The organism is Clostridium hydrogenum (assembly GCF_021432385.1).
Taxonomy (GTDB): Bacteria; Bacillota; Clostridia; order Clostridiales; family Clostridiaceae; genus Clostridium_S; species Clostridium_S hydrogenum.
In genome coordinates this window covers 1,038,089-1,153,431 of record NZ_JAEACT010000003.1, presented here as the reverse complement: position 1 = coordinate 1,153,431, position 115,343 = coordinate 1,038,089, and the positions used below count along the sequence as shown (strand labels likewise).

Here is a 115,343-nt window from a genome sequence, read left to right as displayed (position 1 = left end):
ACAAAAAGAAGAATTTGTGCCGCTTAACCCTAATGAGGTAAAAATGTACGTATGTGGTCCAACAGTATATGATTTTTTTCATATAGGTAATGCAAGAACTTTTGTTGTGTTTGATACTGTAAGGAGATATTTTGAATATAGAGGCTATAAGGTTGATTTTATCCAAAACTTCACAGACATAGATGACAAAATGATAAATAGAGCTAACAAGGAAGGGACTACAGTAAGTGAACTCGGAAATAAATATATAGATGAATACTATAAGGATGCAGATAATCTTCATATAGAAAGAGCAACTTGCAATCCTAGGGCCACAGAGTTCATGGATGAAATAATAAAATTTATTAGTGATTTAATTGATAAAGGCTATGCATACGAAGTAGAGGGTGATGTGTATTTTAACACAAAATCTTTTGAAAAATACGGTAAGCTTTCAGGACAGAATCTTGATGATCTTAAAGCTGGTGCAAGAATAGATGTAGATGAAAGAAAAAAGGAACCAATGGATTTTGCAGTTTGGAAAAAGCAAAAAGAAGGTGAACCAGGATGGGAAAGTCCATGGGGAATTGGAAGACCAGGCTGGCACATAGAATGCTCATGTATGGCATCTAAACTTTTAGGAGATACTATAGATATACATGCAGGTGGTATGGATTTAGTTTTTCCACATCATGAAAATGAGATAGCACAAAGTGAAGCAAGAAGCGGAAAGAAATTCGCAAATTATTGGATGCATTCAGCATATTTAAATATAAACAATAAGAAAATGTCAAAATCCTTAAATAACTTTTTTACAACAAGAGAAATATTGGATAGATACGACGCAGAAGTAGTTAGAATGTTTTTGCTATCTGCCCAATATAGAACACCTCTTAATTTCAGTGAAGAACTTTTAGATTCAGCTAAATTGTCAATGGAAAGATTATATAATTCTATAGGTAATCTAGAGAATTTATTAAATGAAGTTAAAAGTGATGAAATTACTGAAGAAGAGAGAAAATACAAAGCATCTATTGAAAAGTACAAGGAAAAATTTATTGAAAAGATGGATGATGATTTCAATACGGCTGATGCTATATCAACAATTTTTGAACTCGTAAAGGACATAAATATAAATATAAATGTAAATTCATCAAGAGAAATTGTTAAGTATCTACTTGACTTAATAAGAGGACTTGGAAAGCCACTTGGAATTTTACAAAAATCAACAGTAACAAGCTTGGAAGATGAAATTGAAAAACTTATACAAGAGAGACAAGAAGCAAGAAAAAATAGAGATTTTAAATTAGCAGATAAAATAAGAGATGATTTAAAAGCACGAGGAATAATTCTTGAAGATACTCCAGAAGGTGTAAGATGGAAACTACAAGATTAGAAAATAGTTATTTTAAAATCAAAGAATAGTAAATATAAGACAAGATATATGTTTATCACATTAATAAATGTATACCTTGTTTTTTTTTATTATCATAATTCACATTCTAATAATTTAATATATTGCAAATTGTCTAAAAAATGTTGACAATTCAATGGCTAGATGATAAATTCATAGAAAACACGGTGAGGAAGTTAAGTCTAAAGAGGTGATAAAAATGGGTATGCATATACTATCTGTACTTGTTGATAATAATCCTGGAGTGTTAACTAGAGTTTGCGAATTATTCAACAGAAGGGGCTACAATCTAGAAAGTGTAACAGCAGGCGTTACTGAGAATGAACGAATGTCTAGGTTAACCTTAATATCAAAGGTTGAAAGCAGCGATGAAATTGACCAAATAATCAAGCAAATCAAAAAATTAGAAGATGTTCATAAAGTTGTGTTGCTTGACAACTCAGAGTCAATATGCAAGACAATTATGTTAATAAAAGTAAAGGCAAAGGATACAGCAAGACAGGAAATTTTAAATACAGTAAGTATATTCAGGGCCTCTGTGGTGGATGTAACATTCGAAACTTTAACAATAGAAATCACAGGAGACAATAGTAAAACTGAGGCATTTAAAAAACTGCTTGAGCCTTATGGAATATTAGAAGTAGTAAGCAGTGGGTTTATTGCTATACAAAGAGGGTAAAATAGAGATAAACCGATTGAAACTTCAAAATTAATTTGTACCAAAGTGCCGTTTTCTAGGAATTATGGTGAAAATTGATTTTGGTAGTTGAAACGGTATGTCTAGAGATAAACCATGTGAAACTTCAAAATTAATTTGTATAAAAATGCCGTCTTTTGGGCATTATGATGCAAATTGATTTTGGTAGTTGAACTGGTTTATCTATAAAATAAATATAAAAAAATTTAGGGGGCTTTATAAAATGGCTAAAGTATATTATGAACAAGATTGTAATCTAGATTATTTGAAGGGAAAAAAGGTGGCTGTAATAGGCTACGGAAGTCAGGGTCATGCACATGCACTTAACCTTCATGAAAGTGGTGTTGATGTAGTAGTTGGTTTATATGTTGGAAGTAAATCATGGGCTAAAGCTGAGGAGGCTGGATTAACAGTAAAAACAGCAGCTGAAGCAGCTAAAGAAGCAGACATAATTATGATTTTAATAAATGATGAAAAACAAGCAAAACTATATAAAGAAAGCATTGAACCAAATCTTACAGCAGGAAAAGCATTAGTATTTGCTCACGGCTTTGCAATACATTTCGGACAAATAATTCCACCAGCAGATGTAGATGTATTCTTAATAGCACCAAAGGGACCAGGTCATACTGTAAGAAGTCAATTCTTAGAAGGTCACGGAGTTCCTTGCCTTATAGCTATTCATCAAAATGCAACTGGAACAGCTAAAGAAGTAGCACTTGCGTATGCACTAGGAATTGGAGGAGCTAGAGCAGGAGTTATTGAAACTTCTTTCAAAGAAGAGACTGAAACTGATTTATTCGGTGAACAAGCCGTTTTATGTGGTGGTGTAACAGCACTTATACAAGCTGGTTTTGAAACTTTAGTTGAAGCAGGATATCAACCTGAAATGGCATACTTTGAATGTTGCCACGAAATGAAATTAATAGTTGACCTTATAAACCAAGGTGGACTTAACTTGATGAGATATTCAATAAGTAATACAGCTGAATATGGTGACTATATTACAGAAAGTAAAATTATAACTGAAGACACTAAAAAAGCTATGAAAGGCGTTTTAACAGATATACAGGATGGAACTTTTGCTAGAAACTGGCTCCTTGAAAATCAAGTAGGAAGTCCATACTTCAATGCTTCAAGAAGAGTTCATTCAGAACATCAAATTGAAAAAGTTGGAGCAGAACTTAGAAAAATGATGTCTTGGATGAAGAAGTAGATATTATATCCAAAATTTAAATTGCATAAGCTTATGTATACAATTTTTAATAAATTAAACTGCAGTTAATCAATGCACAATTCACAGTTCACAATGCACAATGAAGGTTGATTTTTCTCCATTAGCACTACGAAAAATCTTAAAAATAATAAGTTGTAAGATTTTCTGCAATGTCAGAAAATCATCCTTAATTGTGAATTGTGCATTGTGAACTGTGAATTGATTTATTAGGTTAGAGGTGAAATATGGGTAAAAAAGTTTATATTTTTGATAGTACCCTTAGGGATGGTTCACAGGCACAGGGAATTTCTTTTAGTGTTCTAGATAAAATAAAAATAGCAAAAAAACTTGATGAATTAGGTGTAGATTATATTGAAGCTGGAAATCCAAATTCAAATCCAAAAGATAGAGAATTTTTTAAAGAAATAAAAAATATAGAATTTAAAAATTCAAAAATATGCGCTTTTGGCAGCACAAGGAGACCTAATGTAAAGGCAGAAGATGATAAAAATTTAAATGATCTTGTAAAAAGTGGTGTTGATACAATAAGTATATTTGGCAAGGCATGGGATTTTCATGTGCTAGATATAATAAAAACCTCGCTTGAAGAAAATTTAAATATGATAAGTGAGAGTATAGAGTATTTAGTTAAGCAAGGAAAAGAAGTTATTTTTGATGCAGAGCATTTCTTTGATGGATATAAAAATAATAAGGAATATGCATTAAAGGTTTTATATACTGCAAAAGAGGCAGGAGCAAAATGGCTTGTTCTTTGTGATACAAATGGCGGAACGATGACAGCAGAAATCCATGATATTTGTAGCTATCTAGTAAGTGAGCTTGAATTTAATAATTTGGGTATACATTGCCATAATGATTGCAGTATGGCAGTAGCAAATTCTGTAACAGCAGTTCAAGACGGAGTAAAGCATATACAAGGAACTTTCACAGGTTTTGGTGAAAGATGTGGAAACGCAAATCTATCAACTATAATAGCAAATCTTCAAATAAAGCTTGATTTTAAAGCTATACCTGAGGAAAATTTAGAGAACTTAACAGCTGTTTATAAGTATATATGTGAAGTTAGTAATGTAATACCAGATGATAAAGAAGCATATGTTGGAAATTTTGCTTTTGCACACAAAGGTGGTATGCACATAGATGCTGTAAATAAAAATCCAGTATCATTTGAGCATATAAACCCAGTGTTAGTTGGAAACGAAAGAAAGATTCTTATGTCTGAGGTAGCTGGGCGTGGAACCATACTTTCTATGATAAAGAAAATAGATCCTAAATTAAATAAGGATTCTGAAGCTACTAAAGCAATAATGAAAAAGGTAAAAGAATTAGAATATGAAGGTTATCAATTTGAAGGTGCTGAGGGAAGTGTTGAACTTTTAGTTAGGAAAGAACTAGGAGTATTTAAGCCATCCTTTGAATTGATTGAATATAAAGTTATTATTGATAAACCAAGTGCAACAGAATATAGTGCGGCTGCAGTGGTAAAAATAATGGTAAATGGTGTCCGTGAAGTAACAGCAGCTGATGGAAAAGGACCAGTAAATGCTTTAGACATGGCACTTAGAAAGGCACTAGAAGTTTTTTATAAGGATATTGCAAATGTATATCTAACTGATTATAAGGTTAGAGTAATTAGTGGAAATAAGGCAACAAGCGCAAAAGTAAGAGTAATGATTGAATCTACAGATGGAGTATCAACTTGGACAACAGTCGGAGTATCTTACGACATTATTGAAGCTAGTTGGATGGCATTGGTGGATTCCGTGGAATATAAATTAATTGGATACAACAAGGAGGAAGAAAATAATGAATAAACCTATGACGATGACACAAAAAATACTTGCTCATCACGCGGGGCTTGAATATGTAGAGGCAGGACAGCTTATAACTGCAAAACTTGACCTTGTTTTGGGAAATGATGTAACTACTCCAGTAGCAGTTAAAGCATTTAAAACTATGGATATAAAAAAAGTGTTTGATAAAAACAAAATAGCAATAGTTCCAGATCACTTTACACCAAACAAAGATATTAAATCTGCAGAACACTGTAAAATGATAAGACAATTTGCAAAGGATAAAGAAATAAAAAATTATTTTGAAATTGGAGAAATGGGAATAGAACATGCACTAATACCTGAAAAAGGCTTAGCAGTTCCAGGAGATGTAATTATAGGTGCAGATTCTCATACATGTACTTATGGAGCACTTGGAGTATTTTCAACAGGCGTTGGAAGTACAGATATGGCAGTAGGTATGGCTACAGGAAAAGCATGGTTCAAGGTTCCAGAAGCTATTAAGTTTGTTTTAAAGGGCAAATTTAACAAGTGGGTTTCTGGAAAAGATCTTATACTTCACATAATAGGAATGATAGGCGTTGACGGAGCACTATATCAGTCTATGGAATACGCAGGTGAAGGGGTAGATAATTTATCCATGGATGATAGATTTACTATAGCAAACATGGCAATTGAAGCTGGAGCTAAAAACGGAATATTCCCAGTAGATGATAAAACAATTGAATACATGAAAGGTAGAACAGATAGGGAATTACTTAAATTTGAAGCAGATGAAGATGCCGAGTATAGTAGAGTTATTGAAATAGATTTAAGTACTATAAAGCCAACAGTTGCATTTCCACACCTCCCAGAAAATACAAGAACTATAGATGAAGTTGGAGAGGTTGAAGTAGATCAAGTTGTTATAGGTTCATGTACGAATGGTAGAATGGATGACCTTAGAATGGCAGCTTCAATATTAAAAGGTAAAAAAGTTAAGAAGGGAATAAGACTTATCGTTTTCCCAGGAACTCAAAATATATACTTAGAAGCTATGGAAGAAGGTCTTGTTAGAACATTTATAGAAGCAGGTGGAATAGTGAGCACGCCAACTTGCGGACCTTGTCTTGGAGGTCATATGGGTATACTTGCAGAAGGTGAAAGAGCTATATCAACTACAAACAGAAACTTTGTAGGAAGAATGGGACACCCTAATAGCGAAGTTTATCTTGCAAGTCCGGCAGTAGCAGCTGCATCAGCAATAGCAGGAAAAATAGTATCACCTGAGGAGGTATTATAGTATGAAAGCACAAGGAAGCGTTTTAAAGTACGGAGATAACATAGATACAGATGTAATAATCCCAGCAAGATATTTAAATACATCAGATCCAGCAGAACTTGCAAAGCATTGTATGGAAGATCTTGATGTAGATTTTTTAAAGAAGCTTAAAAAGGGAGATATAATTGTAGCTGAAAAGAATTTTGGTTGTGGTTCTTCAAGAGAACATGCACCAATATGCATAAAGGCAGCAGGAGTATCCTGTGTTATTGCTAAAAGTTTTGCAAGAATATTTTACAGAAATTCAGTAAACATAGGTTTTCCAATACTTGAATGTGAAGAAGCTGTAAATGATGCAAAGACAGGACATCAGCTTGAAGTTGATTTTATAGAAGGAAAAATAAAAAACCTAACTTTAAATAAAGAATATAAAGCACAGCCTTTCCCAGAATTTATGATTGAAATAATGAAAAATGAAGGATTGACTAACTGCGTGAAAAAAGGAGTATTTTAATATGAAAGAATATAAGGTGTCAGTAATCCCAGGTGATGGCATAGGAGTTGATATAACAGAACAAGCTATAAAGGTTTTAGAAAAAATAGGTGGAAAATATGGCACTAAATTTAACTTTACAACTTTAAAAGCTGGAGGATGTGCTATAGATGAATTTGGCACACCTCTTCCAGAAGCGACTTTAGAAGAATGTAAAAAATCCGATGCAGTATTTTTAGGAGCAGTTGGAGGACCTAAGTGGGATACACTTCCTGGAAATCAAAGACCAGAAAAAGCTCTTATGGGTTTAAGGGGAGGACTTGGACTTTATGCAAATTTAAGACCAGCAAAGGTTTATAATATATTAAAATCAGCATCACCTCTTAAAGAAGCTATAATTGACAAAGGAATAGATTTACTTGTTGTGAGGGAACTTACAGGAGGAATATATTTCGGTGAAAGAGGAAGAGGGGCAGAAGAGGATGTAAACTATGCATATGATACTGAAAAGTATAATGTGGAAGAAATAAAGAGAATAGCACACGTTGCATTTAAAGCTGCAATGAAGAGAAATAAAAAAGTTACCTCTGTAGATAAGGCAAATATATTAGAGTCATCAAGACTTTGGAGAGAAACTGTAGTTGAAGTAGCAAAAGAATATCCGGAAGTTGAATTAAATCATCTTTATGTAGACAATACTGCAATGCAGCTTGTACGTGATCCATCACAGTTTGATGTAATATTAACAAGCAATATATTTGGAGACATATTGTCAGATGAAGCTTCAATGATAACAGGATCTATAGGAATGCTTCCATCAGCAAGTTTAAGAAATGACAGCTTTGGAATGTATGAACCAATTCACGGATCTGCACCAGATATTGCAGGAAAGGATCTTGCAAATCCACTTGCACAAATATTGTCAGCAGCAATGATGCTTGAATATTCTTTCAATATGAGCGAAGCGGCAAGAGATATAGAAAATGCTGTAGAAAAAGTTCTTGAAAAAGGCTATAGAACTGGAGATATATATACAGAAGGAATGAAAAAAGTTGGAACAAAAGAAATGGGAAAACTTGTATTAGAAGAAATTTAATTAGAGTAGAGAGTAGAGAGTAGAATAATTTAAGAGTACAGAGTACAGATGACAGAGTACAGTGATTGTTGATTTTCCTCCGTTTTTCTACGGAAAATCTTTAAAAATAAAAAAGATGATAATTTATAAACACAAATATACACATATTTATGTTATAGATTTTTCGTAGCTTAGCGGAGAAAAATCATCCTTCATTGTACTCTGTACTTTGTACTCTGTACTCTGAAATTAGTTTACTCTCTGCTCTATAAAAAAGGGCGGTGTGAAAAAATGATTTCAGATGCATCAAAAAAAGGCGTAGAAAAGGCTCCTCATAGAGCATTATTTAAGGCATTGGGCTTTATTGATGAAGAAATGGATAAACCACTTATAGGAATAGCTAGTTCATACAGTGAAATAATACCTGGACATATGAACTTAGATAAAATAGTAGAAGCTGTTAAAGATGGAGTAAGAATGGCTGGAGGAGTTCCTGTGGTATTTGGAACTATAGGTGTATGCGATGGTATAGCTATGAACCATACAGGAATGAGTTATTCACTTCCATCAAGACAAATTATAGCAGATAGTGTTGAAATAGTTGCAAGGGCACATGCTTTTGACGGCTTAGTACTTGTACCAAATTGTGATAAGGTAGTTCCTGGTATGCTCATGGCAGCTGCAAGAGTAAATATACCTTCAATAGTAATAAGTGGAGGTGCAATGCTTGCAGGAAAAACAAATGGAAAAACTACGGATTTAAGTTCTGTATTTGAAGCAGTTGGAGCAGTTAATGCAGGCAAGATGTCAAAGGAAGAGCTTTGTGAATTAGAAAACTCAGCATGTCCAACTTGTGGATCATGTTCAGGAATGTTTACAGCTAATTCAATGAACTGTTTATCAGAAGTTTTAGGAATGGCACTTCCTTATAATGGAACAATACCAGCAGTTTATTCAGATAGATTGAGGCTTGCTAAAAAATCAGGCATGAAGATAGTTGAACTTATAAGTAAAAATATAAGACCAAGTGATATTTTAACAGAAGATGCATTTATGAACGCAGTATCTGTAGATATGGCACTTGGATGCTCAACAAATTCACTTTTGCATTTGCCAGCTATAGCATATGAATGTGATGTTGAAATTAATTTCGATAAGATAAATGAAATAAGCGAAAAGGTACCTGATGTTTGTAAATTGAGTCCAGCAGGACATCATCATATTGAGGATTTACACATGGCAGGAGGAATTCCAGCAGTTGTAAATGGGCTTATGAAAAAGGGACTTTTAAATAAAGAGTGTTTAACAGTAACAGGAAATACTTTATATGAAAATGTTAAAAATGCAGTTGTAAAAGATAATGATGTCATTAGATTAGATAATCCTTACAGTGCTACAGGCGGTCTTGCAATATTGAGAGGAAACCTTGCACCGGATGGAGCTGTTGTTAAAAAGGCAGCTGTTGCGGAAGAAATGATGAAGCACACAGGACCAGCGAGAGTTTTTGAAAGTGAGGATGAAGTTTCAGCAGCAATAAGAAAGGGCGAAATCAATCCAGGAGATGTTGTAGTTATAAGATTTGAAGGACCAAAAGGTGGACCAGGAATGAAAGAAATGTTGTCACCTACTGCGGCACTTGCAGGTATGGGACTCGATAAATCTGTTGCACTTATAACAGATGGAAGATTTTCAGGTGCTACAAGAGGGGCTTCTATAGGACACGTATCACCAGAAGCAGCAGAAGGTGGACCTATAGCGTATGTTCACGAAGGAGATTTAATTGAAATAGATATAGAAAATAAAACAATTAACTTGCTTGTATCAGAGCAAGAACTTAAGAGTAGAACACCAAAGCAGGTTGAAAAGCCAGTTAAAGGATATCTTAATGTATATAGAAAAGGAGTATCATCGGCAAATACCGGAGCTGTTTTTCATAGTATAAAGGAGTGATTAAAGTGAAGTATAACGGTTCTAGAATATTACTTGAATGTTTAAAAGAACAAGGCGTAGATACTATTTTTGGATACCCAGGTGGAGCCATTTTGAACATCTATGATGCACTTTATTCATTTTCAGATATAAAATGCGTGTTAACTTCACACGAACAAGGTGCAGCTCACGCAGCGGATGGCTATGCAAGGGCAACAGGTAAGGTTGGAGTTTGTCTTGCAACTTCAGGACCTGGGGCTACAAATCTTGTTACAGGTATAGCAACAGCCTACATGGATTCTGTGCCTATGGTTGCAATTACAGGTCAGGTATCAACATCTATGATTGGAAAGGATTCCTTTCAAGAGGTTGCTATTACGGGAATAACTATGCCTATAACAAAACACAATTTTATTGTAAGAAGAGTTGAAGATCTTTCTGATATTATAAGAAAAGCATTTAAAATAGCAAAAGAAGGAAGACCAGGACCTGTACTAGTTGACATACCTAAAGATATTACAGCTGCTGAGTATGATTATGAGGTTCAAGAGGTAAGTTCAAATGAAAAAGGTAATGATGTTGATCAAAATCAGATAAATAATGCAGTGGAAATAATAAATGAAAGCAAAAGACCAGTTATAGTAGTTGGTGGTGGCTGCAATATATCTGAAGCACAGGAAGCTTTAGAGGAATTTCAAAATAAGCTTAAGTGCCCAGTATGTTCAACTATGATGGGACTTGGAGCATTTAGCGGAAAGCATCCAATGTATACAGGACTTGTTGGGATGCATGGAACACCAGCTTCAAATAAATCCATTTGTGAAAGTGATTTAATAATAGCTATTGGTGCAAGATTTAGTGATAGGGTTATAAGCAACGCTAAGACTTTTGGAAAGAAAGCAAAGGTACTTCATATAGATATAGACGAAGCAGAAGTATCTAAAAATATAAAAGCAGATTCCTTTGTAATAGGTGATGTGAAGAAGGTATTAAAAGAAGTTTGCAGTAATTTAGAAACTAGAGAAAGAAATGAGTGGACTGAATTTGCATTGGAGTTATTAAGAAATGATAATTCTAAATCAGTAAAAATAGACCCTAAGGCATCAGTAAATCCTGTTTATGTAGTTAGAAAGCTGTATGAATTAACCGATGGAGATGCATTGATTACTACAGAAGTAGGTCAAAATCAGATTTGGGCAACTCAAGGATATATATATACTAAACCTAGAACCTTCCTAACTTCAGGTGGACTTGGAACTATGGGGTATGGCTTCGGCGCTGCTATTGGGGCTAGTGTTGGAAAAAACAAAATGACTTTTGATATTGCTGGTGATGGAAGTTTTAGAATGAATTGTAATGAGCTTGCAACAGCAGTAAGATACAATTTACCAGTTAAAATAATTTTGCTTAATAATAGTGTTTTGGGTATGGTAAGGCAGTGGCAAGATTTATTTTATGAAAAGAGATTTTCAAGCACAACTTTGGAAAGGCAAACTGATTTTGTGAAAATAGCAGAAGGTTATGGAGCACTTGGAATAAGAGTAAACACAAATGAAGAAGTTGAGGCTGCTCTTAAAAAAGCTATGGAGTATGATGGTCCTGTAGTTGTTGATTTTTATGTTGATAAAGATGAAATGGCAACTCCAATAGTACCACCAGGAGCTAGTATAGAAAATATGTTGACTTTTGAAGATAATTAGAGTAAAATTAATATAACAGTTTAAAGGAATAAAGTAGTAAAGCAATAAAATATAACCTAAGAGCAGAAGCAAGTAACTATTAGGAGTTTAGTGAAAATTGAGTAATTAAAGATATACCAAAATGCCGTCTTCTTGGCATTATGATGCAAATTGATTTTAATAGTTGAGCTGGTATATCTATATGTACGAGATTTTAAAAGCGAGTCTGGGGTGGTGTAAGCCAGATACTGTAGCCTGTAGTGAATGGGTCTGTGAGGTGATACTATGAACTTATTTAACAAGTTGAAAAAATTATCTGACGCAAGGAAGATAATTTGTCATTAATTGTGAACTGTGCACTGTGAATTGTGCATTGACTAAGTAGTAGTATCCGGAGGTCTACCGTTAAAAAGACAGGATATCGATATTCTATTAAAGAAATTTCCGTATCTGATAAAGGGTTCAGTTATATATAAATTGAACTAAATATGGGTGGCACCACGACCACTTCGTCCCATAAAAAGGATGAAGTGGTCTTTTTTTAGTGATTTCGCTAGAAATGCAGCTAAATAGGAACGGATTCTATATCCGTTCCTATTTCTTTGCTGTTTAAAATTATGTGAATTAAGAATTAATTTAATGAAAAAATACGGAAAATTCTGAGTATTAAATATATTTGTATAGGAGGTTGTTTGTAATGTATAACATTTCAAAGAAAGAATTTAATGAAAAAAGGGAAAGTAATAAAGCCTTTCAAGTTGTTTATGAAGAAAATTGTGATGAAATAACACCAATTTCAATATTCCTTAACTTAAGTGGTGATAAAAAATTTATTCTTGAAAGCAATTATTTTGAAAGTCCTAAAGGAAGATATTCTTTTGCAGGAGTAAATCCTTATGCAGTTGTTGAAGGTTTCAAAAATCATGTAGTTATCCATGAAAATGAAAAAATCATGGAGGTAAAATCAGATGTTTTAGCTGTTGTAAAAAAAATGATTAAAAAGTATGAAATAAAGGAAAGTAAGTATTCATTTTCAGGTGGAGCTATAGGGTACATTGGATATGACATTATAAAACAGTATGAAAGAATATCAGATAATAATCCAGATGATTTGCAAATACCAGATTCGGTGATGATGTTTTATAAAAAAATAATAGGCTATGATAACCTAAAACACAAGGTAATTTACATTTACAATGTGTTTCCAGAACATGAAATATCTTTTGAAGAAGTACAAATGGAAATACAAAATATGAGTAAGGAAATCAAAACTAATAGTGGACTGCATGACCTTAAAGAAAATAAATCGTCTGCAAATATAGTATCTAATTTTAAAAAAGAAGAGTTTTGCAAAATGGTAGAAGATGCAAAGGAATATATAGCAAGAGGGGATATATTTCAAGTAGTTTTATCTCAAAGATTTACTGCAGATACAGATGAAAATCCATTTGATATATATAGAAGGCTTAGAGGACAAAATCCATCGCCATATTTATTTTATATAGATTTTGGTGAATTTCAAATAACAGGTTCCTCGCCAGAAAGTTTGGTAAGTGTTTATAAAAATAAGGTGATAACTAATCCTATAGCAGGTACAAGACCAAGAGGAAAAGATGACGTTGAAGATTTAAAATTAAAAAATGAACTTATAAACGATGAAAAAGAAATAGCTGAGCATTCAATGCTTCTTGATCTTGCAAGAAATGATATAGGAAAAATAAGCAAGTTTGGCACAGTAAATGTGGATAAGTTAATGAAAATTGAATTATATTCACATGTTATGCACATAGTCTCAGAGGTTTCTGGAGTTCTTGGAGAAAATTATGATTGCTTTGATGCACTTAAAACTTGTATACCAGCAGGAACTGTATCTGGTGCACCTAAGATAAGAGCAATGGATATAATAGATAAACTTGAAAACACCAGAAGGGGTTGCTATGCAGGGGCAGTTGGGTATTTTTCCTTTGATGGAAGCATGGATACTTGTATAGCTATAAGGACACTTGTAATAAAAAATGGAAAGGCTTATGCACAAGCTGGTGGTGGAATTGTGTATGATTCTATACCTGAAAACGAATATGAGGAAAGCTTAAACAAATCAAAAATATTAAGGGAAGTGATATAAATGATTCTTATGATAGATAATTATGATTCCTTTACGTACAATCTTTATCAATATGTTGGAGAAATTTATAAAGATATAAAAGTGGTTAGAAACGATGCTGTGACTATAGAGGATATAGGAAAAATGGATTTAGAAGGAATAATAATTTCACCGGGGCCAGGAAAACCAGAGGAAGCTGGGATATCTATAGAAGTTATAAAAGAATTTTCAGGTATTGTGCCTATATTAGGTATTTGTCTAGGACATCAATCTATTGCAGCAGCCTTTGGCGGAAAAGTTGTAAGAGCAGACAAAATAATGCATGGGAAAACTTCGTTTATAAAGCACAATGGTAAGGATATATTTGAAGGAATAAAGGATAACCTTAAGGTTATGAGATATCATTCACTTATAGCAAAAAAGGAAACACTGCCAGAAGAGCTTGAAGTAACAGCAGAAACGGCAGATGGAGTTATTATGGGAATAAAGCATAAAGAATTCCAGGTGTATGGACTTCAATTTCATCCTGAATCATATTTTACTGAATGCGGCAGAGAAATAATTAAAAATTTTTTAGGGGGGATTTGCAATGTTAAAGGAAACAATTAAAAAAGTAACTGATTTTAAAAACTTGAGCGAAGAAGAAGCTTATGCAGCAATTAATAAAATAATGGATGGGATAGTTAGTGAAGCACAAATATCGGCGTTACTTATTGCACTTAAAATGAAAGGGGAAACGACGGAAGAAATAATAGGTGCAGCTAAAGCTATGAGAGAACATGCACTTAAGGTAAATTTAAAATCAAATTATGCTATAGACACCTGTGGAACTGGTGGAGATGGTGGAAAAACTTTTAATATTTCAACTTGTGCGGCAATTGTAGCTGCTGCCGGTGGAGTTAAGGTTGCAAAGCATGGAAATAGAGCAGTATCAAGCAATAGCGGAAGTGCAGATGTTTTAGATGAACTTAAATTTAACATAAAATTAGGAGAAGAAGAGGTAGGAAAGGCTATTGATGAAAAGGGTATGGGGTTTATCTTTGCTCAAAATTATCATAAGGCAATGAAAAATGTTGCACCTGTTAGAAAAGCTTTAGGCACGAGGACAATATTTAATATACTGGGGCCTATTACAAATCCATGTGATGTAAAAGGGCAAGTCTTAGGGGTTTTTGATAAGAATTTGACTGAAATTATTGCAACGGTACTTTTAAAACTTGGCAGGGAAAGAGCACTTGTTGTAAATGGAAGTGATGGCTTAGATGAAATAACAACTACTGGTGAAACTTATGTGTCAGAAATAGCAAATGGAGAAATAAAAAATTATATTATTAAACCAGAGGATTTCGATATAAGAAGAACAAGTCTTGAAGATATAAAAGGCGGAACGCCAAGTGACAATGCTCAAATTATACTAAAAATATTAAAAGGGGAAAAAGGTCCAAGGAAGGATATTGTAATTTTAAATAGTGCTGCGGCACTTTATGTTGGAAAGGCTGTAGATACTTTAAAAGCTGGAGTGAAACTTGCAGAAAAGCTTATTGATGAAGGAACTGCTTATTCTAAGTATAAAGAGTTGGTAGGTGAATAGAAATGATACTTGATGATATTGTACAAGTAAAATTAAAACAGCTTGAAGAGGAAAAGGCATTTATGAAGCTTCAAGAAATGAAGGAGAAGGCATTTTACTACAATGGGGTAGTTAGAAATTTTAAGGCAGCAATAAATAAGGAAAAAATATCAATAATAGCAGAAATAAAAAAAGCATCCCCATCAAAAGGAGTAATCCGTAAAGATTTTAACGTAGAAAAAATTGCAGAAGTATATGAAAAAATAGATATTGATGCCATATCTGTTTTGACTGAAAGTCAGTATTTCCTGGGAAAAGATGAATATATAAAAGAAGTTAAAGAGATTTCGTCTAAACCTGTGTTAAGAAAGGATTTTATAGTAGATGAATATCAGCTGTATCAAGCAAAGACTATAGGTTCAGATGCAGTTTTGTTAATAGCAGCAGTACTAAAAGATAGGCTTAAGTATTTTTATGAAAAAACAATAGAACTTGGACTTAATTCTATAACTGAAGTACACAATGAAGAAGAGGCAAAAATAGCGGCAGATATTGGATGCTCAATCATAGGTATAAATAATAGGGATTTGAGAGATTTTACTACGAATTTAAAGACAACGGAGAAACTTATGAAATATGTACCAAAGACTTCTATTGCTATTTCTGAAAGTGCAATTAAAAATCCAGATGACATTAAATATGTTGCAGAGACGGGAGTTAATGCTGTGTTGATTGGTGAAACTTTTATGCGTAATATAGAAAATTTAGAATTTATAAATGAATTTATAAGCCAAGCAAAAAAATAATGTCACATTATAAATCAAAAAATATCAGAAAGTTCAACAAATAAGAAATTAAAAATAATTTGTTAAAGCGAGGGATAATATGGCAAAGGTTAAAATTTGTGGCATAAAGAGAGGAGAAGATGTAGATATTGTAAATAGTTTTATGCCGGATTATGTTGGATTTGTGTTCGCTGAGAGTAAAAGAAAAGTTTCTGTTGAAGAAGCTCAAAAATTAATTTTGGGTTTGAATCCACAGATAAGAAAAGTAGGCGTTTTTGTCAATGAGTCTTATGCAAGAGTAATAAGTATTGCGAAGATTTTAAAGCTTGATGTACTTCAGTTTCATGGAGATGAGGGGAATGAATATCTAGAAAAATTTAAAACATATGAGGTATGGAAGGCTGCTAGCATAAATTCTAAAAGCGATATTGAAAAAGTAAGTTTATACAATGTAAATGGCATTGTTGTGGATAGTTTAGATGGAAATGGGAATGGTGGAACAGGAAAAAAATTTGATTGGTCTATACTTAAGAAATATAAAAATAGCATTTTAAAACCTATTTTTGTGGCAGGCGGGCTTAATGAAGAAAATATTCAAGAGTGCATAAAGGAGCTACAGCCCTTTGGTGTGGATGTTTCAAGTGGTGTTGAGTCAAATGGTGTGAAAGATAAGCTAAAAATAAAAAATTTTATTACGAAGGTGAGGAATTTTAAATGAATGGAAGATTTGGAAAGTTTGGAGGACAATATGTTCCAGAAACTATAATGAATGCAATAAATGAACTTGAATTGGAGTATAACAAAGCAATTAAGGATGAAGAATTTATAAAGGAATATAAGTATTATCTTGAAAAATATGTTGGAAGGGAAACTCCTCTATATTTTGCAGAAAATATGACAAAGGATTTAGGAGGGGCAAAGGTTTATTTAAAAAGGGAAGATTTAAATCATACGGGTTCTCATAAGTTAAATAACGCTCTTGGTCAAGTACTTTTAGCAAAAAAAATGGGAAAAAAGAAAGTTATAGCTGAAACAGGGGCAGGACAACATGGTGTGGCAACTGCAACAGCGGCAGCCTTATTTGGTATGGAATGTGAGGTTTTTATGGGTGCAGAAGATGTAGAAAGGCAGTCGCTTAATGTGTTTAGAATGAAAATTTTAGGTGCTAAAGTCAATTCAGTTAAATCAGGTTCTTGTACTTTAAAAGATGCAATTAATGAAGCTATGAGAAATTGGGTCACAAATATAGATACAACTTATTATGTAATTGGCTCTGTTATGGGACCTCATCCTTATCCAACAATAGTAAAGGATTTTCAAAAAGTTATAGGAGAAGAAACAAAGGAGCAAATGCTTAAGGCAGAAGGAAAATTACCGGATTATATTATTGCATGCGTTGGAGGTGGAAGTAATGCTGCTGGAATTTTTTATCCATTTATAGAAGATAAAAAGGTAAAACTTATTGGAGTTGAAGCAGCAGGACTTGGCATTGATACAGATATGCATGCGGCAACTCTAACAAAGGGAAGTGTAGGCATAATACATGGAATGATGACATATGTACTTCAAGATGGAGATGGTCAGATAATACCAGCCTATTCTGTTTCGGCAGGACTTGATTACCCTGGGGTTGGACCACAACACTCATATTTAAAGGACACAAATAGAGCAGCATATGAAACGGTTACGGATAAAGAGGCACTTGATGCATTTTTATATTTATCCGAGAAGGAAGGCATAATACCAGCCCTTGAAAGTTCACATGCTGTAGCCTATGCTAAGAAGTTTGTACCTACCTTGTCAAAGAATGAAGTGGTAGTTATAAACCTTTCAGGTAGAGGGGACAAGGATGTAAATACAGTAATGAATAATTTGGAGGGGAAAATTGATGAAAAATAGAATAGATTTAAAATTTGAAGAATTAAGGGAAAAAAATAAAAAAGCTATGATAGCATTTGTAACAAGCGGCTATCCTGATGTAAAAACCTCTAAGGATTTAGTTATACAAATAGCTTCAAAAGGGGCAGATATAATAGAACTTGGAATTCCATATTCAGATCCAATTGCTGATGGAGCAGTAATTCAAGTAGCTTCTTCTAAGGTACTTAAAGACGGATTGAAAATTAAAGATATAATGAAAATGGTAATAGAAATAAGGAAAAAAACAGAAATTCCTCTAGTTTATATGGTTTACTTTGGCTGCGTTTATAAATATGGTGTTGAAAAATTTATGGAAGCTTCTAAACTGGCAGGAATCGATGGAATAATAATTCCTGATCTGCCACTAGAAGAAAGAAGCAGTATAGTAAAAATTGCTGATGAGTATGGTATTTATATAATACCTCTTGTTGCACCAACTTCTGAAGATAGGATAAAAGGCATAGTTGAAGACGCAAAAGGCTTTATATATTGTGTGTCTACAAATGGAGTTACAGGAGTTAGAAATTCTATTGTAACAGATATAGAGAACTATACAAAACTTGTTTCCAAATTTACCGATGTTCCCAAGTGCATAGGCTTTGGAATATCAAATGCTGAAATGGCAAGTAAAATTAAAAATTATTGTGATGGAGTAATTATAGGAAGTGCAATAATGAAAATAATAGAAAATGAAGAAAATGCTTTAGAAAAGGTTGGAGAGTTTGTTTTAGGCGTAAATAAAGTACTATAAAACTTCAAAATAAGATGTAATTTCAAATGCTATTTTGTATTTTTTGTTACCAATTTGTATCTTTTAAGTGAACTTTGTGGTATATTTATTATAAAAATTATTTATAATGTATATTATAGCAAATGAAGGGATGTTAAAAATGCATGTAGTGGTATTTGGAATATTTGCAGTAGTACTAATGTTAATTTTGTTATCTTCTTATCGGAAATATGAATATGATAAAATGGCTATTATAGATAGAAAGTTGACGTGCCAATTGAAGGGGATGGCTATTATTTTTGTTGTACTAGCTCATATGACATTGATGTATTATTTGGATTTAAAAACAATCGGAAATTTTGGGGCAATTGGCGTAGATATTTTTTTGATATTATCTGGATATGGTATTTATAAATCTTATACAAAAAAAGGAATATGTAAACAATTTGTTGTAAAAAGATTAAAAACAATATACGTACCATTTATTATTGTTGTTTTGTTTGAAGTGCTTTGGAGATTTTATAGTGAAAATGCACATTATTCACTATATAGATTAATAACTTTTTTTACAGGGTTTGATGCAAAGAGAATACTAGATGGTACATATTGGTATATATCTTACATTATATTATGGTATTTGATATTTATTATTGTTTATAAATTTAGTAAGTATAAAATACTAAATTTAATCCTTTTATTTTATTTCGCATATTTATTTAAAGTGTCAAAATTTATAGATCCAGTAAAAGACTTATCGTGGCAGTATTCAATACATTTTATTGCATTTCCAATTGGAGTTTTAGTTGCAAGTTATGAGGGAAAAATAATAAAACTATTAGCTAATAATGTATATAAGCTTGTGATAGCTATATTGGTTGTTGGAAGCATAAGTGCACATTATGTATTTTCATATAATAGCGATTATTATTGGCTCTACAATTTTAATGTAGCAATGTTTTTTATAGTTACAGCAATTTTTTTGCAATCGTTAGGCTTTATGAGCAAATTTCTTAATTTTGTAGGGAATATATCCTATGAAATTTATTTAGTAGAAATGCAGATATTGATATATATAAATATTCCGAATTTAGTTGGTAATAAGTTCTTGGGTAATATTATTGAAATATTGTGCTGTTTTGCAGTAGGTTTTATTTTAAAGTGGTTTATTAAGGCTGTACAGAAAATAATCAGTAAGGGATTAGAAATTACTCATAATAGATTTTTGCCAAAAAGCATTTAAAACATAGCCAAATAAAGTATGGCAGATGTTTGAAAAGTCTATAACTACATTAATGAGGCTGCTGCACTAATAATTTTATATGTTGATTTAAGGCATTCAGATGTGTTTTAAATGTATAAAAATAGAACATAATATAATTGATACACAAAAATTATATTGTGTTCTATTTTTAATTTATAAGGATGTTGAAAATGCATATAGTCGCACTTGAAATATTAACGTTAGTGTCATTAGCAATATTAGTGTCTTTTCATCGTAATTATCAATATGATAATAGAGTTATTATAGATAAAAAGTTAACATGTCAATTAAAAGGAATAGCTATTATTTTGGTTTTATTAGCGCACATGACCTTGATGTGTTATTTAGATTTAAGAATGGTTGGAAATTTTGGAGCAATTGGCGTGGACATTTTTTTAATATTATCTGGTTATGGTATTTATAAATCTTATCTAAAAAGTGGAATAAGTAAAGAATTTATTATAAAAAGATTAAAAAAAATATATCTACCATTTATTATTGTTATAGGATTTGAAGTATTTTGGAGAATATATAGAGAAAATGTTCATTACACAATATTTCAATTAATAATATTTTTTACAGGATTCGATTTAAAAAGAACATTGGATGGTACATATTGGTACATATCTTTTATTTTATTATGGTATCTCATATTCTCTGTTATTTATAAAATTAGCAAAAATAAAATATTGAATATTATCCTTTTATTTTATTTTTCTTATTTATTTAAGTTGCTAAGATTTGTAGAACCAATAAGTGACCTATCTTGGCAGTATTCTATACATTTTATTGTATTCCCAGTAGGAGTTTTGATTGCAAATTATGAGAAGAAAATATTAAATTTATTAACTCAAAACGCATATAAGCTTGTGATACTGGTATTGTTTATTGGAAGTATAAGCGTACATTATATATTTTTATATAACAAGGAGTATTACTGGTTATATAGTTTGAATTTAACTATATTTTTTATGGTTATAGCAATTTTTTTACAACATTTGGGATTTGTGAGTAAACTTCTTGATTTTGTAGGTGGAATATCCTATGAAATTTATCTAGTAGAAATGCAGATACTAATTTATTTTAATTTTCCTAGTTTAGTTGGTGGTAGATTTTTGGGAAATATTATTGAAATATTAGCCTGTATTGTGGCGGGAGGAATTTTAAGAGTAATTATTAAAGCAATAGAAAGAATAGGAAGAAAGATATTTTAAGAGAGTGCAGGGTAGAAAAATGCATATTTCTTGTGGCAGATAAACATTAAGATTATAGGATAAAAATAGTTTTTCCTAAACAATGCATAATATATATGCGGAAAAATTATAACTACATAAACTAATTACGATTAAAAAAAGTATCGTAGTTTTATGTAGTTATTTTTGTATATTAATTTTAAAATAATGAAATATGTTCCAAAAAATAAAAAAATGTCATATAATATAATTGATATACAGAAAGGGGTGCTATTATGAAAAAGTTTTTTATTTGTATTTTTGTATTTTTGGTTTCAGTTATCGCAGTTAATCAAAAAACATTTGCAAAGACTCTTAAATTTAATAATTATAATCAGAAACAATTATTTTCGCAAAATCAATCATCAAATGATTTTATTGAACTTCCAGAAAAGAATAATGTAAGTTTGGATAAAATGTGGACAATAAATTTTTCATCAGATATCACATCTGACAAAATTGAAGGGATTTTAATTCAAAAGGATTCGGATTTTATTCCAGCCAATATATCAATAAGTGATAAGGATAAGATTACAGTTAAACCAATAACTCCATATTGTGCAAATTCTAATTACTGTATAAAGATATTTTTAAATAATAATAAGAAATACAAAATGAATTTTACTACAGTAAATGCCTCAAGAAATGCTGATACAGATCAAAATGGAATTAACTATATGCATGCAAGCCAGATTAGCCTTGGTGAAACTATAGATGGTTCTTTTACTAGCTCTACGTATGATGGGATTTGGTGGTACAGTAGGTGGTATAAAGTTGTGGTTGGTAAGGATTGTAACTTAAAATTAACACTTCAGCAAAATGAAAACCAACTTATATATGTATACTTATATGGTAAGAATGGTGATAATGATAATCCTATAGCAGAACATAATTATGATAGTAAGTCTATTGTAAATCTAAATCAAGGTTTAGAACCAGGTACATATTATATAAAAGTATCGGGTGAACATGAAGGTACTTTTAAAATGAATGTTGACTATGATTACAATATTTCTGAAAATGATAATGAAGATAATGACACATACTTAAATTCACAAATAATATCTGAAAATGATTCGATTAAAGGTCATTTGGGTTATGCACGTGAAGATAGCAGTGTAGACAATTCTGATTTTTACAAAGTAACTTTGGACAAAGATGGAGCATTAGATATTACATTGGAACAGGTTGATGGTAATCCGATATATTTATATCTATATGGTAAAGATGGGGATAATGGATCAGAAATTTCAGAATCAACCAAAGGTAATAATTCAGTTCAGCACATATCCAGTGCATTGGAAGCAGGAACTTATTATATAAGAGTTGCAAATGTGAATGGTAATTATGGAAGTTATAATTTAACAACAAGTTTAACTTCAAGTAGTTTGGAGAATGATGGAACTAATGATAGAACATATTTACATGCATTAAATATGAGTTTGGGGGATACAAAAACTGGACATATAGGGTATACAAATGAATTAGGAAAAACTAATGAGGATGATTGGTATAAAGTTGTATTAACTTCTGATCAAAATGTAAACTTTAATATAAGCACTGATGAGGGAGAAGATATATCTTTATATTTATTTGATAAAAATGCTGATAATGATAGTTCTATAGATGAGTCATATTCTGATGAGGGAATTACTAATTTAAGTAAAACGCTTAAAGCTGGAACGTATTATATAAAAATAAGCAGTAGTAAAGCACAAGGATATACTCTTAATATGAGTTCTAATTAGGACTATATGAAAAATACAATAAAATATTAGTATATATTAACTCAAATCTAATGTTTGGTGTGAAAAGTAAATATTAGATTTGAGTTTTTTATTTTTTATAATATTATTTATTAACAGATGTTAAAGTTTTCTCATAAATTATTATTTTTGCACTGCAATTATATCATCAAAAATGTTATAATCATGTTTAGTATTAAACATTAAGGAGAAATTTTATGGATTTTGATATTTTTAGTAACAAATTTACGAAAGAACGTGCTAGACAGCTTAACCCACTTGTACTTGCATTCATAGGTGATGCTGTTTATGAAAATTTCGTTAGGATATATTTAGTTGATAAGAACACGAATATGAATGTACATAAGTTGCATGTAAAAGCTATAGAATTTGTAAAGGCTCATGGGCAAAGCGAGTTTATGAAAAAACTTTTAGATGAATTAAATGAAGAAGAAATGAGCATATACAAGAGAGGGAGAAATACAAAATCAGCAACTTCGCCTAAAAATGCAGATATATGTGAATATAGAGCAGCAACAGGTTTTGAAGCTTTAATGGGATACCTTTATATAACAGAGCAGATGGAAAGATTAAATTGTTTTTTGAAAAAGATTATTGAAATTAAGGAGTTGGAGCAAAATGAAAATAACTAACTTTGAGCATACCGGTTTGGATAAAGTTGAAGAATTTATAAAAAAAGAAGATATAAGTGAAAATGAGCTTAGAGAATGCTTAAAGTACTCCAATGTTTATTTTATTCTTGAAGGCATTAATAGGGTACAAAGTACTTTGATTTGTGAATTAAAAGATTCATATGTGCAGCAAAGTCAAAGATATGTGACTATGAAGGAAGATTCTTTTACGCTTCCAGAGCTTGAAAAAGAAGATAGTGATAAAGCACGTAAATTAATCAATGAAGCTTTTAAGCTGTACAATAATATGTCTCAATCAAAAGAAGGGGAATTTAAAGGAAGACCTAAGGCAGAAAATTATTTATATGGAATTCCAATTGAGGATGCAAGATACATACTTCCAATGGCGGTAAAAACTAATGTAAGTGTATCAATGAGTGGAAATAAGCTTATAGATCTATTTGCACTTTTAAATGATAATAGATATACATATATATTGGCAGATATAAAAAAAGAATTAAAAAAATTTTTGCCAGCTAAATTATTAAGTTTATTGTTAGAAGTAAAAAGGGATTATAATATAAAATTAGTTGAAGGTTATTATAAAACAGAATTCGATAAAATAGATAATAATAATAATAAAATGGTATTAATTAATGCATTTAATAATTTGGATTTGAAAACTGGACTTGGAGCAATAACTAGTTCAAATGAAAAAAAACCATCAGAAGTATTGGAAAATTGGGGAGAAGAGGCACAAGAAAAGGCTAAAAGTGTAGCAAATAGAGTATTAGGATATGGACATGAAAGCATAGCAGAACAAGCAAGAACAACATTTGGAATGATGTGCAGCATGGTTACTTATCATCAGCAATTAAGACATAGACTGTCTGAAAATCATCGAGAAGAATTATCTACCATAATTAAAGATATGGAAAGGCCGGTTCAAGTACCACCAACTATAATAAAATCTAAATTTAACGATGAATTTTTAGATTTAACAAAAGAATTTAAAAACTTTAGAAGGTATATTGCCGAAAAATATAGTGAAGAAAAGGCTGTTAACTTTTTATTAAATTGTGATCAAGTGAAGCTTATAATATCTACGAATGCTAGAATTGATGTTAAAATGTTAGCAGAACGAATTTGTTTAAATGCTCAATGGGAAATAAGAGAATTATCAACAAAAAAATTAGAGATATTAAGAGAATTATCTGAGATATTATATACAAATGCTTTGCCATCATGTGTTTATGGAAAGTGTAAAGAAGGAAAACTAACTTGTGGAAAGCAAATGTTTATGAAAGAAAAATTTATGTCATAATATAGATAAAAGAATAATTAGGAGAGATTTTTATGGAAAACGAGAACATAATAGAAGGAAGAAACGCAGTTATAGAGGCGATTAAAAATGAAAAAACTATTGAACAATTATTTATAGCAAATGGTCAAAAAGAAGGATCAATAAATGTAATTTTAGCTATGGCAAAGGAAAAGAAAATAACTGTAAAATATGTCGATAGAAAAAAACTTGATCAGATGTCTCAAACAAAATCACACCAGGGTGTTATAGCAGAAACAACCCCATATAAGTATTATGAAGTTGAGGACATTTTAGAATATGCAAAAAGCAAAAACGAAGATCCATTTATAATTGTTTTAGATGAAATAGAAGATCCACATAATTTTGGATCAATAATAAGGACAGCAGAGGTATGTGGAGTCCATGGTGTTATAATTCCTAAAAGAAGAAATGTAGGTGTAACAGCTGTTGTCTATAAATCTTCTGCTGGAGCTGTAGAACATATGAGAATTGCAAAGGTAAATAATATTAATGCAGCAATAGATAAGCTTAAAGAAAACAACATATGGATTTATGGTGCTGAGATGGAAGGAAAAGATTACTGCTTTGATGCAAATTTAACAGGCGCTGCTGCACTTGTTATAGGCAGTGAAGGTCATGGAATGGGAAAATTAACGAAGGAAAAATGTGATGTACTTGTAAAAATACCTATGGTTGGTAAAATAACATCTTTAAATGCTTCTGTTGCAGGAGGAATAATAATGTATGAGATACTTAAGCAGAGGATAAAAAGAGGATAAAACCTTGAAAACAATATTTGTTGATGGATACAATGTTATTAATAGTTGGGGAGAGCTCAATAATATAAAAAATAACATAAATTTAGAAAGTGCGAGAGAAAAGCTGATTGAAATATTAGTAGATTATTGTGCTTATAAAGGATATAAGATTTTTTTGGTGTTTGATGCACATCTCATACAAGGAAATCCGGAGAAAAAGATAAAAATAACTCCTAATCTTAATGTAGTATATACAAAAGAATCGGAAACTGCAGATAGCTATATAGAAAGATATGTAAGCAAGATTGGAAGAAAAGTTGAAGTTTCTGTTGTTACCTCCGATAATTTAGAACAGCAGGTGATTTTTCAAAGAGGTTCTACAAGAATGTCATCCATGGAATTTTATGGCGAAGTAATGAATGTCAAAGCAAAGATAGATATTAGAACAGAAAAAATGAATGCAGGAAAAAAATATAATAGAGTAGAGGATAGAATATCTAAAGATATTTTTGAAAAACTAGATAAGATAAGAAAACAGAAGTAAAAAAAGGTTGACTTGTAAAAAAATTACTTGTAAAATATTTACTAGGAATATAATGGGTAAGTGATATGGTAGCTGAAAAGGTTTATCTACATGCATAGGGGGAATTTATAATTGAGTAAGGATGCAGCTATAACTAATAATGATATTGAATATGAAGATAAGTTAGATGAAGAAATAGTTATGATGGCTAAAGCAGGTGACAAGAAGTCTCAGGAATATTTAATAACTAAATATCAAAATTTTGTCAAGGCCAAGGCAAAATCATATTTTTTAATAGGTGCAGATAGAGAGGATATTTGTCAGGAGGGTATGATTGGTCTTTATAAAGCTATTAGGGATTTTAAGCCAAATAAATTATCATCATTTAAGGCATTTGCAGAACTGTGTATAACAAGGCAAATTATTACGGCTATAAAGACAGCTACAAGACAAAAACATATTCCACTAAATACTTATATTTCTCTTAATAAACCTATATATGATGAAGAATCAGATAGAACATTATTTGACGTCATATCTAGTTTGAAAGTTGCAGATCCAGAAGAATTAATTATAAGTAAAGAAGAAGTCAATAAGATAAAAACAGGGATAGGGGAAGTATTGTCAGGCTTAGAAATGGAAGTATTAATGTCATATTTAGATGGAAAATCTTATCAAGAAATAGCCTGTGATTTAGATAGAGGTGCAAAATCTATTGATAATGCACTTCAAAGAGTTAAAAGAAAATTGGAAAAGTGCTTAGAAAAAAGGTAAGTTGTGTATTGACAAAGAAATTCGTTGATAGTAAAATAAATAATTGTTACATGGTTAAAACTATGTATTTAATTACTGAATGTGCGGGAGTAGCTCAGTGGTAGAGCACTAGCTTCCCAAGCTGGGTGTCGCGGGTTCGATACCCGTTTCCCGCTCCAAAAAGTGTTGCCCATGTAGCTCAGCAGGTAGAGCGTCACCTTGGTAAGGTGGAGGTCGCCAGTTCAAATCTGGTCGTGGGCTCCAAATTACATACAACACACCGGGAACAGTTTACATGATGAAAACTTTGAATTTCATCATAAATTGGTTAACCAAAATATAAGGAGGAACCAGAAATGGCAAAGGAAAAATTTGAAAGAAACAAACCACATGTAAACATAGGAACAATAGGTCACGTAGACCATGGTAAGACAACATTAACAGCAGCAATAACAACAATATTATCAAAAGAAGGAAAAGCAAAAGCCTTCAAATATGATGAAATTGATAAAGCACCAGAAGAAAAAGAAAGAGGAATAACAATCAACACAGCACACGTTGAGTATGAAACAGAAAACAGACACTATGCTCACGTAGACTGCCCAGGACATGCTGACTATGTAAAGAACATGATAACAGGAGCAGCACAAATGGATGGAGCAATATTAGTAGTAAGTGCAGCAGATGGCCCAATGCCACAAACAAGAGAGCACATACTATTAGCATCAAGAGTTGGAGTACAATATATAGTAGTATTCTTAAACAAAGCAGACCAAGTTGACGATCCAGAATTAATCGACTTAGTTGAAATGGAAGTAAGAGAATTATTAAATGAATATGGATTCCCTGGCGACGATACACCAATCGTAGTAGGAAGTGCGTTAAAAGCATTAGAAAATCCAGATGATGCAGAAGCAACAAAACCAATAAGAGACTTAATGGCAGCAGTAGATGAATATATACCAACACCAGAAAGAGCAACAGATAAAGCATTCTTAATGCCAATCGAAGATATCTTCACAATAACAGGAAGAGGAACAGTTGCAACAGGAAGAGTTGAAAGCGGAATATTACACGTTGGAGACGAAGTTGAAATTGTAGGATTAAGTGAAGAGACAAGAAAAGTAGTAGTAACTGGAGTAGAAATGTTCAGAAAGTTACTAGATGAAGCAATGGCAGGAGATAACATCGGAGCATTATTAAGAGGTGTTCAAAGAGATGATATCGAAAGAGGTCAAGTATTAGCAAAACCAGGATCAATAACACCACACCATAAATTCGTAGGTCAAGTTTACGTATTAAAGAAAGAAGAAGGCGGAAGACATACAGCATTCTTCAACGGATATAGACCACAATTCTACTTCAGAACAACAGACGTAACAGGATCAATCCAATTACCAGAAGGAGTAGAAATGGTAATGCCAGGAGATCACATAGACATGACAGTTGAATTAATAACAAAAGTAGCAATGAGTGAAAACTTAAGATTCGCTATAAGAGAAGGCGGAAGAACAGTAGGATCTGGAGTTGTTACTACTATAGTAGAATAGTATTTATTCTATTTGAACGGATTAGGCAAAACCTGATCCGTTTGTATGCAAATTAAAAATAATAGTGAAAAAAATCACCTTATTTGAAGTACTTTATTATTTATGAAAAATATGCATTAATTTAGTTGACAAACAACTCGAATTATGATAGAATAATGAGGTAGTGCGTATTTTAAGAAAGAACAGACTTTTTTCTGCAGAACTGGGAGGTGTAGATTGTGAGAGTAAAGGTAACATTAGCATGTACAGAATGCAAGCAGAGAAATTACAACACAATGAAAAACAAGAAAAATGATCCAGATAGATTGGAAATGAGAAAATATTGTCCATTTTGCCACAAACATACACTTCATAAAGAAACAAAATAAGAAATTTAAGCCGTATTTTGTAATAACTTTTAGGATGTGAATAAAAATGGCTGCCAATGTAAAGAATGATAATATAAAAAAGTCACCCTTAAAAGGTTTCGTTGGATTCTTTAAGGACCTTATGGCTGAAACGCATAGAATTACGTGGCCTTCAAAAGAAAATACTAAAAAATCAACAATAGCAGTAGTAGTATTTTGTGCCATTTGTGTGGTAATAGTGGCAGTAATGGATTATGGCTTTAATAACCTCTTTAAGGTGATCTTTAAATAAGATGTAAGGGAGGTTATGGGTTCGGGAGTATCCTGTGCCTTTAATTATGAGTGAAAAAGTTAGATGGTATGTTGTTCATACATATTCAGGGTATGAAAATAAAGTAAAAGCAAATATCGAAAAAACCATTGAAAATAGAAATCTTCAAAACCTTATATTTGATATACAGGTTCCAATGCAAGAGGAAATTGAAGAAAAAGATGGTAAAAAGAAGGTAACACTTAAGAAAGTGTTTCCTGGTTATGTTTTGATTAAAATGATAATGACTGATGAATCTTGGTATGTTGTAAGAAATACAAGAGGATGTACTGGGTTCGTTGGACCTGGATCAAAACCTGTTCCTTTAACAGAAGAGGAAGTTGAAACAATGGGCATACAGGAAAAAGTAGTTAATATTAATGTTAATGTTGGCGAAAATGTGAAGGTTATTTCTGGACCATTGCTTGATCAAGTTGCATTAATTCAGGAAATTAATGTTGAAAAACATAAGCTTAAAGGTTTGGTCAACATGTTTGGCAGGGAAACACCTGTTGAACTTGATTTTAATCAAATAGAGAAGTTAGATTGAAGAAATAAGACATTGTCTTGTTATATCAATAAATTTAACTATTGTAATTGTAGGAGGTGTAAGTAACATGGCAAAGAAAGTAGTAGGTTTAATAAAACTTCAATTGCCTGCAGGAAAAGCAACTCCAGCTCCACCAGTTGGTCCTGCTCTTGGACAACATGGTGTAAACATCATGGCATTTTGTAAGGAATACAATGCTAAAACTGCTAATCAAGCAGGATTAACTATTCCAGTTGTAATTACAGTTTATCAGGATAGATCTTTTAGTTTTATATTAAAAACTCCACCTGCAGCTGTATTAATTAAAAAAGCATTGGGAATAGAAAGTGGTTCAGGCGTTCCTAACAAAACAAAAGTTGGTAAATTAACAAAAGATCAACTTAAGCAAATCGCTGAAACTAAGATGCCAGATTTAAATGCAGCATCATTAGAAGCTGCTATGAACATGATAGCTGGAACAGCCAGAAGTATGGGCGTAGAAGTAGAAAAATAGTTTGTCTTTAAAATGTGGGAGGTATAATCTAAATTATGCCATTAAGACCACAAAGGAGGAAGAAAAATGGGAAAGAATTATGTTGAAAGCGCAAAGCTTGTTGACAAAAATGCTTTATATACACCAAGTGAAGCTATGGATTTAGTTACAAAAACATCTAAAGCTAAATTTGATGAAACTGTAGAACTTGCTGTTAGACTTGGAGTAGATCCAAGACATGCAGATCAACAAGTAAGAGGTGCAGTTGTTTTACCACATGGTACAGGTAAAACAGTTAAAGTGTTAGTTTTTGCTAAAGGCGATAAAGCCAAAGAAGCTGAAGAAGCTGGAGCAGATTATGTTGGAGCAGATGAATTTGCTGCTAAAATTCAAAACGAAAATTGGTTTGATTTCGATGTTGTTGTTGCTACTCCAGATATGATGGGTGTAGTAGGAAGATTAGGAAGAGTATTAGGACCAAAAGGTTTAATGCCAAACCCTAAATCAGGAACAGTTACATTTGATGTTGCGAAAGCATTATCAGAAATTAAAGCTGGTAAAGTTGAGTATAGAGTTGATAAAACTGCTATAATCCACGTTTTAGTTGGAAAAAGTTCATTTGGAACAGAAAAGCTAGTTCAAAACTTTCATGTTATGATGGAAGCAATTGTTAAAGCTAAACCAGCATCAGCTAAAGGTCAATATATTAAATCTGTATCGGTTTCATCAACAATGGGACCTGGAATAAAGATTAACACAACTAAAGTTTTAGATTAATATTGATTTTTGGTTATATTAAAAAGTTTGAAATTGAATATGTAAATACTCCGTAGATAGTGGGTGTCGTAAGACGTAAAGGCAATGCCAACCAACCGAGGATTCCGATATATAAGTTTATGAGGTCTCTTCGCGCTTTTACGGAGGGGCCTTTAATTATTTGTTAAATATTTCTTATAGGAATTTATCAAATTGAATGAGACTTTACATTTCAATTCTTATTAGAGCAGTTTTAAACTGTGAGGAGGTGTGAATACACAGTGCCAAATAAATTTAGAGAATTAAAAGAACAAAAAGTTGCTGAGATAAAAGAAAAAATGGGTAAAGCTCAAGCAGTAATATTGGTTAAGTATCAAGGATTAACTGTTGAAGAGGATACTGAACTTAGAAAAAAATTAAGAGAAGCTGGAGTAGAATACAAGGTATACAAAAATACTTTAGCTACAAGAGCTGCAAATGAATTAGGTCACGAAGGTATTACAAAATATTTTGAAGGACCAGTAGCAGTTGCTATGTCTTACGATGATGTAACAGCTCCTGCAAGAATATTAAATGATTTTGCAAAAGATCATAAAGTAATGGAATTGGTTGCTGGATTAGTAAGTGGAGAAGTATTTGATGCTGATAAGGTTAAGGAACTTGCTTCCGTACCACCAAAGGATGTCCTTATTGCAAAATTACTTGGAAGCTTCAAAGCTCCATTATCAAAATTTGCTTATGTTTTAAATGCAATTCAAGAAAAGAAGCAATCTGAGGAACAGGCATAATTAGAGATAAAGCTTTTGAAACTTCAAAATTAATTTATACCAAAATGCTATTTTTTAAGCATTATGGTGAAAATTGATTTTGGTAGTTGAACTGGTTTATCTAGGTAAGAAAAAATAAAATTAATGTAAATAATTCGGAGGTGCTATATAATGGCAATGTCAAAGGAAGAAATAATTGAAGCTGTAAAAGGTATGACTGTATTAGAATTAAACGAGTTAGTAAAAGCTTGTGAAGAAGAATTTGGAGTAAGCGCTGCAGCTCCAGTAGCAGCAGCAGGCGCAGCAGCAGGTGCTGGTGCAGCAGCTGAAGAAAAAACTGATTTTGATGTAGTATTAGCAGAAGCTGGTGCACAAAAAATCAAAGTTATAAAAGTTGTTAGAGAAGTAACTGGATTAGGATTAAAAGAAGCTAAAGAATTAGTTGATGGAGCTCCTAAGACAATTAAAGAAGGCGTAGCTAAAGAAGAAGCAGAAGCTATGAAAGCAAAACTTGAAGAAGCTGGTGCAAAAGCAGAATTAAAGTAGTAAAGACTTATTAAAAGGGCACTCATAGGAGTGCCCTTTTTTTAGACGGTTTTATGAAGGTATACCTAGAGGTTTAATAAGTTTTTAAGTTTATTATTATTAATGTTGACTTTTATAGTTCATTGTGGTAAAATAACTAAATGCGAAGATTTATAAGGCTTATTATAAATTTTTTTCATTTAACTGAATTTTTAGTATAAATATGGATATAATAAAAAGATAGTTATTGTAAACAATCCAAAAGTGAACTTTCAAATGATCATTTTTGGTTATTTTAGTTTATACAAGGGGTGAAAGCTAATGGTACATCCTGTCCAAGTCGGTAAAAGAACGAGAATGAGTTTCTCAAAACTTAATGAAATTGGTAAGATGCCAAATCTCATTGAGGTTCAATTAGATTCATATCAATGGTTTTTAGATGAGGGACTTCAAGAAATATTTGATGATATTAATCCAATTCAAGACTATACTGGCAATCTTGTTTTAGAATTTGTTGGCTATAAGCTTGATTTAGAAAATATCAAGTACACTATTGAAGAATGTAAGGAAAGAGACACTACTTATGCAGCACCATTAAAGGTGAAAGTTAGACTTCTCAATAAGGAAACAGGAGAAGTTAAAGAGCAAGAAGTATTTATGGGAGATTTCCCATTAATGACAGAGCAAGGAACATTTGTTATTAACGGTGCAGAAAGAGTTATCGTAAGTCAGCTAGTAAGATCACCTGGAGTGTATTACAATTATGCTGTAGATAAGTCTGGAAAGAAATTGTACTCATCAACAGTAATTCCTAATAGAGGAGCATGGTTAGAGTACGAAACAGATTCTAATAGTGTTATGTATGTTAGAATTGATAAGACTAGAAAATTGCCTATTACAATTTTAGTGAGATCCATGGGATTTGGTTCAGATGCTGAAATAGTAAATTACTTTGGCGATGAAGAAAGATTAAAAGCTACAATTGAAAAAGACAATACAAAAACGCATGAAGAAGCGCTTTTAGAAATATATAAGAGGCTTAGACCTGGTGAACCACCAACAGTCGATAGCGCAGTTTCTCTTATAGAATCATTATTTTTTGACCCTAAAAGATATGATTTGTCAAGGGTTGGAAGATATAAATTTAACAAAAAATTAGCTATAAGCTTAAGGCTAATAAATAAAACAGCAGCTAAAGATGTTGTTAACACTGAAACTGGAGAAATAATTGTCGCAAAAGACGAGAGAATCACAAGGGAAAAAGCACAGGAAATCCAAAACCTAGGCATAAATTCTGTCGATATAATTGTAGACGATAGAGTTATACGTGTTATAGGAAATAATTTTGTCAATATAAAGAATTACATAAAATTCGATATAAGCGATTTAAATATTAAGGAATTAGTTCATTATCCAGTTTTAAAAGAAATTTTGGATAATTATGAAAGTGAAGAAGATATAAAAGGACAGCTTAAAAAAGAAATTCACAGATTAATTCCAAAACATATAATCAGAGATGATATATATGCAACAGTTAGTTATGAAATTGGATTGGCATATGGTATAGGTGACGTTGATGATATTGACCACTTAGGCAATAGAAGACTTAGATCTGTAGGTGAATTACTACAAAACCAATTTAGAATTGGACTTTCAAGAATGGAAAGAGTAGTAAAGGAAAGAATGACAATACAGGATCAAGAAGTCATAACTCCACAAGCACTTATAAACATTAGACCAGTTGCAGCAGCAATTAAAGAATTCTTTGGAAGTTCTCAGCTTTCACAATTCATGGATCAGACAAATCCTTTATCAGAACTTACGCATAAGAGAAGATTATCAGCTTTAGGACCAGGTGGTTTGTCAAGAGAGAGAGCTGGCTTTGAAGTAAGAGACGTTCACCATTCACATTATGGTAGAATGTGTCCTATAGAAACACCAGAAGGTCCGAATATAGGACTTATAAACTCACTTGCATCTTATGCTAAAGTAAATGAATATGGATTTATAGAGAGTCCATATAGAATAGTTGATAAGATTACTCATAAGGTAACTGATGAAATTCGTTATTTTACAGCAGATGAAGAGGATCAATACTTAATTGCAGAAGCAAATGAACCTTTAGATGAAGATAGTCATTTTGTAGATAAGAAGGTAACAGTAAGAATTCCAAACGAAGTTTTAATAGTTCCAGATACAGAAGTTGATCTTATGGACGTTTCTGCTAGGCAGATGGTATCTGTTGCAACAGCAATGATTCCGTTCCTTGAAAATGATGATGCCAGCCGTGCACTAATGGGATCTAACATGCAGCGTCAAGCAGTTCCTTTATTAAAACCTGATGCGCCTGTTGTCGGTACTGGAATAGAATATAAGGCTGCCGTAGATTCAGGAGTACTTCCTAAAGCTAAAAATAGTGGAGTCGTTGAATATGTAAGTGCCAATCAAGTAAGAGTAAGAAGAGACAAAGATGGCGGAATGGATACTTATAAGCTATTGAAGTTTAAGAGATCAAACTCAGGAACTTGCATAAATCAAAGACCAATAGTTAGCAAGGGTGAAAAGGTAGAAGTAGGAACTGTTTTATCTGATGGTCCTTCAACTGATTTAGGTGAAATAGCATTAGGAAGAAACATAAGAATGGGATTCATAACATGGGAAGGTTACAATTACGAAGATGCTATGCTTATTTCAGAACAGCTTGTTCGTGATGATGTATTTACTTCAATTCATATAGAAGAATATGAAGCAGAAGCAAGAGATACAAAATTAGGACCTGAGGAAATTACAAGAGATATTCCTAACGTTGGAGAAGATGCGTTAAAGGATATAGATGAAAGAGGAATAATTAGAATAGGTGCAGAAGTAAGATCTGGAGATATTCTAGTTGGAAAGGTAACACCAAAAGGTGAAACTGAATTAACTGCAGAAGAAAGATTACTTAGAGCAATATTTGGAGAAAAAGCAAGAGAAGTAAGAGATACTTCACTTAGAGTGCCTCATGGAGAAGCCGGAATAATAGTTGACGTTAAAATATTTACAAGAGAAAATGGCGATGAATTACCTCCAGGTGTAAATGAACTTGTTAGATGCTATATTGCTCAAAAGAGAAAGATATCTGTAGGAGATAAGATGGCTGGTAGACATGGTAATAAGGGAGTTATTTCAAGAGTATTACCAGAAGAAGATATGCCATTCTTACCTGATGGAAGACCTCTTCAAATATGTCTTAACCCGCTAGGTGTTCCTTCACGTATGAATATCGGTCAGGTGCTTGAGGTACATTTAGGATGGGCAGCAGCTAATCTAGGATGGCACATTGCTACTCCAGTATTTGATGGAGCACTTGAACCTGAAATAGTTGAATGTCTTAAAAAAGCTGGATATGATGAAGATGGTAAAACTGTATTACATGATGGAAGAACTGGAGAAGAATTTGATAATAGAGTTACTGTTGGATACATGTATATAATGAAACTTGCCCATTTGGTTGATGATAAGATTCATGCTAGATCAACAGGACCATATTCATTGGTTACACAACAACCTTTAGGTGGTAAAGCACAATTTGGTGGTCAGAGATTTGGTGAAATGGAAGTTTGGGCTTTGGAAGCATATGGTGCAGCTCATACACTACAAGAAATTCTTACAGTAAAATCAGATGATGTTGTAGGAAGAGTTAAAACATATGAGGCTATAGTTAAGGGTGAAAATATACCTGAACCAGGAATTCCAGAATCATTCAAGGTTCTTATTAAAGAATTGCAGGCTTTATGTTTAGATGTTAAAGTATTGTCTAACAACAATGAGGAAATTAAGCTTAAAGAATCTGTTGACGAAGATTTAGAAGATTTAAATGTTAATATAGAGGGTAATGAAGATTCACCAGTACCTCCGGTTAGTGATGACGATTATGTCGAAGGTGATGAATCTGAAACTGATGACGAAAATTTAGATATAGATTATGATGATTTACCTTTAGATGATCTTCAAAAAGGATTAGAACTTGAAGATTTTAATGACGAACATTAATTTATGGAGGGAGGAGTACCCTTGGAATTAAATAATTTTGATGCATTACAAATAGGTTTAGCCTCACCAGAGAAAATAAGGGAATGGTCTAGAGGCGAAGTAAAAAAGCCAGAAACTATAAATTATAGAACACTAAAACCAGAACGAGATGGTCTCTTTTGCGAAAGGATATTTGGACCAATGAAGGACTGGGAATGTCACTGCGGTAAGTATAAGAGAATAAGATATAAGGGAATTGTATGTGACAGATGTGGTGTTGAAGTAACTAAGGCAAAGGTTAGACGTGAAAGGATGGGGCACATTGAGTTAGCTGCCCCTGTATCTCACATATGGTATTTTAAAGGAATACCATCACGTATGGGACTTATTCTTGACATGTCACCAAGGGCATTAGAGAAAATTTTATATTTTGCTTCATATGTAGTTTTAGAGCCTAAAGAAACACCTCTTTTGAAGAAACAGCTTCTTAATGAAAAAGAGTATAGAGAATCTGTAGACAAATATGGTGAAGACAGCTTTGAAGCAGGAATGGGAGCTGAATCGATAAAGAAGCTTCTTGAGGAAATTGACTTGGAGCAATTATCAGCTGAATTAAAAGAAGATCTTAAAACAAGTACAGGACAAAAGAAAGTTAGAGTAATAAGAAGACTTGAAGTTGTTGAATCCTTTAGACAATCAAAGAATAAACCTTCTTGGATGATTATGGATGTTGTGCCTGTTATTCCTCCAGATTTAAGACCTATGGTCCAATTAGATGGAGGTAGATTTGCTACTTCAGATTTAAATGATTTATATAGAAGAGTTATAAATAGAAATAATAGATTGAAAAAACTATTAGATTTAGGTGCACCTGACATTATAGTTAGGAATGAAAAGAGAATGCTTCAAGAAGCAGTTGATGCACTTATTGATAATGGTAGAAGAGGAAGACCGGTAACAGGTCCAGGAAATAGACCATTAAAGTCTCTTTCAGATATGCTTAAAGGAAAGCAAGGAAGATTTAGACAGAACCTTCTTGGAAAACGTGTTGACTATTCAGGACGTTCAGTTATAGTTGTTGGTCCAGATCTTAAGATGTATCAATGCGGACTTCCTAAAGAAATGGCTTTAGAGTTATTTAAGCCATTCGTAATGAAGAAACTTGTTGAAAGTGGAATAGCACATAATATTAAAAGTGCAAAGAGAATGGTAGAAAGAGTTCAGGATCAAGTTTTTGATGTCCTTGAAGAAGTAATATCAGATCATCCAGTACTTTTAAACAGAGCACCTACTCTTCATAGATTAGGTATTCAAGCGTTCCAACCAATATTAGTTGAAGGAAGAGCAATTAAGCTTCATCCATTGGCATGTACAGCTTACAATGCTGACTTTGATGGAGACCAGATGGCTGTTCATGTACCTTTATCAGTTGAAGCACAAGCTGAAGCTAGATTTTTAATGTTAGCAGCACATAATATATTAAAACCATCAGATGGTAAACCAGTTTGTGTACCTACTCAGGATATGGTACTTGGATCATACTATTTGACACTTGATAAAGATGGAGTAAAGGGTGAAGGAAAGGCATTTTCATGTGTTGATGAAGCAATTATGGCTTATCAATTGGGTGAAATTGCTATTCACGCTAAAGTTAAAGTTAAACTATCTAAAGTTGTCAATGGCAAAAAAATAACAGGAATAATAGAAACTACTGTTGGTAAACTAATATTTAATGATTCAATACCTCAAGATTTAGGATTTGTTGACAGAACTATTCCAGGTAATGAATTAGTTATGGAAGTTGACTTCCTTGTAGGTAAAAAGAACTTAGGTAAAATAATAGACAAATGCTATTTGAAATATGGACCAACAAAAACATCAATTATGCTAGATAAGATAAAAGCTAAGGGATACCACTATTCAACTATTGGAGCTATAACAGTTTCAACTTCAGATATGACTGTTCCACCAGCTAAGAAGACACTTATGGCGGAGGCAGAAAGTTCTGTAGAAAAGATAACTAAAATGTACAGAAGAGGTTTCATATCTGACGATGAAAGACATGAAAGAGTAATAGCTACATGGACTAAAACAACAGAAGATGTTGCCGATGCTCTTATGGATAACCTTGATAAATTTAATCCTATATTCATGATGGCAGATTCAGGAGCCAGAGGTTCAAAGAGCCAGATTAAACAGCTTGCAGGTATGAGAGGACTTATGGCAAGTCCTTCAGGTAAGATACTGGAACTTCCTATAAAAGCATCATTTAGGGAAGGCCTCGACGTACTTGAATACTTTACTTCTACCCATGGTGCTAGAAAAGGTAATGCAGATACAGCATTAAAGACTGCCGATTCAGGATACCTTACAAGAAGACTTGTTGATGTTTGTCAGGATGTAATAGTTAGAAGTGAAGATTGTGGCGCTAAAGCTGGTTTTGAAGTTTCTGAAATTAAAGAAGGAAATGAAGTAATTGAATCACTAGCTGAAAGATTAACAGGTAGGTATTCTGCTGAGGATATTATAGATCCTAATAGTGGAGAAGTGATAGTCCCAAGAGATACTTATATGGATGTTCATTTGGCTGAAAAAGTAGAAAAAGCAGGAGTTAAAAAGGTTAATATAAGATCCGTATTTACTTGTGATTGCAAATATGGTGTTTGTGCAAAATGCTACGGAATGGATATGGCAACAGCACAGAAAATAGGTATAGGAGAAGCAGTTGGTATTGTAGCAGCTCAGTCAATAGGAGAACCTGGTACTCAGCTTACAATGAGAACATTCCACACAGGTGGAGTTGTTGGAGCAGATATCACACAAGGTCTTCCAAGAGTTGAGGAACTGTTTGAAGCAAGAAAACCAAAGGGACTCGCAATCGTAAGTGAAGTTTCAGGAACAGTAAGAGTAGAGGAAACAAAGAAAAAGAGAATTGTATATATAGTTACTGAAAATGGTGAAGAAGTAAGTTATGATATACCATTTGGTTCCAGCTTAAAAGTTAGAAATAATGATGTTATAAGTGCTGGAGATGAAATAACAGAAGGTTCAATAAACCCTCAAGATATAATTAGGATTAAAGGTGTTAATGCAGTTAAAAACTATTTACTTTCAGAAGTTCAAAAAGTATATAGATTACAAGGTGTTGATATTAACGATAAGCATCTTGAAGTAGTTGTAAGACAGATGACAAGAAAAGTAAAAGTAGAAGATTCTGGTGATGCAGATTTACTTCCAGGTACAATGATTGATATGTTTGATTTTAATGAAGCAAATCAAAAAGTGGAAGAAACTGGAGGAGAACCTGCAAAAGGCAGAATTGCTTTACTAGGTATAACAAAAGCTGCGTTGGCTACAGATTCATTTTTATCAGCTGCTTCCTTCCAAGAAACAACTAGAGTTCTAACTGATGCAGCTATAAAGGGTAAAGTAGATCCTTTGATTGGATTAAAAGAAAATGTAATTATAGGAAAATTAATACCAGCTGGTACTGGAATGACAAGATACAAGAGTATAGAAATTGAACCAGAATCAACTAGTGAAGAAACAACAGAAAGCAGCATAGAAGTATAATAATTTATTAATACGTATATGTGCTTCTCAAATATAACCTATACAGGGCACAATATCATATCGATTTTTGTTGACATAGCAAACTAGAAATGATAAAATACAATTTGTGTGATTATATTACTGTAGAGTCAAAGCTATACTTTGTCTCTACCTTTGATATAAGGGAGGTAAGCACAATGGTAAACAGGGTGCCCGGTAAAAAGGTTGTGGGTGTTAAACAATCAATTAAGGCAATAAATGAAGGTAAGGCACAGATTGTGTACCTAGCTAAAGATGCAGATGCAGACTTACTTGAAAATGTTGAACGAGTGTCAATAAGTAAGTCACTAGAAATTGTATATGTAGATACAATGAAAGAATTAGGAAAGCTATGCAATATAGATGTAAAAGCATCTACTGCGGTTGTACTTAAAGATGCATAATTTGTTTGTTTAATAAATAATACTATAACCAATACACTAAAATTATATGAAGTTATGAAATTTATAAATTTTATTATCTTTGTATATTTTGTTATGCTATTTACAAAATTAATTTATAGATAGATATTAAAAAAGAGGAGGTGGAAACATGCCAACTATAAGCCAGTTAGTAAGAAAAGGCAGAAAGACAGCTATAACTAAATCAACTGCACCAGCATTAAAAGAGTGTCCACAAAAAAGAGGAGTTTGTACAGTTGTAAAAACTCAAACACCTAAGAAGCCTAACTCAGCCTTAAGAAAAGTTGCAAGAGTTAGACTTACAAATGGATATGAAGTTACTGCTTATATTCCAGGTGTTGGCCACAACTTACAGGAGCACAGTGTTGTTCTTATAAGAGGTGGAAGAGTTAAGGACTTACCAGGTGTTAGATATCACATTGTCAGAGGTACATTAGATGCCGCTGGTGTTGCTGATAGAAAACAGGCTAGGTCAAAGTACGGTGCTAAAAAACCAAAGCAAAAATAGGTTTATAAATTAGTGCTATGTCTTCAGCGTTTTATATAGATTTTTTATGTGATGAAATTATATTTACATATATCTAATTTTGTTTTACATACTTTATCAAGTATATAAGGATTGCAGAAGCAAGCACTTTACGGCTAATTGCCGAGTACCAATGAACTTAAATAAAAGATTGTTAAGGAGGGAAGAAAAGTGCCAAGAAAAGGATTTATTGCAAAAAGAGATGTATTACCAGATCCATTATACAACAGTAAAGTTGTTACAAAGTTAATAAACAATGTAATGCTAGACGGAAAAAAGGGAGTAGCACAAAAAATATGCTACAAAGCTTTTGAAGTTTTAAAAGAAAAAACTGATAAGGATCCTATAGAAGTATTTGAGGCAGCTATGAACAACGTGATGCCATTACTTGAAGTAAAAGCAAGAAGAATAGGTGGTGCTACTTATCAAGTTCCTATCGAAGTTAGACCAGAAAGAAGACAGACATTAGGACTTAGATGGATGCTTGATGCTACTCACAAAAGAGGAGAAAAGTACATGTACCAAAGACTTGCTGGCGAATTACTTGATGCTTCAAACAACACAGGAGCCGCAGTTAAAAAGAGAGAAGATACTCATAAGATGGCAGAAGCTAATAAAGCATTTGCACACTATAGATATTAATAGTGATAAATTTATAAGTTTTAAAATATGATTGTTAAGGAATACTATATATGTGGTATTTGTTTCAATAATGTTTTATAATATTTATAGTTTATCTTATATATTAAATAAAAAACTGTTTTAGCTTTTGCTAAAGCAGTTTTATCAGATTAATTAGCATAGTGAGAGGAGGAAAAAAAGTGGCTAGACAATATCCTTTAGAAAAGTTCCGTAATATAGGAATAATGGCACATATTGATGCTGGAAAGACTACTACTACAGAACGTATATTATTTTATACTGGAAAAACTCATAAAATAGGTGAAGTTCATGAAGGTGCAGCGACAATGGACTGGATGGTTCAAGAACAAGAAAGAGGTATAACTATTACTTCTGCTGCAACTACTTGCTATTGGAAAGAACATGAAATTAACATCATAGACACACCTGGACACGTAGATTTTACAGTTGAGGTTGAAAGATCTCTAAGAGTTCTTGACGGAGCTGTTGCTGTATACGATGCAAAAGGTGGTGTTGAACCACAATCTGAAACTGTTTGGAGGCAAGCAGAAAAATATAAGGTTCCAAGAATGGCTTATATAAACAAAATGGATATATTAGGTGCTGACTTCTTTAGATCAGTTCAGATGATGAGGGATAGACTTCATGCTAATGCTGTTCCAATACAATTACCTATAGGTAAAGAAGATAATTTTACAGGTATAATCGACCTTATAAAAAATGAGGCTGTAATATATGAAGATCAATTAGGAACAGTTATGGAAGAAGAACCAATTCCAGATGATATGAAAGAATTAGCAGAAAAATATAGAATGGAATTAATTGAAGCTGTAGCTGATTTAGATGAAGACTTAATGGCTAAATATCTTGATGGTGAAGAAATTTCTGTTGAAGAAATAAATGCAGCAATAAGAAAAGGTGTTATAGCAAATGCCTTCGTACCAGTAACATGCGGTTCATCATATAAAAATAAAGGTGTTCAACAAATGTTAGATGCAGTTGTTGCATACTTACCATCACCTTTAGATATACCTCCAGTTAAAGGAGTAAATTTAGAAGGCGAAGAAGATGAAAGAAAAGCTGACGATAGCGAACCACTTTCAGCATTAGCATTTAAGATAGCTACTGATCCATTTGTAGGAAGACTTGCATTCACTAGAATTTATTCTGGTATTATGAAAAGCGGAAGTTATGTTCTAAATTCTACAAAGGGTAAGAAGGAAAGAATAGGAAGACTTGTAAAGATGCATTCTAATCACAGACAGGATGTTGATGAACTTGAAACAGGTGAATTAGGTGCTATAGTAGGATTAAAATCAACTACTACTGGAGATACTTTATGTGATGAGGATAATGCAATAATTCTTGAAAGCATGGAATTCCCAGATCCAGTTATTGAAGTTGCTATTGAGCCTAAGACTAAAGCAGGTCAAGAAAAAATGGGTATTGCCCTTGCAAAACTTGCTGAGGAAGATCCTACATTTAAAACATATACAGATCAAGAAACTGGTCAGACTATTATAGGAGGTATGGGAGAACTTCACCTTGAAATAATAGTTGATAGACTTCAAAGAGAATTTAAAGTTGAATGTAATGTAGGTAAGCCACAAGTTGCTTATAAGGAAACTATCAGAAAAGCAGTTAAAGCTGAAGGTAAATTCATTAGACAGTCTGGTGGTCGTGGACAATACGGTCATGCGGTAATTGAAATGACTCCAACAGAAGGTGAATATGAATTTGAAAATGGTGTTGTTGGTGGAGCTGTACCTAAGGAATATATACAGCCTATAGACAATGGTATCCAAGAAGCATCACAAAGTGGTGTAATTGCTGGATATCCAACAATTAACTTCAAAGTTAAATTAGTTGATGGTTCATACCATGATGTCGATTCTTCTGAAATGGCATTCAAAATTGCAGGTTCTATGGCATTCAAAAATGCTATGTCTAAAGCAGATCCAGTACTTCTTGAGCCTGTTATGAAAGTTGAAGTAACAGTTCCTGAAGATTACATGGGAGATGTTATTGGAGATATCAATGCAAGAAGAGGAAGAATTGAAGGAATGGAACAGAGAGCTGGAGCAGAAGTTATAAGAGGATTTGTTCCACTTTCAGAAATGTTTGGATATGCAACTTCCCTTAGATCAAGAACACAGGGTAGAGGAAATTACAGCATGGAATTTAATAGCTATGAAGAAGTTCCTAAGAATATCCAGGAACAAATAATTGGCGAAAAAAATAAATAGTTAAACAAATAAAGGAGGAACCAGAAATGGCAAAGGAAAAATTTGAAAGAAACAAACCACATGTAAACATAGGAACAATAGGTCACGTAGACCATGGTAAGACAACATTAACAGCAGCAATAACAACAATATTATCAAAAGAAGGAAAAGCAAAAGCCTTCAAATATGATGAAATTGATAAAGCACCAGAAGAAAAAGAAAGAGGAATAACAATCAACACAGCACACGTTGAGTATGAAACAGAAAACAGACACTATGCTCACGTAGACTGCCCAGGACATGCTGACTATGTAAAGAACATGATAACAGGAGCAGCACAAATGGATGGAGCAATATTAGTAGTAAGTGCAGCAGATGGCCCAATGCCACAAACAAGAGAGCACATACTATTAGCATCAAGAGTTGGAGTACAATATATAGTAGTATTCTTAAACAAAGCAGACCAAGTTGACGATCCAGAATTAATCGACTTAGTTGAAATGGAAGTAAGAGAATTATTAAATGAATATGGATTCCCTGGCGACGATACACCAATCGTAGTAGGAAGTGCGTTAAAAGCATTAGAAAATCCAGATGATGCAGAAGCAACAAAACCAATAAGAGACTTAATGGCAGCAGTAGATGAATATATACCAACACCAGAAAGAGCAACAGATAAAGCATTCTTAATGCCAATCGAAGATATCTTCACAATAACAGGAAGAGGAACAGTTGCAACAGGAAGAGTTGAAAGCGGAATATTACACGTTGGAGACGAAGTTGAAATTGTAGGATTAAGTGAAGAGACAAGAAAAGTAGTAGTAACTGGAGTAGAAATGTTCAGAAAGTTACTAGATGAAGCAATGGCAGGAGATAACATCGGAGCATTATTAAGAGGTGTTCAAAGAGATGATATCGAAAGAGGTCAAGTATTAGCAAAACCAGGATCAATAACACCACACCATAAATTCGTAGGTCAAGTTTACGTATTAAAGAAAGAAGAAGGCGGAAGACATACAGCATTCTTCAACGGATATAGACCACAATTCTACTTCAGAACAACAGACGTAACAGGATCAATCCAATTACCAGAAGGAGTAGAAATGGTAATGCCAGGAGATCACATAGACATGACAGTTGAATTAATAACAAAAGTAGCAATGAGTGAAAACTTAAGATTCGCTATAAGAGAAGGCGGAAGAACAGTAGGATCTGGAGTTGTTACTACTATAGTAGAATAGTATTTTTGTTAATATATATATAATTTAAATTATATTAGTTAAAAGCAGATTACTTACAATAAGAATTTGACAAAAAATAGGAAGAGGACGCTCTTCCTATTTTTATTATTTTATATTGCAATAAAAAAGTATTGCAAAAGATTAAAATGCGGTGTATAATATAAGAGTTGTTATGTGAAAGTAGCGATGAAGCAAGAGGTAGCTGAACTTACGGGGAATTCTTGCTGAGTATGTCACGGTCTTGAACCGGGCGACGGTGTTTTGTAAATTGATTGTGGTATGTATGGAACACGTGGTACAGTTTACAGAAGGTCCGTTGTTGTACGTAAGAAGTTAAACGTGCGATGAAAAGGAGGGAATGAAATGGCAAAACAAAAAATTAGAATCAGATTAAAAGCATTTGATCACACAATATTGGATCAGTCAGCTGAAAAAATCGTTGAAACAGCAAAAACTACAGGTGCAAAAGTATCAGGTCCTGTACCATTGCCAACTGAAAAAGATGTTGTTACAATATTGAGATCTCCACATAAGTATAAAGATTCAAGAGAACAGTTTGAAATTAGAACTCATAAGAGATTAATTGACATAGTTAATCCATCACCAAAAACTGTAGATGCTTTAATGAGATTAGATTTACCAGCTGGTGTTGATATCGAAATAAAATTATAATATTTAATTAATAACGGTTATGATTGCTTATGCAATCCGCTAATGCGTTTGGAGGTGCTGAAGAGATGAAAAAGGGAATACTAGGAAAAAAACTTGGTATGACTCAAATATTTAATGAACAGGGAAAAGTAATTCCTGTAACTGTAATAGAAGCAGGCCCATGTGTAGTAGTACAAAAGAAAACTACTGAAAATGATGGCTATGAAGCTATACAAGTTGGTTTTTATGATGTTAAAGAAAACAGATCTAATAAACCAGCAAAAGGTCATTTTGCAAAAGCAAATGCCACAGTTAAGAGATTCATTAAAGAATTTAGATTAGAAGATTTAAGCGCTTATGAAGTAGGTGCTGAAATAAAAGCTGATGTTTTTGCAGCTGGAGAAAAAGTTGATGTATCTGGAGTATCAAAAGGTAAGGGATTCCAAGGTACAATCAGAAGATGGAATGCACATAGAGGACCAATGAGCCATGGTTCAAAATTCCACAGAGCAGTTGGTTCAATGGGAGCTTCTTCAGATCCATCAAGAACATTTAAAAATAAAAGAATGCCAGGACATATGGGTCATGTAAATACTACAGTTATCAACCTAGAAGTTGCTAAGGTTATACCTGAGAAAAACCTTATATTAATTAAAGGTGGAGTACCAGGACCTAACAAAGGTTTTGTAGTAATTAAAGATTCATTTAAAGCTTAGAATTAAGGAAAGGAGGATGCAGAATGCCTACTGTAGGATTATTTAATAACGAAGGACAAAAAGTTGGAGATATAGAATTATCAGAAAAAGTTTTTGGAGCTGAAGTTAATGCAGATGCATTACACCAAGTTGTAGTTGCATTACTTGCAAACAAAAGACAAGGAACACAAAGCGCTAAAACTAGATCGGAAGTTTCAGGAGGCGGAATAAAGCCTTGGAGACAAAAAGGAACAGGTAGAGCAAGACAAGGTTCAATACGTTCACCACAATGGATTCATGGTGGTATAGTTTTTGCACCAAAACCAAGAAGCTATAGAGTTTCAATACCAAAATCAATGAGAAGAACAGCTATGCTTTCAGCTTTATCAAGTAAAGTAGCTGATAACGAAATAGTTGTTTTAGAAGATTTGAAATTTGAAACACCAAAAACAAAGGAAGCAGTTAAATTACTTAACGCTTTCCAAGCTAAAAAAGCATTAATTGTTGTTGCTGAATCAGATGCAAATGTGTATAAGTCAATAAGAAATATACCTGGTGCAGAAGTAGTTCCAGCAAATAATATAAATGTATATGACATATTAAAGTATGAAAAGTTTATAATAACTAAGGATGCTGTGTCAAAAATTGAGGAGGTGTATGCATAATGTATTCAAATAGCCATGATATATTGAGAAAACCAGTTATAACAGAAAAAAGTATGGCAGAAATGGCAAACAATAAATACACCTTTATAGTTGATGTTCATGCAAACAAACCTCAAATTAAAAAAGCAGTTGAAGAAGTTTTCGGCGTTAAAGTTGAAGATGTTAAAACTGCAAATGTACTTGGAAAAACAAAAAGAGTTGGGGTTCACGTTGGTAAAAGACCAAACTATAAAAAAGCTATAGTTAAATTAGCAGCTGATAGCAAGCCAATAGAATTCTTTGAAGGAATGCAGCAGTAATAAAGCAGTTATTGGCTAGGTGCCAGAAAAGCGAAAAGAAGGAGGAAGAAAAATGGCAGTTAAGGGATTTAAACCTACTTCTCCTGCATTAAGGCAAATGACTATGCCTACTTTTGAAGAAATAACAACTGATGTTCCAGAAAAATCATTGTTGGTAGCTTTAAAGAGTAAAGCAGGAAGAAATGCTCAAGGAAAAATAACAGTTCGTCATCAAGGTGGCGGAGCTAAACAAAAATATAGAATAATTGATTTCAAAAGAAATAAAGATGGTGTACCAGCAAAGGTAGCAACTATAGAATATGATCCAAATAGATCAGCATATATAGCTTTAGTTGTTTATGCTGATGGTGAAAAGAGATACATAATCGCTCCAGTTGGATTAAAAGTTGGAACTGTAATTGTATCAGGACCTGATGCAGATATTAAAGTTGGAAACACTCTTCCAATAAAAAACATACCAGTGGGTACTATAATTCACAATGTTGAATTAGCTGCTGGAAAAGGTGCACAATTAGTTAGAGCTGCTGGATCATCAGCACAGCTTATGGCTAAAGAAGGAGAATATGCACAACTTAGACTTCCAAGTGGTGAAATGAGATATGTTAGATTAGAATGTAGAGCAACTATTGGTACAGTATCTAATTTAACACATGAAATTGTTAACCTAGGTAAAGCTGGAAGAAAGAGACACATGGGTATAAGACCAACTGTAAGAGGATCTGTAATGAATCCTAATGACCATCCACACGGTGGTGGAGAAGGTAAATCACCAGTTGGACGTCCAGGACCAGTTACACCTTGGGGTAAACCAGCTCTTGGTTACAAAACTAGAAAACATAAGAAATACTCAGATAGACTTATTGTCAAAGGAAGAAATGACAAATAATTCTTTGGAGAGAATTCAACATTCTCTTCAAGTATTTATGTTTTATATTAAGTTTGCGAAGGGAGGACAATAAATGAGTAGATCAATAAAAAAAGGACCTTTTATAAAAGAATCATTACTTGAGAAAATTGAAGAAATGAACAAAAGTAATGAAAAAAAAGTTGTAAAAACTTGGTCTAGAAGTTCAACAATATTCCCACAAATGATAGGTCATACTATAGCAGTTCATGATGGTAGAAAACATGTACCTGTTTACATAAGTGAAGATATGGTAGGACACAAATTAGGTGAATTTGTTCTTACAAGAACTTTTAAGGGTCATGGAAATACGGAAAAGACAACATCTGTTAGATAGTATGGAAGGAGGTAACTTTTATGGAAGCTAAAGCTATAGCTAAATATATAAGAATGTCCTCAACAAAGGTTAAGATTGTTCTTGACTTAGTAAGAGGTAAAAATGTAAATGAAGCATTTGCTATATTGCAGTACACTCCTAAAGATGCTGCAGTTGTAGTAAACAAATTATTAAAATCTGCTGTTGCTAATGCAGAAAATAATTTAAGTTTAGATGTAAATAAGTTATATATATCAGAAGCTTATGCTTGTCAGGGGTCAACATTAAAGAGATTTCAACCTCATGCACAAGGAAGAGCATTTCCGATAAAGAAAAGAACAAGTCACATAACATTAGTTGTGAAAGAAAGAGCTTAAAAAGGAGGGAAATATATTGGGTCAAAAAGTAAATCCGCACGGTTTAAGAGTTGGAGTTATTAAAGATTGGAATGCAAAATGGTATGCTGATGGCAAAAATTTTGCAGATTATCTTGTAGAAGATAACAAAATAAGAGAATTTGTTAAGAAAAGACTTTTCAATGCTGGAGTTTCTAAAATAGAAATAGAAAGAGCTGCAAAGAAAGTTAAATTAAATATATACACAGCTAAGCCAGGAATGGTTATAGGAAAAGGCGGTCAAGGAATTGAAGCTTTAAAGAAAGAATTATTAGCTTTAATTGACCAAAAAAATGTTTTAATTAACATCGTAGAAGTAAAAAATGCAGACAGTAATGCACAACTTATGGCTGAAAACATAGCTCAACAGCTTGAAAGAAGAATATCATTCAGAAGAGCAATGAAACAAACAATTCAAAGAGCAATGAAATCAGGAACAAAAGGTGTAAAAACTGCTTGCGCTGGAAGACTTGCAGGCGCTGAAATAGCAAGAACAGAACAATATCATGAAGGAACTATTCCTTTACAAACATTAAGAGCTGATATTGATTATGGTTTTGCAGAAGCTGATACAACTTATGGAAAAATAGGTGTAAAAGTTTGGGTATATAATGGCGAAGTTCTTCCTGTTAAGAAAGTTGAAAAAGAGGAAGAAGTTAACGCGTAAGGAAGGAGGAATACGTTATGTTAATGCCTAAAAGAGTTAAACATCGTAAGGTACAACGTGGTAGAATGAAAGGTAAAGCTACTAGAGGCAACTTTATTGCATATGGAGATTATGCAATACAAGCAACAGAATGTGGTTGGATAAAAAGCAATCAAATTGAAGCTGCCAGAATAGCTATTAATAGATATGTAAAAAGAGGAGGAAAACTTTGGATAAAGATTTTCCCAGATAAGCCAGTAACAGAAAAGCCAGCTGAAACTCGTATGGGTTCCGGTAAAGGTTCACCAGAATACTGGGTAGCAGTTGTAAAGCCAGGTAGAGTATTATTTGAAATGTCTGGTGTTACAGAAGAACAAGCAAGAGAAGCACTTAGACTTGCATCACATAAACTTCCTATAAAGACTAAGTTTGTTACAAGGAAGGATTTTGAGGAAATGGGTGGTGAAATTAATGAAGGCTAAAGAATTAAGAGAAAAAGCTCCTCAAGAATTAAATGTTCAATTAGGAGACTTAAAATCGGAATTATTTACATTAAGATTTCAGTTAGCTACAGGTCAACTTGAAAATCCAATGAGAATAAGAGAAGTTAAAAAATCAATAGCCCAGATTAAAACCATCCTTAGAGAAGAAGAATTAAGGGCGTGTGAGCAATAATAGTTGTTGAAAGGAGGCTTGTAAACTGTGGAAAGATCAAATAGAAAAACAAGAATAGGCAGAGTCGTATCTGATAAAATGGATAAGACAATAGTTGTTGCAGTTGAAACTAAAGTTCGTCATCCTTTGTACGGAAAGACTGTGAACAGAACAACTAAGTTTAAAGCGCATGATGAAAATAATGAATGCAAAGTTAACGATAAAGTATTAATAATGGAAACAAGGCCTTTATCAAAAGATAAAAGATGGAGACTTGTGGAAGTTGTTGAGAAAGCTAAATAATTTATTCGAAAGGAGGGTGTTTAGATGATACAACAGCAGACTGTATTAAAGGCTGCAGATAATTCTGGAGCAAAAGAGATTATGTGTATAAGAGTATTGGGTGGTTCCAAAAGAAAATGGGGAAACATCGGCGATATAATAGTTGCTAGCGTTAAAAGTGCAACACCAGGTGGAGTTGTTAAAAAAGGTGAAGTTGTTAAAGCAGTAGTTGTTAGATCCGTTAAAGGTTTAAGAAGAAATGACGGTTCATATATAAGATTTGATGAAAATGCTGCAGTTATAATAAAAGACGACAAACAACCAAAGGGAACTCGTATTTTCGGGCCGGTTGCAAGGGAGTTAAGAGATAAAGATTTTAATAAAATATTATCATTAGCACCTGAAGTTCTATAGTGAGGAGGTGTCTTTAGTGGCAAAAGTGCATATCAGAAAAAATGATTCAGTAGTTGTTATATCTGGTAAGGATAAGGGTAAAATCGGAGAAGTTTTAGCGGTATATCCTAAAAATAGTACTGTATTAATTAAAGATGTTAGCATAGTTGTAAAACATCAAAAGCCTAATAAGCAAAATATGCAAGGTGGTTTAATAAATAGAGAAGCTCCAATAAATACTTCTAAAGTTATGTTATACTGCACAAAATGCAAAACTGCGACAAGAGTTAGCAAAAAGGTGCTTGATGACGGAACAAAAGTTAGAGTATGCAAAAAATGTGGAGAAACATTCTAAATTCTGAAAGGAGGTCTATTTAATGATTCCTAGACTTAAGGAAAAATATGAAAAAGAAGTAGTTCCAGCTTTAATTGAAAAGTTCGGATACAAAAACGTAATGGAAGTACCAAAACTTGAAAAGATCATTATTAACATGGGTGTTGGTGAAGCTAAGGAAAACCAAAAGGTTTTAGAATCAGCTGTTGCAGATATGCAGTTAATATCTGGTCAAAAACCAATATTAACAAGAGCTAGAAAATCAATAGCTAACTTTAAAATAAGAGAAAATATGCCTTTAGGATGTAAAGTTACTTTAAGAAAGAATAAAATGTATGAATTTGCTGATAAACTAATGAACATAGCTCTTCCAAGAGTTAGAGATTTTAGAGGAGTATCAAGCAAAGCATTTGACGGAAGAGGAAACTATGCATTAGGAATAAAGGAACAATTAATATTCCCTGAAGTAGAATATGATAAAATAGATAAAATTAGAGGTATGGACATAATCTTCGTCACTAATTCAAAAACTGATGAAGAAGCAAGAGAATTGTTAAGATTCCTTGGTATGCCATTTGCTCAATAATAAGGAGGGAATGAGATGGCACGTAAAGCCTTAATAGAAAAGTGGAAAAAAGAACCTAAGTTTTCAACAAGAGCTTACACAAGATGCAGAATATGTGGAAGACCACATTCAGTGCTAAAGAAATATGGTATATGCCGTATTTGTTTTAGAGAACTTGCATATAAAGGTGAAATACCTGGTTGTAAGAAAGCAAGTTGGTAATACTTATTGATTGAAAGGAGGCATAATTATGAGTGGAGTTACTACAGATCCAATAGCTGATTTGCTAACACGTATAAGGAATGCAAATATAGTTAAACATGAAGTTGTTGAATTACCTTCATCAAAAATAAAGAAGTCAATAGTTGATATATTATTAAGAGAAGGTTATATAAAAGATATAGAAGAATATAAAGACGGTGTTGTTCCAATGCTTAGATTATCAATGAAATATGGTAAGGGCAAAGAAAGAACAATCACAGGATTAAAAAGAATATCAAAACCAGGATTAAGAGTTTATTGCAGAAAAGAAGAAACTCCTAAAGTCTTAAACGGACTTGGAATTGCAATCATATCTACTTCTAAAGGAATAGTTACTGATAAAGAAGCTAGAAAATTAGATTTAGGCGGAGAAGTACTTTGCTACGTATGGTAGTAGAGAGGAACAGGAGGTGTAATTATGTCAAGAATAGGAAAGCAGCCAGTAGTAGTACCTAGTGGAGTAACTATTTCAGTAACACCAGACAACGTTGTTACTGTTAAAGGATCAAAAGGTGAACTTACAAAGGCTATGCATAAAGATATAAAAATTACTGTTGAAGATAATCAAGTAGTAGTTACAAGACCAAGTGATGATAAAAATCATAGAGCACTTCATGGACTTACAAGAGCATTAATAAATAATATGGTTGTTGGAGTTACAGAAGGATATACTAAAACACTTGAATTAGTTGGTGTTGGTTATAGAGCTCAACTTAAAGGAAAGAATTTAACTTTAAGTCTTGGATATTCACATCCAGTTGAAGTTAGCGCTGTACCAGGAGTTGATTTTGAAACACCTGATACTAATACAATACTTGTAAAAGGTATAGATAAAGAATTAGTTGGAGCAGTTGCAGCAGACATCAGAACTTGGAGAGAACCTGAACCTTACAAAGGAAAAGGAATTAAATATAAAGACGAAGTTATCAGACGTAAGGAAGGTAAAACAGGTAAATAATAAGAGAGGAGTGAATAGATAATGTTCAGCAAGCAAAATAAGACAGAGGCTAGACAAAAACGTCATTTAAGGGTACGTAAAAAAATATCTGGTACTCCTGAAAGACCAAGACTTGCAATCTATAGAAGTGAAAAAAACATCTACGCTCAAGTTATTGATGATGTTAATGCAGTTACTTTAGTTGCAGCTTCAACTTTAAGCAAAGACTTTTCTTTAAAAGTTGGAAGCAATAAAGAAGCAGCAAAACTTGTTGGAAAAGAAGTTGCAGAAAAAGCAATGGCAAAAGGAATTAAGCAAGTTGTTTTCGATAAAGGTGGATACATATATCACGGAAGAATAAAAGAACTTGCAGACGGAGCTAGAGAAGCAGGATTGGAATTTTAATAGTAAGGAGGGAAATAAATGAGAATTGATCCTAGTACACTTGATCTTAAAGAGAAAGTCGTATTTATAAATAGAGTTGCTAAGGTTGTTAAAGGTGGTAGAAACTTTAGATTCAGCGCTTTAGTAGTTGTAGGTGACGAAAACGGACACGTAGGCGTTGGAACTGGAAAATCTGCTGAAATACCAGAAGCAATCAGAAAAGGAATTGAAGATGCTAAGAAAAATTTAGTTAGCGTTTCAATGGTTGGAACAACAGTTCCTCATGAAATATACGGAGAATTTGGAACAGGTAGAGTACTTATAATGCCTGCTTCAGAAGGAACAGGAGTTATAGCTGGAGGTCCTGTAAGAGCGGTACTTGAATTAGCAGGATTAAAAGATGTAAGAGCTAAATCTTTAGGCTCAAACAATGCAAGAAATATGGTTAATGCAACACTAAACGGTTTATCAAGATTAAGAACAGCTGAAGAAATAGCTGCTTTAAGAGGAAAAACTGTTGAAGAAATTTTAGGATAGGAGGAGTAAGCATGGCTAAGATTTCAGTAACACTTAAAAAAAGTTTAATTGGAAGAAAAAAGGCACACATTGCTACAGTTAATGCACTTGGATTGAAAAAAATAGGTCATTCAATTGAGCACGAAGATACTCCTCAAATTAGAGGTATGATAAAAAAAGTAGAATATCTTCTTGATGTAAAAGAAGCATAAAAAGGAGGTGTATTTGATGAAACTTCATGAATTAAAACCTGCAGAAGGCGCAAGAAAATCACCTAAAAGAGTTGGTAGAGGTACTGGTTCAGGTTTAGGAAGAAATGCCGGAAAAGGTGAAAAGGGTCAGAATGCAAGAAGCGGTGGCGGAGTTAGACCAGGATTTGAAGGTGGTCAGATGCCATTATATAGAAGATTACCTAAAAGAGGATTTACAAATATATTTGCAAAGGAAATCACTTCAATTAACGTTGATAGATTAAATATATTTGAAGACGGAACAGAAGTTACAATAGATGTTTTACTCGAAAATGGAGTAATCAGTAAAGTAAATGATGGCGTTAAGATATTAGGAAATGGCGAACTTAATAAGAAGTTGATTGTTAAAGTTAATAAATTTTCTAAAGCTGCAGCTGAAAAAATTACAGCAGCAGGAGGAAGAGCAGAGGTGGTATAGTTGTTATCAACCTTACGTAATGCATTTAAAGTCAAAGAATTAAGAAAAAGACTTATATTTACATTTGTTATGATTTTAATTTTCAGGATGGGAAACTTTCTTCCTGTTCCTGGAGTTGATACATCTAAAATACTTAATTTGACAAATTCAAATTCACTATTAGGTCTTTATGATATGGTATCTGGAGGAGCCTTTAGTAAATTTAGTATATTTGCTATGGGCGTTGGTCCATATATAAATGCATCTATCATAATTCAATTGCTTACAGTGGCAATTCCTTCTCTTGAACAGTTATCAAAAGAGGGAGAAGAAGGAAGAAAGAAGATACAAAAGTATACTAGATATTCTTCAGTAGTATTAGCTGTACTACAAGCAATTGGAGTTTATGCTGTAATTAACCAAGTAGGTGCCTTAAACAATAATAGTAAGTTAAGTGCATTCGTTATAATACTTACTGTTGTAACTGGTTCTACATTCTTAATGTGGATTGGTGACAGGATAACTGATAAGGGTATAGGAAATGGAGCATCATTTATAATATTTACAGGTATTATTTGTAGATTACCTTCATCAGCATATAGCATATATAAGTTACAATCTACAGGAATAATAGATGTAGTTCAATTAGCAGTTTTGGCAGTAGGAGCTGTAGTAATATTTGTAACAGTTGTAATAGCAAATTTAGCAGAAAGAAGAATTCCAGTTCAGTATGCTGGTAAAGCTGCTGGTGGAAAAGTTGTTAAAGGTAAATCTTCACACATACCTATTAATATGAATGCATCCTCTATTATAGGTATAATATTTTCTATGTCTGTAATGTTGTTTCCAGGTACAATAGCTGGATTTTGGCCTAATGCATGGCTAAGTAAAATTATAACTGGAAGTGATTACAGTCCATTTAAACAAAATAGTATACCTTATGCAGTAGTGTATTTTCTACTTATTATATTCTTTACTTGGTTTTATACTCAGGTTACTTTTAAACCAGAGGAAATGTCAGAGAATATGCATAAGTCAGCTGGATTTATTCCAGGGATAAGACCAGGAGATCCTACTACAAGATATATAGAAAGGGTACTTGATAAAGTATCAATTATTGGAGGCGTTTTTGCTGGTATTATAGCCGCAGCTCCAATAGTACTTCAAATTGCAAACCCTGAGTTAAAAAATATTTATTTTGCAAGTACTGGATTGTTCATTGTTGTAGGTGTTGCACTTGATACATTAAGGGCATTGCAATCACAATTGGTAATGAAACATTATCACGGGTTCTTAAATGAATAAATATATTGATTATTGGGGATGATTAAATGAATTTAATATTATTAGGTCCTCCAGGGGCAGGAAAAGGAACTCAAGCTAAATTAATTAGCAGTAATTTTGAGGTTCCACATATATCAACTGGTGATATATTCAGAGCAAATATAAGTCAAAACACTGAGCTTGGAATAAGAGCTAAACAATTTATGGATAAAGGACTCTTAGTCCCAGATGAAGTAACTATAGATATAGTTAAAGATAGATTAACAAAAGATGACTGCAAAAATGGTTTCTTACTAGATGGTTTCCCAAGAACAGTTAAGCAAGCAGAAGCATTAGATAAATTTTTGAGCCAAAATGGTAAAAAAATCGATGCAACTATTTTAATCGATGTACCTAAAGAAGATATATTCGATAGGATGACCGGAAGAAGAGTTTGCACTAAATGTGGAGCTAGCTTCCATGTTAAGTTCAATCCTCCTAAAGTTGAAGGAATATGTGATTTATGTGGAAGTGAAGTTGTTCAAAGAAAAGACGATACAGAAGAAACTGTTAAGGAGAGATTAGAAGTTTACGATAAGCAGACAGAGCCGCTTGTAGTATATTATAAATCTAAGAATGTACTCAAAGCTGTAGATGGCACTCAAGATATCAATAAAGTATTTAAAGATATTAGCAATATCTTAGGAGAGAATGATTAAATGATAATTATTAAGAATAATACTGAAATTGAATATATGAGAAAAGCAGGTAAACTTACAGGTGAAACACTTAATATGTTAGAAGAAAAAGTTAAACCTGGCATTACAACTGAAGAACTTGATAAATTGGCTGAGAGTTACATTAGAAGCCACGGAGGAATACCATCCTTTAAAGGATATGGCGGTTTTCCTGGTTCCATATGTACATCAATTAATGAAGAAGTTATTCATGGTATACCATCTAAAAAACGTCATCTTGAAGAAGGTGACATATTAAGTATCGATTGCGGTGCTATATTAAATGGATATCAAGGAGATGCAGCAAGAACATTTCCTGTTGGCAAAATCTCAAAAGAGGCAGAAAATCTTATTAGTGTTACAAAGGAAAGCTTTTTTAAAGGTGCAGAGAAGGCAGTAGTTGGAAATAGGCTTACAGATATATCTTATGCAATTCAAAGTTATGCTGAAAGTTTTGGATATTCACTTGTTAGAGAATATGTAGGTCACGGAATAGGTACTGAAATGCACGAAGATCCAGAAGTACCCAATTACGGCAGACCTGGCAGAGGACCTAAATTAGTAAGTGGAATGGTTTTGGCTATAGAGCCTATGGTTAATGTAGGGGAATACCCAGTTGTAACACTAGAAAATGGATGGACAGTAGTTACAAAAGATGGCAGTTTATCTGCTCATTATGAGAATACAGTTGCAATACTTGAGGGCGGGTCAGAAATACTGACATTGTGTTAACGAGGTGAATATATGAACAATGACTATCTTGGTAAAGTTGTTTACTCAAAGGCAGGAAGAGATAAAGAAAATTGTTTCATTATAATTGATGTAATTGATGAAAATTATGTTTATATTTCTGATGGTAGACTAAGAAGTATTGAAAAACCTAAAAAGAAGAAGCTTAAGCATCTTTCCGTTACAAAGATTGTTTCTGATGAAATAAAAAATGATATAATTTTAAAAAAGCAAGTTAACAATGCAACTGTTAGAAATTTTCTGCAATCAGTATGCACTAATAAGGAGGTTTGATTACCTTATGTCAAAAGACGATGTTATAGAAATGCAGGGTAAAGTATTAGAATCTTTACCAAACGCTATGTTTGAAGTGGAACTCGAAAGTGGTCAAAAAATATTAGCACATATTTCTGGAAAATTAAGAATGAACTTTATAAGAATATTGCCTGGTGACAAAGTTACAGTTGAACTTTCGCCATATGATTTGTCAAGAGGAAGAATCACATGGAGAGCTAAGTAAAAAGGAGGGTTATCAATGAAAGTAAGACCATCAGTTAAGCCGATGTGTGAAAAATGTAAGGTTATCAGAAGAAAAGGAAAAGTAATGGTTATTTGTGAAAATCCAAAGCACAAACAAAAACAAGGCTAAGGATAATTTTTAAATTATGCTAATATAGGTTTTAGGAACGGCTGCCAGCAACTCAATATGATTTGTTGCCTGAAACTATTTAATATATATTAACTATTTTTATATGTATAAACCTAGGAGGTGTAAATTTTAATGGCAAGAATAGCAGGTATTGATCTACCTAAAGAAAAAAGAGTAGAAATTGGTTTAACTTATATATTTGGCATAGGAATACCAAGCTCAAGAAAAATACTTGAAGCTACAGGTGTTAATGCTGATACTAGAGTTAAAGACCTAAGTGAAGCAGAAGTTAATGCATTAAGAGATTATGTTAATAAGAATTTCAAAGTTGAAGGTGACTTAAGAAGAGAAGTTGCTTTAAACATAAAGAGATTAATTGAAATTGGATGTTACAGAGGAATTAGACATAGAAAAGGTCTTCCAGTTAGAGGACAAAAAACTAAGACTAATGCAAGAACAAGAAAAGGTCCAAAGAGAGCCGTTGGCGCTAAAAAGAAAAAGTAATAAGGAGGGAAGACGATGGCAGTACAGAAAAATAAAAAGACTAGAAGAAGAAAAGAGAAAAAAAATATTGAGCATGGTTGTGCTCATATCAAATCAACATTTAATAACTCTATAGTTACTATAACTGATGCAGTAGGTAACGCATTATCTTGGGCAAGTGCAGGTGGATTAGGTTACAGAGGTTCAAGAAAGAGCACACCTTTTGCTGCACAAATGGCAGCAGAAACAGCTGCAAAAGCTGCTATGGAACATGGCTTGAAGAGTGTTGACGTATTTGTAAAAGGACCAGGAGCAGGAAGAGAAGCTGCTATCAGGTCATTACAGGCTGCAGGTTTAGAAGTTACTTTAATTAAAGATGTAACTCCAATCCCACATAATGGCTGCAGACCACCTAAAAGAAGAAGAGTTTAATTAAGAGTACAGGAGGTGTAATTTTTAATGGCAAGATATACTGGAGCTGTCTGCAGAATATGCAGAAGAGAAGGTTTGAAACTATTTCTTAAGGGAGATAGATGTTTTACAGATAAGTGTGCATTCTCAAGAAGAGGATATGTGCCAGGACAACACGGTAAAGAAAGAAAGAAAATTTCAAACTATGGTTTGCAATTAAGAGAAAAACAAAAAGCAAAGAGAATATACGGAGTTCTTGAAAAACAATTCAGAACTTACTATAAAAGAGCAGAAAGAGTTAAGGGGATAACAGGTGAAAGCTTGTTAAAACTTCTTGAATTAAGACTTGATAACGTAGTTTACAAAGTAGGCTATGGAGCTTCAAGAAATGAAGCAAGACAATTAGTTAATCACGGACATTTCCTTGTAAATGGAAAGAAAGTTGATATAGCATCTTATACTTTAAAAGTTAATGATGTAATACAGGTAAGTGAAAAGAGTAGAGGAACTGAAAAATTCAAAACTTTTGCAGAAAATCCAAAAACTTTACCAGCATGGATCAGTGCTAACTATGATAATTTTGAAGCTAAAATAGTTGCTGAACCAAAGAGAGAAGAAATTGATGTTCCAGTTAATGAAACATTAATCGTTGAGTTATACAGCAAATAATTTTAAGTAGAATCAGTTGCCCTCAAATAGGTTGCCATTTTATTTTTAAGGAGGGTTATAAATGTTAGAAATAGAAAAACCAAAAATAGAATGTGTTGAGTCTACAGATGATGGTTCATATGGCAGATTTGTCGTTGAACCTCTTGAAAGAGGATATGGAATTACACTTGGTAATTCACTAAGAAGAATACTTCTTTCATCATTACCAGGAGTTGCTGCTAACTCAGTAAAAATTGAGGGAGTACTTCACGAATTTTCAACTGTAAAGGGCGTAAAAGAAGATGTTACAGAAATAATTCTTAATATCAAAGCTTTATGCCTTAAGATGAATGGTGAGGGACCTAAGACAATATATATTGATGCAAAGGGACCTGGTGAAGTTACAGGAAATGATATAAAGACTGATGGAGATGTGGAAGTAGTCAATAAAGATTTACATATAGCAACTCTTGATGATGATGGAAAGCTATATATGGAAATCGAAGTTAATAAAGGTAGAGGCTATGTAACTCAAAATAGAAATAAGAGAGATGACATGCCAATAGGTACTATCGCGGTTGATTCAATTTATTCTCCAATCAAAAGAGTTAACTTTTCTGTTGGAAATACAAGAGTTGGCCAAATAACCGATTATGATAAATTAACCTTAGAAGTATGGGGTAATGGAACAATTAGACCGGAAGAAGCCATTAGCTTAGCTGCAAAGATATTAATAGAGCATTTTAAATTATTTATGACTCTTACAGATCATGCAGATGACGTTGAAATAATGGTTGAAAAAGAAGAAGATAAAAAAGAAAAAGTTCTAGAAATGACAATAGAAGAACTTGATCTTTCGGTTAGAAGTTATAATTGTTTAAAGAGAGCAGGTATAAATACTGTTCAAGAATTAACTCAGAGATCTATGGATGATATGATGAAGGTTAGAAATTTAGGTAAAAAGTCATTAGAAGAAGTTGAACAAAAACTTACAGGTTTAGGTTTATCACTAAAACTATTAGATGATTAAATAATGACTACTTAATATCTTTATTGAAATTAAGATAAAAGTTAGGCTTTATTTCAAATAAGTAAAGCCTAAAATATGTATTAAGTAAGGAGGTAAAGTTATGGCAATACAACGTAAGTTAGGTCGTCCTACTGATCAAAGAAGAGCAATGTTAAGAAACTTGGTAACAAGCTTTTTAAAACATGGTAAAATAGAAACAACAGATACAAGAGCTAAAGAAACTAAGAGATTAGCAGAAAAAATGATTACTCTTGCTAAAAGAGGAGATTTACATGCTAGAAGACAAGTTCTTTCTTTTGTAACTGAAGAAGATGTTGTTGCAAAATTATTTGATGAAGTGGCTCCTAAATATGCTGAAAGAAACGGTGGTTACACAAGAATATATAAGGTGGGACCAAGAAGAGGCGACGGAGCAGAACAAGTTATATTAGAATTAGTGTAATAGTGAGTATAGGGGATTAAGTAATATAACTTAGTCCCCATTTTAATAATCGGGGTGTTTGTATGAGTGAAAATATGATAGAATGCAAAGAAGTAGTATATGAATACCAGAATGAGGATAAAACTGCTAATGTAGCTGTAGATGGTGTGAATATTAGCATTAATAAGGGAGAGTTCTTAGTTATACTAGGAAGGAATGGTTCTGGAAAGTCTACACTTGCAAAACACTTTAATGCATTGCTTGTTCCTAGCTCTGGGACAGTAATTGTTGATGGACTCGATACATCAAATTCTGAAAATATATGGAATATAAGACATTCAACTGGAATGGTATTTCAAAACCCAGATAATCAGCTTGTTGCTACTATAGTTGAAGAGGATGTAGCATTTGGACCAGAAAATTTAGGAATTGAGCCTGCTGAAATAAGAAAAAGAGTGGATGATTCACTAAAAAAAGTTGGAATGTATGAATATAGAAAGCATGCACCACATCTTTTATCTGGAGGTCAAAAGCAGCGTGTAGCAATTGCTGGAATTTTGGCCATGAAACCTAAATGTATAGTTTTTGATGAATCTACTGCTATGCTTGATCCTTCTGGAAGAGAAGAAGTAATGAATACAATAATGGATTTAAATAAAAACAACCATATGACAATTGTACTCATAACGCATTTTATGGAAGAAGCAGTAAATGCAGATAGAATAGTAGTAATAGATAAAGGTAAGCTTGTGAAGGAAGGAACCCCAAGGGAAGTTTTCAGTCATGTGGAAATTATGAAGAAAATAGGCTTAGATGTTCCGCAGATGACTGAACTTGCGTATGAATTAAATAAGTCTGGTATCCATGTAAAAGAGGATATACTAACTATAGATGAGATGGTGAGTGAATTATGCCAATTAAAATAGAAAATTTAACACATGTTTATATGCCTGGGACACCATTTGAAAAGAAGGCATTAGATAACGTAAATATGGTTATTAATGATGGCGAATTTAACGTTCTTATTGGTCATACAGGTTCTGGAAAATCTACGCTTATACAGCATATTAATGGACTTTTGAAGCCAACATCTGGCAAAATCATCGTTGATGATATAGATATAACAGAAAAATCAGTTAAATTAAGTGATATACGAAAAAAAATAGGACTTGTATTTCAATATCCAGAATATCAACTTTTTGAAGAAACAATAGAAAAAGATATAGCATATGGACCCACTAATTTAAAATTAAGCAATGAAGAAATACATAATAGAGTAAAAAGAGCAATGAACATAGTTGGATTAGATTACGAAACATTTAAAGATAAATCTCCATTTGAATTAAGTGGTGGACAGAAAAGAAGGGTTGCAATCGCAGGTGTTGTAGCAATGGAACCTAAAATATTAATATTGGATGAACCAACTGCGGGTCTTGATCCAAGTGGAAGAGATGAGATACTTTTTCAGATAAAGAAACTTCAAAAAGAATACAATATGACTATAATTTTAGTTTCACACAGTATGGAAGATGTTGCAAAGGTAGCAGATAAAATTTTTGTTATGAATAAATCAAAATGTATATTGCATGGCTCACCTAGAGAGATATTTAGTGAGGTAGATACACTAGAAAGTGTTGGCTTAGCAGTTCCACAAGTTACGTACTTGGCAAGAAAACTAAGAGAAAAAGGATTTAATGTGTCGCCAGATATTTTTACTGTAGAACAAGCTAAGGTAGAAATTCTTAAAGTATTGGGGAGAGCGGAAAATGATTAAAGATATAACGATAGGTCAATATATACCAGGTGAATCTTTCGTTCACAAATTAGACCCTAGAGTTAAAATATTATTAACATTGGTATACATAGTGGATTTATTTTTAGTAAATAATTTTAAAGGATATATTTTTATAGTGGCATTTACCGCATTTGTAATTTTTATGTCTAAAATACATTTAAGTTACATTTACAGGGGACTAAAACCGATAGTTATATTAATTATATTTACTGGAGCATTAAATATTTTCATGACACCAGGTAAGGGCTCACCACTATTTCATTGGAGCATTTTTAGCGTATATAAAGAAGGACTTATATTAGCTGCATTTATGTCTGTTAGGCTTATATTTTTGATTGTAGGGACTTCACTTATGACACTTACAACTTCACCTATTGAACTTACAGATGGAATAGAGAAACTATTAAATCCGTTTAAGAAAATAGGCGTGCCAGCACATGAACTTGCAATGATGATGACTATAGCACTTAGATTTATACCAACATTAATAGATGAAACTGATAAAATAATGAAAGCACAAATGGCAAGAGGAGCAGAAATAGATTCAGGAAATTTTATAAATAAGGCTAAAAATTTAATTCCAATACTTGTCCCACTATTTATAAGTTCATTTAGAAGGGCTGATGAGCTTGCTATGGCAATGGAGGCTAGATGTTATAGAGGTGGAGAGGGAAGAACAAGGATGAAACAACTTGCATTTACAAATAGAGATTATATTGCAACTTTTGCTGTAACTATTCTTGTTTTTGTATCTGTATGGACTAACTTTTGGTGAGTGATATGAAAAATATTAAACTTATAGTTGAATATGATGGTTCTAATTATTTTGGATGGCAAAAGCAGAAAAATCCAAGGACAGTACAAGAAACTATAGAAAATTCAATTTATGAGGTTACAGGTGAAAAAGTTAAGTTAATAGGAGCTAGTAGAACAGATTCGGGGGTACACGCTAGGGCCTATGTATGCAATTTTTTTACGGAAAGTAATATACCAAGTAATAAGTTATATATAGTTATAAATCAGAAACTTCCAGAGGATATTGTTGTATTGAGTTCTGAAGAAGTATCAAAGGATTTTCACTCACGTTTTGCGAGTCATGGCAAAATGTACAGTTACACTATTCTAAATAGAAATGAGAGGCCAGCTATTAACAGAAACTATGTTTATCAGTATGGTCGTAAATTAGATATTAAACTTATGCAGGAAGCTGCAAAGTACTTTTTAGGGAAACATGATTTTACGGCATTTAAAAGCACAGGAAGTAGTGTAAAAGATAGTATAAGAACTATAACAGATATTCAAGTCATAAAAGAGGCTGATTACATAAAATTTTATGTTTCAGGAGATGGATTTTTGTACAATATGGTAAGAATAATTGTTGGAACGCTTTTAGATGTTGGAGAATGTAAAATAGAACCTAAATATGTAAAAGAAATAATTGTATTAAAAGATAGAAATAAGGCTGGTAGGGTAGTACCGGCTAGAGGATTGTGTTTAGAAAAAGTATTTTACTATTGACACACCAGGCAAATTGTATTATAATAGTACTGTTTGTAAATATGAGTTAAAGATCCACTAGCCCCGGATCTTACACATAGAAGATCAGAAGAAGTTCAAGGAGGGAAAAAAGATGAAATCGTATTTAGCAAAACCACAAGAAATTGAAAGAAAATGGTATGTTGTTGACGTTGAAGGATTAACTTTAGGAAGAGCTGCTAGTCAGATCGCATCAATATTAAGAGGTAAAAATAAACCAATATTTACACCAAATGTAGACACAGGTGACTATGTAATAGTTGTAAATTCAGATAAAATAGTTTTAACAGGAAAGAAATTAGATCAAAAAATGTTAAGACATCATTCACTTTACCCAGGTGGATTAAAAGAAATACCTTATAGAGCTGCAATAGCTACTAAATCTGATTTCGTATTCTACGAAGCAGTTAGAAGAATGCTTCCATCAGGTGTTTTAGGAAGAAAAATGCTTAAAAAATTAAAAGTATATAAAGGTGCTGAGCACGATAATGCTGCTCAAAATCCAGAAGTTTTAGAATTAAGATATTAATTGGTAACTGGAAGGAGGAAATAAAATGGCAAAAGTACAATATATAGGAACTGGTAGAAGAAAAAAGGCAATAGCAAGAGTAAGACTTGTACCTGGTGAAGGTAAAGTTACAATAAATAAAAGAGATGCAGAAGAATATTTCGGTCTTGATACATTAAGACTTATAATGAATCAACCACTAGTACTTACAGGAACTAAAGAAAAATTTGATGTAATTGCAAGTGTAGTAGGTGGTGGATTTACAGGTCAGGCAGGAGCAATAAGACACGGTATTTCAAGAGCATTATTAAAAGCAGATGAGTCTTTAAGACCTGAACTTAAAAAAGCAGGATTTTTAACAAGAGATCCAAGAATGAAAGAAAGAAAGAAATACGGTCTCAAGAAAGCAAGAAAAGCATCACAATTTTCAAAGAGATAATAGGGGATTTATCAAAAAGGGAGGCACAAGTGCTTCCCTTTTTTTGATGGATGTTACTTCTTTACAAATTATAATAAGTTAGAATTATAAATGATTATATAAATTTCATTTATTTGTATAATGTACATATATTTAAAATAGGATATTATTTGATTTGCTTTGGCAATTTAGCTTTTAACTTTGAAAGTAGTTTGCCTATATGTTATAATAGTACCGTTTGGTATTTACGATTTATTTGTTCAGAATATTTAAATGCTTATGGAAATTCTTGTATTACAATAAGGCATCTTAAAGAAAATAACAAGTCTAACTTATTTTTTTAGATGTCTAATGAAAAATATTTAAAAGTATTAGGAGGAATTTTATGTTTAGTTTATCACCAAAGGATGACAAGTTTTTTAATTTATTTATTGAAAATGCGCAAACAATTTATGACACTTCTATGCTATTTAAGGATTATCTAGACAAGCCTGAAGAGTGTGAAAATAAGCTAAAGGTAATAAAGGATATGGAACATAAAAGTGATTACCAACAGCACAACATTTTAAACGAGCTTAATAAAACTTTTGTAACCCCTTTTGACAGAGAAGATATTTATGCTGTAGCAAATTCCATGGATGATATAGTTGATTTTATGGAAGTAGTTGCAAGTAGATTTGTAATGTTTGATGTACAAATTGTTACAGAAGAAGCAAAAGAATTAGCTGATCTTATTGTAAAATCATGCGCTGAAATAATAGAATTAATGAAAGAATTTAAAGACATGAATAAGAGTAAAAAACTTCAAGAGATAATCATAGAAGTAAACAAGATTGAGGAAGAAGGTGACCTTCTATTTAGAAAGGCTATAAGAGGCTTATTTACAAAGCACAAAGATGATGTTCTATATATAATTGTATGGAGAGAAATATATCAATATATGGAAGATGTACTTGACGCTTGTGAGGCTGTAGCCAATTTAGTAGAAGGAGTTGCTATGAAGAATGCTTAGTTCAGCTTTTTTGATAACCATAACTATTGTGGTACTAGCAGTTTGCTTTGACTTTATCAATGGATTTCACGATAGTGCGAATGCTATAGCTACTTCAGTATCCACTAGAGTTTTAAGCATGAGATCTGCAGTAATAATGTCAGCAGCGTTAAATTTTTTAGGTGCATTTATAAATGACAAGGTAGCTAAAACTGTAGGTGATGGTATAGTAAACCCATTTCAAATATCACCTAAGGTTATTATAGTAGCATTAATCGCAGCAATATTATGGGATCTTATAACTTGGTACATAGGTATACCAAGTAGTTCCTCTCATGCCCTAATAGGGGGACTTATTGGAGCAGCAGTAGTATATAAATCTTCTTTTTCAGTGGTTAATTGGCCAACATTTCTAGAAAGAGTAGTAGTTTGGTTATTTATGTCAGCAATAATAGGTTTTATTGTAGGATATATTATCATGATAGCACTGCAGTGGATATTACGCAAAAGTAGACCAAGCACTGTAACAAAGTTTTTTTCTAAGGCACAAATTGCGTCGGCTATGCTAATGGCATTAAATCACGGTGGAAATGATGCTCAAAAATCAATGGGCGTTATTACCATGGCATTAATGAGTTCAGGAGCACTTGCTACATTTACTGTTCCAAACTGGGTAAAGGCAATATGCGCACTAGCAATGGCACTTGGAACCTCATTTGGAGGATACAAAATTATAAAAACAATGGGAATGAATATGGCACGGCTTGCACCTGTAAATGGTTTTGCAGCAGAAACTGGTGCAGCAGCAGTAATTTTTACAGCAACTATGTTCCATGCTCCTGTAAGTACAACTCAAATAATATCAACATCAATTATGGGTGTTGCTGCATCTAATAGAATGTCATCAGTAAGATGGATGCTAGCAAAAGATATAGTTGTAGCATGGGTTATTACAATGCCTGTATGCGCATTAATGGCAGGCGGACTTACATTTTTAGTGAAACTCTTTTAAATTTAGCTTAACAAATTAATGTTAATACTATTCGTATTATATTTAAAAATATGTTAAAATAATATTTAATTTAGCAATAAATGAAGAAATTTAATAAAATAAAATTTATAAATAAAGCGCAAAATAAACTTAAATAATTAATTTAAGAGGTGATATTTTGCGTTTTAATTATAAAATAAAAAGAATTATAAGTATAATAATTATTTTAAGTACTGTAATTGGAATAACATTTGTAAATTTTCCGATGGATGTAAAAGCAGCAGATAATAAGAAAAAACTAATATTACTTGATCCAGGTCATGGCGGTATTGATGGAGGGGCTCAAGCAAAAGATAAAACTTGCGAGAAAGATATTAATCTAAGTATAAGTTTTAAATTGAAAAAGTACCTTGAAAATAAAAAATATAATACATTAATGACAAGAACTGAAGACAAGGGCCTGTATACTGATGATGGAACAATACGTAAAAAGAAAATTCAGGATTTAAGTAATAGATGTAAGATTAAAACTAGCTCTAATTGTGATGTGTTTGTAAGCATTCATTTAAACATGTTCCCAGAGTCCAAGTATTATGGAGCACAAGTTTGGTATGGTACAGATGAAAAAAGCAGAGAACTTGCAAAAATTATTCAAGATAATCTCAGGGAAGATCTAGATAAAAATAACAAAAGAAAAGAAAAACCAGCAGGTAATCAGTATAAAATATTAAGGATTGGAAAAGAAATACCTTCTGTTATAGTTGAATGTGGTTTCTTGTCAAATCCTGAAGAAAAAGAAAAACTAAAAAGCGACGAATATCAACAAAAAATTGCAGAAAGTATTGGAAAGTCCATAGATGAATTCTTGAAAAAATAAGAAAACTATAGTCAATTGAAACGCAATTTTGAATTAGTGAAAAACATTAAACCAAAGTACAAAGTACAGAGTACAAAGTACAAAGAAGGAGGATTTACCTTTCCTTGCGTCAGGTAAATCTTAAACTTAAATGTTGTAAGCTTCGCTTAGCAACATTAATGTGTCGATTGCGTAAGCAATCAAAAAATAAGTTTTAAGATTTTCTGTAGCTTTGCTACAGAAAATCATCATTCTTTGTACTTTGTACTTTATACTCTGTACTCTGAAAAAAGGTGGGATAAGGTTGAGAGAAGTAAATTCAAAAGTAATAACTGAAACAGTAAAAAAGTTATGCATAGAAGCAAATTATTATTTACCTAAGGATGTAAAAAGTGAGCTTGAAAAATTTTATAAAGATGAAAAATGGGATATAGCAAATGATATTCTTGATAAAATAATTAAGAATGTAGATATAGCTGAAAGTGAAAAGATGCCGATTTGCCAGGATACAGGGATGGCATGTGTCTTCGTTGAATTAGGACAAGATGTTCATGTGACGGGAGATTTAATAGAGGATGCAGTAAATGAAGGTGTAAAACAAGGATATACAGAAGGGTTTTTAAGAAAATCTGTTGTTAAAGATCCTATAGATAGAGTAAATACAGGAGATAATACGCCAGCAGTTATATACTATGATATAGTTAAAGGCGAAAATATAAAAATAACGGTTGTTCCAAAAGGCTTCGGATCAGAAAATATGAGTAAAATAAAAATGTTAAAGCCATCTGATGGAATAGAAGGAGTAAAGAAATTTATAATTGACACCGTAGAGGAAGCAGGACCTAATCCATGTCCACCAATGGTAGTTGGAGTTGGAATAGGAGGTACTTTTGATAGAGCTGCTTTTTTAGCTAAAAAGGCTTTGTTAAGACCAATAGATACCTACAATACAGAGAAAAAGTATGAGGAACTTGAAAAAGAACTTTTAGAAAAGATAAACAAACTAGGTATAGGACCACAGGGATTTGGTGGAAGAACAACAGCTCTTGGCATAAATATAGAAACTTATCCAACTCATATAGCTGGACTTCCTGTTGCTGTTAATATAAGTTGTCATGTAACAAGGCATAAAAGTGAGATAATATAGGGGGGGCAGTATCGTGGAAAAAATAATAAATTGTCCTGTAGATAAAGCGGAAATAGAAAAATTAAATGCAGGAGATAGCGTGCTTATAAATGGAGTAATATATACTGCAAGAGATGCAGCACATAAAAGGCTCGTGGAACTTTTAGAAAATGGTAAAGAACTTCCCATGGATATAATGAACCAAATAATATATTATGTAGGACCATCACCAGCAAAAGAAGGACAAGTAATTGGTTCGGCTGGACCTACAACTAGTGGAAGAATGGATGCCTATGCACCTAAACTTTTGGATATTGGGCTAAAAGGAATGATAGGAAAAGGTGCAAGATCAAAGGAAGTTGTAGACGCAATAATAAGAAATAAAGCAGTGTACTTTGGAGCAATTGGTGGTGCAGCGGCATTAATTTCAAAAAGTATCGTAAAGTCGGATATAATAGCATATGAAGATTTAGGTTCTGAAGCAATTAGAAGATTAGAAATTGTTAACTTTCCAGCAGTTGTTATAATAGATTCAAAAGGTAATAATCTATATGAAGAGGGCAGAAAAAAATATTTAAATATTGTATGATTATAAAAGTATATGATATCATATAATATATATATTTAGAGTTTGGAAAGGAGTATGGGATATTAATTCTCATAAGATTATGAAATATAATTCTGAAGACACTAATAACAATAATAAGTTTAGTGACATAAAAAATTATTTAATGAAGAAATATAAAAAAACACTACTAATAGTAAAAAGAAATGATTCTTTAGAAGAAAATATTAATAATGCTATATGGAGCAAAATAGAAAATTTAGATGATGTCATATCTGATATATTTAAACAAAGCTTGTTTTTAAAGCTATTTATAGTAACAGTAAGTGGACCGGTAATTTTTGCTATGCTTGAGGATGATTATGCAACTGCTAAAAGTAAAGTACAAGATATGAAGGATAAAAATTTATTTGAAGATGAAATCGCAATGGACGTAATAGAACTTATATAATTATAAAAATCACAGAGTACAGGTGACAGACATTGTACTCTGTGATTTTTATACTAATTAAATATTCTCATCAATATTAATACCATATTTTTTACACTTTAAAGCTACAGTTCTATGGGTTATTCCCAATGCTTTTCCAGCCTTATTGTAACTTTTATATTTTTTCATTGCCAGAGTTATAATTTTCTTTTCATAAGTTTCAAGCTTAAAAATAGGACTGTTCTCGTCAATACTTATGGAATCATTTTTAGGTTCTATATTTGTAATATAAATAGGAAGATCCTTAGCAGTTATTATATTACCATCACACATATTTATTGCTCGTTCTATTATATTTTCTAATTCTCTTATGTTTCCTGGCCACTGATAATTCATTAGATAATATAAAGATGTTTTATCAATATTATTAACAGATTTTTCGAGCTTTTTACTTAAATTTTTTATAAAGTGTTCCACTAGAAGATTAATATCTTCCTTTCTCTTTCTTAAAGGAGGAAGTATTATAGGAATTACATTAAGCCTATAATATAGATCTTCCCTAAATTCTCTTTCCTTTATCATTTCTTCAAGATTTCTATTTGTAGCAGCAATTATCCTTATATCAACTTTCTGAGTTACAAGTCCACCAACACTTTCAAATTCTCGTTCCTGAAGAACTCTTAAAAGTTTAACTTGCATGGATTTTGGCATGTCACCAATTTCATCTAAGAACAAAGTGCCAGTATCGGCAATGTTAAGTTTACCAGGTTTGCTCTTAACGGCACCTGTAAAAGCACCCTTCTCATATCCAAAAAGTTCACTTTCAATTAAGTTTTCTGGAATAGCAGCACAATTCACTCTAACAAAAGGTTTGTCATTTCTAGAGCTATTATTATGTATTGCTTTTGCTATAAGTTCTTTACCAGTTCCACTTTCGCCGCGAATTAATACCGTAGAGGTTGATGCAGAGGCTTTATCTACAGTGACTAATATATCCTTTAAGGAACTGCTATTTCCTATGATATTATTAAAAGAACCACTTAGCTCATTATGTCTTTTTAATTCTGACTTATAATAATTGAGTTCTGCCTCTGAGTGCTCAAGTTTTTTAGCTATATCCTTTATTTCATTTACAGTTTTGGAGATAGAAATAACTCCTTTAAATAAATTATCTATAAAAATAGGTTCTATTGTACATAGGATATTTACATCATTTTTAGTTAAAATAACATTTTCGATAGCTTTTTTGCTATTAAATACTCTTAGTCTATAGCCATTGGGAGAAATGTCAATAAGGTCTTTACCTATAATTTTACTATCTTCAATATCAAAAATTTTCTTGTACATAGGATTTATATAACTTACTTTTCTGTTTTCATCAATAAAACATATTAAATCGTGAGAAGTTTCTAATATCTTTTTAAATTTTTCGTTTAACTCTTTAAGGCCTATTAATTCAGATATGTCCTGAAATACTGTTAATGACCCTATAATATTGTTATTGGATAATATAGGACTACTATTTGAAATTACGATGTTTCCGCATACATGATGGATTTTGCCTAATTCCTTTTTACGATCTTTCATTACATTTGGAAGTTCAGAATTTGGAAGTATGTTTTGTATAGGTATACCTAAGACATCATCTAAATTTTTACTTAAAACATTTAATGTATAATCATTCATATAAGTTATATTACATTGTGAGTCTACTACTATAATTCCAAGAGGAATGTTTTGAAGAATTTGCTCATTAGCAATAGTACTTTCCTGAATTATTGCATCTATATTTGAAAATGCAGCGCCTCTATCGCTTAATTCTTTTGTTATGTAATTGCTGAGTTCTAGTACAGAATGCTGACCGTTAAAGGTATCCTCATAACACGATATTTCAATAATTTCATTTTCGACTATTTTGAGAGAAACTAATGCCAGCATACTTATAGCAATTGGATCATTTGATGTCATTTTTCTAACATATAAATTAACATTATATTTTTCTTTTATTGTGGAAGACTTGTGTACAATCATTGCAGCAATTCGAGTATGAATTCCATTCTTTATATTTACTGTAACACAATTTTTAAACATTATTTAATCACCCTTTAAATAAATCTATATAGATATACCGGCTCAACTACTAAAATCAATTTGCATCATAATGCCTAAAAGACGGCATTTTAATACAAATTAATTTTCAAGTTTCGCATGGTATATCTCTAATAAATTGATGGTTGATAAAAATTATCAGATACATGCAAAGGTATGATAATTTTTATCAATTATATTTTACTATTAAATCTAGGGTATATCTAGAGTAATTTTGGTGAAAATAATAAAAAAATAAAATTTTACGCCAAAAAGAGTAAATTATATAATAGCTAATGGTATGGACTTGATAAAAATTATCAACAACTATTTTTGTTAAGAAACTTCTTACAATATAAAATGCATGTAAAAAATGCTTGTACAATGGATAAAAACATTAAATCCATATTAAATTATTATAATTTTTATAACTTGGCACGGTTCTTGCTAATATTATAGTTTGATGAAATGCATTATCAAGGAGGAAAAACAATGTCTAATATAATAAAAAAAGGAATAGCAGCTTCAAAAGGATATGCTATTGGCCATGTTTTTGTAAAGGCTAACAGTGAAATAGAAATAGTTGAAAAGGCAATAACTAATATAGATGAAGAAAAAGCAAGATTCGAGAAAGCAGTAGAGGCTTCAAGAAATCAGTTAAAAGCAATTAAAGAAAAGGCTGAAAAAGATTTAGGAGCAGATAAAGCTGCTGTATTTGAAAGTCATATAATGTTACTTGATGATCCTGAATTTACAGGTTCTGCAGCATCAAAAATAGAAAACGAAAAAATAAATGCTGAAAAGGCACTTAGCGATGTAATTGATATGTATATGCAAATATTTGCTGGAATAGAAGACGAATATATGAAAGAAAGAGCAGCAGATGTAAAAGACGTTGGAACTAGAGTGTTAAATAACCTTGCAGGAAATGGCGGCGGAGATCTTGGAAGCTTAGACAAAAATACAATTGTTGTAGCACATGATTTAACACCATCAGATACAGCACAACTTGACAAGGATAAGGTAATAGCATTCTTAACTAACATAGGTGGAAGAACTTCACATAGTGCTATAATGGCAAGAACACTTGAAATACCTGCTATAGTTGGACTTCAAGATATAATGGATACTGTTAAAAACGGAGATGCTGTTATAGTAGATGGTGTTGAAGGAATAGCAATAGTAAATCCAGATGAAAAAACATTAAATGAATACACTGAAAAGAAAAAAGAATTCGAAAAGAAACAAGAAGAGCTTAAAAAGCTTATAAGCATAGAAACAACAACAAAGGCAGGCAAAAGAGTAGAGGTTTGCGGAAATATAGGAAAAGCTAAAGATGTAGATGCAGTATTAGCAAATGGCGGAGACGGAGTAGGATTATTTAGAACAGAGTTCCTTTACATGGATAGAGATTCAATGCCTACAGAAGACGAGCAATTTGAAGCATATAAACATGTTGTAGAAAAAATGGGCAAAAAACCTGTTGTAATAAGAACACTTGATATAGGTGGAGATAAGAAGTTAACATATCTTCCACTTCCAGAAGAAATGAATCCTTTCCTAGGCTATAGAGCAATAAGACTTTGCCTTGGAAGAAAAGATATTTTTAAAGTTCAACTTAGAGCACTTTTAAGAGCATCAGTTTATGGAAACTTAAAAATAATGTTCCCAATGATTTCTTCACTTGAAGAATTCCTTGAAGCAAAAGATGTTTTAAAAGAATGTATGGGTGAGCTTGAAAAAGAAGGAAAAGCATTTAATGCAAACCTTGAAACAGGAATAATGGTTGAAATACCTGCAGCTGCAGTAAATTCAGAAGAACTTGCAAAGCATGTTGATTTCTTTAGTATTGGAACTAATGACTTAATCCAATACACACTTGCAGCAGATAGAATGAATGAAAAAGTATCATATTTATATAATCCAATGCATCCAGCAGTTTTAAAGTTAATAAAAATGACTATAGAATCTGCACACAAAGAAGGAAAATGGTGTGGAATGTGTGGAGAAATGGCAGGAGATGAAAAAGCAATACCAACTCTTGTTGAATATGGACTTGATGAATTTTCAATGAGTGCTTCTTCAATTCTAACAGCAAAAGAATTGATAATGAAAGCTTAGTTTTAGTGCATTATATTACAAAATATATATTTAAGGTGTTTATAACAGTTGTTTAAGACTGTTATAAACACCTTTTTTCTTATATATTTAATAAAAAAACCCAAGGAATATATACCATAAACATGAAATTAGTAGATGTTAGGGAAAAGTTCACCGTTTTAACATGTACGTAACAATTTATGCAATGATTTTTACACACTTATAGTATCATAAATATAAAATTTAAATTAAGGGGGAATACCCATGACTGGTAGATTAAAAAAGACTATTGCCATAGTTGCTGCAATTAGCACATTAGTAGTAATGAATGGTACTTCAGTTGTATTTGCAGATGCAGTATCAACTTCAAGCTCAAGTTCAAGCTCAGGATCAAATTCAAGCTCAAGTTCGAGTTCAAGTTTAAGCACAGGTTCAACTTCAAGCTCAACTTCAACAGGTACGCAAGTAGTAAGTGGTGCTAAAGCAAATACCCCAATTCAACATGTAGTTCTTATTTTTGATGAAAATGAATCTTTTGATCATTATTTCGGTACATATCCAATTGCCAAAAACCCAGCTGGTGAACCGCTTTTTTATGCAGCACCAGGAACCCCAAGTGTAAATGGACTAACAGCAGGCTTGCTAACAAACAACCCTAATAAGGCTAACCCACAACGTTTAGACAGGTCTCAAGCAGAAACCCCTGATATGGATCATGGTTATACTTCAGAAGCAAAATCCTTTGATGGAGGATTAATGGACAAGTTCGTTGAAAATGACGGACATGGTAATTCCATGGTTATGGATTATTATGATGGAAATACTGTAACTGGATTTTGGAATTTCGCACAACACTTTGCTATGAGTGATAATTCTTTCGGTTCTAACTTAGGACCATCTACTCCAGGAGCTATCAATGTTATTTCTGGTGATGATAGTGGAGCTACTGCATACAACGGAAATGCAGCTAACGGTGGAACTGTATTAAAACCAGGTGATAAAGGTTTCCCAAGCAATGCTATAAGTGATACAGGTACACTTTATGGAGATATTGATCCATACTATGATTATGCATCTAAAAATAGTACTGCATCATTAAAGGGTACAAATATTGGTGATTTATTAAATGCCAAAAATCTTACATGGGGATGCTTCTTTGGTGGATATGATGATCCTACTGCTGCACATACAAATATTGGTGGACAAAGCATAACTGATTATATTCCTCATCATGAACCATTCCAATACTATAATGACACTTCTGATACAGATCATAAAAAACCTACATCTGTTGCAATGATTGGACACACGGATCAAGCTGATCATCAATATGATTTAAATGACTTTTGGGCAGCTGCAAATGCAGGAAATTTACCAAATTACGCTTTCTTAAAAGCACCTGCTTATGAAGATGGACATCCTTCATACTCAGATCCACTTGATGAACAAAATTGGCTAGCTGAAACTGTAAATAGATTAGAAAAGTTGCCAAGCTGGTCAAGTACAGCGATTATTATAGCTTATGATGATTCTGATGGTTGGTATGACCATGTTATGCCTCCAATTGTTAATCAATCAAATGATTCAAAAACAGATGGCTTAGAAGGAAATAATTCTGGAACTAAGACACCAATGAATGGGCAGGAAGATCGTTTGGGTTATGGACCAAGACTTCCATTTCTTATAATTTCACCATATGCTAAACACAATTATGTTAGTAATACTGTTACAGATCAATCTTCTATTCTTCGTTTCGTTGAAGATAATTGGAACCTTGGGCGAATTGGTAATGGTTCATTTGATACTGAAGCGGGTTCTATAGATGATATGTTTGATTTTGATCCAGGTTATTACAATCCACCTCTATTTTTAGACCGAAATACAGGGGAACCGGTTGCTACTCAAATAGCACCATTTGAACAGCAAGGATATTTATATATGGGTATTAAAGATTTAGAACAAAGCTTAGATGTTCAACCATATACTTATGAAGATGAAGAAAGTTTTATGTATGGAAGTAATTTTGTTGAAATTTCTTTAAAAGATAATACTATAAAAGTTAACGGAAAAACTGTTGATTTAGGTGCTTCGATTATTAATAGTAATGGAGTAATTTGCATACCAATAGATAATTTAGCTAAGTCACTTGGAGTAACACCAGTAAAGTATAATTTTGGTGAAATTTTGTTTAAACCAATTGATAAAATTAATAGTGATGCAAACATGATTGATAGTGCAACTAGTGCGGGTGCACCTACTAGTAAAGCAGGAGTAGAGCTTACACTTACTGATAATGATACAACTGGAGCGGATGCTTTAAAAATTACTTCTCCAACATCAGTAGTTTCTCCAGCAACTGTTGGAAAGATTGTTAACCAAACTATTAATGGAATTAAATCTAAAAAAACTTACAACTTTACTATATCAGCTACTGATGCAAATGGTAATGCTGCTGATGCCAATGCTACTGTTTACTTAGCTTTCATGGCTGGTGGTACAGATGTAAAGGGAACAGTAACATATGATGGAAATAGTATTACAGGAACAAAGGTACCTATAAAGCTTGATGCTAATGGCAAAGCAGTTATCACTTATACTGTTGATGCTGCACCAACAAATTATGATGCTTACGAAAATGATGAAATTATGGTATCAGATTCAAGTACAACATCAGCTTCAACTTATACAAACCAAATTATTATATTAGATTAATTATAGTTGAAAAAAATGATGGATAAACGCGAAGCAAAGTGTAGTGCAAAATCAAAGAACCTTTGGTAGGCGTAGAAAAATGATGTTAGTGAATAGCGGCTCAAAATCTTAAATAAAATTAATAAAACTAGGCGGCAAATTTTTTAAAGCTTTAGAGCTTTCGATAACTCGCAAAGATTAGCTCAGACAATCGAAAGCTCTAAAGCTTTAAAAAATTTTCCACTAAGTTTTATACAATTTTATTTAAAAAATTTTTTCGCCACTATTCCCTAACATCATTTTTTCCTACACCTACCAAAGGTTCTTTGATTAATCCACTACATCTTTGTTTCATATTACGAATTAAATCAATTCACAATTCACGATGCACAATTCACAATGAAGGATGATTTTCTTCCACTTTGCTACAGAAAATCTTAAACTTAATTTTTTATTGCTTGCTCAATATCACCATTTATGGTGATAAGCGGAGCTTATAATATTTAAATTTAAGATTTACCTGACGAAAGGAAGGTAAATCATCCTTCATTGTGCATTGTGAACTGTGAATTGTGAATTAATTTAATTCGCATTAATTATAGGTTGTGTATTAAATAATCTTAGTGTGGCAGCTTCAATAATTTTTTGTCTAGATTTTTATATAAGAGTAATTTCGTTAAGGTATTGAAGTAAGTTAAGAAAAAAGCGATAATAGTGATAGTAAAATTAAAAAAAGTTTCACAATGATTTATATTTAAATAGGGTTACGAAAGGAAAAAATATGAATAAATCAAATAAGTTCTACAAAAAAGCTCTTATAATGCAGAGCAAGGGATATATTGATAAAGCAATTGAATTATGTGAAAAAAGTATAGCAGAAGATATTAAAAATAATGCAGCAATAGACTTAAAAGGAATGCTTCTGTACTTAAAAGGGGAGTTAAAAGAAGCAAAGGCTAATTGGGAACTTAATGTTAAACTCAATAAGGATAGTGCAGCTAAAAAATATCTTGAAAGCTTGCCAGGGGATGAAAAGAAATTTGAGTATTATGTAAAAGCTCTAAAATGCATAAAGGAAGTAAAGATAAAGGAAGCACTAAATTTACTTCATGAGTGTGAAAAGAGTCATTATAACGCAATAAATATACATAATAATATTGCAATATGTAATATTAAACAAGGAAATTATAATGAAGCTAATAGCCATATAGATGCAGTGTTTAAAATTGATAGAAGTAATGAAATGGCTTTAGCAAATGCAAAGAAACTTGAAGAAATTAATGAGAGAAAAGCTAAAATTAATTCTACTAAATTAATTAAGTTAGCGTCAGCCGTAATTGCAATTGCAATTATTTTTACCATTGCTATAGCTCTTAAAAAATATGTAAAAATACCCAATATTCAATCAGACAAAAAAACTCAAAAAACTGCTGTTAAAAAGGAAAAAAAGCAATTAACGAAGAATGAAAATAAAAAATCTGTAGAAAATAATAAAGCATCAGAAAATGTATTTAAATCCGAAGAACTTTTGGCAGCTATTAACAATAAGGATTATGAAAAAATTTATTATTACGCAGAAAATTTTGCAAACAAAGAACTAAGTATTAATGATAAAGTAATAATGGTTAAGGCATTAGAGATTCTTAAAAATGATGGCGTACAATATTATTATAGAACAGGTAGTAGCTATGCTTCAAAAAGCGATTACGCAAATGCAGAACAAAACTTTTTGAAAGCATATAAATATGGAAGTAATAATTATGTATATGCCGATGTAATATATTATCTTGCCACTTCATATAAAAATACAGGCGACATTGAAAACGCTATAAAATATTATACACAGTATGATTCTAATTTTAAGAACGGCAGCTATGAAGAAACAGTTTTATATGAATTGGCTGTAATATATAAGGATTTAGACAAAGTGAAAGCAAAAACTTATGCAAATGAACTTATCACAAAGTACCCTAAGTCGTTTTATATTAATTCTATAATACAAGAAATTTTAAAAGAGTAAAAATTAGAGTAGAGAGTAGAGAGTAGAGAGTAGAGTGAATGAAAATTTTTCTGCCGTAGGCAGCAAAATTATTTGAATTTATAGAAGCTCTTTATTCCTTCAGCGCAGCTAAAGAAAATTAAGTTTTTAGATTTATCTGACGTAAGGAAGATAAATCAACCTTCACTCTACTCTTTGCTCTCTACTCTCTACTCTGTATTGACATTTTCTTTTTAAGTGCTAAAATAATAATAACAATAAAAAGCTACCCCATGGGGGTATATTAGGAGGAATTATATATGGTAAAGGAAATTAATGATGTAAGTTTTGAAAGTGAAGTAGGAACTCAAGATAAACCTGTAGTGGTAGATTTTTGGGCACCATGGTGTGGACCTTGTAAAATGCTTGGACCAGTAATCGATGAAATATCAAATGAATTAGATGAGAAAGTTAAGTTTGTAAAGGTAAATGTTGATGAGAATCCTTTGGCAGCAAATAAATTTAAAATTGCAAGTATACCGACTGTTATGATATTTAAAAATGGTAATCCTGTAGATACTCTTGTTGGTTTTAGACCTAAACAATCTATGGTAAGCGAAATAGAAAAACACATATAATAAGAGGAAAACTATGGAAAGATATGATATAGCTATAATAGGAAGTGGACCATCAGGATTATCTGCCGCAATTAATGCTAAAGTTAGAAATAAAAATATAATTATTTTTGGAAACTCAAATCTAAGTAGAAGTTTAGTTTTAGCACCTAAAGTTAATAATTATCTTGGATTTTATGGAATATCAGGTACTGAACTTAGAGATAAATTTCAAAAGCATATAGATGATATGAATATAAACATAAATACTGAAAAAGTAAATAATATATATGCAATGGGAGAATATTTCGCAATAATGACAGCAAATAAAACATATGAGGCTAAAAAGGTAATTTTAGCATTGGGAATTGAACATACTAAACCTATAGAAGGTGAAGATAAACTATTAGGTAGAGGTGTTGGATATTGTGCTACTTGTGATGCACCTTTATATAGAAATAAAATTGTAACTATATTAGGGTACAATAAAGAAGCTGAAAGTGAAGCTAATTATGTTAGTGAAATGGCTAATAAGGTTTATTATATACCTATGTATAAGGATGAATATGAATTAAATGATAAAGTAGAAATTGTAAAAGATAAGCCATTAGAAATTGTAGGTAGCGGTAAGGTAGAAAAGTTAGTATTAAAAAATACTGAAATAAGTACAGACGGTGTGTTTATATTAAAAGATAGTGCACCTCCACAGCAATTAGTACCTGGACTTGAAATGGAAGATGGGCACATAAAAGTTAATAGAAAAATGGAAACTAATATAGAAGGATGCTATGCAGCTGGCGATTGTACAGGAAAGCCATATCAATATATGAAGGCAGTTGGAGAAGGTCAAGTTGCAGCACTTAATGCAGTTGAAGAACTTTCTTCTATACTAAAGTAAATAGAACTGTTACACTAGTAATTGTTTTATAGGCAAGATTTAAACATTATAAACTAAATCAATTCACAGTTCACCATGCACAATTCACAATGAAGGATGATTTTCTGCTGAAGCAGAAAATCTTAAAATATATTAATTATTAGATTTTTGTCCGCTTGCGGAGAAAAATCAACCTTCATTGTGTATTGTGAACTGTGAATTGTGAATTGATTTAGTTGGCTATGAAAAATACGTGATGGCCTATATTCTTTACATTATATTTGGCTATATTATTCATCCATGTGGATGTTGAAATCTTAGGATTATAAAAGTAAGTGGCTTTTGAAGTTGGATCTTTTCCTTCTAAAGCATCGAATACTGCAGTATAACAATCTTTTGTAGGCGTTACAGATATTTTACCATCTCTAACACAAGAAAAAGCATATCTTTGTGTAACAACCTCATTAACTGATTTTGGGAATTTAGGATTTTGCAATCTGTTTAAAATTACAGAGGCAACAGCAACTTTACCTTCATATGGTTCAGAGCAGCTTTCGGCATAAACAACCTGAGCCATTAAATCAACATCTTTGTTAGTAACATAAATAGGTTTTCCGCTGTAATTAAAAACTTGAACAGCATCAACTTTTTCATCATATAGATTTTTGGAATTTGCATCACTTTGAAGTTTTAATATTTTGTAGTCCTTAGTGACCTCCTTCATTGGTGAAAATGCTTTTGCATTATAGGCTAATAATAAATCACCAATAAAAATAAATAAAGCAATAGCCCAAATAGTTTTTTTCATTAAATTTCCTCCCTTTATTTACGAGGTTAGCTGACGGGTTCGGTAAAGGCATAACCTACACATAAAATGTGATTCACCCCAAAATATGGTTTCCCCGTTTTTGTTAAACTTAGGCTATTGATATTATGCACAGAAAAATAAAAATAATTCATACATAAAATAAAAATAAGTAAATCTATTTGTTTTTTTCTGAATTGTATTTTTTTACAAATTTATTATAGTCGGTTGCTATTTTGTTGAATTTGTTTGTTGATTCCTTATACAAATCAGTTATGTCAGAAGTTCCAATAAATTTATCTTTAGAATTAGCCTCACATGTTATTGCAGAAGTAAAACTTTCTATGTAGGAATCATATTCACTTAAAATTACATTAAAGGCTTTATAGGTATCAAATCTATTTTCAGGAACACTTATATTGGTTAAATCACTTTTTAATTCTTGAAATGCTTCATAATTTTTATCAATTTTATTTAATGCGCTATCATATGTCATGTTCTTATTTCTAGCCTGAACTGCATAATTTGTAAAATTAGTTCTTATTGAATTAAATTTTTCTATAGAATCATCTATTGTACTATTAAATTCACTGTCGGCTGATGATTCAAAGCTTTCATCTCTCTTAGTTCTCTCCCTTTCTGAAAAATATGTTATAGAATTAGTTACGAATTTAAAGGTTTCCTTTGGCAGATTAAAATCAGCATTATTTACTTTTATTTTGGAATAGTATTTTGTTGTTAGTGCTTGAAAGTTATTTAAAGCTGTTATAGAAGAATCTATGTCTGGTGAATCAGGATTATTAAAACAAGCTGAGAGCTGCTTGTACAACAAAATGTTATTTTTTAAACCATTCTTTAAGTTTGTAATTAACTCTTTATATTTGTCATCCACTTGTAAGGAATTTAAATTATTCTGTGCTTTACTTAGATTAGTTGTGATTTTATTAAGTTGAGCTTTTGTAGCATTAGAATTTATGTTTTTGTAAGAGTTTAACAAAGAAGATTTAGCATTTGCAGAATTTATATCAGAAATAAGTATAACTAAATGCTTTTGAATTGGGCTGTATTTGGTTAAGGAAAGTATGCTGTAAATTATAAAGAAGGATAAAAAGATTATCATTACAATGCAAAAGGTAAAAAAAGAAGACTTTAATAGCTTTGGATTTAATTTTAATTTCATAGCACCCTCCAATCTTAGATAATGCAGAGTACAAAGTACGGAGTACAGAGTACAGTGAAGGATGATTTTTCTACGGGAGCGTAGAAAAATCTGAAAATTTATTTTCTTTATTGCTTACGCAATCGTGATATATATGGTGCTCAGCGAAGCTGACAACATTAAGTTTAAGATTTACCTAAGCAAAGCGAAAGGTAAATCATCCTTCACTGTACTCTGTCATCTGTACTCTGTACTCTGCTTTTATATTCTTACATCTATAAGTATATGGGGAATAGTTTTAAAGTATGATTAAATCAATTCACAATTTACGATGCACAATTCACAATGAAGGTGGATTGTGACCTGTGAATTGTGAATTGATGTAATTGGAAAAAGTTTCATATTGTAATATAAAATACTTGATGGTAAAATTAAAACACTTAGGCTATAGGTAGTGAAAAATATGGATAAGAAAACTAAAGGATATAGACAAGAGGCTTGATGGAGTAGATAAGAAACTCGATATTATGGAGAAAAGGCAAGATGAGATTTATTCTGTGGTAAGATCAATTCAGCACAGTAACAATATCCATAAAGCAGAAATATATAATCTCAACTACAAAAGTTGCACATGTAGAGAGGATAATTAATAAATATGCGACGTAATTTTTGAAAGCAGAAAAGTTAAATAAGGCATCTTAAAGAAAATAACAAGTCCAACTTTCGGCTATTTTTTTAAGATGCCTAAAACATATGATTTTGAATTTAGGATTGAAATAAGTACAGTTAAAGATAAAACATTGTGAAACTTAAAATTCATTTGTACCAAAATGACGTCTTCTGGGCATTATGGTGCAAATGAATTTTAATAGTTGAACTGGCATATCTATATTTGTACTTATTTTTTGTATATATAGATACACATCTCGGAAATTAAAAATTGCAAATCCTAAATTTATCCTGACAGCTATGTTTTTCAATTCACAGTTCACAATGCACAATTCACAATGAAGGATGATTTTTTTCCGCTTTGCTGCAGAAAATCTTAAAACTTATTTTTTTATTGCTTACGCAATATCACCATTTATGGTGCTAAGCGAAGATTATAATTTAAGATTTTTCTGACGAAAGTTTATTAATATACAAAGTTTTATTGCACTACTATTGAAAGTACTTCTACTAAGTTAAATAACCTACATTGGCTTTACGCCCAAACCCCTAGGCAAGGTTTGATAATATGCATACATTTTTGTTTGGTAAATTTGAAATTAATATACATAGGTTCATGAATTTACATGGGCTAAAGCCCAAACCCCTAGGCAAGGTTTGATAATATGCATACATTTTTGTTTGGTAAATTTGAAATTAATATACATGGGTTCATGAATTTACATGGGCTAAAGCCCAAACCCCTAGTATGTGTATTGTGAATTAAAAGAATTAGTATTAATTTAAAAACGACGAAGTTCTCAAATTAATAAAATATTTATATTATATTGACTTTTCATAGTGTATAATTAAAGATATAACATTGTGAAACTTAAAATTTATTTGTACCAAAATGCCGTCTTCTAGGCATTTTGGTGCACATGAATTTTAATAGTTGAGCTGCTATATCTATAAAGATAAAGCAATTGTGAAATTCACAATTCACGATGCACAATTCACAATGAAGGAGGATTTTCTGCTGAAGCAGAAAATCTTAAAAATAATAAGTTATAAGATTTTTCGTAGCGATAGTGGAGAAAAATCATTCATTGTACTCTGTACTTTGTACTCTGAAGAAATGGAAGTGATAACATGGATATAGTAAACATTACAGAAGGGGCACTAAAAAATATAAGCATATGGTCGGTTATGGATATCCTCGTGGTATCATTTATTTTTTATAAAGCCTATATGCTAATAAAGGAAACTAGAGCAGAGCAATTATTAAAAGGAATAGTTTTAATAGTTGTGTTAATTCCAATAAGTGAAATACTTAATCTTACGATGCTTAATTGGATTTTGCAAAGAACAATTACAATAGGAGTTCTTTCTATAATAATTATATTTCAACCAGAAATCAGAAGAGCTCTTGAAAAGCTAGGAAGAACTGCTTTTAGTGAAAATCATGTGCTTGAAAATGTAGAAGAAACAGAAAAGATTATAGATCAAGTGGTAAATTGTGCAGAAAGTTTATCGGAGACAAGAACAGGAGCACTTATTATATTGGAACAAGAAACAGGACTTGAAGACATTATAGCAACAGGAACAAGAATAGATGCCATAGTGTCATCAGCACTTTTGGAAAATATATTTGTTGTAAATACGCCGCTTCATGATGGTGCAACAATAATAAGAAATGGCAGAATAATTGCAGCTGGATGCTTTTTGCCGCTCACAGCAAATAATGATTTAAATAAAAAGCTGGGAACTAGGCATAGAGCAGGAATTGGAATATCGGAAAACTCAGATGCACTTGTAATAATAGTATCAGAAGAAACAGGAAATATATCATTAGCTATAAACGGAAAACTAACAAGAAACTATAATAAGGAAAAATTAAAATCACTACTTATGAGAATAATTAAAAATAGATACAATAAAAAAAGTTCATTAAAAGAGAAGGTGAAAAGATGGAAAAAAGCAGGAGAAAACAACTAGTAGTTAAAATATTCTGTTTAATAGCGTCCTTTTGTCTTTGGCTCTACATAACCAATTATGAAAATCCAATAAAAACATATAGACTTAAAAATGTTACTGTACAGGTTACGAATCAAGATTATCTAAAGCAAAATAATTTTGTGCTTGTACCTAACCAAAATTTTAGTGTTACACTTACGCTTAGAGGAAACTCTGAGGAATTATACGGAGTAAAGACAGATGATTTTAAATTAGTTGCAGATTTAAGTTCCTATGCCTTAAAAAAGGGAATAAATAGGATTCCAGTGAAAATAGAACGGTCTCCTGATAATATAAATGTAGTTCAAACAGAAGGCTTGTGGGTAGATGTAGATATAGATGAATATGCTCAAAAAACAGTAGCAGTTAAAACTAATGTTGAAGGAAGACCTTTGGGGGGACTATATTCATATGAGCCATCAGTTAGTCCACAAAATGTAACTATAAGTGGCCCAGCTAGGGATGTTAAGCTTGTAAATCATGTTGAAGTAAATGTGAATATAAAAAATTTAAGTAGCGATGCGGATCTTAAAGTTAAGGCACAGGCAATAGATGATAAAGGTAATCTATTGAGTGATGTAAAAGTGCAACCTAATTTAATAGAAGTAAAAGTACCAATAAGAAAAGCAAAAAATGTTCCTATAAATGTGAAAACTTCTGGTCAGCTGCCAAAAGGGCTTAGCATAATATCAATTACTCCAGACCAAGCATCCGTTGATATTATGGGAAGTAAAAGTGAACTTGAAAAAGTAAATAGTATTGATACTGAAAATATTGATTTAAGTAAAATAACTGGAGATACAGAAATTAAGGTAAATTTAGTAGCACCAGATAAAATAAGCTTTGTAGGAAATGATGATGGGAAAATAACAGTTAAAATAAAAACACAAAGTGTGACGAGTTCAAGTTCAGCAGTTAACAATCAAAATTTTAACGTAAATATAACATATAATAATTTAGGAACTGGACTTAAAGCACAATTAAGCTCGGGAACTGCTAGTGTGGTAGTTTCAGGAGGCAATAACATTTCAAGTAGTGATGTTAAAGCAGCTGTAGATTTAAATAATCTTGCAGAAGGCACATATACCTTACCAGTAAATTTAACCTTGCCGCCAAATGTTAAAACGGTGTCCCAAAATCCTGAAAAAATAACTGTTGTAATATCAAAACAATAAAGGAGCAGTAAAAATGAGCATTAGAATAAGCAATATAAATTTAGATATAGATGATGATATAAATGAGCTACCTAAAAGAGCTGCCAAAAAGCTTAGAATATCGGAAAAAGAATTTAAAAGCATCAAGATATTAAAAAAGTCTATAGATGCAAGAAAAAAGAATACAATAAAATTTAACTATACAATTGAAGTTCAATGTAATACGGAAGATAAGCTTTTGGCAAGGATCCACGATAGCGATGTAAGAAAAGAAAAAAGTGATGAAAAAAGAGAATTTAAATTTGGAAATATGGTGCTTAAGCATAGACCTGTAATTGTTGGTATGGGACCAGCGGGAATGTTTGCAGGCTTAATACTTGCTCAAAACGGTTATGCACCGCTTATAATTGAAAGAGGGGAAAAAGTAGAGGATAGAACAAAAACTGTTGATAACTTTTGGAAGACAGGAAATTTGAATACAGAATCAAATGTGCAGTTTGGAGAAGGTGGTGCAGGAACTTTTTCAGATGGAAAACTTACAACTAGGATAAAAGACAATAGATGCAATATTGTTGTAGAGGAATTTGTGAAAAATGGTGCACCAGAAGAAATAGCTTACGAAGGAAAACCACATATAGGAACTGACATATTAAAGAAGGTAGTTAAAAACATACGTGAAAATATAATAAAACTTGGAGGAGAAATACTATTTAATAGTAAGCTTGAAGATTTAATTATAAAAGAAAATAAGCTCCAGGGAGTTGTGGTAAATGGAACTGAAATTCCTTGTGAATGTTTAATACTTGCAATAGGACATAGTTCAAGAGATACTTATGAAATGCTCTATAAAAATAAAATATTTATGGAACCAAAACCATTTGCAATTGGAGTTAGGATAGAGCATCCTCAAGAATTAATAAATGAAAATCAATATGGAAAATATAAAGACCATCCAGCCCTTAAAGCAGCAGATTATAGACTTACTCATACAACCTTAGATAACAGGGGAGTGTATAGCTTCTGTATGTGTCCAGGTGGAGAGGTTGTAGCAGCAGCTTCAGAAAATGGAAGGCTTGTAACCAATGGTATGAGCAATTATAAAAGAGATAAGGAAAATGCAAATTCTGCACTTGTTGTAACTGTAGATGGTGACGATTTTAAAAATGGAAGAGAATTTTGCAAAGAACATAGACCAGAACTTAAAAATTTAAATGAAGCTTATCCTCTTTGGGGAATGGAATTTCAAAGATATTATGAACATCTTGCATATTTAGCAGGCGGCAGCAATTTTCATGCACCATTGCAGCTTGTTGGTGACTTTATGAAGGATAAGACAAGTACAAAAATTGGAAGTGTAAAACCAACCTATATGCCTGGTTATGAACTTACAGCGCTTTCAAAATGTTTACCACAATATGTAATATCAGCTTTAAAAGAAGGACTTCAGAATTTTGATAAAAAAATAACAGGATTTATGGATGAAGATACCATAATGACAGGTATTGAAACTAGAACATCAGCACCAGTTAAATTAACAAGAAACGAAGAATTTGAAAGCATTTCTCTAAAGGGCTTGTATCCAGCTGGCGAAGGAGCAGGATTTGCAGGGGGAATAATATCTGCAGCAGTAGATGGAATTAAAGTAGCAGAAAGTATTATGGGAAAATACAGGTAGGACAGAATATTCTGAAAAAAACAGTTTTTGCTAAAAAGTTTGTTAAAATAAAGAATAAGAGCAATGTGAATTGTGAATTAAAAAAAGAGAGGGTGCACATTAATGATTAAAAGTTTTAATGAAATTATTGAAAAAGTTAAAAGTAGAGAAATGAAAAAAGTTGCGGTTGCAGTAGCTCAAGACGAGCCTGTGCTTCAAGCAATAATGGATGCTAAAAAGAATGGTATTGCTGATGCTATACTTGTAGGAGATCACGATGAAATAGTATCAATAGCTTTAAAAATAGGAATGGACATAAATCAATTTGAAATAGTAAATGAACCTAATGTAAAAAAAGCTGCATTAAAAGCAGTAGAATTAGTATCTCAAGGAAAAGCAGACATGGTTATGAAAGGACTTGTTGATACAGCTACTTTCTTAAGATCAGTATTAAATAAAGAAGTTGGACTTAGAACAGGACAATTGATGTCACATGTTGCAATATTTGAAACTGAAAACTTTGATAGACTTTTATTTTTAACAGATGTTGCATTTAATATGTACCCAGAACTTAAAGATAAAGTACAAATAATAAACAACGCAGTTAAAGTAGCACATGCAGTTGGAATAGAAGAACCAAAAGTAGCACCAGTTTGTGCTGTTGAAGTTGTAAATCCAAATATGCCAGCAACACTTGATGCAGCAATGCTTGCTAAAATGAGCGATAGAGGACAAATAAAGGGCTGCATAGTTGATGGACCTTTAGCACTTGATATTGCATTATCAGAAGAAGCAGCACATCACAAAAAAGTAACTGGACCAGTTGCAGGAAAAGCAGATATTCTTTTAATGCCAAATATAGAAACAGGAAACGTTATGTACAAAACTTTAACATATACAACTCATTCTAAAAACGGATGCTTACTTGTAGGAACATCAGCACCAGTTGTACTTACTTCAAGAGCAGACAGCCATGAAACAAAAATGTATTCAATAGCACTTGCTGCACTTGTTGCAAGCAGTAAATAGTAGATAAAAAGTTTGGGGGGAATACAAATGTATAGATTATTGATAATAAATCCTGGATCAACATCAACTAAAATTGGTGTATATGAAGATGAAAAAGAAGTATTTGAAAAAACTTTAAGACATTCAGCAGAAGAAATAGGAAAGTATGAAACAATATTTGATCAATTAGCTTTCAGAAAAGGTGTTATACTTGATGCTTTAAAAGAAGCAAACATAGAAGTAAGCTCTTTAAATGCAATAGTTGGAAGAGGCGGACTTTTAAAACCAATAGTAAGCGGAACTTATGCAGTTAACGATGCAATGCTTGAAGATCTTAAAGTTGGAGTTCAAGGCCAGCATGCTTCAAATCTTGGCGGAATCATTGCAAACGAAATTGCAAAAGAAATAAAGGTTCCAGCATTTATAGTAGATCCAGTTGTTGTTGATGAACTTGATGACATCGCAAGAGTATCTGGAATGCCAGATGTACCAAGAAAAAGTATATTCCATGCTTTAAATCAAAAAGCTGTTGCAAAGAGATATGCAAAAGAAAATGGAAAGAAATATGAAGAACTTAATTTAATAGTTGCTCATATGGGTGGTGGTACTTCAGTAGGTGCTCACACTAATGGAAGAGTTGTAGAAGTAAACAACACACTTGATGGAGATGGTCCATTCTCACCAGAAAGAAGCGGCGGAGTTCCAGCAGGAGATTTAGTTAGATTATGCTTTAGTGGAAAATATACTTTAGAAGAAGTTATGAAAAAGATAAATGGTAAAGGCGGAGTTGTTGCATATTTAAACACACTTGATTTTAAAGGTGTTGTTGATAAAGCTCTTGAAGGGGACAAAGAATGCAAACTTATATATGAAGCATTTACATACCAAGTAGCAAAAGAAATAGGAAAATGTGCAGCTGCTTTAAGTGGAAAAGTAGATGCAATACTTTTAACAGGCGGTATTGCTTACAATGAACATGTATGCAAAGCAATAGGAGACAGAGTAAAATTCATAGCACCAGTTGTTCAATATGGCGGCGAAGATGAACTTTTAGCTTTAACACAAGGCGGACTCAGAGTATTAAACGGAGAAGAAAAAGCTAAGGAATACAAATAAAATTTAAAAATAGAGTACGGAGTACAGATTACAGAGTACAGTGGCGGAGGATTTTCCTCCGCCTTGCTACAGAAAATCTTAAAACTTATTTTTCATTGCTTACGCAGTTACAAAAAAATATCTACAAACTTATAAAAGCGTAGCATAAGAAAAATTAATCAATATCACCAAGATTTACATTATAAAGTTATGACGATTTATAACGAAATATATAATATACTCTGATAAACATAATAATTTTAATGAAATATATAACATATGTTGCTATTTTAAAATAAAAGATATATAATAAATTAAGTATAATTAGTAAAGCTGTAAGCTGTAAATTTTATTACATGAGCAAGCAAATAATATTGATAAATAATATTAAAGCGTTTATTTGGATATAAAGTTATTTTTATATTGAAAAATATGGACAACTAGTGTATACTTATGTGGTAAAATTGCTTAAACCGTTTATACTTAAAAATACATTATTTTTTCAATAAAAGTAAAAAATTGTATATCGAAGTACATTAGTTTATTGGGGAGTAAAGGGTTTAAACTAAGATAATATTTACAGATACTTTTGTGAATATTAACTTTTAATTTTATATTTTATATTTTATAGTTAGATACTTAATAAGTAGGAGGGATTTGTAAATGAATTTCAAAAAGACATTAGGTTTAGTTTTAACAGCAGCTTTAGTTTCAACTTCATTAGTAGCTGTTAAACCAGCAAAGGCTGCTACAACAGTAGTAGCAACTGCAACAGCAACTGCTCCAACTAGTGCACTTAAAAGTTTTAATTACTTCTTTGCACAAAGATCAATGTTAGTTGCCGGTGAAGCAGATTCTATGGTTGTAGATACAAACTACAATGGACAAGTACAATATGAATTATGGGTTAAATCAACAACTGATCCAAATGCAAAATGGCAAGTAGTGTCAGTAGATGGAAAAGGTAACGTTGGTTACACAGATGCAGTAAGTGGAAATAACTCACCATATGCAATTCCAGTTAAATCAGGATTTACTTTTGCAAAAGGACAATACAGTGTAGCTGTATATGCTAAAGTAGCAGGAACTGCTGGAACAAACTCATATGGACATTTCATCAACAGTAATGGAGTTGATGATGGTACAAAAACTGGTACAGAACAAAAATTTGATATAGTTAAAACTACACGTTTCAATGCTATAGCTAGCAAGGGAAACTACAATGATATGGATAGCGATTTCGCATTTAGTTCAAATTCATTTGTAGCAGGACAAAAAGTAACATTCAAAGGTTTTGCAGGACAAAATAATGGAGCTAAATACAAATTAGTAGTTAGAGAACTTGGAAAAGATATTACTAATCAAACTGTATTAAACAGCACATATGCTACATCAGTTGATTGGACTCCAGCAGAAGCTGGAACTTATGAAGTAATAGCTTGGTCAGCACCAGATGTTAATAAGACAGCTGCAAGAGATGGATGGTCTATAACAACTGTTACAGTTAAAGCTGCAACTCCAGTATCAACTACACCAACTGTAGATGCAACTACAATAACTACAAAACCAGGATTATTACCAGGACAAACTTTTGTAACATTAAAATTAACTGGAACAACTGATCAATCAACTTGCAGTGTTTCATTCCAAGGAACAGCACTTAAATACAGTGCAACTAATGGAGTATTCTATGGAACAGTTAACTCAGTTGATGCTAAACTTTTAGGAGATCCAACTAGTTATACAGTTACAACTTCAACACCAACTCCAACACCAACACCAACAGCAGCTTCTGTAGATACAACTACAATAACTACAAAACCAGGATTATTACCAGGACAAACTTTTGTAACAGTAAAGTTAGCTGGCGGAGTTGATCAAACATTATACAACGTTTCATTTAGTGGAACAGCACTTAAATACAGTGCAACTAATGGAGTGTTCTACGGAACAGTTAACACTGTAGATGCAACTGCTTTAACAACAGCAGCAAACTACACTGTAGCTGCAAAATAGTATAAGTTATAAATTAAAATAATTATAAATATTTCTTTTATTATAGGGAGGTAAGTTTACATGGCTAACAATAAAAAAATCGTATCAGTTTTATCAACAGCTGCTTTAGCTGGTTTAATTACAACAGCTTTAGGAACAACAGCTTTTGCTAAAACTACTGACGTAGTAGTAAAAAGCGGAACTAATGATTATTCTTACAATCTTCAATCATTAACAGGCGCTTTTGATGATTATCAAATGGATTCTACAAAAGGTGCATTATACCAAAATTATTTAACTAATTTAAAGAACGGAAGCATTGAAGCTTTAAAGGACGACGTAACAGGATATATTGACTTCTCAAAGGTTCAAGCTGCTTTTGAAAATGCCCAATTAGTAGGAACTGCATTTGATTTAAATGCTTACACATCAACTAGCAAAGATGTAATTACACCATCTAACCCAGTTTCAGATGTAGCAGTTGGATCAGATGGTCAAGTAACTGTTACACCAGAAGGTCTTTCTGTAAAATCAGTAACAGCTACAAGTGCTACAACATTAAAAGTTACATTCAGCAAACCAGTTAGTGGTTTACAACCAATAAACTTTGTTGTTAAAGATGCTAACGGAAACCAAGAATATGTAAATACAGTAACATCAGAAACTACTGATCCAACTTCAGTAGACGTAGTATTATATGATGCATTAACTGACGGAGCTACTTATACAGTTACAGCACAAAATATTACAGCAGCTGATGGTACAACTCTTACAACTAAAGATACTTCAGTAACTTATGCTAAAGCAAAACCAGCAGCAATTAAGTTCAAAACAACTACAATACCTTCAGGAACAGTAGATTTAAAGAACTACATCACTATAACTGATGCTAATGGAAATGATATAACACCAGATTACTTAAATGATGTTACATTCACAGCTTCAACAGCACTTGTTGATGGAGTATCAAAGGTATCATTAGCTAATGGAGGATTTGTATTTGTTACAGCTTCTATAACTGACAATGCTTCAATAGCAACTCAACAAGTTAAATTAAGTGTAGCTAATTCAGTTGCTACAACTGTAAATACATTTAATTTAACAGATGGTACTGCAACTGATAATGGTGTTGCTACATTATATTTAAATGGAACTATGTTTGATAGTAAATCAAATGAATTATACGGCCAAGCTACATTACAAGCAGCATTTAAAGATCAATATGGAAATGATTTTGTAAGTGGAAACGCTGTTAATCCAACTCCAACTGGAACAACATTTACATCTTTAAATCCTTCAGTAGTTACAGTTGATCAAGTTACAGGAGTAGTAACACCAGTAGCAGCAGGAACAGCTTATGTTAATGTTACTAATGGAACAGCAAGCAAGACTATTCCAGTAGTTGTTAAAGCAGATCCAGTTGCAACTACAATAACTCCTGATACAACAGCAGTTTCAGTTTCCAATGGATTTGATAAAGTAGTTAATCTTACTTTCAAAGATCAATATGGAAATGCAATAACTGGTGGAACTTTAACAGCAACTTCAGCTGATTCAAAAGTTGCAACAGTAACAAATACTAGCAATAGCGTTGATATTACTGGCGTTGCAGCAGGAACTACTACAGTAACAGTAAATTATACTACTACTGATTCATTTACTGGTGCTCAAACTACAGCTACATTAACTATACCAGTAACAGCTGTAAAACCAAGCGCTGTTGCAGGATATAAGATTGTAACTCTTGATGATGGAAAGATAGATTTAAATGCAGCAGCAAAGAATACTGATGCAGAATATAAAGTTTATACTGTAGATGCTAGCGGAAACTACGTTGCAGATGTTACACCAACTACAACATTTACAACTGAATCTACAGGATCTACTGCAGGAATTTATTTAGATCAAAATAATGGAACATTTACAGTAGATACTACTAAGAGTACTAAAAACACAACTGGAACAGATATAGTTACAGTTAAAGAAGGATCATTAACAATTGGAACAGTAAATGTTTCTTTAGTTAATACAACTGTAGTTAATCCAGTTGTTAGTATTTCAGCTAATGCTACTGCTGTTGAAGTACCAGCAAACTTAGATGTTAAAGCAGCAGTATATGCTAAGTTATCAGCAAAATATAAAGATGGAACAGTTGCAACTGCTTCAGATTTTACTAATGTTGTAATGCCTTCTGAAGTAATGTATGTATACTCATCAAATCATTCTGTGTTAGATGATAACAACTATACAGTTAAGGGTGTAGGAACTACTACATTAACTTACAGATTTACTGATCCAACTATAGCTCCAATATCAATCCAAGTTAATGTTGGAAATTTAGCAGTACAAGGTATAGCACAAAATATACTTGGAACTAATAATGGATTAGTTGTAGCTAATGGAACTACATTAACAACTACTTTATCTGCAACTGGAAAATCAGTTTTATTAAGCAATGTATTAAATAAAGCAAATATTTTAGCTAATATATCTAATTATGCTGCACCAAGCAACATAACAGTTACATTTAGTGGAAATACTTATACTTTAACAAAAGCTGCAGATGCAACTGCATTAAAGACTGCACTTAGTGTTGCATTAAACAAACCATATAGTGCAATTACTCTTGGAGATTTAGCAAATGCTGGAGTAACAGCAACAGTTTCTTTTGGAGTACCAGCAGGATATACACCTGTAACTTACACTTTAGCTATACAATAATATAGTTTAAGTAAAAAAAGAGAAGAACGAAAGTTCTTCTCTTATTTTTTTATATTAATATATATTGAAAAGTATTGCTGTTAGGATAAACTTGGTATTTGCAATTTCAATGTTCCAAGTTGTATATGCATAAATGATTTGAAAGGTTTTTAAGAAATTAATATTTATGCCATATAAAAAGTTAAATTATAGTTGAAAATCATAAATTTTCTTGATATACTGGTAATATTATCAATGCACAATTCACAATTCACAATGGTGGGGATGATTTTCTGCCGAAGCAGAAAATCTAACAACTTATTGTGAATTGTGAACTGTGAATTGCTTTCTAAGTAAGGGGGAAGTTAAATTGAAAAAGAAATCTATTTTTTATTTTCTACTTTCAATTATCATAGTTTTAAGTATTCCGTTAACTACATGTAATGCAGCAAACTTTAATTATCCACAAGATTATACAGAGTTAAAAGAACAAGATGATGCACTTTTAGATAAAGTTTGGACAATTACTTTTAATAAGGAAGTACAAATTGACAGCAGCAATGCAGCTTGCATAAGTGTATACGATGATAACAATAATAAAATTGCTATCAAGGTAACGGAATGTGATGATTTGCATTCTATAGCAATAACGCCAGTACAAAAATATAATTATAATTCAGAATATTATATTTATATTGATAAAAAATTGCTAAGTGAAGATAGCAAAGTACTTAGTAAAAATATAATTATACCGTTTAATACTTGCAGTAAGGATGAAGAAGCAAAAATTAAAGTTTCAGAAAATTTAGTACATAATGCAGAAGGAACAATATCCAGTGAGGCGGTTCAGGAGGCAGAACAAGCTGTAAATAATTTAATGGAAGGTGTAAGTAAAAATATGCTTAGCAAAAGGCTTAATGACTTAAACGAGTTGATTGATGAATTAGCTAGCAAAAATATTACAGATGAAACTAAAGCAAATATAAAAAATGCGGTTAACGCAGTTAATGATGCAGAAGCAAGCCATAAAATTGTTGATGTGGCAAAAGCAGAAAGTAGTACATTAATATTACCAGAATCAAAATTAAAACAATATCTTTTAGATAGAATAAATAAAATTCCAACAGAAAATGGTATTGAACCACCAATTTATCAAGACAAATAATTTAAAACAAAGTATAAAGTACAAAGTACAAAGTACAAAGAAGGAGGATTTACCTTCCTTACGTCAGGTAAATCTTAGAACTTATATAATGGCAGCTTCGCTGAGTGCCATTAATGGCACGATTGCGCAGCAATAAAAAATAAGTTTTCAGATTTTTCTACGCTCGCGGAGAAAAATCATCCTTCTCTGTACTCTATACTTTGTACTTTGTACTTTGTTTCAAAATTTTTATTAATAAATAGTGAAAAATATAAATAATTTAATATGTATATTGATATTGTATTAATAAAATGATAAAATTAGATAAACTTTTAAAATTGGTTAAAAGATGTTGGTAAACTAATAAAATTCATTATTACCAAGATGTTTAAAATAATGAATAACTTAACATCAAGTTTGAGGTTAGTTTATCTTAATAAAAAGGGGGAAAATTATGACAAGCAAAAAGACAAGAATATTAAGTTCGTTAACAGCAGCAGCACTTACTGCGTCTATTGCTGGAAATGGAGTGTTTGCAGCAACAAGCAATGCTGATCAAGCGAATAGAGCTGGTAAGCAAGCGGTATTAGATGCGATAAAGAAACTTTATCAAAATCAAATTCAAACTTCAAAGGTTAAAACAAAAAATAACATTGATGTTACAAAGTACAAGCCTGATGATAGTGTTAGGCTTATTGTTCAATTAAATGAAAAAGCTTTAAAGGATTATGCAGGTAGCAAATCACTTAAAGAAATTTCACAAGATTCAGCTTTAAAGCAAAAAGTTTTAAATTCACAAAGCACATATAAAACAGAAGCAACAAATATAAATCCAAGTGCAAAAATTAAGGATTCATATTATTTACTACTAAATGGTTTTAGCGTTGAAACTAAAGCAAAATATATTAGTAGCTACGAAAATATGCCTGGGGTTAAGCATGTTAGTGTTGCAAAGGAATATAAAGTAGATCCTAATATGAATACTGCTAAAGAAATAGGAAAAATACCAGAGGCAATTCAGCAAACAGGATATAAAGGCGAAGGAATGGTAGTAGCTATCATCGATACTGGAATAGATGCTACACATAAGGATATGAGACTTACCGATCCAAGCAAAGCAAAAATTCAAACTGTTAAAGCTGGTTCAGAGTTCTCAATAAAAGTACCATATGGTCACAACTTTGCAGATGATAATGATGACGTTGTAGACAGAAATCCAAAAACAGAAATGCACGGAATGCACGTTGCAGGTATAGTAGGAGCTAATGGAACTGATGCTGAAGTTGCTCAAAATAAGGCAGTTAAAGGCGTTGCGCCAGAAGCACAATTACTTGCAATGAAGGTTTTCTCAAATAATCCGGACATGCCATCAGCTTTTGATGATGATACAATTGCAGCTATAGAAGATTCAGTTGCACACGGTGCAGATGTAATAAATATGAGTTTAGGATCAGATGGTGGTTTCCAAGATCCAGAAGATCCAGAGCAAGCTGCTATAAGTGAAGCTGTAAAAAGAGGTACCTTAGTATCTATCTCAGCAGGAAATGCAAATTATTCAACAACACCATATAATTTAAGTCAAACACCAGATACAGCAGAAGTTGGAACACCAGGAACTACAGAAGATGCTATAACAAATGCATCCTTTGAAAATACAAATGTAACTTCTTATGGTTTTGACTATACTTCAACTGCTGGTAATAGTACAGCACCAATTGGATATGCAACATCTGAAATTAATCCTTTGGACAAAACTCATGGAATTACTAATTCTAGTGGATATGAGGTTGTAGATTGTGGATATGGTGATACAAGTGATTTTACTGGAAAAGATTTAACTGGAAAAATAGCATTAATTAAAAGAGGAAATATTAATTTCCTTAATAAAAAGCTTAATGCTCAAGCAGCAGGTGCAGCTGGTGTTATTGTATATGATAATCGTCCAGAAGGCCTAGTAAGTATGGTTACTGATGCTTCAGTTAAAATTCCAGCAATATTTATTTCTCAGCAAGATGGTATGAGTTTACTTAGCAAAATTGGTTCTGGTTTAAAGATATACTTCAAAGGAAATGTAGGAACTTCACCAAATCCAGCAACAGGACAAATGTCAGACTTTACATCCTGGGGTCCTACTCCAGATTTAAGTTTCAAACCAGAAATGACAGCACCTGGTGGAAATATATGGTCTACAGCTAATAATAACCAGTATCAGAATATGTCAGGTACATCAATGGCTTCACCATATATAGCTGGAACAGAAGCTCTTATACTTCAAAATCTTGAAAAGCAAGGATATCCTAAGAATGAAGATACAGTAAAACTTGCTAAGAATATAACAATGAATACGGCTACAGTTTTAACAGATTCTACAGATTCTACAGCAAATATTCTTCCATACTCACCAAGAAGACAAGGAGCAGGTCTTGTAAATGCACTTTCAGCAGTTAATGACTATGTAACTGTAACAGGCGCTGATGGGGTAGCAGATGTAGCTTTGAGACAAATAAGCGGAAATACAGCTACTTTTAAGTTAAATCTTAGAAACTATGGAAATGCAGATGTAACTTATGATGTTAAAGATTTAAGTGGTGTAATGACAGAAGAACAAAAGGATCAAAGTGGAGAATCTTATGATGTTAAATTAGATGGAGCGACTGTAAACTTTGATAAAAACAAGGTAACTGTACCAAGTAAAGGACAAACACAGGTTACAGTTACAGTTAATATACCAACTACAGCACCAAAGGAAATTTATGCAGAAGGATATATAAGTTTTGTACCTGAAGGCTCTACTGAAGACGGTGTTGCAGCACCAACATTAGGCATTCCATATATGGGCTTCTATGGAGATTGGTCTAAGCCTTCAATTATTGATGCACCGGTATGGGATAGCGATAACACAATATTAGGTGACACAGCTTTAATGACTCAAGATAGCAAAGGTTCATTATCATACTTAGGAATAGCTTCAGATGGAACAACAATAGATCCAGACGATATAGCTATAAGCGGAAATGCAGATGCTGTAAATGAAAATGTAATACCAGCACTTACGCACCTTAGAAATGCAAAGAATCAAGTTGCTGAAATAGTAGATTCAAATAATAATGTGGTTAAAACTATAGATACAAAATCTAATGTAATAAAGAATAAATTTAATGATTCAGAAGAAAGTCCATACACAATTGATAGTAATCTTTTATGGGATGGAAAAATTTATAATTCAAATACGGGAAAATATGAGACAGCACCAGATGGTCAATACTATTATCAAGTTAGAGATGTAGTAGACTATAATGGAGCAACTTGGCAAACATTAAAAATGCCAATAAAAGTTGACTCAACAGCACCAACAGTATCTTCAGTTTCTTCAACAACAGAAAATAGTACAACAGTTAAACTTAACATTAAAGCATCAGACAATTTATCAGGTGTATCAAAATTTGGAGTAATGGTAAATGACGATGTAACAACTTTAAAATTGACTAATGCAACTGCTAATGCAGACGGAAGTTATGATGTTGAAGTAACAGTACCAAAAGGAAATAGCAAAATTGCTATATTACCAATGGATAATGCAGGAAATGTCGGAGATGAATATGATACAAATGTAACAACAAGTAATTTAACACTCAGCTTAAAGAATAATCAATTACTTGATAATGGAAATGTAACATTAAGTTTCTCTGTTCCAGATTCAGAAAAAGCTAGCATAGCACAATATTCAGTAGTAGTAGATGCAGACGAAACAAATAAAATATTAACAGCAAATACTTCTGTACCATTAAATTTACCAGAAGGTAAACATACTATTGATGTTAGTGCGCTTGATGCAAGTGGCGATGCTATAGAGGAAAATTCAGTAAATGTTATAGTACAAGCTCAAGACTTTAGCCTTAAATTTGATAACTTAGTAGCAGGAAATTTAGTTGGAACGGAAAACTATGTAGTAACAGGAAGCGTTACAAAAATACCAGCTGTATTTAAAATTGGTGGGAAAGATGTTACTATAAATTCTGATTTAACTTTCTCTATACCAGTAAGCTTAAATGAAGGACTTAATAAGATACCTGTATACGCAGCAGATAAAAATGCAGATGGCAGTGACAATATATTAAAGAATTACTCAGTAAATTTATACTGTGATTCTGTAGCACCTACTGTAACACTTACAAAACCAACATTGTCAGCTTCAAATGCTGCATCAACAATATATGTTGGATCAAATACAAATACTTATACAGTAGCAGGAACAGTAGATGATACAAACTCATTAGGCTACAATATCTATGTTAATGGTGAAAAATTAGCAAATGTATCTTCAGATATTTCAACAGATATTAAGAAAGATTTTTCAAAGGATATAGCTTTAACAGGAACAACAACAAATGTTGAAGTTAAAGTTGTGGACGATGCAGGCAATACAACAACTAAAACTTTCCAAATAATAAAAGATGATACAAAAGCAATAAAGGTTCAATTAACTTCACCAATATCAGGACAAACCTTCCCAAATGGAACAGTATATGTAAGTGGGTTTGTACAAAACGCAGCAGTTGGTCCAGTAAACTTGACTATAAATGGACAAAACTTTACAGTTCAAAATTATAGAGCTGGCGGAAGTGCATTCTTTAGTGAAAGAGTAACTTTAAATGGAGTTAATGCACAAACTATTGACGTATCAGCAGTAGATGCAAATGGCAGCACAGCAGAACAAACTGTAGCTGTAAATGTAACGCCAGAGAAAATACCACCAACAATAGTAGTAACAAGTCCAATTTCAGGCAGTGCCGTAGTAACTGCAACACAAAAAACTTATGAAGTAGATACTACAGTAACAGATGCATCAGGAGTGAAGGATGTTTCAATAATTGATGCAAATGGAAATAATGTACAAGTAACTAGCAATGGAAATGGACAGTATTCAGGAAATGTAACATTAATAGATGGTGCAAATAAAGTACAAATTGTTGCAGAAGATATATATGGAAATAAAGCAATAAGATATGTCTTTGTAAACAGAATACCAGATAGAATACCACCAACAGTAAACTTTGTTAATCCAACAATACCAAGTGCAGTAGTTCAAGCTGGAACAACTTCATATAACCTTGAATTTAACGCAACTGATGCATCAGGGGTAGACCCAAGCTCAGTAAGCATACAAGTTAATGGAAATAATCTTCCATGCATGACAAATGCAAGTGGAAATTATGTTGCAGTAGTTCCACTAGACTTTGGAGTAAACAGTGTAGCTATATCAGTAAGTGATATATTTGGAAACAAAGCAGTTAGATATGTTACAATTGTAAGAATGAAAGATTTACAACCACCAGTATTAACAATATTAAGTGATCCAAATGCAGCTTTAAACAGTGATGGTACATTTACAATCAAAGTTAAAGCTGATGACAACAGTGGAATAAAAGATGTTGTTATTAATGGAGTTACAGTATCACCATCAACAGACGGTGTAGACGTATATTCTTCTAATGTTAAATTAAACAAAGGCTTAAACAGCTTTGTAATAACAGCAGAAGACATATGGGGAAATGTAACAAAGAGAATATTTAATATATTCAGTAAGTAAATTAAAGGTTAAACCAAATAAGGTAAAAAAGGTCATCGAAAGATGACCTTTTTTATTAAGGTGGATTTCACCAAAAATGCAACTAAAATTCATGACGGATTATGTAAATAAAATGGAATAATCATTTTAAAGTGAAGATGTGTATGGTATAATTTTAAATATAGTAAGAAGTTGAATTAAAATTTTTATAAATACGAAAGAAGGGATAAGTTTGAAAATTAAAAAACTTATAGCACTAATATTTATAGGAGTCTTTTTGTTTAATGGAGCCTTTTATACATACAGTGCTAAAGCAGCAGTTGTAGGTGACAATCAAATCACCCAAAGTACTACTAAAACTTTTGCAGATCAAACAAATGTAGCCTTAGACAAAAAGTGGACAGTAACTTTTAGCAGTGAAGTTGATGAAAGCAGTATAGGAAACAATATTAAAGTCGTAGATGCTGCAGGTAACGCAGTAAGTGTGACAGTTAAGTTAGGTGCAGATAAAAAAACAGTAGAAATAGCAGCACCAACAGCAGGATATGAAGCCGGAAAAACTTACAGTATTACAATAGGTCAAGGAATAACTTCAACAACTGGTAAAAGCTTATCAGAAGAAGCAAAGATGAATTTTACAACAACAACTTTAAATCCAACAGATGCAGCTTTTTTTAAGCAATTTTCAAGTGATCTTCAAGGGGTAGAACCGAAGGTAACAAATGCTGATGAAAAGAATGTAGTTGTTTTGATGGTAAGTGCACTTAATAATTATTTAAATAATCCTAGTCAAGCATTGGATGTGCAAGCAGCTAAAAATGCTTACCATGGTCTCACAAGTGATGAACAATCAGAATTAAAAGATATATTACTTGCAAATCTTTCATTTAGCGAATTGTATAAAGCATACACTATGCTTAGCAATTAGTATTATAAGAATATAAATTGTTAAAAAACAATGAAATTTGCCACTTTATTATGTTAAATACTAAAAATTAATTGAATGTTACTATTAATATGTGTATTATATTAAGTGTGCATTTTTATGCAACAATAAAATCAAGGGACTAGCATATATTATGGGAGGGAATTTTTTTGGAAGAACAAGAAATGACATTAGATTTAAAAGACTTCTTTTATATTATTTCTAAAAGAAAAAAAATGATATGCTTAATAACAGCAGCGGCAATTATTATTACAGGTTTATTAAGCTTCTTTGTAATAAAGCCAACATATCAGGCGAATACAAGCATAATCGTTGGGAGACCACAGCAGGATAAAAGTGAAAAATTAGATAATAATGATGTTACACTGTATCAAAATTTGATGAAAACTTACATTGAAATAGTTACATCAAAACCTGTTTTAGATGCAACAATATCAGAAGCAAATGTAAATTACACAGAAGGTCAGCTTTCAAAGATGATAAATGCATCAAGTCAGCAAGGAACTCAGATAATGGACATAAGCATAACAGGAAAAAATGCAGAGGAAACATATAAAATAGCAAATGCACTTACAGAGTCTTTTATAGATAAATCTAAGGACATATTTCCAACTTCAGGTGTGCAATTGTCTGTAATGAATAAAGCAGAGGTTCCTAAAAGTCCAATAAAGCCTAAAAAAGCATTAAATGTAGCAATTGCTTTTATTTTAGGATTATTTGTATCAATAGGTTTAGCCTTTGTACTTGAATATATGGACAATACAATAAAATCTGAAAATGACGTAAATAAATATTTGGAACTTCCGGTTATAGGTATAATACCAGACCAGCCAGATATGCAGGAATAGGGGGATAATTAATGTCTGTTTTTATAGTAGAAAAAGAACCAAAATCACCTGTAACGGAAGCTTACAGAACGCTTAGAACAAATATACAATTTTCATCCTTTGATAGCGATTTAAAAAGTATACTTGTAACAAGTTCTGGTCCAGCTGAAGGTAAGAGCACAACTATAGGAAATATTGCCTTTACTATGGCACAAGCTGGTAAAAAAGTTGTTTTAATAGATTGTGACCTTAGAAAACCATCTATACATAAAAAGTTTTCTATATCAAATAAAATAGGTTTATCAGATTATCTTGTAGGAGAAGCTTTATTAGAAGAAGTTATTGTAAAATATAATGATAATTTAAGCATAATACCTTCTGGAACAATACCACCAAATCCAGCAGAAATGATATCTTCAAATAAGATGAAGAATTTTATTGAACAATGTAAAGAAGAATATGACTGCGTACTTGTAGATGCACCTCCTGTTATTGCAGTTACAGATGCTCAAATTTTATCCACCTTTATAGATGGAGTGTTACTTGTTATTGCATCAGCTCAAGCGGATAAGGATGCGGCAACTAAAGCAAAAGATCTTCTTGTAAATGTTAAAGCAAATATAATAGGTGTAGTTTTAACTAAGGCTAAGAGTAAATCCGGATATGGATATGGTTACGGATATGGCTACGGTTATTATTATGGAGAAGAAGATAATAAAAAAGGAAAGAGGAAGAAGAAAAAATGATAGATATACATTCTCATGTGATTCCAGGTATAGATGATGGTGCTGGGGATATTGAGACAGCTCTTGAAATGCTTAAAATTGCACAAGAGGATGGAATAAAGACAATAGTTGCAACCCCCCACTTTTATAGAAATAAATTTGAATGTAATTTAGAAGAAGTAAAAAAGCATTTGGAAAATTTAAAAGCTGCCGTTAAAAAAGAAAATATAGCAATAGAAATAATTCAAGGGCAAGAAGTTTATATAGATAAATGCACTACAGAGTTATATAAAGAAGGAATTATTGGAACTATTAACGGCAGCAAATACATGCTTATTGAAACTTCTCTTACTGGTGCAAAGCCAAAAGATTTAATGGACAATATATATGAATTAAAGCTCCTAGGAATAACACCAATTATAGCTCACCCAGAAAGATATCAATTTATAATTAAAGACAATATGGAAATAAATCAATTTATTAAAGAAGAATGTTTATTTCAAATAACAAGTACAAGCGTGCAGGGTTTTTTCGGAAAAGAAGTTAAGAATACAGCAGAAAATTTAATTAAAAATGGAATATGCAACTTTTTAGGCTCCGATGCTCATACAACTGGAAGAAGATGCCCTAAGATAAAAGAAGCTTTTGAAGATGTGAAAAGATTAAATGAAGATGTTTATGAAATCATCACTAAAAATTCAAAAGCTCTTTTAAATAATGAAGATATAAATTTAAAAATGGGATACATATCAAAGAAAAAGAAGTTCTTTGAGTTTTGGAAATAAGATTTACTTAAAGATAAACCACTGTGAAACTTGAAATTTATTTGTACCAAAATGCCGTCTTCAGGGCATTTTGGTGCAAATTAATTTTAATAGTTGAACTGGTTTATCTATAGCATTGCAAAATGGATGTAATTTCAAGCATTTAAGTGAAAAGTATTTATGAAAATGTTTGAAATTTGCATAGATTAAATGCAACTTTAATTGTAAAAAATAAAATTATGGATGAAAATGTAAGTAAATAAGTTAATTTCCTTGAAAAAACATACTGGGATGATATAATTAAGAATGTTGTTAATAAATTTTTAATAATTGGAATAAAAGTTTATTAATTGGAATATTATTTTAATAATTTATTAATAAATCGGGGGAGGGACTTATAATTGCAGAATGTTGAAGCGGCTGAAATTGAAAATCAATATGAAGATGAAGAATTACAAGAGAAGATAAATTATGAAGCAATAAATTACTATGAGCGAGGTTATGGTTATAATTTTGTAAAAAGGTTTATTGATGTTGTATGTTCACTTGTTGGAATAGTTATTTTAAGCCCTGTTATGTTAATAGTTGCTATAGCTATAAAAATTAATTCAAAAGGTCCTATTATCTTTGCTCAAGAAAGAATTGGTAAAAATGGACAAAGATTTAAAATGTATAAATTTAGATCTATGGTAGTAAATGCAGAGGATTTATTATATAAACTTAAGGGTGAAAATGAAATGTCTGGTCCTATGTTTAAAATGAAGGAAGATCCAAGGGTAACAAGTGTAGGAAAATTCATAAGAAAGACAAGTATAGATGAGTTACCTCAGCTTTTTAATGTGTTAAAAGGGGAAATGTCACTTGTTGGACCGAGACCTAATTTACCGTCAGAAGTAGCAGGTTTTACTGATTGGCAAAAACAAAAATTTTTAGTTAGGCCTGGACTTACTTGCTATTGGCAGGTAATGGGTAGAAATGATATAGGTTTTGAAGAATGGATGCGACTTGATATAAAATATATTAAGGAAAGAAGTACATTGCTTGATTTAAAACTTATATTTAAAACATTTTTTGTTTTATTTGGGGATGAGCACGCAAGATAAAAAAGGTGAATATTAACAAATGAGAGCTTATGAGGGGAAATAAAAAATAAAGACGAGTATGGAGGATTAATTATGCTTTGTGCACTTATTATGGCAGGAGGTAAAGGTGAAAGATTTTGGCCTTTATCTACAGATGAAAAACCAAAGCAGTTTTTAAAGCTCATTGGTGATAGAACCATGATACAAATGACAGTTGAGAGACTTGAAAAACTTATACCCCTTGAAAGAATTTTTGTGGTTACAGGTAAAAGATATGTTGATATACTTAGAGAACAGTTACCTAGTCTGCCGCTTAGAAATATAATTATAGAACCAGTAGGTAGGAATACTGCCCCTTGTATTGGTTTGTCTGCATTTATGATAAATAAATATTATGAAAATGCTTCAATGGTTGTACTTCCTTCAGATCATTTAATAGTAAATGAAGAAGAATTTTTACGTACAGTAAAAGCTGCTGATGAATTTGTAGATGGCGATGAAGAGGCAATTGTAACCTTTGGAATGAAGCCTAATAGGCCGGAAACAGGATATGGATACATAAAATGTGGAACAAAGAGAAAAAATATTAATGAATATGGGATAAGTAAAGTGGAAAAGTTTGTTGAAAAGCCAAATGCTGAAAAGGCAATGGAATATTTACAAGAAGGAAATTTCCTTTGGAATGGTGGTATGTTCATTTGGAAATGCAAAAATGTGCTAGAACTTACAAAAAGATATTTGTCAAAAACCTATGATGTATTAAACCAAATAGCAGGTACTGATGAAAGTGAATTTGAAAGTATCTTGGAAGAAAAATACCCACAAGTAGAAAATATTTCTGTAGATTATGGAATAATGGAAAAGGCAGAAAACATGTATGTTATACCATGTGACTTTGGCTGGGATGACATTGGAACCTGGTATTCTGTTGAAAGATATAGAAATAAAGATGAAGATAACAATGTTTGTGTTGGTGAAATTAGAAACATTGATGGTAGAAATAATATTGTTGTTGGAAATGATAAACCTATAGTAGTTGTTGGACTTTCTGATGTATTTGTTGTGGAAAGTGATGACATTATTTTCGTGGGTAAGAAAGAGGATATTGAGAGAATAAAAGAGATCAAGAAAAAAATAGTACAGTAAATGGAAGGGCAGGTATTAATAGTATAATGAAGAAAGCGCTTATAACAGGAATAACAGGACAGGATGGTTCATATTTAACAGAATTTTTGTTAAAAAAGGGATATGAAGTACATGGCATAATAAGACGTGCTAGTACTTTTAATACAAAGAGAATAGACCACTTATTTGAAAATCCAGAGATAGGAAATAAAACATTATTTCTTCATCATGGAGATTTAACAGATTCAAGTAATTTAAATAGATTAATAGAAAAAGTTCATCCTGATGAAATATATAATTTAGGAGCACAAAGTCATGTTCAAGTATCTTTCGAAGTTCCAGAATATACTGCTGAAACTGATGGAATTGGAACACTTAGAATATTAGATGCAATTAAAGAAAGCGGATTAAAATGCAAGTTTTATCAAGCTTCAACATCTGAGTTATTTGGAGGACTTCCAGGAACAGCACCTCAAAGCGAAAAAACACCATTTTATCCAAAGAGCCCATATGGTGCTGCAAAACTATATTCTTACTGGATAACTGTAAACTATAGAGAAGCTTATGATGTTTTTGCGTGTAATGGAATATTATTTAACCATGAATCTCCAAGAAGAGGAGAAACTTTTGTAACAAGAAAAATAACAAGGGCTGTTGCTAGTATAATGGCTAACAAGCAAGAAAAGTTATCCCTTGGAAATTTAGATGCTAAAAGAGATTGGGGATTTGCTGGTGATTATATAGAAGCTATGTGGTTAATATTACAACAGGAAAAGCCACAGGATTTTGTAATAGCAACTAATGAGACGCATACAGTAAAAGAATTTGTTGAACTTGCATTTAAAGAAGTTGGAATAGATATAGAGTGGAAGGGTACTGGAGTAGATGAAAAGGGATATGACAAAGCTACAGGAAGATTACTAGTAGATGTTAACCCAAGATACTTTAGACCTGCTGAAGTTGAGCTTTTATGGGGAGATTGTACAAAAGCTGAAAAAGAACTTGGTTGGGAAAGAAAAGTTGATTTCCCTGCATTAGTTAAAATGATGGTTGATAGTGATATGAAAGAAATTGCAGGGATGGGAACAAAAGAGTATTTAGAAGCTGCAAGTACTAAATAATATTAATTAGTAAATTGCTATTTGTTTTTATAAATTTTATAAGAATAAATAGCAGATTTATTTTAGAATTTCTATAAATAGTTTAGAGGGTGAAGTTTTTGAAAAAGGATAGTAAAATTTATGTTGCTGGGCACAGAGGACTTGTTGGTTCAGCAATAGTTAGAAATTTAAAAAGTAAAGGGTACACAAATGTGATTGGAAAAACTCATAAGGAATTAGATTTAACCAATCAATTAGAAGTTAGAAAATTCTTTGAAGAGGAAAAGCCTGAGTATGTATTTTTAGCAGCAGCGCATGTTGGAGGGATAAATGCTAATAGTACATATCCAGCAGAATTTATATATGAAAATTTAGAAATACAAAATAATGTTATAAAAGCAGCACATGATTTTAAAGTTAAAAAACTTTTATTTTTGGGAAGTTCATGTATTTATCCTAAAATGTGTCCTCAGCCAATTAAAGAGGAATATCTTCTTTCTGGATATTTGGAACCAACAAATGAGGCTTATGCACTTGCAAAAATATCTGGACTTAAAATGTGCCAATTCTTCAAAAAACAATATGGAGATAATTTTATAAGCTGTATGCCAACAAATTTATATGGACCTAATGATAATTTTGATTTGGAAACATCACATGTAATGCCTGCACTTATACGAAAATTCCATGAAGCAAAAGTCAATAATGAACCTTTCGTTGAAGTATGGGGAACTGGAAAGCCTTTAAGAGAATTCTTACATGTTGATGATATGGCAGATGGCTGTGTTTATTTGATGGAAAATTATGATGGTGAAGAGCATGTAAATATCGGAACAGGCAAAGAAGTAACAATAAGAGAACTTGCTGAGATAATTAAAGAAGTTGTTGAGTTTAATGGGGAGTTAAGGTTTAATAGTGATAAGCCAGATGGTACTCCTAGAAAACTTCTTGATGTAAGTAAACTTGAAGGTGTTGGATGGAAATATAAGATTGAACTTAGAGATGGAATTAAGGATAGTTATGAATGGTTCGTAAATTCAATAAAGTAAATTTTATTTTATAGAGGTGAACGCTAATTGAATAAAGTAGCTATGATAGGAACAGGATATGTTGGATTGGTCAGTGGAACATGCATATCTGATTTTGGCTTAAATGTTACCTGTGTTGACAAAGATGAGAAAAAAATTAATAAGCTAAAGAATGGAGAATTACCTATTTATGAACCAGGTTTAAAAGATTTGGTTGATAGAAATGTTTATTATAAGCGTCTTAGTTTTACAACTAGTGTACAAAAGGCTGTTGAAGAAAATGATGTTATATTCATAGCAGTAGGCACACCTCCTGCAGAAGATGGAAGTGCGGATTTGCAGTATGTTCTTCAAGTTGCTAGAGATATTGGAGCATATATGAATGGATATAAAGTCATTGTAGATAAATCAACAGTTCCAGTTGGAACCGGTCAAAAAGTAAAAAGTGCAATTAAAGAAGTTTTATCTGAAAGAGGATTGGATTTTAAATTTGATGTGGTTTCAAATCCAGAATTTTTGAGAGAAGGTTCTGCTATTCAAGATTTTACACATGCTGATAGAGTTGTACTTGGAGCTGAATCAGATAAGGCAATAGAAATCATGAAACAAGTGTATAGAGTATTGTATTTAAATGAAACTCCTTTTTTAGTTACTAATATAGAAACAGCAGAATTAGTTAAGTATTCTTCTAATGCTTTTTTGGCTACAAAAATATCTTTTATAAATGAACTTAGTGAATTGTGTGAGAAGGTAGGAGCTAATATACAACATATATCAAAGGGAATGGGGATGGATGGAAGAATTGGATCTAAATTTTTACATGCTGGACCTGGATATGGTGGAAGCTGCTTCCCTAAGGATACACAAGCATTAGTTAAAATAGCTAAGGATTATGATTGTAAACTAGGAATAGTAAGTTCAACAATAGAAGCTAATAATAGGCAGAAATTACGAATGGTTGATAAAATATTGCAGGCAATGGGCGAGGTTGAAGGTAAAACTTTCGGAATACTTGGATTAGCCTTTAAAAACAATACAGATGATATGCGAGAGTCAACATCAATTACAATTATTAATGAATTGGCTAAAAGAGGTGCTAAATTTAAGGTGTATGATCCTAAAGCAATGGAAGAAGCTAGATGGAGATTAAAAAATGTTATTGATGTGATAGATTTTTGTAATGATGAATATGAAGCTGCTTTGGAAACAGATGGGTTAGTCATTATTACTGAGTGGAATCAATTTAGAAGTTTGGATTTAGATAAAATTAAAGAATGTATGCGTGGTAATTGTTTTTTTGATTTAAGAAATATATACCCTAGGGATATTGTTGAAAATAAAGGTTTTAAGTATTATTGTGTTGGAAGATAAATTTATTTAGAAGAGGTTTGTAATGAAAAAAAATTTACTTATATATGCTCATTATTTTTATCCAGATGTAGCTTCTACAGGTCAGATATTAACAGAGCTAGGTGAAGGAATTCAACAGAAATTTAACGTGACTGTCATTTGCGTAGTACCAAGCTATAGTGGAAAAATAGAAGATAAGTATAAAGATAAAAGATTTTATTATGAAAAGTATAAAGAAATTAATGTTTTGCGAGTAAGGGTACCTGAATTCGATAAAAAGAATAAGCTGAGTAGGATTAAAAATATATTATCATATTTTTTTAATGCTATATGCGCAACCTTTAAAGTAGGCAAACAGGATGTGGTTTTTAGTATATCGCAGCCGCCAATATTAGGTGGGACACTTGGGGTAATAGGAAAGTTAATAAAAAGGGCTAAGTTTGTTTACAATATCCAAGATTTTAATCCTGAGCAAACTGAAGCTGTTGGATATGCAAAAAATAGATTTATATTAAACTTTGCTAGAGCTGTAGATAAATTTAGTTGCAGAAAATCAAATATGATTGTAGTAGTTGGCAGAGATATGCAAGTAACACTAAGTAACAGATTTAAAGGAAAGAGAATACCCAAAAGTGTTGTTATAAATAATTGGATAGATGAAGCTGCTGTTTATCCTTTAGCACCAAATCATGATAGAATATTAGCTTTTAAGAAAAAATATAATTTAGAAAATAAATATATAGTAATGTATTCGGGAAATTTAGGATTATATTATGATTTAGAAAATATAGTTGAAACTTTATCGGAATTTAAGGGAAATAAAGATATTGCATTTGCATTTGTAGGAGATGGCTCAGTTAAATCAAAATTGATGGACACTAAAAATCGCAACAATTTAGATAATGTATATTTCATACCATATCAAAATAAAGAGGATTTAATATATTCATTAAATGCTGCTGATGTTCATTTGGTTATAAACGCCAAAGGAATTAAAGGTGTTTCTGTTCCTAGTAAATTATACGGTGTAATGGCAAGTGGAAAGCCAGTATTAGGTGTTTTAGAAAGTGGTTCGGAAGCTAGAATGGTAATTGAAGATGCTAAATGTGGAGTATGTAATGATGTTGGAGATTATGAAGGATTTAAGAAAACAATTAAATTTATGTTTAACAATAAAGCGGAATATATTGAAAAAGGGCTAAATGGCAGACAATACTTAGAAAATAAACTTAAGAGAGAACTATCAATTGGTAAGTACAGTAAGGTTATTTCAGAATTAGTACAATAAATATATAAAAATCTTAAAGATTATAATAGCATATAGGTGATAAGTATGAATATATTACAAATAAATACTAGATATATTGGTGGCGGTGGCGCTGCAAGCATTGCAAATAGTATTCACAATTATATAAATAATAATACGGATAATAACTCTGTTTTTCTTTATGGAAGGGGTAAGGCAGAGGATGAAGCCGCTATAAATGTTTGTAATAAATTTGATATATATATGTCTGCGCTATCAAATAGGTTTTTTGGTAAGTCTAAGAATGTATATTTTAGCAAAGAAATTGAAAACTATATAAAAAAGGCTGATGTAATACATTTACACAATATACATGGCTACTATATTGATATGATTAAACTTATAAAACTAATTAATAAACATAATAAACCAGTAGTGTGGACATTACATGATGAATGGCCTTTTACAGGAAGCTGTGCTTTTCCTGGCAATTGCACAAAATGGATAGATGGGTGCAGTAAATGTGAACATAAATACTTGTATCCTGCAAGGTATATTGATAGATCGAAGAGCATTTGGATGGAGAAAAAACATGTATTTAACTTACTTAATAAAGAAAAAGTAATGTTTGTATCTCCATCTAGGTGGTTAGCTGAAGAATTTAAAAAATCATTTTTAAAACAATACAATATAACTGTTATACCAAATGGTGTAGATAATAAGAATATTGTATCAAAAAGCAAATTTGAGTTAAAACAGGAATTAAAACTCCCATTAGATAAAAAGGTGGTTTTATTTGTAGCAGCAGATCCTAATGATGAAAGAAAAGGAATAAAATATTTATTTAAAGTATTAGATAACTTTAATGACGATATAGTATTTATTTCAGTAGGTAAAATTATTAAAGATTTAAAGTATAAAAATTTAATTCAATTGGGATACATAAGTAATAAAGCGGAGCTTAACAAAATATACAAAGCATCAGATGTCTTTCTATCAACTTCAATAGAAGATAATTTTCCTACTACAATTATAGAAGCTTTTTCAAATTCTTTGCCGGTTATAGCATTTGATGTTGGTGGAATAGGTGAGCAACTTGAAAATGAATGTGGTATACTTATAGAGAAATGTAATCATGAACAATTGAAAAAAGCAATAGTTGATTTTTTAGGTGATGAAGAAAAAATAAAGCAGTATTCTATTAATGCTTTTAATAAGTATAAAGATAATTATATGGTGGATAAATTTGTGAATAAGTATATAGAAATTTATAAAACATTAAATTTAATCATGGAAGAATAAAGGTATATTAGTGATAAATGATTGAATCTAGGAGGGGCATATGAATAATTATATATGCAGTTGGCTATTTGTTGAAGATGAAGAGGACTCAAGTTTTTATCCTCAAGTAGGAGGAAAGCCAAGTAGCGAAAAATTTCAAAAGGTATATTGGAAATGTATATATGACTTTTATTATAGCAGTTTGTTGTTTAATAAGGAAGATAAGCATATATTTTTTACTAATGTTAAAGAGTTGCCTTCAAATGTCGATGGAGTGAATTTTAATGAGTTCTTTAATTGCAATGAAATAGAAATAGTTAATCTGAATTTAACATATAAAACTCCAAAAGATTGGTTTGGAGCATGGAGAAATCAATTTTATATTTTTGATATATTAGCATATATAGAAAAAAAATATGAAGATAGTGATAAGTTTTTAATTTTAGATTCCGATTGTGTTTTTGTAAAAAAGTCAGATGAGATATTTGAAGATATTGATACAAATAAAGTTATAGCATATAGTGAAGCTACGCCATTAGATTACAGAATGAATGGAATAACTACAATAGAGATGAGACAATTGTATGAAAAGTTTTATAACGAAAAAAGTGATGTTATCTATTATGGTGGAGAGATATTAGCAGCAAAAGTAAGTAGCATAAAGCTAATTAATGAGCAGTATAAGTTTTTATGGAAGGTAAATTTTGAACAATACACTAAAAAGGATATAAAATTAACAGAAGAAGCACATTTTTTAAGTATGATTTATCATAAAATAGGTGTTAATAACATAGTGGCTAATAATTACATAAAACGCATGTGGACAACATTTAAATTTAATACTGTTAATAAAGAAGATTTAAATTTAGTGATATGGCATCTTCCAGCTGAGAAGAAAACAGGTTTTAAATATATGTTTAACAAAATAAGTAAAAAGAAAATCAATTTAAATGAAGAAGATTTTGTGAATTTGGCTAAAAGATGTATGGGAATATATAAAAGAAATTTTTTAAAGACAGTATTAGATGTGATTTGGTTAGTAAAGTATAAGATTGAATCAAATTAAAAAATATAGAAGGCTCAAGTCTATCTTAAAGGAAGAGAAGTAACATAGGAAAAATAAAAGGTATAAATAATATGAATGATAGTATGGTAGTTATTATTATGTTGCTAACGATTGTAATTAGCAACAATGCAGCACATTTCACAAACAACCACTAGGATTCTGTTACGTTGGGAATAATTGCAGTGATATGCATAATTAGAGGTTGCTTTATTAATAAGTATAAATATTCAATGGGTAGTTTTCTATTTCTATTAGGTAAAATTATTAAAGATTTAAAGTGTAAAAATTTAATTTAATTGTGTTATATAAGTTTTAGTTAATATCAAGTTATAAAAGATATATTTAGAATAAGAGATGCAAGATTAGAAAAACTCTTAAAGAAAGTTTTATAGTAGTAAAAGATGTTAGTATATGGAGTAAAATGTTAATATGATGATTTTGTATGAAAAATAAATATTAACTGATGTTTGTTAAACGATGATTAAGCAAAAGAGTATATGAAATAAATATGGTTAGGAGTGTTTGTGTGGTTAAAGGGTATGGTAAGAAAATTGTAGATAAGTACATTTTGGTATATATATATATATTATCATGTATAATACCAGGTGTATCGGATTATGGAATATCTATTGCAGATGGAATAAAAATGTCTATAGTTGATATTTTGGCACTTTTAATTATAATAACTTTTTTATTAAAGAAAGATTCAATTAAAAAAATTTTTTTATCGTTTAGACATAATAAAAATAGTATAAAGGTTTTGGCTAGTATAGCTATATATGTTTTATTTTATGGATATATATCAATTTTTATAAATGACATTAGTGCTATAAGAATTGTAAGAAATATTTTTTTAGTCTTATTCGATTATCTAGTATTGAACTATATGTTTTGTAATGAAGATGAAAATAAAATTGTAAAAAAATTAATGTTATTAGGAATTGTTGCAAGTGTTGCAAATATATATCAATACAAAAAAAGGTATGATTTATCACAGTCATATGACTTATTTAGAAGTAATGAAACATTACTTGTATCACTTTTTGTGTTTTTTATATTTTACATAATGACTAATAAATTCAAACTTAGCAAAAATATTCATGTATCTATAGTAACTGTGTTAATATTAATCGCATTAATAACTCAACAGGAAAGAACAGAAATAATAGCTTTTGCAGTTACATTTATATTATTATTTTTATATTATATATTTTTTTATAAAGAAAGGCTAAAAATTGCTTATATTATTAAAAGTATTATTTTTATATTTATTGTTTTGGCAATATTTGTGTACTTTTATAATAATAACGATTTTCTTAATGGATTAGTTAATAACTATATAAAAAATAGAATTAATATTATTTATAGTAATCATAGTTTTAATAAAGATACAAGTTTGAGTACAAGAAGCAGTGAATTTGTAATTATAGGCGATTTAATGTCAAAAAATATATTAAGCTTTTTTTGTGGAAGAGGACTATTAGCTCAGTATTGTTTAAATGGAGTTAATACATTTACTGTTGATAGTTTTTGGCTGTGGATATTTC

General features: G+C 31.9%; 113 protein-coding genes, 2 tRNA genes, 1 riboswitch and 1 other annotated feature (2 of these 117 running past the window's edge). Of the genes, 112 read left to right on the top strand and 3 right to left on the bottom strand.

Annotated elements, in window-relative coordinates; all coding sequences use genetic code 11:
* The 85 genes from cysS to CUEA01_RS17925 form a co-directional block, all read left to right on the top strand.
* Positions 1-1,375 carry the 3' portion of a cysteine--tRNA ligase gene (gene cysS, locus CUEA01_RS18345; protein ID WP_234123328.1) on the top strand. 26 nt of this gene lie to the left of the window's left edge, so only the last 1,375 of its 1,401 coding nucleotides appear in the window; its start codon lies off the left edge, out of view; the stop codon is at positions 1,373-1,375.
* Between the two features lie 217 nt (positions 1,376-1,592).
* Positions 1,593-2,072 (top strand): acetolactate synthase small subunit, encoded by a 480-nt coding sequence (gene ilvN, locus CUEA01_RS18340; protein WP_234123327.1) that lies wholly within the window; start codon positions 1,593-1,595, stop codon positions 2,070-2,072.
* Positions 2,073-2,313: 241 nt separating this feature from the next.
* Positions 2,314-3,306, top strand: coding sequence for a ketol-acid reductoisomerase (gene ilvC, locus CUEA01_RS18335; RefSeq protein ID WP_234123326.1), 993 nt, complete (start codon positions 2,314-2,316; stop codon positions 3,304-3,306).
* A gap of 245 nt (positions 3,307-3,551) precedes the next feature.
* Complete coding sequence (gene cimA / locus CUEA01_RS18330) at positions 3,552-5,141, top strand: citramalate synthase (RefSeq protein WP_234123323.1); 1,590 nt, start codon at positions 3,552-3,554, stop codon at positions 5,139-5,141.
* On the top strand, positions 5,134-6,402 hold the full coding sequence (leuC, locus tag CUEA01_RS18325; RefSeq protein WP_234123321.1) for a 3-isopropylmalate dehydratase large subunit: 1,269 nt from the start codon (positions 5,134-5,136) through the stop codon (positions 6,400-6,402). Before cimA ends, leuC begins: the two co-directional genes overlap by 8 nt.
* Position 6,403: 1 nt before the next feature.
* Positions 6,404-6,895, top strand: coding sequence for a 3-isopropylmalate dehydratase small subunit (gene leuD, locus CUEA01_RS18320; RefSeq protein ID WP_234123318.1), 492 nt, complete (start codon positions 6,404-6,406; stop codon positions 6,893-6,895).
* 1 nt (position 6,896) lies between these two features.
* The gene (gene leuB, locus CUEA01_RS18315) at positions 6,897-7,970 is read left to right on the top strand and encodes a 3-isopropylmalate dehydrogenase (protein WP_234123316.1); all 1,074 of its coding nucleotides are present in this window, start codon (positions 6,897-6,899) and stop codon (positions 7,968-7,970) included.
* Between the two features lie 270 nt (positions 7,971-8,240).
* Positions 8,241-9,899, top strand: coding sequence for a dihydroxy-acid dehydratase (gene ilvD, locus CUEA01_RS18310; RefSeq protein WP_234123314.1), 1,659 nt, complete (start codon positions 8,241-8,243; stop codon positions 9,897-9,899).
* Between the two features lie 5 nt (positions 9,900-9,904).
* Positions 9,905-11,578 (top strand): biosynthetic-type acetolactate synthase large subunit, encoded by a 1,674-nt coding sequence (ilvB, locus tag CUEA01_RS18305; protein WP_234123312.1) that lies wholly within the window; start codon positions 9,905-9,907, stop codon positions 11,576-11,578.
* 676 nt (positions 11,579-12,254) lie between these two features.
* Positions 12,255-13,682, top strand: coding sequence for an anthranilate synthase component I (trpE, locus tag CUEA01_RS18300; protein ID WP_234123310.1), 1,428 nt, complete (start codon positions 12,255-12,257; stop codon positions 13,680-13,682).
* On the top strand, positions 13,683-14,270 hold the full coding sequence (locus tag CUEA01_RS18295; RefSeq protein ID WP_234123309.1) for an anthranilate synthase component II: 588 nt from the start codon (positions 13,683-13,685) through the stop codon (positions 14,268-14,270).
* The gene (trpD, locus tag CUEA01_RS18290) at positions 14,251-15,252 is read left to right on the top strand and encodes an anthranilate phosphoribosyltransferase (protein ID WP_234123308.1); all 1,002 of its coding nucleotides are present in this window, start codon (positions 14,251-14,253) and stop codon (positions 15,250-15,252) included. Before CUEA01_RS18295 ends, trpD begins: the two co-directional genes overlap by 20 nt.
* Positions 15,253-15,254: 2 nt before the next feature.
* The gene (trpC, locus tag CUEA01_RS18285) at positions 15,255-16,037 is read left to right on the top strand and encodes an indole-3-glycerol phosphate synthase TrpC (RefSeq protein WP_234123307.1); all 783 of its coding nucleotides are present in this window, start codon (positions 15,255-15,257) and stop codon (positions 16,035-16,037) included.
* Positions 16,038-16,116: 79 nt separating this feature from the next.
* Positions 16,117-16,734 carry a phosphoribosylanthranilate isomerase gene (locus CUEA01_RS18280; RefSeq protein ID WP_234123306.1) on the top strand — a complete coding sequence of 206 codons (618 nt, stop codon included), beginning with the start codon at positions 16,117-16,119 and terminating at the stop codon, positions 16,732-16,734.
* Positions 16,731-17,915 (top strand): tryptophan synthase subunit beta, encoded by a 1,185-nt coding sequence (gene trpB / locus CUEA01_RS18275; protein ID WP_234123305.1) that lies wholly within the window; start codon positions 16,731-16,733, stop codon positions 17,913-17,915. The genes CUEA01_RS18280 and trpB overlap by 4 nt, the downstream gene beginning before the upstream one ends.
* Positions 17,905-18,687 (top strand): tryptophan synthase subunit alpha, encoded by a 783-nt coding sequence (gene trpA / locus CUEA01_RS18270; protein ID WP_234123304.1) that lies wholly within the window; start codon positions 17,905-17,907, stop codon positions 18,685-18,687. Before trpB ends, trpA begins: the two co-directional genes overlap by 11 nt.
* A gap of 106 nt (positions 18,688-18,793) precedes the next feature.
* A complete protein-coding gene (locus CUEA01_RS18265; RefSeq protein ID WP_234123302.1) occupies positions 18,794-19,906 on the top strand; it encodes an acyltransferase family protein in 1,113 nt (370 codons plus the stop codon).
* Positions 19,907-20,097: 191 nt separating this feature from the next.
* The gene (locus tag CUEA01_RS18260; RefSeq protein ID WP_234123300.1) at positions 20,098-21,141 is read left to right on the top strand and encodes an acyltransferase family protein; all 1,044 of its coding nucleotides are present in this window, start codon (positions 20,098-20,100) and stop codon (positions 21,139-21,141) included.
* Positions 21,142-21,395: 254 nt separating this feature from the next.
* The gene (locus CUEA01_RS18255; protein WP_234123298.1) at positions 21,396-22,907 is read left to right on the top strand and encodes a PPC domain-containing protein; all 1,512 of its coding nucleotides are present in this window, start codon (positions 21,396-21,398) and stop codon (positions 22,905-22,907) included.
* A 215-nt stretch (positions 22,908-23,122) separates the two neighbouring features.
* Entirely contained in the window at positions 23,123-23,557 is a 435-nt protein-coding gene (locus tag CUEA01_RS18250; protein WP_234123296.1) for a Mini-ribonuclease 3, read from the top strand.
* Entirely contained in the window at positions 23,544-24,860 is a 1,317-nt protein-coding gene (locus CUEA01_RS18245; RefSeq protein WP_234123294.1) for an FAD-dependent thymidylate synthase, read from the top strand. Before CUEA01_RS18250 ends, CUEA01_RS18245 begins: the two co-directional genes overlap by 14 nt.
* Positions 24,861-24,892: 32 nt before the next feature.
* Positions 24,893-25,639, top strand: coding sequence for a 23S rRNA (guanosine(2251)-2'-O)-methyltransferase RlmB (gene rlmB, locus CUEA01_RS18240; protein ID WP_234123293.1), 747 nt, complete (start codon positions 24,893-24,895; stop codon positions 25,637-25,639).
* Between the two features lie 4 nt (positions 25,640-25,643).
* The gene (locus CUEA01_RS18235; RefSeq protein ID WP_234123292.1) at positions 25,644-26,162 is read left to right on the top strand and encodes an NYN domain-containing protein; all 519 of its coding nucleotides are present in this window, start codon (positions 25,644-25,646) and stop codon (positions 26,160-26,162) included.
* A gap of 111 nt (positions 26,163-26,273) precedes the next feature.
* Positions 26,274-26,915: an RNA polymerase sporulation sigma factor SigH gene (gene sigH, locus CUEA01_RS18230; protein ID WP_234123291.1), complete on the top strand. Its 642-nt coding sequence runs from the start codon at positions 26,274-26,276 to the stop codon at positions 26,913-26,915.
* Positions 26,916-26,998: 83 nt separating this feature from the next.
* Positions 26,999-27,073: transfer RNA gene (locus CUEA01_RS18225), tRNA-Gly, on the top strand.
* A gap of 9 nt (positions 27,074-27,082) precedes the next feature.
* Positions 27,083-27,158, top strand: a tRNA-Thr gene (locus CUEA01_RS18220).
* 92 nt (positions 27,159-27,250) lie between these two features.
* Positions 27,251-28,444, top strand: a complete 1,194-nt coding sequence (gene tuf, locus CUEA01_RS18215; protein ID WP_234123273.1) for an elongation factor Tu — start codon at positions 27,251-27,253, stop codon at positions 28,442-28,444.
* A 218-nt stretch (positions 28,445-28,662) separates the two neighbouring features.
* Complete coding sequence (gene rpmG / locus CUEA01_RS18210; RefSeq protein ID WP_234123290.1) at positions 28,663-28,812, top strand: 50S ribosomal protein L33; 150 nt, start codon at positions 28,663-28,665, stop codon at positions 28,810-28,812.
* Between the two features lie 46 nt (positions 28,813-28,858).
* Complete coding sequence (gene secE / locus CUEA01_RS18205) at positions 28,859-29,083, top strand: preprotein translocase subunit SecE (protein ID WP_234123289.1); 225 nt, start codon at positions 28,859-28,861, stop codon at positions 29,081-29,083.
* Positions 29,084-29,129: 46 nt separating this feature from the next.
* Positions 29,130-29,651 carry a transcription termination/antitermination protein NusG gene (gene nusG / locus CUEA01_RS18200; RefSeq protein ID WP_234123288.1) on the top strand — a complete coding sequence of 174 codons (522 nt, stop codon included), beginning with the start codon at positions 29,130-29,132 and terminating at the stop codon, positions 29,649-29,651.
* A gap of 67 nt (positions 29,652-29,718) precedes the next feature.
* Entirely contained in the window at positions 29,719-30,144 is a 426-nt protein-coding gene (gene rplK / locus CUEA01_RS18195) for a 50S ribosomal protein L11 (RefSeq protein WP_234123285.1), read from the top strand.
* A 66-nt stretch (positions 30,145-30,210) separates the two neighbouring features.
* Positions 30,211-30,900 carry a 50S ribosomal protein L1 gene (gene rplA, locus CUEA01_RS18190; protein WP_234123283.1) on the top strand — a complete coding sequence of 230 codons (690 nt, stop codon included), beginning with the start codon at positions 30,211-30,213 and terminating at the stop codon, positions 30,898-30,900.
* A 32-nt stretch (positions 30,901-30,932) separates the two neighbouring features.
* Positions 30,933-31,066: a sequence feature (ribosomal protein L10 leader region), on the top strand.
* 94 nt (positions 31,067-31,160) lie between these two features.
* Positions 31,161-31,667, top strand: coding sequence for a 50S ribosomal protein L10 (gene rplJ, locus CUEA01_RS18185; RefSeq protein WP_234123282.1), 507 nt, complete (start codon positions 31,161-31,163; stop codon positions 31,665-31,667).
* Positions 31,668-31,823: 156 nt separating this feature from the next.
* Entirely contained in the window at positions 31,824-32,192 is a 369-nt protein-coding gene (rplL, locus tag CUEA01_RS18180) for a 50S ribosomal protein L7/L12 (protein WP_234123388.1), read from the top strand.
* Between the two features lie 300 nt (positions 32,193-32,492).
* Complete coding sequence (gene rpoB, locus CUEA01_RS18175; RefSeq protein WP_234123281.1) at positions 32,493-36,203, top strand: DNA-directed RNA polymerase subunit beta; 3,711 nt, start codon at positions 32,493-32,495, stop codon at positions 36,201-36,203.
* A gap of 21 nt (positions 36,204-36,224) precedes the next feature.
* Positions 36,225-39,755: a DNA-directed RNA polymerase subunit beta' gene (gene rpoC, locus CUEA01_RS18170; RefSeq protein ID WP_234123280.1), complete on the top strand. Its 3,531-nt coding sequence runs from the start codon at positions 36,225-36,227 to the stop codon at positions 39,753-39,755.
* Positions 39,756-39,931: 176 nt separating this feature from the next.
* Positions 39,932-40,177: a ribosomal L7Ae/L30e/S12e/Gadd45 family protein gene (locus tag CUEA01_RS18165; RefSeq protein ID WP_234123279.1), complete on the top strand. Its 246-nt coding sequence runs from the start codon at positions 39,932-39,934 to the stop codon at positions 40,175-40,177.
* A gap of 148 nt (positions 40,178-40,325) precedes the next feature.
* On the top strand, positions 40,326-40,703 hold the full coding sequence (gene rpsL, locus CUEA01_RS18160; RefSeq protein WP_234123278.1) for a 30S ribosomal protein S12: 378 nt from the start codon (positions 40,326-40,328) through the stop codon (positions 40,701-40,703).
* A gap of 189 nt (positions 40,704-40,892) precedes the next feature.
* A complete protein-coding gene (gene rpsG, locus CUEA01_RS18155; protein WP_234123277.1) occupies positions 40,893-41,363 on the top strand; it encodes a 30S ribosomal protein S7 in 471 nt (156 codons plus the stop codon).
* A 179-nt stretch (positions 41,364-41,542) separates the two neighbouring features.
* Complete coding sequence (gene fusA / locus CUEA01_RS18150; protein WP_234123275.1) at positions 41,543-43,609, top strand: elongation factor G; 2,067 nt, start codon at positions 41,543-41,545, stop codon at positions 43,607-43,609.
* A 26-nt stretch (positions 43,610-43,635) separates the two neighbouring features.
* Positions 43,636-44,829 (top strand): elongation factor Tu, encoded by a 1,194-nt coding sequence (gene tuf, locus CUEA01_RS18145; RefSeq protein WP_234123273.1) that lies wholly within the window; start codon positions 43,636-43,638, stop codon positions 44,827-44,829.
* A gap of 363 nt (positions 44,830-45,192) precedes the next feature.
* The gene (gene rpsJ / locus CUEA01_RS18140; RefSeq protein WP_234123271.1) at positions 45,193-45,501 is read left to right on the top strand and encodes a 30S ribosomal protein S10; all 309 of its coding nucleotides are present in this window, start codon (positions 45,193-45,195) and stop codon (positions 45,499-45,501) included.
* A 65-nt stretch (positions 45,502-45,566) separates the two neighbouring features.
* On the top strand, positions 45,567-46,196 hold the full coding sequence (gene rplC / locus CUEA01_RS18135) for a 50S ribosomal protein L3 (RefSeq protein WP_234123269.1): 630 nt from the start codon (positions 45,567-45,569) through the stop codon (positions 46,194-46,196).
* 23 nt (positions 46,197-46,219) lie between these two features.
* Positions 46,220-46,840, top strand: a complete 621-nt coding sequence (gene rplD, locus CUEA01_RS18130) for a 50S ribosomal protein L4 (RefSeq protein WP_234123267.1) — start codon at positions 46,220-46,222, stop codon at positions 46,838-46,840.
* Positions 46,840-47,139 (top strand): 50S ribosomal protein L23, encoded by a 300-nt coding sequence (gene rplW, locus CUEA01_RS18125; RefSeq protein WP_234123265.1) that lies wholly within the window; start codon positions 46,840-46,842, stop codon positions 47,137-47,139. The genes rplD and rplW overlap by 1 nt, the downstream gene beginning before the upstream one ends.
* A 52-nt stretch (positions 47,140-47,191) precedes the next feature.
* A complete protein-coding gene (rplB, locus tag CUEA01_RS18120; RefSeq protein WP_234123263.1) occupies positions 47,192-48,025 on the top strand; it encodes a 50S ribosomal protein L2 in 834 nt (277 codons plus the stop codon).
* Positions 48,026-48,098: 73 nt separating this feature from the next.
* Positions 48,099-48,380 (top strand): 30S ribosomal protein S19, encoded by a 282-nt coding sequence (gene rpsS, locus CUEA01_RS18115; RefSeq protein WP_234123262.1) that lies wholly within the window; start codon positions 48,099-48,101, stop codon positions 48,378-48,380.
* Positions 48,381-48,400: 20 nt separating this feature from the next.
* Complete coding sequence (gene rplV, locus CUEA01_RS18110; protein WP_234123260.1) at positions 48,401-48,736, top strand: 50S ribosomal protein L22; 336 nt, start codon at positions 48,401-48,403, stop codon at positions 48,734-48,736.
* A gap of 16 nt (positions 48,737-48,752) precedes the next feature.
* Positions 48,753-49,421, top strand: a complete 669-nt coding sequence (gene rpsC / locus CUEA01_RS18105; RefSeq protein ID WP_234123258.1) for a 30S ribosomal protein S3 — start codon at positions 48,753-48,755, stop codon at positions 49,419-49,421.
* A gap of 17 nt (positions 49,422-49,438) precedes the next feature.
* On the top strand, positions 49,439-49,882 hold the full coding sequence (gene rplP / locus CUEA01_RS18100; RefSeq protein WP_234123257.1) for a 50S ribosomal protein L16: 444 nt from the start codon (positions 49,439-49,441) through the stop codon (positions 49,880-49,882).
* Positions 49,872-50,075, top strand: a complete 204-nt coding sequence (rpmC, locus tag CUEA01_RS18095; protein WP_234123256.1) for a 50S ribosomal protein L29 — start codon at positions 49,872-49,874, stop codon at positions 50,073-50,075. Before rplP ends, rpmC begins: the two co-directional genes overlap by 11 nt.
* 27 nt (positions 50,076-50,102) lie before the next feature.
* Positions 50,103-50,357 (top strand): 30S ribosomal protein S17, encoded by a 255-nt coding sequence (rpsQ, locus tag CUEA01_RS18090; RefSeq protein WP_234123255.1) that lies wholly within the window; start codon positions 50,103-50,105, stop codon positions 50,355-50,357.
* Positions 50,358-50,381: 24 nt separating this feature from the next.
* Complete coding sequence (rplN, locus tag CUEA01_RS18085) at positions 50,382-50,750, top strand: 50S ribosomal protein L14 (RefSeq protein ID WP_234123254.1); 369 nt, start codon at positions 50,382-50,384, stop codon at positions 50,748-50,750.
* A 16-nt stretch (positions 50,751-50,766) separates the two neighbouring features.
* Positions 50,767-51,084, top strand: coding sequence for a 50S ribosomal protein L24 (rplX, locus tag CUEA01_RS18080; RefSeq protein WP_234123253.1), 318 nt, complete (start codon positions 50,767-50,769; stop codon positions 51,082-51,084).
* 22 nt (positions 51,085-51,106) lie between these two features.
* Positions 51,107-51,649: a 50S ribosomal protein L5 gene (gene rplE / locus CUEA01_RS18075; protein ID WP_234123251.1), complete on the top strand. Its 543-nt coding sequence runs from the start codon at positions 51,107-51,109 to the stop codon at positions 51,647-51,649.
* A 15-nt stretch (positions 51,650-51,664) separates the two neighbouring features.
* Positions 51,665-51,850, top strand: a complete 186-nt coding sequence (locus CUEA01_RS18070) for a type Z 30S ribosomal protein S14 (RefSeq protein WP_234123249.1) — start codon at positions 51,665-51,667, stop codon at positions 51,848-51,850.
* Between the two features lie 28 nt (positions 51,851-51,878).
* The gene (gene rpsH, locus CUEA01_RS18065; protein ID WP_234123247.1) at positions 51,879-52,283 is read left to right on the top strand and encodes a 30S ribosomal protein S8; all 405 of its coding nucleotides are present in this window, start codon (positions 51,879-51,881) and stop codon (positions 52,281-52,283) included.
* Positions 52,284-52,307: 24 nt separating this feature from the next.
* Positions 52,308-52,847 (top strand): 50S ribosomal protein L6, encoded by a 540-nt coding sequence (gene rplF, locus CUEA01_RS18060; protein WP_234123246.1) that lies wholly within the window; start codon positions 52,308-52,310, stop codon positions 52,845-52,847.
* 21 nt (positions 52,848-52,868) lie between these two features.
* The gene (gene rplR, locus CUEA01_RS18055; protein ID WP_234123244.1) at positions 52,869-53,231 is read left to right on the top strand and encodes a 50S ribosomal protein L18; all 363 of its coding nucleotides are present in this window, start codon (positions 52,869-52,871) and stop codon (positions 53,229-53,231) included.
* Between the two features lie 18 nt (positions 53,232-53,249).
* Positions 53,250-53,747, top strand: coding sequence for a 30S ribosomal protein S5 (rpsE, locus tag CUEA01_RS18050; RefSeq protein WP_234123242.1), 498 nt, complete (start codon positions 53,250-53,252; stop codon positions 53,745-53,747).
* 11 nt (positions 53,748-53,758) lie between these two features.
* Positions 53,759-53,938, top strand: coding sequence for a 50S ribosomal protein L30 (rpmD, locus tag CUEA01_RS18045; protein ID WP_234123239.1), 180 nt, complete (start codon positions 53,759-53,761; stop codon positions 53,936-53,938).
* A 16-nt stretch (positions 53,939-53,954) separates the two neighbouring features.
* The gene (rplO, locus tag CUEA01_RS18040; RefSeq protein WP_234123237.1) at positions 53,955-54,395 is read left to right on the top strand and encodes a 50S ribosomal protein L15; all 441 of its coding nucleotides are present in this window, start codon (positions 53,955-53,957) and stop codon (positions 54,393-54,395) included.
* Positions 54,396-55,679, top strand: a complete 1,284-nt coding sequence (secY, locus tag CUEA01_RS18035) for a preprotein translocase subunit SecY (RefSeq protein ID WP_234123236.1) — start codon at positions 54,396-54,398, stop codon at positions 55,677-55,679. It begins immediately after the preceding gene.
* 26 nt (positions 55,680-55,705) lie between these two features.
* Positions 55,706-56,356: an adenylate kinase gene (locus CUEA01_RS18030; protein WP_234123234.1), complete on the top strand. Its 651-nt coding sequence runs from the start codon at positions 55,706-55,708 to the stop codon at positions 56,354-56,356.
* A complete protein-coding gene (gene map, locus CUEA01_RS18025; RefSeq protein WP_234123233.1) occupies positions 56,357-57,106 on the top strand; it encodes a type I methionyl aminopeptidase in 750 nt (249 codons plus the stop codon).
* A gap of 12 nt (positions 57,107-57,118) precedes the next feature.
* Positions 57,119-57,397 carry a KOW domain-containing RNA-binding protein gene (locus CUEA01_RS18020; RefSeq protein WP_234123231.1) on the top strand — a complete coding sequence of 93 codons (279 nt, stop codon included), beginning with the start codon at positions 57,119-57,121 and terminating at the stop codon, positions 57,395-57,397.
* Between the two features lie 7 nt (positions 57,398-57,404).
* The gene (infA, locus tag CUEA01_RS18015; RefSeq protein ID WP_234123229.1) at positions 57,405-57,623 is read left to right on the top strand and encodes a translation initiation factor IF-1; all 219 of its coding nucleotides are present in this window, start codon (positions 57,405-57,407) and stop codon (positions 57,621-57,623) included.
* 15 nt (positions 57,624-57,638) lie between these two features.
* Positions 57,639-57,752 (top strand): 50S ribosomal protein L36, encoded by a 114-nt coding sequence (gene rpmJ, locus CUEA01_RS18010; RefSeq protein WP_003720928.1) that lies wholly within the window; start codon positions 57,639-57,641, stop codon positions 57,750-57,752.
* A gap of 132 nt (positions 57,753-57,884) precedes the next feature.
* Complete coding sequence (rpsM, locus tag CUEA01_RS18005; protein WP_234123227.1) at positions 57,885-58,256, top strand: 30S ribosomal protein S13; 372 nt, start codon at positions 57,885-57,887, stop codon at positions 58,254-58,256.
* 15 nt (positions 58,257-58,271) lie between these two features.
* Positions 58,272-58,667, top strand: a complete 396-nt coding sequence (gene rpsK / locus CUEA01_RS18000; RefSeq protein ID WP_234123225.1) for a 30S ribosomal protein S11 — start codon at positions 58,272-58,274, stop codon at positions 58,665-58,667.
* A 27-nt stretch (positions 58,668-58,694) separates the two neighbouring features.
* Entirely contained in the window at positions 58,695-59,315 is a 621-nt protein-coding gene (gene rpsD / locus CUEA01_RS17995) for a 30S ribosomal protein S4 (protein ID WP_234123224.1), read from the top strand.
* A gap of 61 nt (positions 59,316-59,376) precedes the next feature.
* Positions 59,377-60,324, top strand: coding sequence for a DNA-directed RNA polymerase subunit alpha (locus CUEA01_RS17990; RefSeq protein WP_234123223.1), 948 nt, complete (start codon positions 59,377-59,379; stop codon positions 60,322-60,324).
* 100 nt (positions 60,325-60,424) lie between these two features.
* Positions 60,425-60,766: a 50S ribosomal protein L17 gene (gene rplQ, locus CUEA01_RS17985; RefSeq protein ID WP_234123222.1), complete on the top strand. Its 342-nt coding sequence runs from the start codon at positions 60,425-60,427 to the stop codon at positions 60,764-60,766.
* Positions 60,767-60,828: 62 nt separating this feature from the next.
* A complete protein-coding gene (locus CUEA01_RS17980) occupies positions 60,829-61,671 on the top strand; it encodes an energy-coupling factor transporter ATPase (RefSeq protein ID WP_234123221.1) in 843 nt (280 codons plus the stop codon).
* Positions 61,656-62,519 carry an energy-coupling factor transporter ATPase gene (locus CUEA01_RS17975; protein WP_234123220.1) on the top strand — a complete coding sequence of 288 codons (864 nt, stop codon included), beginning with the start codon at positions 61,656-61,658 and terminating at the stop codon, positions 62,517-62,519. Before CUEA01_RS17980 ends, CUEA01_RS17975 begins: the two co-directional genes overlap by 16 nt.
* Positions 62,512-63,315: an energy-coupling factor transporter transmembrane component T family protein gene (locus CUEA01_RS17970; RefSeq protein ID WP_234123219.1), complete on the top strand. Its 804-nt coding sequence runs from the start codon at positions 62,512-62,514 to the stop codon at positions 63,313-63,315. Before CUEA01_RS17975 ends, CUEA01_RS17970 begins: the two co-directional genes overlap by 8 nt.
* 5 nt (positions 63,316-63,320) lie before the next feature.
* Positions 63,321-64,058 carry a tRNA pseudouridine(38-40) synthase TruA gene (truA, locus tag CUEA01_RS17965; RefSeq protein WP_234123218.1) on the top strand — a complete coding sequence of 246 codons (738 nt, stop codon included), beginning with the start codon at positions 63,321-63,323 and terminating at the stop codon, positions 64,056-64,058.
* A 112-nt stretch (positions 64,059-64,170) separates the two neighbouring features.
* Positions 64,171-64,605, top strand: a complete 435-nt coding sequence (rplM, locus tag CUEA01_RS17960; protein WP_234123217.1) for a 50S ribosomal protein L13 — start codon at positions 64,171-64,173, stop codon at positions 64,603-64,605.
* 25 nt (positions 64,606-64,630) lie between these two features.
* Positions 64,631-65,023: a 30S ribosomal protein S9 gene (gene rpsI / locus CUEA01_RS17955; RefSeq protein WP_234123216.1), complete on the top strand. Its 393-nt coding sequence runs from the start codon at positions 64,631-64,633 to the stop codon at positions 65,021-65,023.
* Positions 65,024-65,387: 364 nt separating this feature from the next.
* Positions 65,388-66,014: a DUF47 domain-containing protein gene (locus tag CUEA01_RS17950; RefSeq protein WP_234123215.1), complete on the top strand. Its 627-nt coding sequence runs from the start codon at positions 65,388-65,390 to the stop codon at positions 66,012-66,014.
* The gene (locus CUEA01_RS17945) at positions 66,007-67,005 is read left to right on the top strand and encodes an inorganic phosphate transporter (RefSeq protein ID WP_234123214.1); all 999 of its coding nucleotides are present in this window, start codon (positions 66,007-66,009) and stop codon (positions 67,003-67,005) included. Before CUEA01_RS17950 ends, CUEA01_RS17945 begins: the two co-directional genes overlap by 8 nt.
* Before the next feature lie 157 nt (positions 67,006-67,162).
* Entirely contained in the window at positions 67,163-67,861 is a 699-nt protein-coding gene (cwlD, locus tag CUEA01_RS17940) for an N-acetylmuramoyl-L-alanine amidase CwlD (protein WP_235699936.1), read from the top strand.
* A gap of 283 nt (positions 67,862-68,144) precedes the next feature.
* A complete protein-coding gene (locus tag CUEA01_RS17935; RefSeq protein ID WP_234123213.1) occupies positions 68,145-68,987 on the top strand; it encodes a fumarate hydratase in 843 nt (280 codons plus the stop codon).
* Positions 68,988-69,000: 13 nt separating this feature from the next.
* Positions 69,001-69,555, top strand: a complete 555-nt coding sequence (locus tag CUEA01_RS17930; protein WP_234123211.1) for a Fe-S-containing hydro-lyase — start codon at positions 69,001-69,003, stop codon at positions 69,553-69,555.
* A gap of 79 nt (positions 69,556-69,634) precedes the next feature.
* Positions 69,635-69,982, top strand: coding sequence for a hypothetical protein (locus CUEA01_RS17925; RefSeq protein ID WP_234123210.1), 348 nt, complete (start codon positions 69,635-69,637; stop codon positions 69,980-69,982).
* A 57-nt stretch (positions 69,983-70,039) separates the two neighbouring features.
* On the opposite strand, the gene CUEA01_RS17920 is transcribed toward CUEA01_RS17925, so the two are convergent.
* Entirely contained in the window at positions 70,040-72,052 is a 2,013-nt protein-coding gene (locus tag CUEA01_RS17920) for a sigma 54-interacting transcriptional regulator (RefSeq protein ID WP_234123208.1), read from the bottom strand.
* Positions 72,053-72,550: 498 nt separating this feature from the next.
* Here CUEA01_RS17920 and ptsP point away from each other — a divergent pair, with 498 nt between their 5' ends.
* From ptsP to CUEA01_RS17895, 5 genes are all read left to right on the top strand, one after another.
* Positions 72,551-74,170 carry a phosphoenolpyruvate--protein phosphotransferase gene (gene ptsP / locus CUEA01_RS17915; protein WP_234123386.1) on the top strand — a complete coding sequence of 540 codons (1,620 nt, stop codon included), beginning with the start codon at positions 72,551-72,553 and terminating at the stop codon, positions 74,168-74,170.
* Between the two features lie 243 nt (positions 74,171-74,413).
* Positions 74,414-76,861: a phospholipase C gene (locus CUEA01_RS17910; protein ID WP_234123206.1), complete on the top strand. Its 2,448-nt coding sequence runs from the start codon at positions 74,414-74,416 to the stop codon at positions 76,859-76,861.
* 760 nt (positions 76,862-77,621) lie between these two features.
* The gene (locus CUEA01_RS17905; RefSeq protein WP_234123204.1) at positions 77,622-78,860 is read left to right on the top strand and encodes a tetratricopeptide repeat protein; all 1,239 of its coding nucleotides are present in this window, start codon (positions 77,622-77,624) and stop codon (positions 78,858-78,860) included.
* A 278-nt stretch (positions 78,861-79,138) separates the two neighbouring features.
* Positions 79,139-79,456 carry a thioredoxin gene (gene trxA, locus CUEA01_RS17900; protein WP_234123202.1) on the top strand — a complete coding sequence of 106 codons (318 nt, stop codon included), beginning with the start codon at positions 79,139-79,141 and terminating at the stop codon, positions 79,454-79,456.
* A 13-nt stretch (positions 79,457-79,469) separates the two neighbouring features.
* Positions 79,470-80,330 carry an NAD(P)/FAD-dependent oxidoreductase gene (locus tag CUEA01_RS17895; protein ID WP_234123199.1) on the top strand — a complete coding sequence of 287 codons (861 nt, stop codon included), beginning with the start codon at positions 79,470-79,472 and terminating at the stop codon, positions 80,328-80,330.
* Positions 80,331-80,541: 211 nt separating this feature from the next.
* Here the strand turns inward: CUEA01_RS17895 and CUEA01_RS17890 are convergent, their stop codons facing one another.
* Both CUEA01_RS17890 and CUEA01_RS17885 read right to left on the bottom strand, forming a co-directional pair.
* On the bottom strand, positions 80,542-81,033 hold the full coding sequence (locus tag CUEA01_RS17890; RefSeq protein ID WP_407929270.1) for a cell wall hydrolase: 492 nt from the start codon (positions 81,031-81,033) through the stop codon (positions 80,542-80,544).
* An 87-nt stretch (positions 81,034-81,120) separates the two neighbouring features.
* Positions 81,121-81,242: riboswitch (cyclic di-AMP (ydaO/yuaA leader) on the bottom strand.
* A gap of 50 nt (positions 81,243-81,292) precedes the next feature.
* A complete protein-coding gene (locus tag CUEA01_RS17885; protein WP_234123195.1) occupies positions 81,293-82,294 on the bottom strand; it encodes a hypothetical protein in 1,002 nt (333 codons plus the stop codon).
* Between the two features lie 1,779 nt (positions 82,295-84,073).
* On the opposite strand from CUEA01_RS17885, the gene cdaA reads away from it, so the two are divergent.
* From cdaA to CUEA01_RS25195, 22 genes are all read left to right on the top strand, one after another.
* Positions 84,074-84,919, top strand: a complete 846-nt coding sequence (gene cdaA, locus CUEA01_RS17880) for a diadenylate cyclase CdaA (protein WP_234123193.1) — start codon at positions 84,074-84,076, stop codon at positions 84,917-84,919.
* Positions 84,892-86,112, top strand: a complete 1,221-nt coding sequence (locus CUEA01_RS17875; RefSeq protein ID WP_234123192.1) for a CdaR family protein — start codon at positions 84,892-84,894, stop codon at positions 86,110-86,112. The genes cdaA and CUEA01_RS17875 overlap by 28 nt, the downstream gene beginning before the upstream one ends.
* Before the next feature lie 13 nt (positions 86,113-86,125).
* On the top strand, positions 86,126-87,766 hold the full coding sequence (locus CUEA01_RS17870; RefSeq protein ID WP_234123191.1) for an NAD(P)/FAD-dependent oxidoreductase: 1,641 nt from the start codon (positions 86,126-86,128) through the stop codon (positions 87,764-87,766).
* A gap of 102 nt (positions 87,767-87,868) precedes the next feature.
* A complete protein-coding gene (ptb, locus tag CUEA01_RS17865; RefSeq protein WP_234123190.1) occupies positions 87,869-88,774 on the top strand; it encodes a phosphate butyryltransferase in 906 nt (301 codons plus the stop codon).
* 27 nt (positions 88,775-88,801) lie between these two features.
* On the top strand, positions 88,802-89,869 hold the full coding sequence (gene buk, locus CUEA01_RS17860) for a butyrate kinase (protein WP_234123189.1): 1,068 nt from the start codon (positions 88,802-88,804) through the stop codon (positions 89,867-89,869).
* A 642-nt stretch (positions 89,870-90,511) separates the two neighbouring features.
* The gene (locus CUEA01_RS17855; RefSeq protein WP_234123188.1) at positions 90,512-91,864 is read left to right on the top strand and encodes a hypothetical protein; all 1,353 of its coding nucleotides are present in this window, start codon (positions 90,512-90,514) and stop codon (positions 91,862-91,864) included.
* Positions 91,865-91,924: 60 nt separating this feature from the next.
* Positions 91,925-94,564, top strand: a complete 2,640-nt coding sequence (locus tag CUEA01_RS17850) for a beta strand repeat-containing protein (RefSeq protein ID WP_234123185.1) — start codon at positions 91,925-91,927, stop codon at positions 94,562-94,564.
* A 349-nt stretch (positions 94,565-94,913) separates the two neighbouring features.
* Positions 94,914-95,708 carry an Ig-like domain-containing protein gene (locus CUEA01_RS17845; RefSeq protein ID WP_234123183.1) on the top strand — a complete coding sequence of 265 codons (795 nt, stop codon included), beginning with the start codon at positions 94,914-94,916 and terminating at the stop codon, positions 95,706-95,708.
* 433 nt (positions 95,709-96,141) lie between these two features.
* The gene (locus CUEA01_RS17840) at positions 96,142-101,277 is read left to right on the top strand and encodes a S8 family serine peptidase (protein ID WP_234123181.1); all 5,136 of its coding nucleotides are present in this window, start codon (positions 96,142-96,144) and stop codon (positions 101,275-101,277) included.
* 211 nt (positions 101,278-101,488) lie between these two features.
* Entirely contained in the window at positions 101,489-102,184 is a 696-nt protein-coding gene (locus tag CUEA01_RS17835; RefSeq protein ID WP_234123179.1) for an Ig-like domain-containing protein, read from the top strand.
* A 167-nt stretch (positions 102,185-102,351) separates the two neighbouring features.
* On the top strand, positions 102,352-103,050 hold the full coding sequence (locus CUEA01_RS17830) for a YveK family protein (RefSeq protein ID WP_234123177.1): 699 nt from the start codon (positions 102,352-102,354) through the stop codon (positions 103,048-103,050).
* A gap of 11 nt (positions 103,051-103,061) precedes the next feature.
* Positions 103,062-103,775, top strand: coding sequence for a CpsD/CapB family tyrosine-protein kinase (locus CUEA01_RS17825; protein ID WP_234123175.1), 714 nt, complete (start codon positions 103,062-103,064; stop codon positions 103,773-103,775).
* Positions 103,772-104,539, top strand: coding sequence for a tyrosine-protein phosphatase (locus CUEA01_RS17820; protein ID WP_234123174.1), 768 nt, complete (start codon positions 103,772-103,774; stop codon positions 104,537-104,539). The genes CUEA01_RS17825 and CUEA01_RS17820 overlap by 4 nt, the downstream gene beginning before the upstream one ends.
* Positions 104,540-104,982: 443 nt before the next feature.
* A complete protein-coding gene (locus CUEA01_RS17815; RefSeq protein ID WP_234123385.1) occupies positions 104,983-105,621 on the top strand; it encodes a sugar transferase in 639 nt (212 codons plus the stop codon).
* Between the two features lie 72 nt (positions 105,622-105,693).
* A complete protein-coding gene (locus CUEA01_RS17810; protein WP_234123172.1) occupies positions 105,694-106,746 on the top strand; it encodes a mannose-1-phosphate guanylyltransferase in 1,053 nt (350 codons plus the stop codon).
* A 26-nt stretch (positions 106,747-106,772) separates the two neighbouring features.
* Positions 106,773-107,846, top strand: coding sequence for a GDP-mannose 4,6-dehydratase (gmd, locus tag CUEA01_RS17805; protein WP_234123171.1), 1,074 nt, complete (start codon positions 106,773-106,775; stop codon positions 107,844-107,846).
* Between the two features lie 98 nt (positions 107,847-107,944).
* A complete protein-coding gene (fcl, locus tag CUEA01_RS17800; RefSeq protein ID WP_234123169.1) occupies positions 107,945-108,874 on the top strand; it encodes a GDP-L-fucose synthase in 930 nt (309 codons plus the stop codon).
* Between the two features lie 42 nt (positions 108,875-108,916).
* A complete protein-coding gene (locus CUEA01_RS17795; RefSeq protein WP_234123384.1) occupies positions 108,917-110,224 on the top strand; it encodes a UDP-glucose dehydrogenase family protein in 1,308 nt (435 codons plus the stop codon).
* A 22-nt stretch (positions 110,225-110,246) separates the two neighbouring features.
* Complete coding sequence (locus tag CUEA01_RS17790) at positions 110,247-111,491, top strand: glycosyltransferase family 4 protein (RefSeq protein ID WP_234123168.1); 1,245 nt, start codon at positions 110,247-110,249, stop codon at positions 111,489-111,491.
* 45 nt (positions 111,492-111,536) lie between these two features.
* Positions 111,537-112,751 carry a glycosyltransferase gene (locus tag CUEA01_RS17785; protein WP_234123167.1) on the top strand — a complete coding sequence of 405 codons (1,215 nt, stop codon included), beginning with the start codon at positions 111,537-111,539 and terminating at the stop codon, positions 112,749-112,751.
* A 40-nt stretch (positions 112,752-112,791) separates the two neighbouring features.
* Positions 112,792-113,796 (top strand): hypothetical protein, encoded by a 1,005-nt coding sequence (locus tag CUEA01_RS17780; RefSeq protein ID WP_234123166.1) that lies wholly within the window; start codon positions 112,792-112,794, stop codon positions 113,794-113,796.
* Between the two features lie 526 nt (positions 113,797-114,322).
* Positions 114,323-115,343, top strand: the 5' portion of a protein-coding gene (locus tag CUEA01_RS25195; RefSeq protein ID WP_234123165.1) for an O-antigen ligase family protein. 227 nt of this gene lie beyond the right edge of the window; 1,021 of the gene's 1,248 nt are visible here — the first part of the coding sequence; its start codon is at positions 114,323-114,325; its stop codon lies beyond the right edge, outside the window.

Bases quoted from the DNA above. Each gene is read 5' to 3' on its own strand.
- CUEA01_RS17850 (WP_234123185.1), top strand. From the start codon at position 91,925: ATGGCTAACAATAAAAAAATCGTATCAGTTTTATCAACAGCTGCTTTA.
- rpmJ (WP_003720928.1), top strand. From the start codon at position 57,639: ATGAAAGTAAGACCATCAGTTAAGCCGATGTGTGAAAAATGTAAGGTT.
- CUEA01_RS17895 (WP_234123199.1), top strand. From the start codon at position 79,470: ATGGAAAGATATGATATAGCTATAATAGGAAGTGGACCATCAGGATTA.
- CUEA01_RS18280 (WP_234123306.1), top strand. From the start codon at position 16,117: ATGGCAAAGGTTAAAATTTGTGGCATAAAGAGAGGAGAAGATGTAGAT.
- CUEA01_RS17990 (WP_234123223.1), top strand. From the start codon at position 59,377: ATGTTAGAAATAGAAAAACCAAAAATAGAATGTGTTGAGTCTACAGAT.
- gmd (WP_234123171.1), top strand. From the start codon at position 106,773: ATGAAGAAAGCGCTTATAACAGGAATAACAGGACAGGATGGTTCATAT.
- rplN (WP_234123254.1), top strand. From the start codon at position 50,382: ATGATACAACAGCAGACTGTATTAAAGGCTGCAGATAATTCTGGAGCA.
- rpsE (WP_234123242.1), top strand. From the start codon at position 53,250: ATGAGAATTGATCCTAGTACACTTGATCTTAAAGAGAAAGTCGTATTT.
- rpsI (WP_234123216.1), top strand. From the start codon at position 64,631: ATGGCAAAAGTACAATATATAGGAACTGGTAGAAGAAAAAAGGCAATA.
- CUEA01_RS17980 (WP_234123221.1), top strand. From the start codon at position 60,829: ATGAGTGAAAATATGATAGAATGCAAAGAAGTAGTATATGAATACCAG.
- CUEA01_RS17875 (WP_234123192.1), top strand. From the start codon at position 84,892: ATGGAAAAAAGCAGGAGAAAACAACTAGTAGTTAAAATATTCTGTTTA.
- infA (WP_234123229.1), top strand. From the start codon at position 57,405: ATGTCAAAAGACGATGTTATAGAAATGCAGGGTAAAGTATTAGAATCT.
- CUEA01_RS18245 (WP_234123294.1), top strand. From the start codon at position 23,544: ATGAAAATAACTAACTTTGAGCATACCGGTTTGGATAAAGTTGAAGAA.
- ilvD (WP_234123314.1), top strand. From the start codon at position 8,241: ATGATTTCAGATGCATCAAAAAAAGGCGTAGAAAAGGCTCCTCATAGA.
- cimA (WP_234123323.1), top strand. From the start codon at position 3,552: ATGGGTAAAAAAGTTTATATTTTTGATAGTACCCTTAGGGATGGTTCA.
- rpsM (WP_234123227.1), top strand. From the start codon at position 57,885: ATGGCAAGAATAGCAGGTATTGATCTACCTAAAGAAAAAAGAGTAGAA.
- rplB (WP_234123263.1), top strand. From the start codon at position 47,192: ATGGCAGTTAAGGGATTTAAACCTACTTCTCCTGCATTAAGGCAAATG.
- CUEA01_RS18030 (WP_234123234.1), top strand. From the start codon at position 55,706: ATGAATTTAATATTATTAGGTCCTCCAGGGGCAGGAAAAGGAACTCAA.
- rplD (WP_234123267.1), top strand. From the start codon at position 46,220: ATGCCTACTGTAGGATTATTTAATAACGAAGGACAAAAAGTTGGAGAT.
- CUEA01_RS17950 (WP_234123215.1), top strand. From the start codon at position 65,388: ATGTTTAGTTTATCACCAAAGGATGACAAGTTTTTTAATTTATTTATT.
- CUEA01_RS18165 (WP_234123279.1), top strand. From the start codon at position 39,932: ATGGTAAACAGGGTGCCCGGTAAAAAGGTTGTGGGTGTTAAACAATCA.
- rpmC (WP_234123256.1), top strand. From the start codon at position 49,872: ATGAAGGCTAAAGAATTAAGAGAAAAAGCTCCTCAAGAATTAAATGTT.
- CUEA01_RS17890 (WP_407929270.1), bottom strand. From the start codon at position 81,033: ATGAAGGAGGTCACTAAGGACTACAAAATATTAAAACTTCAAAGTGAT.
- trxA (WP_234123202.1), top strand. From the start codon at position 79,139: ATGGTAAAGGAAATTAATGATGTAAGTTTTGAAAGTGAAGTAGGAACT.
- secE (WP_234123289.1), top strand. From the start codon at position 28,859: ATGGCTGCCAATGTAAAGAATGATAATATAAAAAAGTCACCCTTAAAA.
- leuC (WP_234123321.1), top strand. From the start codon at position 5,134: ATGAATAAACCTATGACGATGACACAAAAAATACTTGCTCATCACGCG.
- CUEA01_RS18260 (WP_234123300.1), top strand. From the start codon at position 20,098: ATGCATATAGTCGCACTTGAAATATTAACGTTAGTGTCATTAGCAATA.
- rplR (WP_234123244.1), top strand. From the start codon at position 52,869: ATGTTCAGCAAGCAAAATAAGACAGAGGCTAGACAAAAACGTCATTTA.
- CUEA01_RS17785 (WP_234123167.1), top strand. From the start codon at position 111,537: ATGAATATATTACAAATAAATACTAGATATATTGGTGGCGGTGGCGCT.
- rplA (WP_234123283.1), top strand. From the start codon at position 30,211: ATGGGAAAGAATTATGTTGAAAGCGCAAAGCTTGTTGACAAAAATGCT.
- rplL (WP_234123388.1), top strand. From the start codon at position 31,824: ATGTCAAAGGAAGAAATAATTGAAGCTGTAAAAGGTATGACTGTATTA.
- tuf (WP_234123273.1), top strand. From the start codon at position 27,251: ATGGCAAAGGAAAAATTTGAAAGAAACAAACCACATGTAAACATAGGA.
- CUEA01_RS17820 (WP_234123174.1), top strand. From the start codon at position 103,772: ATGATAGATATACATTCTCATGTGATTCCAGGTATAGATGATGGTGCT.
- rplO (WP_234123237.1), top strand. From the start codon at position 53,955: ATGAAACTTCATGAATTAAAACCTGCAGAAGGCGCAAGAAAATCACCT.
- CUEA01_RS18020 (WP_234123231.1), top strand. From the start codon at position 57,119: ATGAACAATGACTATCTTGGTAAAGTTGTTTACTCAAAGGCAGGAAGA.
- leuD (WP_234123318.1), top strand. From the start codon at position 6,404: ATGAAAGCACAAGGAAGCGTTTTAAAGTACGGAGATAACATAGATACA.
- CUEA01_RS17925 (WP_234123210.1), top strand. From the start codon at position 69,635: ATGAAATATAATTCTGAAGACACTAATAACAATAATAAGTTTAGTGAC.
- CUEA01_RS17825 (WP_234123175.1), top strand. From the start codon at position 103,062: ATGTCTGTTTTTATAGTAGAAAAAGAACCAAAATCACCTGTAACGGAA.
- trpC (WP_234123307.1), top strand. From the start codon at position 15,255: ATGATACTTGATGATATTGTACAAGTAAAATTAAAACAGCTTGAAGAG.
- CUEA01_RS17870 (WP_234123191.1), top strand. From the start codon at position 86,126: ATGAGCATTAGAATAAGCAATATAAATTTAGATATAGATGATGATATA.
- CUEA01_RS17885 (WP_234123195.1), bottom strand. From the start codon at position 82,294: ATGAAATTAAAATTAAATCCAAAGCTATTAAAGTCTTCTTTTTTTACC.
- rplV (WP_234123260.1), top strand. From the start codon at position 48,401: ATGGAAGCTAAAGCTATAGCTAAATATATAAGAATGTCCTCAACAAAG.
- CUEA01_RS18250 (WP_234123296.1), top strand. From the start codon at position 23,123: ATGGATTTTGATATTTTTAGTAACAAATTTACGAAAGAACGTGCTAGA.
- rplW (WP_234123265.1), top strand. From the start codon at position 46,840: ATGTATTCAAATAGCCATGATATATTGAGAAAACCAGTTATAACAGAA.
- rpsS (WP_234123262.1), top strand. From the start codon at position 48,099: ATGAGTAGATCAATAAAAAAAGGACCTTTTATAAAAGAATCATTACTT.
- rpoB (WP_234123281.1), top strand. From the start codon at position 32,493: ATGGTACATCCTGTCCAAGTCGGTAAAAGAACGAGAATGAGTTTCTCA.
- buk (WP_234123189.1), top strand. From the start codon at position 88,802: ATGTATAGATTATTGATAATAAATCCTGGATCAACATCAACTAAAATT.
- nusG (WP_234123288.1), top strand. From the start codon at position 29,130: ATGAGTGAAAAAGTTAGATGGTATGTTGTTCATACATATTCAGGGTAT.
- truA (WP_234123218.1), top strand. From the start codon at position 63,321: ATGAAAAATATTAAACTTATAGTTGAATATGATGGTTCTAATTATTTT.
- CUEA01_RS17910 (WP_234123206.1), top strand. From the start codon at position 74,414: ATGACTGGTAGATTAAAAAAGACTATTGCCATAGTTGCTGCAATTAGC.
- CUEA01_RS18070 (WP_234123249.1), top strand. From the start codon at position 51,665: ATGGCACGTAAAGCCTTAATAGAAAAGTGGAAAAAAGAACCTAAGTTT.
- rpsJ (WP_234123271.1), top strand. From the start codon at position 45,193: ATGGCAAAACAAAAAATTAGAATCAGATTAAAAGCATTTGATCACACA.
- trpE (WP_234123310.1), top strand. From the start codon at position 12,255: ATGTATAACATTTCAAAGAAAGAATTTAATGAAAAAAGGGAAAGTAAT.
- rpsD (WP_234123224.1), top strand. From the start codon at position 58,695: ATGGCAAGATATACTGGAGCTGTCTGCAGAATATGCAGAAGAGAAGGT.
- rplC (WP_234123269.1), top strand. From the start codon at position 45,567: ATGAAAAAGGGAATACTAGGAAAAAAACTTGGTATGACTCAAATATTT.
- rpsH (WP_234123247.1), top strand. From the start codon at position 51,879: ATGAGTGGAGTTACTACAGATCCAATAGCTGATTTGCTAACACGTATA.
- CUEA01_RS17780 (WP_234123166.1), top strand. From the start codon at position 112,792: ATGAATAATTATATATGCAGTTGGCTATTTGTTGAAGATGAAGAGGAC.
- rplF (WP_234123246.1), top strand. From the start codon at position 52,308: ATGTCAAGAATAGGAAAGCAGCCAGTAGTAGTACCTAGTGGAGTAACT.
- CUEA01_RS18295 (WP_234123309.1), top strand. From the start codon at position 13,683: ATGATTCTTATGATAGATAATTATGATTCCTTTACGTACAATCTTTAT.
- rpmD (WP_234123239.1), top strand. From the start codon at position 53,759: ATGGCTAAGATTTCAGTAACACTTAAAAAAAGTTTAATTGGAAGAAAA.
- rlmB (WP_234123293.1), top strand. From the start codon at position 24,893: ATGGAAAACGAGAACATAATAGAAGGAAGAAACGCAGTTATAGAGGCG.
- map (WP_234123233.1), top strand. From the start codon at position 56,357: ATGATAATTATTAAGAATAATACTGAAATTGAATATATGAGAAAAGCA.
- CUEA01_RS17855 (WP_234123188.1), top strand. From the start codon at position 90,512: ATGAATTTCAAAAAGACATTAGGTTTAGTTTTAACAGCAGCTTTAGTT.
- CUEA01_RS18255 (WP_234123298.1), top strand. From the start codon at position 21,396: ATGAAAAAGTTTTTTATTTGTATTTTTGTATTTTTGGTTTCAGTTATC.
- leuB (WP_234123316.1), top strand. From the start codon at position 6,897: ATGAAAGAATATAAGGTGTCAGTAATCCCAGGTGATGGCATAGGAGTT.
- CUEA01_RS17905 (WP_234123204.1), top strand. From the start codon at position 77,622: ATGAATAAATCAAATAAGTTCTACAAAAAAGCTCTTATAATGCAGAGC.
- CUEA01_RS17790 (WP_234123168.1), top strand. From the start codon at position 110,247: ATGAAAAAAAATTTACTTATATATGCTCATTATTTTTATCCAGATGTA.
- CUEA01_RS17920 (WP_234123208.1), bottom strand. From the start codon at position 72,052: ATGTTTAAAAATTGTGTTACAGTAAATATAAAGAATGGAATTCATACT.
- cdaA (WP_234123193.1), top strand. From the start codon at position 84,074: ATGGATATAGTAAACATTACAGAAGGGGCACTAAAAAATATAAGCATA.
- tuf (WP_234123273.1), top strand. From the start codon at position 43,636: ATGGCAAAGGAAAAATTTGAAAGAAACAAACCACATGTAAACATAGGA.
- ptb (WP_234123190.1), top strand. From the start codon at position 87,869: ATGATTAAAAGTTTTAATGAAATTATTGAAAAAGTTAAAAGTAGAGAA.
- trpB (WP_234123305.1), top strand. From the start codon at position 16,731: ATGAATGGAAGATTTGGAAAGTTTGGAGGACAATATGTTCCAGAAACT.
- CUEA01_RS17810 (WP_234123172.1), top strand. From the start codon at position 105,694: ATGCTTTGTGCACTTATTATGGCAGGAGGTAAAGGTGAAAGATTTTGG.
- rplK (WP_234123285.1), top strand. From the start codon at position 29,719: ATGGCAAAGAAAGTAGTAGGTTTAATAAAACTTCAATTGCCTGCAGGA.
- rplM (WP_234123217.1), top strand. From the start codon at position 64,171: ATGAAATCGTATTTAGCAAAACCACAAGAAATTGAAAGAAAATGGTAT.
- CUEA01_RS18265 (WP_234123302.1), top strand. From the start codon at position 18,794: ATGTATATTATAGCAAATGAAGGGATGTTAAAAATGCATGTAGTGGTA.
- ilvN (WP_234123327.1), top strand. From the start codon at position 1,593: ATGGGTATGCATATACTATCTGTACTTGTTGATAATAATCCTGGAGTG.
- trpD (WP_234123308.1), top strand. From the start codon at position 14,251: ATGTTAAAGGAAACAATTAAAAAAGTAACTGATTTTAAAAACTTGAGC.
- CUEA01_RS17975 (WP_234123220.1), top strand. From the start codon at position 61,656: ATGCCAATTAAAATAGAAAATTTAACACATGTTTATATGCCTGGGACA.
- rplE (WP_234123251.1), top strand. From the start codon at position 51,107: ATGATTCCTAGACTTAAGGAAAAATATGAAAAAGAAGTAGTTCCAGCT.
- CUEA01_RS17945 (WP_234123214.1), top strand. From the start codon at position 66,007: ATGCTTAGTTCAGCTTTTTTGATAACCATAACTATTGTGGTACTAGCA.
- rpsK (WP_234123225.1), top strand. From the start codon at position 58,272: ATGGCAGTACAGAAAAATAAAAAGACTAGAAGAAGAAAAGAGAAAAAA.
- CUEA01_RS17970 (WP_234123219.1), top strand. From the start codon at position 62,512: ATGATTAAAGATATAACGATAGGTCAATATATACCAGGTGAATCTTTC.
- rplP (WP_234123257.1), top strand. From the start codon at position 49,439: ATGTTAATGCCTAAAAGAGTTAAACATCGTAAGGTACAACGTGGTAGA.
- rplQ (WP_234123222.1), top strand. From the start codon at position 60,425: ATGGCAATACAACGTAAGTTAGGTCGTCCTACTGATCAAAGAAGAGCA.
- CUEA01_RS17840 (WP_234123181.1), top strand. From the start codon at position 96,142: ATGACAAGCAAAAAGACAAGAATATTAAGTTCGTTAACAGCAGCAGCA.
- ilvC (WP_234123326.1), top strand. From the start codon at position 2,314: ATGGCTAAAGTATATTATGAACAAGATTGTAATCTAGATTATTTGAAG.
- rpsL (WP_234123278.1), top strand. From the start codon at position 40,326: ATGCCAACTATAAGCCAGTTAGTAAGAAAAGGCAGAAAGACAGCTATA.
- trpA (WP_234123304.1), top strand. From the start codon at position 17,905: ATGAAAAATAGAATAGATTTAAAATTTGAAGAATTAAGGGAAAAAAAT.
- CUEA01_RS17795 (WP_234123384.1), top strand. From the start codon at position 108,917: ATGATAGGAACAGGATATGTTGGATTGGTCAGTGGAACATGCATATCT.